The sequence below is a fragment of the Streptomyces sp. P17 genome (genome assembly GCF_032436805.1).
In the GTDB taxonomy this organism is placed as follows: Bacteria; Actinomycetota; Actinomycetes; order Streptomycetales; family Streptomycetaceae; genus Streptomyces.
This window is the reverse complement of the sequence record NZ_JAVRBF010000016.1, coordinates 1-114,872: the sequence shown is the minus strand read 5'-3', so window position 1 is coordinate 114,872 and position 114,872 is coordinate 1. Positions and strand designations below refer to the sequence as shown.

Annotated in this window: 90 protein-coding genes and 7 pseudogenes (1 of these 97 running past the window's edge); 49 read left to right on the top strand and 48 right to left on the bottom strand. The window is 71.7% G+C overall.

Annotated elements, in window-relative coordinates; all coding sequences use genetic code 11:
• The 4 genes and pseudogenes from RMT89_RS13250 to RMT89_RS13235 all read right to left on the bottom strand — a co-directional run.
• A pseudogene (locus tag RMT89_RS13250) lies at positions 1-760 on the bottom strand (peptidoglycan-binding protein) (it extends 126 nt beyond the left edge of the window).
• A pseudogene (locus RMT89_RS13245) lies at positions 760-1,317 on the bottom strand (DUF6519 domain-containing protein); the annotation flags it as partial. The pseudogenes RMT89_RS13245 and RMT89_RS13250, both read right to left, overlap by 1 nt.
• Positions 1,318-1,593: 276 nt before the next feature.
• Positions 1,594-2,034, bottom strand: a complete 441-nt coding sequence (locus RMT89_RS13240; RefSeq protein ID WP_315883915.1) for an RpiB/LacA/LacB family sugar-phosphate isomerase — start codon at positions 2,032-2,034, stop codon at positions 1,594-1,596.
• A 14-nt stretch (positions 2,035-2,048) separates the two neighbouring features.
• Positions 2,049-2,204, bottom strand: a pseudogene (locus RMT89_RS13235) (transporter); the annotation flags it as partial.
• Here RMT89_RS13235 and RMT89_RS13230 point away from each other — a divergent pair.
• Positions 2,181-2,403 (top strand): annotated as a pseudogene (locus RMT89_RS13230) (cinnamyl alcohol dehydrogenase); the annotation flags it as partial. The pseudogenes RMT89_RS13235 and RMT89_RS13230 sit on opposite strands and share 24 nt — an antisense overlap.
• Here RMT89_RS13230 and RMT89_RS13225 read toward each other — a convergent pair.
• Genes RMT89_RS13225 through RMT89_RS13215 form a run of 3 tightly spaced genes read right to left on the bottom strand, consistent with a single transcriptional unit; the run spans position 2,397 to position 5,242 of the window.
• Positions 2,397-2,822 carry a CBS domain-containing protein gene (locus RMT89_RS13225; RefSeq protein ID WP_315883914.1) on the bottom strand — a complete coding sequence of 142 codons (426 nt, stop codon included), beginning with the start codon at positions 2,820-2,822 and terminating at the stop codon, positions 2,397-2,399. The pseudogene RMT89_RS13230 and the gene RMT89_RS13225 sit on opposite strands and share 7 nt — an antisense overlap.
• A 10-nt stretch (positions 2,823-2,832) precedes the next feature.
• Positions 2,833-4,551, bottom strand: a complete 1,719-nt coding sequence (gene polX, locus RMT89_RS13220) for a DNA polymerase/3'-5' exonuclease PolX (RefSeq protein WP_315883913.1) — start codon at positions 4,549-4,551, stop codon at positions 2,833-2,835.
• Between the two features lie 28 nt (positions 4,552-4,579).
• Positions 4,580-5,242, bottom strand: coding sequence for an alpha/beta family hydrolase (locus RMT89_RS13215; RefSeq protein WP_315883912.1), 663 nt, complete (start codon positions 5,240-5,242; stop codon positions 4,580-4,582).
• Between the two features lie 63 nt (positions 5,243-5,305).
• Here RMT89_RS13215 and RMT89_RS13210 point away from each other — a divergent pair, with 63 nt between their 5' ends.
• Together RMT89_RS13210 and RMT89_RS45940 are read left to right on the top strand one after the other, a co-directional pair.
• Complete coding sequence (locus tag RMT89_RS13210; RefSeq protein WP_315883911.1) at positions 5,306-6,406, top strand: CapA family protein; 1,101 nt, start codon at positions 5,306-5,308, stop codon at positions 6,404-6,406.
• 258 nt (positions 6,407-6,664) lie between these two features.
• Positions 6,665-6,767 (top strand): annotated as a pseudogene (locus RMT89_RS45940) (DUF5682 family protein); the annotation flags it as partial.
• 96 nt (positions 6,768-6,863) lie between these two features.
• Here the strand turns inward: RMT89_RS45940 and RMT89_RS13200 are convergent.
• Positions 6,864-8,414, bottom strand: coding sequence for an MFS transporter (locus RMT89_RS13200; RefSeq protein ID WP_315883910.1), 1,551 nt, complete (start codon positions 8,412-8,414; stop codon positions 6,864-6,866).
• A gap of 245 nt (positions 8,415-8,659) precedes the next feature.
• On the opposite strand from RMT89_RS13200, the gene RMT89_RS13195 reads away from it, so the two are divergent.
• The gene (locus RMT89_RS13195; RefSeq protein ID WP_315883909.1) at positions 8,660-9,838 is read left to right on the top strand and encodes a hypothetical protein; all 1,179 of its coding nucleotides are present in this window, start codon (positions 8,660-8,662) and stop codon (positions 9,836-9,838) included.
• A gap of 57 nt (positions 9,839-9,895) precedes the next feature.
• Here the strand turns inward: RMT89_RS13195 and RMT89_RS13190 are convergent, their stop codons facing one another.
• The 4 genes and pseudogenes from RMT89_RS13190 to RMT89_RS13175 all read right to left on the bottom strand — a co-directional run bounded on the left by RMT89_RS13190 (position 9,896) and on the right by RMT89_RS13175 (position 13,303).
• Positions 9,896-10,198, bottom strand: coding sequence for a DUF6355 family natural product biosynthesis protein (locus RMT89_RS13190; RefSeq protein WP_315883908.1), 303 nt, complete (start codon positions 10,196-10,198; stop codon positions 9,896-9,898).
• Positions 10,199-10,378: 180 nt separating this feature from the next.
• Positions 10,379-10,911, bottom strand: a pseudogene (locus tag RMT89_RS13185) (maleylpyruvate isomerase); the annotation flags it as partial.
• 29 nt (positions 10,912-10,940) lie between these two features.
• A complete protein-coding gene (locus RMT89_RS13180) occupies positions 10,941-11,687 on the bottom strand; it encodes a response regulator (RefSeq protein WP_315883907.1) in 747 nt (248 codons plus the stop codon).
• Positions 11,684-13,303 (bottom strand): ATP-binding protein, encoded by a 1,620-nt coding sequence (locus RMT89_RS13175; RefSeq protein ID WP_315883906.1) that lies wholly within the window; start codon positions 13,301-13,303, stop codon positions 11,684-11,686. The genes RMT89_RS13180 and RMT89_RS13175 overlap by 4 nt, the downstream gene beginning before the upstream one ends.
• A gap of 194 nt (positions 13,304-13,497) precedes the next feature.
• On the opposite strand from RMT89_RS13175, the gene RMT89_RS13170 reads away from it, so the two are divergent.
• Genes RMT89_RS13170 through RMT89_RS13160 form a run of 3 tightly spaced genes read left to right on the top strand, consistent with a single transcriptional unit; the run spans position 13,498 to position 16,500 of the window.
• Positions 13,498-14,484: a tripartite tricarboxylate transporter substrate binding protein gene (locus RMT89_RS13170; RefSeq protein ID WP_315883935.1), complete on the top strand. Its 987-nt coding sequence runs from the start codon at positions 13,498-13,500 to the stop codon at positions 14,482-14,484.
• On the top strand, positions 14,481-15,017 hold the full coding sequence (locus RMT89_RS13165) for a tripartite tricarboxylate transporter TctB family protein (protein ID WP_315883905.1): 537 nt from the start codon (positions 14,481-14,483) through the stop codon (positions 15,015-15,017). The genes RMT89_RS13170 and RMT89_RS13165 overlap by 4 nt, the downstream gene beginning before the upstream one ends.
• A 1-nt stretch (position 15,018) precedes the next feature.
• Positions 15,019-16,500, top strand: a complete 1,482-nt coding sequence (locus RMT89_RS13160) for a tripartite tricarboxylate transporter permease (RefSeq protein WP_315883904.1) — start codon at positions 15,019-15,021, stop codon at positions 16,498-16,500.
• Positions 16,501-16,527: 27 nt separating this feature from the next.
• Here RMT89_RS13160 and RMT89_RS13155 read toward each other — a convergent pair.
• A pseudogene (locus RMT89_RS13155) lies at positions 16,528-16,647 on the bottom strand (carboxymuconolactone decarboxylase family protein); the annotation flags it as partial.
• A 71-nt stretch (positions 16,648-16,718) separates the two neighbouring features.
• Between RMT89_RS13155 and RMT89_RS13150 the strand changes: the two are divergent.
• Positions 16,719-16,874, top strand: coding sequence for a hypothetical protein (locus tag RMT89_RS13150; RefSeq protein ID WP_315883903.1), 156 nt, complete (start codon positions 16,719-16,721; stop codon positions 16,872-16,874).
• A 24-nt stretch (positions 16,875-16,898) separates the two neighbouring features.
• On the opposite strand, the gene RMT89_RS13145 is transcribed toward RMT89_RS13150, so the two are convergent.
• Positions 16,899-17,135: a hypothetical protein gene (locus RMT89_RS13145; RefSeq protein WP_315883902.1), complete on the bottom strand. Its 237-nt coding sequence runs from the start codon at positions 17,133-17,135 to the stop codon at positions 16,899-16,901.
• Between the two features lie 23 nt (positions 17,136-17,158).
• Here RMT89_RS13145 and RMT89_RS13140 point away from each other — a divergent pair, with 23 nt between their 5' ends.
• Positions 17,159-17,377: a hypothetical protein gene (locus RMT89_RS13140; protein ID WP_315883901.1), complete on the top strand. Its 219-nt coding sequence runs from the start codon at positions 17,159-17,161 to the stop codon at positions 17,375-17,377.
• On the opposite strand, the gene RMT89_RS13135 is transcribed toward RMT89_RS13140, so the two are convergent.
• Positions 17,374-17,670 (bottom strand): hypothetical protein, encoded by a 297-nt coding sequence (locus RMT89_RS13135; protein WP_315883900.1) that lies wholly within the window; start codon positions 17,668-17,670, stop codon positions 17,374-17,376. The genes RMT89_RS13140 and RMT89_RS13135 overlap by 4 nt on opposite strands.
• Before the next feature lie 548 nt (positions 17,671-18,218).
• Between RMT89_RS13135 and RMT89_RS13130 the strand changes: the two genes are divergently transcribed.
• The gene (locus tag RMT89_RS13130) at positions 18,219-20,189 is read left to right on the top strand and encodes a hypothetical protein (protein WP_315883899.1); all 1,971 of its coding nucleotides are present in this window, start codon (positions 18,219-18,221) and stop codon (positions 20,187-20,189) included.
• On the opposite strand, the gene RMT89_RS13125 is transcribed toward RMT89_RS13130, so the two are convergent.
• Genes RMT89_RS13125 through RMT89_RS13110 form a run of 4 tightly spaced genes read right to left on the bottom strand, consistent with a single transcriptional unit; the run spans position 20,087 to position 24,024 of the window.
• On the bottom strand, positions 20,087-21,328 hold the full coding sequence (locus tag RMT89_RS13125) for an FAD-dependent oxidoreductase (RefSeq protein ID WP_315883898.1): 1,242 nt from the start codon (positions 21,326-21,328) through the stop codon (positions 20,087-20,089). The genes RMT89_RS13130 and RMT89_RS13125 overlap by 103 nt on opposite strands.
• 22 nt (positions 21,329-21,350) lie before the next feature.
• Complete coding sequence (locus RMT89_RS13120; protein ID WP_315883897.1) at positions 21,351-22,019, bottom strand: maleylpyruvate isomerase family mycothiol-dependent enzyme; 669 nt, start codon at positions 22,017-22,019, stop codon at positions 21,351-21,353.
• Positions 22,019-22,858 (bottom strand): fumarylacetoacetate hydrolase family protein, encoded by an 840-nt coding sequence (locus RMT89_RS13115; RefSeq protein WP_315883896.1) that lies wholly within the window; start codon positions 22,856-22,858, stop codon positions 22,019-22,021. The genes RMT89_RS13120 and RMT89_RS13115 overlap by 1 nt, the downstream gene beginning before the upstream one ends.
• Entirely contained in the window at positions 22,855-24,024 is a 1,170-nt protein-coding gene (locus tag RMT89_RS13110) for a cupin domain-containing protein (protein ID WP_315883895.1), read from the bottom strand. The genes RMT89_RS13115 and RMT89_RS13110 overlap by 4 nt, the downstream gene beginning before the upstream one ends.
• Positions 24,025-24,099: 75 nt before the next feature.
• Here RMT89_RS13110 and RMT89_RS13105 point away from each other — a divergent pair, with 75 nt between their 5' ends.
• The 4 genes from RMT89_RS13105 to RMT89_RS13090 all read left to right on the top strand — a co-directional run bounded on the left by RMT89_RS13105 (position 24,100) and on the right by RMT89_RS13090 (position 29,555).
• Entirely contained in the window at positions 24,100-24,876 is a 777-nt protein-coding gene (locus RMT89_RS13105; protein WP_315883894.1) for an IclR family transcriptional regulator, read from the top strand.
• 105 nt (positions 24,877-24,981) lie between these two features.
• Positions 24,982-26,673: an ABC transporter ATP-binding protein gene (locus tag RMT89_RS13100; RefSeq protein WP_315883893.1), complete on the top strand. Its 1,692-nt coding sequence runs from the start codon at positions 24,982-24,984 to the stop codon at positions 26,671-26,673.
• On the top strand, positions 26,670-28,448 hold the full coding sequence (locus RMT89_RS13095; protein ID WP_315883892.1) for an ABC transporter ATP-binding protein: 1,779 nt from the start codon (positions 26,670-26,672) through the stop codon (positions 28,446-28,448). Before RMT89_RS13100 ends, RMT89_RS13095 begins: the two co-directional genes overlap by 4 nt.
• A gap of 36 nt (positions 28,449-28,484) precedes the next feature.
• Entirely contained in the window at positions 28,485-29,555 is a 1,071-nt protein-coding gene (locus RMT89_RS13090; protein ID WP_315883891.1) for an iron-siderophore ABC transporter substrate-binding protein, read from the top strand.
• 45 nt (positions 29,556-29,600) lie between these two features.
• On the opposite strand, the gene RMT89_RS13085 is transcribed toward RMT89_RS13090, so the two are convergent.
• Positions 29,601-29,810 carry an MbtH family protein gene (locus tag RMT89_RS13085; RefSeq protein WP_315883890.1) on the bottom strand — a complete coding sequence of 70 codons (210 nt, stop codon included), beginning with the start codon at positions 29,808-29,810 and terminating at the stop codon, positions 29,601-29,603.
• 21 nt (positions 29,811-29,831) lie between these two features.
• On the bottom strand, positions 29,832-48,479 hold the full coding sequence (locus RMT89_RS13080) for a non-ribosomal peptide synthetase (RefSeq protein WP_315883889.1): 18,648 nt from the start codon (positions 48,477-48,479) through the stop codon (positions 29,832-29,834).
• Between the two features lie 177 nt (positions 48,480-48,656).
• Between RMT89_RS13080 and RMT89_RS13075 the strand changes: the two genes are divergently transcribed.
• From RMT89_RS13075 to RMT89_RS13060, 4 genes are read left to right on the top strand one after another with little or no spacing between them, the layout of a single operon-like run.
• Positions 48,657-49,697: an iron chelate uptake ABC transporter family permease subunit gene (locus RMT89_RS13075; RefSeq protein ID WP_315883888.1), complete on the top strand. Its 1,041-nt coding sequence runs from the start codon at positions 48,657-48,659 to the stop codon at positions 49,695-49,697.
• Between the two features lie 3 nt (positions 49,698-49,700).
• On the top strand, positions 49,701-49,823 hold the full coding sequence (locus RMT89_RS13070; RefSeq protein ID WP_315883887.1) for a hypothetical protein: 123 nt from the start codon (positions 49,701-49,703) through the stop codon (positions 49,821-49,823).
• Between the two features lie 3 nt (positions 49,824-49,826).
• Positions 49,827-50,933 (top strand): iron chelate uptake ABC transporter family permease subunit, encoded by a 1,107-nt coding sequence (locus RMT89_RS13065; RefSeq protein ID WP_315883886.1) that lies wholly within the window; start codon positions 49,827-49,829, stop codon positions 50,931-50,933.
• A 4-nt stretch (positions 50,934-50,937) separates the two neighbouring features.
• The gene (locus RMT89_RS13060) at positions 50,938-51,801 is read left to right on the top strand and encodes an ABC transporter ATP-binding protein (RefSeq protein WP_315883885.1); all 864 of its coding nucleotides are present in this window, start codon (positions 50,938-50,940) and stop codon (positions 51,799-51,801) included.
• 12 nt (positions 51,802-51,813) lie between these two features.
• Here the strand turns inward: RMT89_RS13060 and RMT89_RS13055 are convergent, their stop codons facing one another.
• Positions 51,814-52,761 (bottom strand): methionyl-tRNA formyltransferase, encoded by a 948-nt coding sequence (locus RMT89_RS13055; protein WP_315883884.1) that lies wholly within the window; start codon positions 52,759-52,761, stop codon positions 51,814-51,816.
• Positions 52,762-52,883: 122 nt separating this feature from the next.
• Here RMT89_RS13055 and RMT89_RS13050 point away from each other — a divergent pair, with 122 nt between their 5' ends.
• Both RMT89_RS13050 and RMT89_RS13045 read left to right on the top strand, forming a co-directional pair.
• Positions 52,884-54,209, top strand: a complete 1,326-nt coding sequence (locus tag RMT89_RS13050) for a SidA/IucD/PvdA family monooxygenase (protein ID WP_315883883.1) — start codon at positions 52,884-52,886, stop codon at positions 54,207-54,209.
• A gap of 9 nt (positions 54,210-54,218) precedes the next feature.
• Positions 54,219-54,992: an ABC transporter permease gene (locus RMT89_RS13045; protein ID WP_315883882.1), complete on the top strand. Its 774-nt coding sequence runs from the start codon at positions 54,219-54,221 to the stop codon at positions 54,990-54,992.
• Positions 54,993-55,025: 33 nt separating this feature from the next.
• Here the strand turns inward: RMT89_RS13045 and RMT89_RS13040 are convergent, their stop codons facing one another.
• From RMT89_RS13040 to RMT89_RS13025, 4 genes are all read right to left on the bottom strand, one after another.
• Complete coding sequence (locus tag RMT89_RS13040; RefSeq protein WP_399498055.1) at positions 55,026-55,610, bottom strand: flavodoxin family protein; 585 nt, start codon at positions 55,608-55,610, stop codon at positions 55,026-55,028.
• A gap of 147 nt (positions 55,611-55,757) precedes the next feature.
• Entirely contained in the window at positions 55,758-55,973 is a 216-nt protein-coding gene (locus tag RMT89_RS13035; protein ID WP_315883880.1) for a hypothetical protein, read from the bottom strand.
• A gap of 66 nt (positions 55,974-56,039) precedes the next feature.
• Entirely contained in the window at positions 56,040-56,984 is a 945-nt protein-coding gene (locus tag RMT89_RS13030; RefSeq protein ID WP_315883879.1) for an NAD(P)-dependent oxidoreductase, read from the bottom strand.
• A gap of 31 nt (positions 56,985-57,015) precedes the next feature.
• Positions 57,016-57,924: a chlorophyllase/cutinase-like alpha/beta fold protein gene (locus RMT89_RS13025; protein WP_315883878.1), complete on the bottom strand. Its 909-nt coding sequence runs from the start codon at positions 57,922-57,924 to the stop codon at positions 57,016-57,018.
• Positions 57,925-58,060: 136 nt separating this feature from the next.
• On the opposite strand from RMT89_RS13025, the gene RMT89_RS13020 reads away from it, so the two are divergent.
• On the top strand, positions 58,061-58,651 hold the full coding sequence (locus RMT89_RS13020; protein WP_315883877.1) for a TetR/AcrR family transcriptional regulator: 591 nt from the start codon (positions 58,061-58,063) through the stop codon (positions 58,649-58,651).
• A gap of 23 nt (positions 58,652-58,674) precedes the next feature.
• Here RMT89_RS13020 and RMT89_RS13015 read toward each other — a convergent pair whose 3' ends face one another.
• The gene (locus RMT89_RS13015) at positions 58,675-59,097 is read right to left on the bottom strand and encodes a secondary thiamine-phosphate synthase enzyme YjbQ (RefSeq protein WP_315883876.1); all 423 of its coding nucleotides are present in this window, start codon (positions 59,095-59,097) and stop codon (positions 58,675-58,677) included.
• 122 nt (positions 59,098-59,219) lie between these two features.
• Here RMT89_RS13015 and RMT89_RS45935 point away from each other — a divergent pair, with 122 nt between their 5' ends.
• The 5 genes from RMT89_RS45935 to RMT89_RS12995 all read left to right on the top strand — a co-directional run bounded on the left by RMT89_RS45935 (position 59,220) and on the right by RMT89_RS12995 (position 63,115).
• Positions 59,220-59,303, top strand: a complete 84-nt coding sequence (locus tag RMT89_RS45935; RefSeq protein WP_313884353.1) for a putative leader peptide — start codon at positions 59,220-59,222, stop codon at positions 59,301-59,303.
• Between the two features lie 78 nt (positions 59,304-59,381).
• Positions 59,382-60,257: an ABC transporter permease gene (locus tag RMT89_RS13010; RefSeq protein WP_315883875.1), complete on the top strand. Its 876-nt coding sequence runs from the start codon at positions 59,382-59,384 to the stop codon at positions 60,255-60,257.
• Positions 60,230-60,964 carry an ABC transporter ATP-binding protein gene (locus RMT89_RS13005; RefSeq protein ID WP_315883874.1) on the top strand — a complete coding sequence of 245 codons (735 nt, stop codon included), beginning with the start codon at positions 60,230-60,232 and terminating at the stop codon, positions 60,962-60,964. The genes RMT89_RS13010 and RMT89_RS13005 overlap by 28 nt, the downstream gene beginning before the upstream one ends.
• Positions 60,965-60,988: 24 nt before the next feature.
• On the top strand, positions 60,989-62,002 hold the full coding sequence (locus tag RMT89_RS13000) for an ABC transporter substrate-binding protein (protein WP_315883873.1): 1,014 nt from the start codon (positions 60,989-60,991) through the stop codon (positions 62,000-62,002).
• A 42-nt stretch (positions 62,003-62,044) separates the two neighbouring features.
• A complete protein-coding gene (locus tag RMT89_RS12995; RefSeq protein WP_315883872.1) occupies positions 62,045-63,115 on the top strand; it encodes an NAD(P)-binding domain-containing protein in 1,071 nt (356 codons plus the stop codon).
• 12 nt (positions 63,116-63,127) lie between these two features.
• On the opposite strand, the gene mltG is transcribed toward RMT89_RS12995, so the two are convergent.
• Entirely contained in the window at positions 63,128-63,979 is an 852-nt protein-coding gene (gene mltG, locus RMT89_RS12990; protein WP_315883871.1) for an endolytic transglycosylase MltG, read from the bottom strand.
• Between the two features lie 43 nt (positions 63,980-64,022).
• On the bottom strand, positions 64,023-65,825 hold the full coding sequence (locus tag RMT89_RS12985; protein WP_315883870.1) for an ABC transporter ATP-binding protein: 1,803 nt from the start codon (positions 65,823-65,825) through the stop codon (positions 64,023-64,025).
• Positions 65,826-65,935: 110 nt separating this feature from the next.
• On the opposite strand from RMT89_RS12985, the gene RMT89_RS12980 reads away from it, so the two are divergent.
• Positions 65,936-66,391 (top strand): MarR family winged helix-turn-helix transcriptional regulator, encoded by a 456-nt coding sequence (locus RMT89_RS12980; protein ID WP_399498071.1) that lies wholly within the window; start codon positions 65,936-65,938, stop codon positions 66,389-66,391.
• Positions 66,392-66,476: 85 nt separating this feature from the next.
• Here the strand turns inward: RMT89_RS12980 and RMT89_RS12975 are convergent, their stop codons facing one another.
• Positions 66,477-67,838 carry a cation:dicarboxylate symporter family transporter gene (locus tag RMT89_RS12975; protein WP_315883868.1) on the bottom strand — a complete coding sequence of 454 codons (1,362 nt, stop codon included), beginning with the start codon at positions 67,836-67,838 and terminating at the stop codon, positions 66,477-66,479.
• Between the two features lie 172 nt (positions 67,839-68,010).
• A complete protein-coding gene (locus RMT89_RS12970; protein ID WP_315883867.1) occupies positions 68,011-69,618 on the bottom strand; it encodes a peptide-N4-asparagine amidase in 1,608 nt (535 codons plus the stop codon).
• 238 nt (positions 69,619-69,856) lie between these two features.
• On the opposite strand from RMT89_RS12970, the gene RMT89_RS12965 reads away from it, so the two are divergent.
• From RMT89_RS12965 to RMT89_RS12950, 4 genes are all read left to right on the top strand, one after another.
• Complete coding sequence (locus RMT89_RS12965; RefSeq protein WP_315883866.1) at positions 69,857-71,830, top strand: ABC transporter ATP-binding protein; 1,974 nt, start codon at positions 69,857-69,859, stop codon at positions 71,828-71,830.
• Complete coding sequence (locus RMT89_RS12960) at positions 71,827-73,644, top strand: ABC transporter ATP-binding protein (protein ID WP_315883865.1); 1,818 nt, start codon at positions 71,827-71,829, stop codon at positions 73,642-73,644. Before RMT89_RS12965 ends, RMT89_RS12960 begins: the two co-directional genes overlap by 4 nt.
• Before the next feature lie 369 nt (positions 73,645-74,013).
• Entirely contained in the window at positions 74,014-74,484 is a 471-nt protein-coding gene (locus RMT89_RS12955; RefSeq protein ID WP_315883864.1) for a DUF5709 domain-containing protein, read from the top strand.
• A gap of 33 nt (positions 74,485-74,517) precedes the next feature.
• Complete coding sequence (locus RMT89_RS12950; RefSeq protein WP_315883863.1) at positions 74,518-74,778, top strand: type B 50S ribosomal protein L31; 261 nt, start codon at positions 74,518-74,520, stop codon at positions 74,776-74,778.
• Between the two features lie 20 nt (positions 74,779-74,798).
• Here the strand turns inward: RMT89_RS12950 and RMT89_RS12945 are convergent, their stop codons facing one another.
• Positions 74,799-75,593 carry a metal-dependent hydrolase gene (locus RMT89_RS12945; RefSeq protein ID WP_315883862.1) on the bottom strand — a complete coding sequence of 265 codons (795 nt, stop codon included), beginning with the start codon at positions 75,591-75,593 and terminating at the stop codon, positions 74,799-74,801.
• A gap of 145 nt (positions 75,594-75,738) precedes the next feature.
• Here RMT89_RS12945 and RMT89_RS12940 point away from each other — a divergent pair, with 145 nt between their 5' ends.
• Both RMT89_RS12940 and RMT89_RS12935 read left to right on the top strand, forming a co-directional pair.
• On the top strand, positions 75,739-78,252 hold the full coding sequence (locus RMT89_RS12940; protein ID WP_315883861.1) for a DUF3516 domain-containing protein: 2,514 nt from the start codon (positions 75,739-75,741) through the stop codon (positions 78,250-78,252).
• Positions 78,253-78,271: 19 nt separating this feature from the next.
• The gene (locus tag RMT89_RS12935; RefSeq protein WP_315883860.1) at positions 78,272-79,141 is read left to right on the top strand and encodes an acyl-CoA thioesterase II; all 870 of its coding nucleotides are present in this window, start codon (positions 78,272-78,274) and stop codon (positions 79,139-79,141) included.
• Between the two features lies 1 nt (position 79,142).
• Here RMT89_RS12935 and RMT89_RS12930 read toward each other — a convergent pair whose 3' ends face one another.
• Both RMT89_RS12930 and RMT89_RS12925 read right to left on the bottom strand, forming a co-directional pair.
• Positions 79,143-80,015 (bottom strand): DUF6397 family protein, encoded by an 873-nt coding sequence (locus tag RMT89_RS12930; protein ID WP_315883859.1) that lies wholly within the window; start codon positions 80,013-80,015, stop codon positions 79,143-79,145.
• Positions 80,016-80,298: 283 nt separating this feature from the next.
• Positions 80,299-80,712, bottom strand: coding sequence for a roadblock/LC7 domain-containing protein (locus tag RMT89_RS12925; protein ID WP_315883858.1), 414 nt, complete (start codon positions 80,710-80,712; stop codon positions 80,299-80,301).
• A gap of 97 nt (positions 80,713-80,809) precedes the next feature.
• On the opposite strand from RMT89_RS12925, the gene RMT89_RS12920 reads away from it, so the two are divergent.
• Positions 80,810-81,238, top strand: a complete 429-nt coding sequence (locus tag RMT89_RS12920; RefSeq protein WP_315883857.1) for a PPOX class F420-dependent oxidoreductase — start codon at positions 80,810-80,812, stop codon at positions 81,236-81,238.
• Between the two features lie 6 nt (positions 81,239-81,244).
• Here the strand turns inward: RMT89_RS12920 and RMT89_RS12915 are convergent, their stop codons facing one another.
• The 5 genes from RMT89_RS12915 to RMT89_RS12895 form a co-directional block, all read right to left on the bottom strand.
• Positions 81,245-81,850 (bottom strand): ATP/GTP-binding protein, encoded by a 606-nt coding sequence (locus RMT89_RS12915; RefSeq protein ID WP_315883856.1) that lies wholly within the window; start codon positions 81,848-81,850, stop codon positions 81,245-81,247.
• 170 nt (positions 81,851-82,020) lie between these two features.
• Positions 82,021-82,437, bottom strand: a complete 417-nt coding sequence (locus tag RMT89_RS12910) for a DUF742 domain-containing protein (protein ID WP_315883855.1) — start codon at positions 82,435-82,437, stop codon at positions 82,021-82,023.
• 22 nt (positions 82,438-82,459) lie between these two features.
• A complete protein-coding gene (locus RMT89_RS12905; protein WP_399498048.1) occupies positions 82,460-82,933 on the bottom strand; it encodes a roadblock/LC7 domain-containing protein in 474 nt (157 codons plus the stop codon).
• A complete protein-coding gene (locus RMT89_RS12900) occupies positions 82,930-85,452 on the bottom strand; it encodes an ATP-binding protein (protein ID WP_315883854.1) in 2,523 nt (840 codons plus the stop codon). Before RMT89_RS12900 ends, RMT89_RS12905 begins: the two co-directional genes overlap by 4 nt.
• Before the next feature lie 42 nt (positions 85,453-85,494).
• Positions 85,495-86,268 carry an MHYT domain-containing protein gene (locus RMT89_RS12895; RefSeq protein ID WP_315883853.1) on the bottom strand — a complete coding sequence of 258 codons (774 nt, stop codon included), beginning with the start codon at positions 86,266-86,268 and terminating at the stop codon, positions 85,495-85,497.
• Positions 86,269-86,440: 172 nt separating this feature from the next.
• On the opposite strand from RMT89_RS12895, the gene RMT89_RS12890 reads away from it, so the two are divergent.
• Positions 86,441-87,040 carry a methyltransferase domain-containing protein gene (locus RMT89_RS12890; RefSeq protein ID WP_315883852.1) on the top strand — a complete coding sequence of 200 codons (600 nt, stop codon included), beginning with the start codon at positions 86,441-86,443 and terminating at the stop codon, positions 87,038-87,040.
• Between the two features lie 3 nt (positions 87,041-87,043).
• Here RMT89_RS12890 and RMT89_RS12885 read toward each other — a convergent pair whose 3' ends face one another.
• Entirely contained in the window at positions 87,044-87,799 is a 756-nt protein-coding gene (locus tag RMT89_RS12885) for an alpha/beta hydrolase (RefSeq protein ID WP_315883851.1), read from the bottom strand.
• A gap of 104 nt (positions 87,800-87,903) precedes the next feature.
• Here RMT89_RS12885 and RMT89_RS12880 point away from each other — a divergent pair, with 104 nt between their 5' ends.
• The 3 genes from RMT89_RS12880 to RMT89_RS12870 all read left to right on the top strand — a co-directional run bounded on the left by RMT89_RS12880 (position 87,904) and on the right by RMT89_RS12870 (position 89,892).
• The gene (locus tag RMT89_RS12880; RefSeq protein ID WP_315883850.1) at positions 87,904-88,428 is read left to right on the top strand and encodes a PadR family transcriptional regulator; all 525 of its coding nucleotides are present in this window, start codon (positions 87,904-87,906) and stop codon (positions 88,426-88,428) included.
• A 138-nt stretch (positions 88,429-88,566) separates the two neighbouring features.
• A complete protein-coding gene (locus RMT89_RS12875) occupies positions 88,567-88,863 on the top strand; it encodes a hypothetical protein (protein ID WP_315883933.1) in 297 nt (98 codons plus the stop codon).
• A 135-nt stretch (positions 88,864-88,998) separates the two neighbouring features.
• A complete protein-coding gene (locus RMT89_RS12870) occupies positions 88,999-89,892 on the top strand; it encodes a hypothetical protein (protein WP_315883849.1) in 894 nt (297 codons plus the stop codon).
• 18 nt (positions 89,893-89,910) lie between these two features.
• Here the strand turns inward: RMT89_RS12870 and RMT89_RS12865 are convergent, their stop codons facing one another.
• The 3 genes from RMT89_RS12865 to RMT89_RS12855 are packed head-to-tail and all read right to left on the bottom strand — an operon-like array spanning position 89,911 to position 91,867.
• Complete coding sequence (locus RMT89_RS12865) at positions 89,911-90,390, bottom strand: hypothetical protein (RefSeq protein WP_315883848.1); 480 nt, start codon at positions 90,388-90,390, stop codon at positions 89,911-89,913.
• Positions 90,391-90,409: 19 nt separating this feature from the next.
• Positions 90,410-91,729 carry a hypothetical protein gene (locus tag RMT89_RS12860; protein ID WP_315883847.1) on the bottom strand — a complete coding sequence of 440 codons (1,320 nt, stop codon included), beginning with the start codon at positions 91,727-91,729 and terminating at the stop codon, positions 90,410-90,412.
• Positions 91,730-91,867 carry a hypothetical protein gene (locus RMT89_RS12855; protein WP_315883846.1) on the bottom strand — a complete coding sequence of 46 codons (138 nt, stop codon included), beginning with the start codon at positions 91,865-91,867 and terminating at the stop codon, positions 91,730-91,732. It abuts the gene before it with no gap.
• A 365-nt stretch (positions 91,868-92,232) separates the two neighbouring features.
• On the opposite strand from RMT89_RS12855, the gene RMT89_RS12850 reads away from it, so the two are divergent.
• A complete protein-coding gene (locus RMT89_RS12850; protein WP_315883845.1) occupies positions 92,233-93,618 on the top strand; it encodes a tannase/feruloyl esterase family alpha/beta hydrolase in 1,386 nt (461 codons plus the stop codon).
• A 103-nt stretch (positions 93,619-93,721) separates the two neighbouring features.
• Here RMT89_RS12850 and RMT89_RS12845 read toward each other — a convergent pair whose 3' ends face one another.
• Positions 93,722-93,904 (bottom strand): hypothetical protein, encoded by a 183-nt coding sequence (locus RMT89_RS12845; RefSeq protein WP_315883844.1) that lies wholly within the window; start codon positions 93,902-93,904, stop codon positions 93,722-93,724.
• A 300-nt stretch (positions 93,905-94,204) separates the two neighbouring features.
• Between RMT89_RS12845 and RMT89_RS12840 the strand changes: the two genes are divergently transcribed.
• The 3 genes from RMT89_RS12840 to RMT89_RS12830 all read left to right on the top strand — a co-directional run bounded on the left by RMT89_RS12840 (position 94,205) and on the right by RMT89_RS12830 (position 99,829).
• Positions 94,205-97,054, top strand: coding sequence for an SNF2-related protein (locus tag RMT89_RS12840; protein ID WP_315883843.1), 2,850 nt, complete (start codon positions 94,205-94,207; stop codon positions 97,052-97,054).
• A complete protein-coding gene (locus RMT89_RS12835; RefSeq protein WP_315883932.1) occupies positions 97,054-98,307 on the top strand; it encodes an SWF or SNF family helicase in 1,254 nt (417 codons plus the stop codon). The genes RMT89_RS12840 and RMT89_RS12835 overlap by 1 nt, the downstream gene beginning before the upstream one ends.
• Positions 98,308-98,488: 181 nt before the next feature.
• The gene (locus tag RMT89_RS12830) at positions 98,489-99,829 is read left to right on the top strand and encodes an esterase-like activity of phytase family protein (RefSeq protein WP_315883842.1); all 1,341 of its coding nucleotides are present in this window, start codon (positions 98,489-98,491) and stop codon (positions 99,827-99,829) included.
• 56 nt (positions 99,830-99,885) lie between these two features.
• On the opposite strand, the gene RMT89_RS12825 is transcribed toward RMT89_RS12830, so the two are convergent.
• Positions 99,886-100,320, bottom strand: coding sequence for a hypothetical protein (locus tag RMT89_RS12825; RefSeq protein ID WP_315883841.1), 435 nt, complete (start codon positions 100,318-100,320; stop codon positions 99,886-99,888).
• 160 nt (positions 100,321-100,480) lie between these two features.
• Positions 100,481-101,647: a xylose isomerase gene (gene xylA, locus RMT89_RS12820; protein WP_315883840.1), complete on the bottom strand. Its 1,167-nt coding sequence runs from the start codon at positions 101,645-101,647 to the stop codon at positions 100,481-100,483.
• A 149-nt stretch (positions 101,648-101,796) separates the two neighbouring features.
• Between xylA and xylB the strand changes: the two genes are divergently transcribed.
• The 6 genes from xylB (at position 101,797) to adh (ending at position 109,633) form a co-directional block, all read left to right on the top strand.
• Complete coding sequence (gene xylB, locus RMT89_RS12815) at positions 101,797-103,242, top strand: xylulokinase (RefSeq protein WP_315883839.1); 1,446 nt, start codon at positions 101,797-101,799, stop codon at positions 103,240-103,242.
• A gap of 33 nt (positions 103,243-103,275) precedes the next feature.
• On the top strand, positions 103,276-104,463 hold the full coding sequence (locus RMT89_RS12810) for an ROK family transcriptional regulator (protein WP_315883838.1): 1,188 nt from the start codon (positions 103,276-103,278) through the stop codon (positions 104,461-104,463).
• Between the two features lie 173 nt (positions 104,464-104,636).
• Positions 104,637-105,650 (top strand): acetamidase/formamidase family protein, encoded by a 1,014-nt coding sequence (locus RMT89_RS12805; RefSeq protein ID WP_315883837.1) that lies wholly within the window; start codon positions 104,637-104,639, stop codon positions 105,648-105,650.
• A 24-nt stretch (positions 105,651-105,674) separates the two neighbouring features.
• Positions 105,675-106,274: an N-acetylmuramoyl-L-alanine amidase gene (locus RMT89_RS12800; RefSeq protein WP_315883836.1), complete on the top strand. Its 600-nt coding sequence runs from the start codon at positions 105,675-105,677 to the stop codon at positions 106,272-106,274.
• Positions 106,275-106,345: 71 nt separating this feature from the next.
• The gene (locus tag RMT89_RS12795; RefSeq protein WP_315883835.1) at positions 106,346-107,650 is read left to right on the top strand and encodes a GAF domain-containing protein; all 1,305 of its coding nucleotides are present in this window, start codon (positions 106,346-106,348) and stop codon (positions 107,648-107,650) included.
• Between the two features lie 459 nt (positions 107,651-108,109).
• Entirely contained in the window at positions 108,110-109,633 is a 1,524-nt protein-coding gene (gene adh, locus RMT89_RS12790) for an aldehyde dehydrogenase (RefSeq protein WP_315883834.1), read from the top strand.
• A gap of 64 nt (positions 109,634-109,697) precedes the next feature.
• Here adh and RMT89_RS12785 read toward each other — a convergent pair whose 3' ends face one another.
• Together RMT89_RS12785 and RMT89_RS12780 are read right to left on the bottom strand one after the other, a co-directional pair.
• The gene (locus RMT89_RS12785; protein ID WP_399498041.1) at positions 109,698-111,074 is read right to left on the bottom strand and encodes an RICIN domain-containing protein; all 1,377 of its coding nucleotides are present in this window, start codon (positions 111,072-111,074) and stop codon (positions 109,698-109,700) included.
• Between the two features lie 31 nt (positions 111,075-111,105).
• Positions 111,106-112,536 carry an endo-1,4-beta-xylanase gene (locus RMT89_RS12780; RefSeq protein WP_315883833.1) on the bottom strand — a complete coding sequence of 477 codons (1,431 nt, stop codon included), beginning with the start codon at positions 112,534-112,536 and terminating at the stop codon, positions 111,106-111,108.
• 823 nt (positions 112,537-113,359) lie between these two features.
• On the opposite strand from RMT89_RS12780, the gene RMT89_RS12775 reads away from it, so the two are divergent.
• Positions 113,360-114,835 (top strand): non-reducing end alpha-L-arabinofuranosidase family hydrolase, encoded by a 1,476-nt coding sequence (locus RMT89_RS12775; protein WP_315883930.1) that lies wholly within the window; start codon positions 113,360-113,362, stop codon positions 114,833-114,835.
• The last annotated feature ends 37 nt before the right edge of the window (positions 114,836-114,872 follow it).

The window sequence follows — 114,872 nt, the reverse complement described above, 5'->3', positions numbered from 1 at the left end:
CCACTCCGGACCGGGGCCCTCCTCGTACCGGCCGCAGCCCTCGGCGACCAGCCGACGCCCCATCGCCGTGATGATCGGCGACTTCTCCCCGATGTGGAAGAAGCCGCTGCCCGGGAAGGGCTCGTACGACGGCTTGGGCGGGGCGGGCTTCGGGTCGGGCTCCGGGGCCTTGCCGCCGAGGCGTCCGGCGATGCGCTTGCGCATGCCGTCCATCGTGAAGCCGCGCGGGTCCGTCTTGCCCGGCTGCCACTCCTGTGCCCGATGACGGACCGCTCGCTCCAGCCGTGGTACCGGCAGATCGCGGCCGCCACCTTCTCGATGGCCTCCTTCTGCGCTTCCGGTCAAGGGTCCCTGCCGTCCCCGAGGTTGACGCACTCGAAGCCGTAGAAGTGCCGGTTGCCGTCGGTGTCGGCCTCGTTGTCGGCGGGCAGTTTCGTCTCCTTGATCACGGCGCGCAGGACGTCGCTGTCGCCGAGCCCGGCGTGGTTGGCGCGGCCGTTGCCGACGAGGTGGACATGGCCCTTCTTGTCGATGACGCCGTGGCACAGCGGTCCGGGCAGCCGGAGTAGCCGTCGTAGCAGATGTCGACGGAGGAGTTGGTGCCGGAGGTGACGGTGTGGTGGATCATCACGCCGTTCACCGGGCCCCAGGGGCCCTTGCTGTTGCGGTTGTGGGTGCGCCAGCTGCGCACCTCGTGGACCGTCAGGCCCTCCGCGCGCAGGATCTCCACCAGCTTGGACGCGCTCAGCGGCTTGGCCATCACTCGTCTCCTTCCGCCGCGGCCTCGGCCTCGGCCGTCGTCTGCGACCGTCCGCCGGAGGGGTCCTCGGCGGCCTGCTCCTCGCGGCGGGCCTGTTCCTCCGCCGCGAGCGTCGCCTCGTCGGCCGCCGGGACGCTGCTGGCCAGCGGGCCGAAGGCGAGACGCAGGTCCACGGCGCCGTGTTCGCCCTTGACGAGGGCGAGGGGCGCGAAGTGCCGGGCGATGCCGGTGGGCGCCTGGAGCAGCGGGCGGCGGGCCGGGCCGACGGGCCACTCGACGCCTCCGGTGGCGGTGCGGGCGGGGATGATCCAGTGGTCGCCGGTGCGGTAGGCGCCGTCCTTGGCGAAGTACATCTCGACGCCGTCCTCCAGCGGCAGCCACTCCCCCTCCGCGACGGGAACGGCACCGCCCCGCAGGGCGGTTGTACGGCCCTTGCGCCTCGGGCCCTCGTGGTGGTCCCAGCGGCGCAGGAACGGGTTCAGGTGGGGCGGGCGGCCGACGCGGGCGTCCGGCTCGGCGCTCAGGCGGACGCGGCGGCCCGGCAGGTCCAGCTCCTTGGTGTGTTTCGAGTTGACGCAACAAGACACCTTCCGGCCACCCGGCGAGGGGGTTCGGTGAAAGGGGCGGCGCGGCATCCGCACATCGCGCCTGCACGCCCCGGCCAGGTGGTTCACAGCTCCTTCACGGCCGGCTCCGGGGGCGGGGCCCGCAGATCCGCGGAAATCCCTTACCCGCCGTCCATGACCCTTCGTACGCGCGTACGACCTCCCCGAGTCGTACACAATCCTTGGTTGGCCGATTTCACGGGGGTGACTCGAACATGCTGTCCCGAGCTACTGATCGAGCCGGCCGATGTGCGCCACGTTCTGCAGATCCTCGGCGTCCTGGCTGGTCTCGGCCGTGAACCAGGCGTCGAGGATCTCCTTGAGCAGGGGCTCGGAGGTCAGGCGCAGGCTGAGGGCGAGGACGTTGGCGTCGTTCCAGCGGCGCGCGCCGTCCGCCGTGTAGGCGTCCGTGCACAGCGCCGCCCGTACGCCGGGGACCTTGTTCGCGGCGATGGAGGCGCCGGTGCCGGTCCAGCAGCAGACCACGGCCTGCTCGGCCGTACCGGCGGCGACCTCGCGGGCGGCCGCCTCGGAGCAGACCGCCCACTGCGGGTCCTCCCCGGCCCGCAGCGCCCCGTGCGGCACAACCTCGTGACCGCGCCGCTCCAGCTCCGCGAGGAGGAAGCGGGCGACCGGTTCGTCCATGTCGGAAGAGACGGAGATCCGCATGTTCGCGAGCCTACTCAGCGGTCGTGGAGGGCCGCCACCGTGGCGCCCAGGCCGGCCGGCCGGGGCCGGCTGTGCGGGAGCCCCGCGAGGACGGCCGCCATGCCGCAGGTGTCCGTGAGCGCGGAGAAGACCAGTCCGCCCGCGATGCCCGCGGCCTCCGCCTGCCCCGCACCGCGCTCCCGCACTGGCCGGTTCCGGCTCCTGGGCCCCGCCTTCGGGCTGACCCAGGAGTACATCCGCCGGCACCTCGGCATCCGCTTCCCCGTCGACAACAGCCGCAGCGTCAAGGAACTGGGCATCACCTACCGTCCGATCGAGCAGACGGTCCTGGACCACCACGAGACCTGGCGGCACCGGCGCCGTCAGTGATTCGGGGCCGCCCGGCTGATGTCCGCCAGCGCGGTCCCCGAGTCCTCGGTGACGGCGAGGTCGCCGAGGCTGACCATGCCGACCGGGCAGCCGCCGTGCTCCACGACCGGCAGCCGCCGCACCGCGTACCGGCGCATCAGCTCGACCGCGTGGTCGGTGGTGTCGTCGGGGCTCACGGTGACGACCGGCGGCCGGCTGCACACCGCCCCGACGGACGTGGTGTGCGGGTCACGGCCGTCGGCCACGGCCCGGACCACGATGTCGCGGTCGGTGAGCACTCCGAAGAGATCGCAGTCGTAGGCGACCAGGACATCGCCGACGTTCTGCTCGCTCATCAGGCGGGCCGCCTTCTCCACCGTGGTCATGGGTTCGACGGCCACGGCTCCGGGCGACATCACGTCACGTATCCGATGGGTCATGGGGCACCTCCTAGGTCCTGTCTTTGCGCAGGAAACGGCGCAGGCGGGTCAGGGTCCAGGTGTTGATCACGTCGTCCTTGGTCAGCCAGCCGCGCTGGGCGGTGGCCACGCCGTGGCGCAGATTGGCCAGGTGGGGTACGGCGTGGGCGTCGCTGTCGATCGCGAACCGCACGCCGTGCCGCTTGGCCCGCAGGATGTGCTCGTCGCCGAGGTCGAGCCGGTCCGGGTGGGCGTTGATCTCCAGGGCGGTGCCGGTGCGGGCGCAGGCGGCGAAGACCTCGTCGAGGTCGGCGTCGATGCCGGGCCGTTTGCCGATGAGACGGGTGGTGGGGTGACCGATGATGTTGACGTACGGGTTCTCGCAGGCCCGCACGAGCCGCCGGGTGAGCGCCGCCCGGCCCTGGTTGAAGTGCGAGTGCACCGAGGCCACGCACAGGTCGAAGCCGTCCAGGAAGTCCTCCGGCCAGTCGACGCCGCCGTCCGGGTCGATGTTCAGCTCGACCCCGTGGAGCAGGCGCATGCGCGGGGCCTTGAGCTTCCGCACCCGCTCGCGCTGGGCCAGCATCCGCTCCTCGGTCATGCGCTGCATGTACAGGTCGGGGCCGTGGTCGGTGATCGCGTAGTAGGCGTAGCCGCGCTCGGCGGCCGCGGCGACCATGTCCTCCAGGGAGGCGAGTCCGTCAGTGAGGTCGGTGTGCGTGTGCAGATCACCCCGGACGTCCGCCTCCACCACCAGATCGGGCAGCTCGCCGCGCAGCCCCGCCTCGATCTCCCCGCGGTCCTCACGCAGCGTGGGCGGGATCCACGGCAGTCCCAGGCGGGCGTAGACGTCCTCCTCGGTCCGGGAGACGATCTTCTTGCCGCTCTCGGCGTCGAACAGGCCGTACTCGGACAGCTTCAGCTTCTTGTGGACGGCGATTTCCCGGACACGGATGTTGTGCGCCCTGGACCCGGTGAAGTACAGCAGGGCCGCGCCCCAGGAGTCCGGTGGTACGACGCGCAGGTCGACCGCGAGGCCCCGGTCGGTGCGCACGGAGGTCTTCTTCTCGCCCTGGGCGATCACCTCGGCGACGTACGGCAGCTCGGTGAAGGCCCGCATCACAGGACCCGACCCCCGGGCGGTGACGAGGACGTCGATGTCACCGATGGTCTCGCGGCCCCGCCGCAGCGATCCGGCGTAGGCACATCGCTGGACGCCGGTGATCTGGGACAAGGCGGCGACGACCTCCTCGGCCAGATCGGTGGCGACATCGATCAGCACCCGGCCCCCAGAGGCGCGCAGCAGGTCGATGCCGTGCAGGAGCTTCTCCTCGGTGCGTGGCCCGAAGCCCTTCAGATCGCGCAGCCGCTCCTGGTGAATGGCGTCGGCCAGCTCGTCGATCGAGGAGATGCCCAGTTCCTCGTAGAGCATCAGGGCTTTTCTGGGGCCGAGGGAGGGGATGGCCGTCAGCCGGCGCACCCCGGCCGGGATCCTGGTCCGCAGTTCCTCGACCGCGGCCACGCTGCCACTGCCCAGGTACTCGACGACCTTCTCGGCGATGGACCTGCCGACCCCAGGGATCTCCTGGAGTCCCTTGGCGTCGAGCTGGGAGACATCGGCGTGGTGGCCGCCGATCGCCCGGGCGGCCTTCTCGTAGACGCGTGCCCTGAACGCGTCTCCTCCGGTGATCGAGATCAGATCCGCGTACTCCTGGAAGAGCGCGGCGACCTCGCCGTTGGCACGAGCCACATGTTCAGGGTAGGCACGCGGCACCGGTTCAGTCCCCCGCCGCGGCCCGGACATGGTCGGCGCACCACTGCCGGGCCGCGTCGGCGACCTCGTCCAGGGCGCCGGGCTCCTCGAACAGGTGAGTGGCCCCGGGGACGACATGGAGCGTGCAGGGCACCCGCAGCCGCCGCGCCGCCTCCTCGTTCACCCGCAGCACCTCCCGGTCCCGCCCGCCCACGATCAGCAGCACGGGCGCCCGTACGGCGGGCAGGGCGTCCTCGGCCAGGTCGGGCCGCCCGCCCCGGGAGACCACGGTCAGCACGCGCGCGGGACGTTCGGCGGCGGCCACCAGGGCGGCGCCCGCTCCGGTACTGGCGCCGAACAGGGCGACGAGCAGCCCCCGGGTGTCGTCCCGCTCCGCGAGCCAGTCGATCGCGGCCACCAGACGCCTGCCGAGCAGCGGAATGTCGAAGCGGTGCTCGCGTGTGAGCTCGTCCTGACGTTCCTCCTCCTCGCTGAGCAGGTCCATCAGCAGGGTGCCGAGCGCGGCGGTGCGCAGGGCCTCGGCGACCTGCTGGTTGCGGGGACTGTGCCGGGAGCTGCCGCTGCCGTGCGCGAAGAGCACCACCGCGCGCGCGGAGTCCGGTACGGCCAGGTCGCCCGCCAGTTCGATGCCCGGTCCTGCGGGCACGACGACCGAGTGGGAGATCATCACTATCGCCTCCGCTCTCCGGGTTCCTCCGATCCGGCTGGGCAACCGGCCTACCGTGGAGATATGGGCAGCGACACAGTGACGCTGTTCCTGTGCGGCGATGTGATGCTCGGGCGCGGCGTCGACCAGATCCTCGCGCATCCCGGTGATCCGGCCCTGCGCGAGCCGTACGTGACGGACGCCCGCGACTACGTCCGGCTCGCCGAGTCGGTGAACGGCCCGGTCCCCGCTCCGGTGCCGCCGTCCTGGCCCTGGGGTGAGGCCCTGCCGGTGCTCGACGCGGCCGCCCCGGACGCGCGGATCGTCAACCTGGAGACGTCGGTCACCGACGACGGCACCTTCGCGCCCGGCAAGGAGATCCACTACCGGATGCATCCGGCCAACCTGCCCGCTCTCACGGTGGCCCGGCCCGACGTCTGCGTCCTGGCCAACAACCACGTCCTCGACTTCGGCCGCGCCGGACTGGCACAGACGGTGGACTGCCTGGCCCGCGCGGGGCTGCGGACTGCGGGCGCGGGCCGGACCGCGGACGAGGCGAGCGCACCGGCGGTGGTTCCGCTCGGCGGTGGGGGCAGGGTGCTGGTGTTCGCGCTGGGGATGCGGTCGAGCGGCGTGCCGCCCTCGTGGGAGGCGACCGCGGACGCGTCCGGCGTGGCGTACGTCCCCGCTCCGACGCCGGGCGCGGCCGCCGCGGTGCTGGAGCGGGTACGTCGGGTCCGGCGGCCCGGTGACCTCGTGGTCGTGTCGGTGCACTGGGGCTCCAACTGGGGCTACCGCGTGCCCCGCGACCAAGTCGTCTTCGCGCGCGCCCTCGTGGACGGAGGCGTCGATGTCGTCCACGGGCACTCCTCGCACCACCCGCGTCCCGTGGAGGTGTACCGCGAGCGGCTGATCCTGTACGGCTGCGGCGACTTCGTCGACGACTACGAGGGCATCGGCGGCTTCGAGCAGTACCGGGACGATCTGCGGCTGGTGTTCCTGGTCTCGGTGGCGGCGGACAGCGGCCGGCTGTCGGGACTGCGGATGGTGCCGTTGCGGGTCTGCCGGATGCGGCTTGAGCGGGCGGGGGTCGAGGACCGGGAGTGGCTGCGGGCGACGGTCGATCAGATCAGCGAGGGCGTCCGTGTCATAGCGGCTGACGACGGGTCACTGTCGCTGGGGTGAGCGGTTGCTGCGCAGGCCAGGAGCCCCGGCGGGGCGTTGTCAGTGGTCTCGCCTGGAGTTCCCGTCACTTGATCACTGGGTGCGGGGAGGCACCTGTGGGGTGGGTGACGGCCGGCGACTACGAAGTCGCGCTGGACACGGGGAAGGTCGTGTGCCGCAACGGGTGCTGAGGCTCGGTCAGGTCGGGCCGGTGGCCTGGTCGGAGGGCATGCGGATGGCGGCCGCGCTGTACGCCGGGCGTGACCGAGCCGCTCGCCGCCGGCGTTCAACCCGTTCGCTGACTTCTCGCCGGAGCTGGCCGCCGTGCGCTGGGCGGCCCGGCAGGGGGTTCCGGTCGTGGCCTGCGACCTGCCGCTTCGCCCGAGCGTGGCTGGCCGCGGCCCACTACACGGCCGAGGTCGATCGCGCGCTGTGTGCGGCGGCATGGGGAGCGGAGCCCGGAACCATCTGACTTGCCTCAGACCGGCCCCGGCATCGACCCGCCCTTCAGCCGCTCCAGATCCGACGCACGGACCTGAATGGCGAGGAAGGCGATCAGCGCGGCGACCACCGTGAAGATCGCGGCCATGATGAAGGCGGAGGAGACTCCGGCGGTGAGGACCTCGTCCGACCAGGGACGTGGCAGCTCGCCGGTGCGCTCGAAGCGCAGGCGTTCGGCCGGAGTGGCCTGGGCGAGGAAGTCCGGTATCTGCTTCTCCGCTTCGTTCCTGCTCGCCGTGCCGTACATCGTCACCAGGATGGACAGGCCGAGCGAGCCGCCGACCTGCTGGGTGGCGTTGAGGAGTCCGGAGGCCGCGCCGGTCTCCCGGACGGAGACGTTGGACAGCGCCATCAGCGTGAGCGAGACGAACTCCATGCCCATGCCCAGACTGAAGACGAGCATCGGCCCAAGGACACTGCCGGCATAGGTGGAGTGGACGTCGGTGAGGGTCAGCCAGCTCAGCCCGGCCGCCGCGAGGATCGCGCCGACCACCATGAAGGGCTTGGGCCCGTACGTGGGCAGGAACTTGGAGGCCAGCCCGGCGCCGATCGCGATGACCGCGCTGACCGGCAGGAAGGCGAGCCCGGCCTGCAACGGGCTGAAGTCCAGCACGTTCTGCACGAAGAGCGTCAGGAAGAAGAACATGCCGAAGATCGCGGCGGCGAGACACAGCATGATGCCGTAGGTGCCCGCGCGGTTGCGGTCGGCGAACATGTGCAGTGGGGTGATGGGCTGGGTGGAGCGCCGCTCCACCAGGATGAACACCGCGAGGATGACCACGGCCGCGGCGAACGAGGCCAGCGTGAGCGGGTCCCGCCAGCCGTCCTGCGCGGCCCGGATGAAGCCGTACACCAGGAGCACCATGCCCACGGTGGAGGTCAGTGCGCCGGTGATGTCGAAGTGGCCGGGGTGGCGTTCGGACTCCTTGATCCAGCGCGGTGTGGCGAGGGCGATGAGCAGGCCGATGGGGACGTTGACGAAGAGCACCCACCGCCAGTTGAGCCACTCGACGAGGATGCCGCCGGCGAGCAGTCCGATCGCGCCGCCGCCCGCCGAGACCGCGGCGAACACGCCGAACGCCCGGTTGCGTTCCGGGCCTTCGCGGAAGGTGGTGCTGATCAGGGCGAGGGAGGTCGGTGAGGCGATGGCTCCGCCGACGCCCTGGAGGGCGCGTGCGGCCAGGAGTTGGGCCTCGTTCTGGGCGAAGCCGCCGAGCAGGGAGGCGAACACGAAGAGCAGCACGCCGAAGATGAACACCCGCCGTCGGCCGAGGATGTCACCGGCCCGGCCGCCGAGCAGCAGCAGTCCGCCGAAGGTCAGGGTGTAGGCGTTGACCACCCACGACAGGCTGGTGGTGGAGAAGTCCAGGGAGCGCTGGATGTCCGGCAGCGCGATGTTCACGATGGTGATGTCCAGGACCACCATCAACTGGCACGAGGCGATGACGAACAGGGCCATCGCGTTTCCGCCACCGCCGTTTTCCTTGGCGGTGGTCTGCGGGGATGCGGGCTGTGGGCTACTGCTCATGTCATGTCGCACTCTCGGGGCTTTCGCCCTCGCGAGGGGTCAGTGAACGGCTGCGTCCACTGTCGGTCCACCGTTCGACGGTACGCCGGAGCCGGCGCGGTCACCACTCGATCAGCGGTACCCCCCTGGAACAACGGCACCTCTTGACGCCCGAGTAGACGGTTGGCACACTCCCGGGCGCCCACTCTAGAAAACGCTTGCTACAACCACGCCTCACGCGTGAATCGATTCAATCAGGAGCCGAGATGAAACACAGAGCCGCAACAGACCGCCGCCGACGGGCCGTTGTCACCGCCGCCTGCGCCACCGCGCTGCTCACCGGCGCCGCATTACTCACCCAGCCCGCGAGCGCGGCCGCCCCGCGCCTGGCCGCGGCCTGCGGCGAGGGCGCCTACCAGGCTGAGGCCGTACTCAGCGGCAGCACCTGGACCGCCCGCCGCGGCAGTTCCGTCGTGTACACCGGCACGGACATGCGCGCGGCGATGCAGGCGGCCGTCAACAGCCTGACCTCGGGCCGCACTTCGAAGGAGCGGGTCGTCGTCCGCGGCTCGGGCTCCATCAGCGCCGGGTCCCGGGTCTCCCTGCCCAGCTACACCGTCCTCGACGTCTGCGGCACGATCAACGTCACCGGAACGGGCTCCGGCGACCAGGCCCCGGTCTACGCCCGCGGCGTCCGCGACATCGAGGTCCAGCACCTCAACCTCACCGGCGCCCCGCTCTACGGCGTCTTCCTGCGCAACGTCCAGAACGTCGTGCTCGGCCAGATCGACATGCGCCTCTCGGCCGGCCTCGGAGTACGTATCGACAACCGCGGCGACACCAGCCAGTGGACGCGCAACGTCCGGATCGACAACGTGTACGTGTCCGGCGCGAGCAGCCACGCCGTGGAGACGTACGGCGTCGACGGCCTCACCGTCGGTACGGTCACCGCGCGCAACGTGGGTGAGTCAGGGCTGCTGCTCAACCAGACCATCAACGCCACCGTCACGAAGGTCGACGCGGAAGGAGCGGGCACCGGCACCGGCTACGCGGCCTTCCGCATGGCCAACCGCAACGGCCGGGTGGGCAGTTCGTACCCCACCAACATCCGGGTGGGCGAGGTGATCGCGCGCGGCGGCGGACGCGGGGTGTTCTGTGTCTCCGAGAGCGGTGGCGCGGTCATCGACCGGGTCAACCTCTCCCACACCGGCAACAACTCGATCCTGATCGAGAACTGCTACAACGTGAACATCGCCGCCCAGAGCGGCAGCGTCTCCGGAGGCGGCGAGATCCGGCTCGCGGCCCGTTCGGAGTTCCCCAACAACTCCGACATCACCATCCAGAACCTCACGGTCACCAACTCGGCGATCAACGAGAACCCCTGCGGGACCAACACCACGTTCCGCAACAACACGCTCGTGAACAGCCGGCAGACCATCTGCTGAGCCGAAAGGGGCGGAGGAGCCGCTCGGCCCGTCCGCCCCTTTCACCGTGTTCCTCGATCAGCAGGTACGGCCGGTGTAGGACGCGCCCTGGATCTTGCCGGCGGAGCCCAGCCAGGACTTGCCGGGTCCGACACAGCGCTCGTAGTCGGCCTGCCAGGCGACCTCGACCTTGATGATGACGTTCGAGCCGTCCGAGGTGCAGTGGTTGTAGAAGGCGTCGGAGCCGGTCTCGTAGAAGCCGCACGGGTCGGCGGCGGCGGAACCGGCGGCCGTGGTGACCACGCCGAAGGACGAGAGGACGAGAGCCGCGCTGCCGAGGGCGCCGGTCACGAAACGAGGAACACGCAAGGGGAACTCCATGCCGCTAGGGGGATCGGGTCCGGGCTTCCGGCCGACCTGTTGATCAATGCCGACCCAGGATCACCGCTGCGCACCGCCGAGTTGATCAAGTGACGGCCCTTTCACCCGGTGGATCGATTTGGCGTTACGCCGACCGGTTGACGCTCGCCGGATCGCCTGCGGCGCCGGAATCGGCCCCGCTCATCCCACGGCAAGGGGCAGCCGCCGCGCGAACTCCCCCAGCTCCGCCTTCTCCGCATCGGCCGGCTTGCGACGGCCCGTACCGATCAGGAGCGCGTCCTGGTCCGAGAACGCGGCGGGGAACGTCGTACCGGCGAGCCTCTCCAGCAGCTCACGGGTCGCCGCGAGGGTCTCGGCGGGCGGCTCGGGGCGGAGGGGAGGTGAGCGATCAGATCGAGGTGGTGCAGGGTCCGTTCGAGGACGTAGGCGTGGAGGAAGTCGCCGACGGACAGCACCTCGCCGCGGGTGCTGACGCGGGCGGCGGGGTCGGCGAGTTCGGCCGCGCGGCCTGCGGCCAAGCCGACGTCGTCGAAGTGGCACTTCAGCCACTTCGGCTCCCCGTACGCCGCGGCCAGCCGGGGGATCAGCGCGTGGAGCGGATCCTCGCCGGTCGGGGTCTCGACGAGTTGCCAGTAGGTGACCGCGTTCACGGTCGGTTCGGTGTCGGCGGGCGTGACCAGGGTGATCAGGATGTCCTGGGCGCCGATGACCAGGGCCTGCATGAGCTGTACGTCCGCAGCGCTCAAGAGCTCGGAGTCATCCATGGTGCGGCAGTGCTGCCCACGCCCTCGCCCCGCCCGCTCAGCCCGTACCGCCGCTCCGGCCGTCCCGTCGCGCCGTAGCGCAGGGAGACGTCGGCGCGGCCGATGGAGTGGAAGTGCTCCAGGTAGCGCCGGGCGCTGACGCGGGAGATGCCGGTGAGGGTGGCGCACTCGGTGGCGGAGAGGGTGCCGGGGCAGTCGCGGAGGGTGCGTTCGATCAGTTCGGCGGTCTCCACGCTCATGCCCTTGGGCAGCGCGCCGGCCACCGACGCCGGTGCCGAGGCGCCCGCCAGCACCCGGTCCACGTCGGCCTGGCTGCGGACGACGGTGCCGCGCAGCCGGCCGCGCTGATCGGCGTAGCGCTCAAGTCGGAGTCGTAGGTCCTGGAACTCGAACGGCTTGAGGAGGTAGTCGACGACGCCGTGGCGGACGGCGCCGCGCACCGTGTCGGCCTCGCGGGCGGCGCTGATGACCATGACGTCGCAGTCGTGCCCGGCGGTGCGCAGCCGGGGGATGACGTCGAGGCCGAAGATGTCGGGGAGGTAGAGGTCCAGCAGCACGACGTCGGGGCGGAGTTCGTCGACCGCCGTGATGGCCTGTTCGCCGGTGCTGGCGACGCCGACGACCTTGAAGGGCGGGACGCGTTCGACGAAGGCGCGGTGGACGCGGGCCACCATGAAGTCGTCGTCCACGACGAGGACGCCGATCTCGTGCCGTACGTCGGTCATGTCGCTCCTTCCGCCACCGCGTCGGTGAGGTGGCTGACGGTCATGCGCGCGGTGAACATGGCCCCGTCGGGGGTGTTGGTCACCGAGATCTCACCGCCGTGACGTTCGCAGACGAGCCGGGTGAGCGCCAGGCCCATTCCGCGTTCGCCCTCCTGGGCGGCCTTGGTGGTGAAGCCGTGGGAGAAGACCTCGCGGGCGAGTTGCGGTGCCACTCCGGGGCCGGAGTCGCGGACCACGATCTCCACGCTGGAGGCGTCCTGGCGCAGTGCGACCTCGACCCAGCCGTCGTGCGCGGCCGCGTCCACGGCGTTGTCGACGAGGTTGCCGACCACGGTCGCCACGTCGGCGGCGTCCTCGGGGGTGAGCCGGTCGAGCGCGGTGTCGTCGGAGATCCGGAGGGCGACCCGGCGCTCGGCGGCGAGGGAGGCCTTCGCCATGAGCAGGGCCGCCACGGCGGTGTCGCGGACGCGGCGGCTGAGGGTGATGTCCAGGGACTGGCGGTGGCGGCTCAGCGCGCGGATGTAGTGCACCACCTCGGCCTGCTCGCCGATCTGGATGAGCCCGGAGATCGTGTGGAGCTGGTTGGCGAACTCGTGGGCCTGGGCGCGCAGCAGCTCGGTGGAGGAGCGGAAGGAGCCGATCTCCCGTTCCAGACGGGCCAGTTCGGTGCGGTCGCGCAGGGTGGTGACCGAGCCGAGCGGGCGACCGTCCTTGCTGACCGTCATCCGGTTCATGACCAGGACCCGGCCGTGCCGGACGACGACCTGGTCGCGCCGGTCGTCGGCGGTCCCGGCCAGGACATCCCTCAGCCGTCCTTCGATGCCGAGTTGGGCGAGGCTCTGGCCCACGCAGTCCTCGGGCAGGTCGAGCAGGCCGCGGCCCATCGCGTTGACGAGGGTCAGCCGGTGCTGCGGGTCCAGGGCGACGACGCCCTCGGCGATGCCGTACAGCATCGCCTCGCGGTGTTCGGCGAGGCCCGCGATCTCGTGTGGCTCCAGGCCGAGCGTCTGGCGTTTCACGCGCCGGGCGAGCAGCCAGGAGCCGGCCACGCCGAGGCCGCTGGCGATGCCGAGGTAGGCGAGGAGATAGGAGGAGGCACCGCTGAGGCGCTGCCAGACCGTCGGATCGGCCACGCCGATCATCACGGTGCCGAGGTGGCGGCCGAGGTTCTCCCGGGTGGCACCGAGGACGGGGACCTGGGCGACGAGTTCCCGGCTGCCGTCCAGGGTGAGCGGGCCCGACCAGCCGCGGCCCGCCGCCGCGCCCGCGCCGAGGGGCAGCTGCCCGCCGATGACGGTGGGGTCGGTGGAGCTGACGATCCGGCCGTCGGCGTCGGCGATGGTCACGGACGTCACCCCGGACTGGGTCTGCATGGAGTTCACCAGCGGGGCGAGGGCCTCCTGCGGCACGGGCCGGGCGAGCTGGCTGCGGACGAGGGGCGTTGCGGCCAGTTGTTCCGCCAGGGCGCCGACCCGGCGGCCCTCGACACGGTTGAAGGTCGCCTCGGACTGGGCGAGCGAGACCGCGGCCACCGCGAACAGCACCATCACGACGATGGCGAGCTGCAGGAACAGCATCTCGCCCGCGAGGGTCTGGCGGCGGAAGGGGGTGACCACGACGTACTCGCTCTCCGACCTGGTGGTTCCGGGTGCCGGGTCGCCCCATCATCGCCTCGGCCCGTGGCGGGGAAAAGACGTGCGCCGCTGACACAAAGACCAAAACCTCCGTTGCTTCCGCAAGCGAGACAGGCAACGGGCTTCCGTGCACGATGTGGCCCACATCACGCATCGACCGACAGGTGGTGGCACTCGTGCGCCTGCGCACCCCCCTCGCCCTGTTCGGGGCCGCCGTGCTCGTCCTCGTGGGACCGCCGCTGCTGACCGCCGGCGGCGGTTCCGAGACCGGCACACAGATCCCGGGCCTGCGCTTCATGGTCCCCAACACACCCGGCGGCGGTTACGACATCACGGCCCGTACGGCCGCGAAGAACGCCGAGGACGCCGGACTCACCCACAACATCGAGGTGTTCAACCTCCCGGGCGCGGGCGGCACCGTCGGTCTCACCCGTCTGGTGAGCGAGCACGGCAACGGCAAGCTCGCGATGTCCATGGGCCTCGGCGTGGTGGGCGCGGCCCGCTCCAACCACGCGCCCAAGACCCTGGCCGACACCACGCCCATCGCCCGGCTCACCGAGGAGCAGGACGTCGTGGTCGTCGCCAAGGAGTCCCCGTACAAGACGATCGACGAGCTGATCGACGCCTGGAAGGACGATCCCGGCAAGCTGCCGGTGGGCGGCGGGTCTTCGCCCGGCGGGCCGGACCATCTGGCGCCGATGCTGATGGCGCGGGCCGCCGGGATCGCTCCGAAGGAGGTCAACTACATCCCCTTCGACGGCGGTGGCGAGCTGCTCGCCTCGATCCTCGGCAACAAGGTCGCCTTCGGGGTGTCCGGGGTCGGCGAGTACCTGGACCAGATCAAGGCCGGTGAGCTGCGCGTGCTCGCGGTGACCGGTCCGGAGCGGGTCGGCGAGCTGAAGGACGCGCCGACGCTGAAGGAGTCCGGCTACGACGTGAGCTTCACCAACTGGCGTGGCATCGTCGCCCCGCCCGGCCTGACCGAGGCCGAGCGCGACAAGCTCACCCGGCTCGTGCGGGAACTGCACGACTCGCCCGAGTGGCAGAAGTCCCTGGAGCAGAACGGCTGGGAGGACGCCTTCCTGACCGGCGAGAAGTTCGGCGACTTCCTGGAGGCCCAGGACAGGCGCGTGGTGTCGGTGCTGAAGGAGCTGGGACTGTGACGACGCAGACGGATCTACCTCCCGCGACGGCGACCGATCGGCGATCGTGGCTGCGCGAGCACTCCGAACTCGGGGTGTGCGTACTGCTGTTGGCGCTCGGCGTGCTGGTGCTGACCGACGCGCTCACCATGGACGTGGACATCGCCCAGCGCGGTCCGGTCGGCCCGAAGACCGTGCCGATCGTCGTGGGCATCGGGTTGCTGGTCATCGCGGCCCTGCTCGCCGTCGACGTCCTGCGCGGCGGCCGGGGCCAGGCGGAGACCGGCGAGGACATCGACCTGTCCGAGCCCGCCGACTGGCGCACGGTGGCGCTGCTCACCGGGGTGTTCCTGGGCGCGGCCGTGCTGATCGAGCCGCTGGGCTTCCCGGCGGCGGGCGCCCTGCTGTTCTGGGGCGCGGCCTTCGCCCTCGGCAGCCGCCGTATCGACAGGGACCCGCTGATCGCGGCGGTGCTCTCGCTGTTCACCTACGTCGTCTTCAACAACCTGCTCGGAGTGCCGCTGCCGGGCGGTCCGCTGATGGGAGCGCTGTGACATGAACGCCCTCAACTCCCTCATGGACGGCTTCGGTACGGCCCTCACCCCGCTCAACCTCCTGTGGGCGGCCATCGGTGTGCTCCTCGGCACCGCGATCGGCGTCCTGCCGGGCATCGGTCCCGCGATGGCGGTGGCGCTGCTGCTGCCGGTGACGTACGGGCTCGATCCGATCGGCGCGTTCATCATGTTCGCGGGCATCTACTACGGCGCGATGTTCGGCGGTTCCACCACCTCGATCCTGCTCAACACCCCGGGTGAGAGCGCGGCGGTGGTCGCGGCCATGGAGGGCAACCCCATGGCCAAGTCCGGGCGCGGCGCGCAGGCTCTCGCGGCCGCCGCCATCGGCCACTTCGCGGGCGGCATGGTCGGCACGCTGCTGCTGGTGGCGCTGGCGCCGACGGTCGCCGACCTGGCGGTCGACATCGGAGCGCCGGACTACTTCGCCATCATGGTGCTGGCGTTCATCGCCGTGACGTCGGTGCTGGGCTCGTCGCGGATCAGAGGTCTCGCGTCCCTCCTCATCGGACTCACCCTGGGCCTGGTGGGCCTGGACCAGATGACGGGACAGCAGCGGCTGACCTTCGGTTCGCTCCAACTCGCCGACGGTATCGACGTGGTGATCGTGGCGGTGGGTCTCTTCGCGATCGGCGAGGCGCTGTGGGTGGCGGCGCATCTGCGGCGCAGTCCGGGCGAGGCGATCCCGGTGGGGCGTCCCTGGCTGGGCAAGGACGACGTGCGGCGCACCTGGAAGTCCTGGGCGCGCGGCCCGTTCATCGGCTTCCCCTTCGGCGCGATCCCGGCGGGCGGCGCGGAGATCCCGACCTTCCTCTCCTACGTCGCCGAGAAGCGTCTGTCGAAGCACAAGGACGAGTGGGGCAAGGGCGCGATCGAGGGAGTCGCGGGTCCGGAGTCGGCGGCATCGGCCTCGGCGGCGGGCACCCTGGTCTCCATGCTCACCCTCGGCCTGCCGACCACGGCGGTCGCCGCGGTGATGCTGGCCGCCTTCCAGCAGTACGGCATCCAGCCGGGCCCTCTGCTGTTCGAGCGCGAACCCGATCTGGTCTGGGGCCTGATCGCCTCGCTCTTCGTCGGCATGGTGCTGCTCCTCGCCCTCAACCTGCCGCTGGCGCCGGTGTGGGCGAAGCTGCTGCGCATCCCGCGGCCGTATCTGTACGCGGGGATCCTGTTCTTCGCGGCCGTCGGCGCCTACGCGGTCGGCGGCGAGGTCATCGACCTGGTGATCCTGCTGGTCATCGGCCTGATCGGGTTCGGCATGCGGCGCTACGGGCTGCCCGTGCTGCCCGCCGTCATCGGTGTCATCCTCGGCCCCAACGCCGAGCAACAGCTGCGCCGCGCCCTGCAGATCAGCGACGGCAGTGTGTCCGGGCTGGTCAACACGCCGTTCTCGGTGACGGTGTACGCGGTCGTGGCCGTGCTGCTGGCCTGGCCGCTGCTGCGGAGGCTGAGCGCCGGGGCCTGAGTTCAGGCCCCGGCGTTCGTCCGCCGCTCAGTTCGTCATGCCGGCGAACATGCCGGGCTGGTAGGAGCCGCCCTGGTTGTTGAGGATCAAGCCGAACCGGTTGGCGGCGTTGATCAGGGCGACCAGGGCGACCAGCGCCGCGACCTGGGGCGCAGAGCGTGGCGGCGCTGCTGGCCGCCTCGCGGCCGGCCTCTGTGGCACCGCTGGAGGCGGCGCAGGTGAACGGCTCTCCGGCGCTGGTCCTCCGGCTTCACGGACAGGTCGACACGGTGGTGGCGATGCGGATCGACGATGGTTTGATCACCGGGCTGTACTCGGTGCGCAACCCGGAGAAGCTGGCGCGTATGGCGCGGCAGACGGCGCTGCGGCGGTGAACTCGGTGGAGGCGTCGACGGTGATCAGTGGACGACGGACACGATCTCGCACGCGGCCACGGCGAGTCGGGGTTCTCCCTGGATACGGGCTCGGCCGAGGGCAGTGGCGGGGTCGATGCCGCGCGTGCACAGGCGCCAGGCGGTTTCGGTGTCCAGCACCACCGAGGCGGCCGGGCTGCCGGTGGGCGGTACGGCGAGCGTCCAGCGGCCCGCCGTGGCGGTCGCGGTCCATGTACCGCCGCCCTCCCCCTGGGCGCTCACCTCGCGACATCGCCGCCCGGCGCGTGGCCGACATGATCGGGAAACTGGCCCCGGGCCTGAACGAGGACGCGGTACGCACCCTCACCGCATACGCCGTGGCCGGCGCCGACGGTCTGTTCGTCCACCGCGAGATCCACGGCGACAGCGTCGACCTGGCGGCGATGTTCGACCTCCGTGTACGGCTCGGCCACGACGTGGCCGTCGGGATGGCGGCAGGATCCGGGGCCGACGCGGATCCCTAGCGGGTGACCACGGTGTGCGTCGGGTAGACCTTCGGCTTCGCGTCAGGGACGCCGAGCTCCTGCAGGATGGGCACGATGGTCTCGCCGAACTGCCGGAACGCCTCCTCGGACTCCCATACGTCGACCACGAGCCAGCCCTCGGGGGTGGGTGCCGAGGTGTGCGAGATGAGGCCGGCCACCGGCCAGTCCGCGGGGCTGGTCACCCCACCGGGACGGCCGGCCACCTTCTCCGCACTCTGCTCGTACTGGGCCCGGGTCATCCCCGGCAGCTCGAAGACCACGACGACGGACATGCTGAACTCCCTTTTCGGGGCGGTACAGGGTCGGGCCCAGTCGACCACCTCGACGAGCAGGGAGCGCGTTGGCCTGAGCCGTACGAGGCACGCCACCGACGACAGTCACCCGTCGAGGACGCCGCCCGCCGCGCCGTCGAGCGCGCCGTCCGGCATTCCGCCGAAGACCAGCGACAGGGCGAGCAGCACGACCCCCGTGTTGCCGATTCCGAGAAACCGGGCCATGCGTGCCGTCCCCCTCTCGCCCGTCGCTGAGCTCCGGCTTGATGGGATCCTGACACCGGGCGAGCGGCGTTTCATTGCCTGGTTCCGGCAATCTTCACGCGCATTTGATGCCGCATCACAGCGGGAACGCCGTCCGCCAGGGCCCGAGGACGGGCGTTCGGGCTGTCGCTGTGGCGTGTGGTCCGGACCCCGGTGTCGCCACCTCGGTGCGGATGCCGCGTTGGGGTTGCCGTGACACCACAGCAGTGACGGTTCTGCATCCCGGGCTGCCGACCCCCGGGCCGGTGTCATCGACCGCTGTTGTCCGAAGAGTGCGGGAAGTCATGAACGTATGGACGTGTGTCGGCTGCTCTGCGATGCCGGGCAGGTACCACGGCGAACCGGCCGAGGGTCTGATCGGCCGGGCGCGGGAGCCGGCCGTCCTTGAGGGTCTGCTGGCGGAGCATCGTCTGGTGACGGTGACCGGCCGGGCCGGGGTCGGCAAGAGCCGGACGGCGGCGGCCGCGGGGGCGCGCGGGCCGTGGCGGGTGGTCCATGTGCACGGGCAGGGCTACCGGGCCGGGACACCCGGTGCGCTGGCCGCGGCCGTACGCCGGGCGCTCACGCGTGTCGGGGGCCCGCCTTCCGGTGACACATTGCTGTTCCTCGATGATGTGGACCCGGTCCATCAGGAGGCCGTGGGCGTGGTGCAGCGTCTGCTGGGGGCCATGCCCGGGCTGCGGGTGCTGGTGACGTCGCGGCAGGCACTGGGTCTGGGTGAGGAGCGGGTGCTGCGTCTTGCGCCGCTTCCGCATCTGCCCGCGGCGGTGGAGTTGTTCCTGCGGCGCGCCGAGGACACGGTGCGGGGCTTTCGCGCCGAGGGCGCCGACCTCCGCGCGGTGGAGGCGATCTGCCGGTCCCTTGAGGGCGTCCCCCTCGCCATCGAGCTGGCCGCCGAGCAGGTGGCGCTCCAGCCGGTGCGGGACCTCGCCGCGGTGCTGGACGTCCACCAGTGCTGGCTGCGCGGCGAGCGCCCCGCGCTGCGCCGTCATCGCTCGCTGCGGGCCACGGTCGGGGCCAGCTACGCGCTGTGCGAGCGTGAGGCGCGGATCGTGTGGGACAGGGCGAGTGTCCTCGCCGGGGCGTTCAACGAGTCCACCGCGGCCTTCCTGTGCGGTGGCGGGGGTGTGGAGCCCCAGCGGGTGCCCTCCCTGCTGGCCCGGCTCGCGGCCATCCACGTACTGGAGCCGGTCCGTGACCCGGGCGGACCACGCCCGCCCCGGTACCGGATGACGCGGGCCGCCCGGGACTTCGGGGCCGAACGGCTGCGTGCGGCGGGCGAGTGCGAGACGGCGCTGGAACGCCGTGCCGCGCACTGCCGGCAGGTCGCGGAGACCGCGCGGAACCTGTGGGCGACGGGCCTCCAGAGCCAGGCCCTGGCGCTCGTGGAGGAGGAGCAGGAAGAACTCACCGCCGTGCTGCGGCAGTCGGCGAACCGCCCCGACCAGGCCGGTACCGCGCTGGAGACGGTCGTCGGCCTGTGGTTCTGGTGGGTGGTGTACGGCAGGGCCGAGGAGGGACGCGATCATCTGCTGCGGCTGCTGCCGCTGTGCCCGGCGCAGGGCGCGGTGGAACTGCGCGGGCGGTGGCTGGCGGCCTGGCTCGGTGCGGACCGCGATCCGCAGTCCGCTCGCGCGCTGCTGGACCAGGCCTGGCCGCAGGCCGTCATGACCGGCGACGACGCCGCCGTCGGCCACATCGCCCACGTCCAGGGCCTGATCGCCCTGCACGAAGGCGATCCGCGGGGCGCCGCCGAGCACTTCGCGGAGGCCGCGCGCACGATTCCGCCCCGCCCGGCGCACGGCCCCGCACCGGCCGTGAGCCTGGCCGCCCAGGCCGTGGCCCAGGCCGCCCTCGCGCCCGGAGCCGCACGCCGCGCGGCACGGCGTGCGGCGGCCCAGCCGGGCGTCCGCGACGACGACTGGGCCACCCTCCTCGCCCGCTACGCCCTCGCCTACGTCGACCACCACCACGGGCGCCGCGACCGCGCCCTGCGCCGCGCCCGGCGCGCACTGGCCGCCCAGGACAACGCCCTTGCCGTCCCTCAGGGTTACGAGGCGCTGCGCGCGCTGGTCGCGGGCATCGAGGCGGGTACGCCGGGGCGGCCGCGGTACGCCTTGTGGCGTTGCGGCGAGACCGTCCCGGGCCGCGCTCAGCGTGTGCCCGCCGTCGACAGTGGGATCGGCGTGAACATGGGCGGTTCCTCGTCCGGGGTGAGCGCGGTCGGGCCGTACACCCAGTCGGTGAAGGAGTAGTCGTAAGGGTCCCGCGCTCGCATGATCGCGTTGCGCCGCAGCCGGGGCTCGCCGTCGAGGTGCCACAGCTCGCCCCAGGCGCGGGCCGTGGTCTGCACCCGGCGGCAGTGCTCCACGCGGACCGCCTCGTACGCGTGGAGCACGGCGTCCCAGTCCGTGTCCCCGGCCGACCGGGCGTGGTGCCGAGCAAGCACCCAGCCGTCCTCGATGGCCATGATCGCGCCCTGCGCCATGTACTGGAGCGGCGGATGGGCGGCGTCGCCGAGCAGGGCGATACGGCCGTGCACCCAGGTCTCCACCGGGTCCCGGTCGAGCATCTGCCACCAGCGGTCCCGCCACAACAGCGGGATGCCCTTGCGTACGGTGTCGCAGGTGGCCTCGAAGGCCGCGTCCAGCTCGTCGGGGGTGCCCCAGTCGGCCTCTCCGGCCAGGGCCTTGGGCGACTCGAACACGGCCACCTGGTTGAACATGTCGCCGCCGCGCAGGGCGTACTGGACGAAGTGGCAGCGGGGGCCGATGTGGACGGTGACGTCCTTCTCCGCGATGCCGTTCGCCCGGACCCGCTCGATCGGGACGGCCGCCCGGTAGGCGACGTAGTCGGAGCTGACCACGTCGTCGCCGACCAGCAGACGGCGGGCCGTGGAGTGCAGTCCGTCGGCCGCGACGACCAGCGGGGCGGACTCGGCCCGCCCGTCCTCCAGTTGGACCCTGGCGCCGTCCGCGGTGTGCTCGTAGCCGACGACGGTCCGGTCGGTCAGCAACTCGACACCGGCGCGTGCGCAGGCCCGCAGGAAGATGCCGTGCAGATCGCTGCGGTGGATGACCATGTACGGGAAGCCGTACCGGCGTTCGAGGTCGCGCAGGTCGAGACGGGTCAGCTCCCGGGAGTCGAGCGCGTCGCGCATCACCATGTTCTCGGGGAGGACGCCGAGCGCCTTGGCCTCGTCCAGCAGTCCGTACTCGGCGAGGATGCGGGTGCAGTTGGGGGCGATCTGGAGGCCGGCGCCCACCTCGCCGAACTCCTTGGCGCGTTCGAGGACACGGACGTGCAGTCCCTGGCGGGCCAGGGCGAAGGCGGAGCCGAGGCCGCCGATTCCGCCGCCGATCACGAGGACGTCGGGGCCGGGTTCAGGATTCATGAGCTGTTCCTTCGGTCGCCGGTCAGAGCCAGGCGCCCAGCGTGGGGGCGGCCGGGACGGCCCCCCGTCCGGTCAGGTAGGCCGCGATGGTGGGCAACTCGCCCGTGACCAGGGCGGTTTCGCCGCTGCCGGGCAGCTCCCAGGCGGCGTTCGGCGTCCGCAGCGAGACGGCGGGGCCGGGGGCCGCGGCGCGCTTGGCCACGACGTCGTCGCACAGGGCGGTGAGGAAGTCGGCCGGGAGGTCGGTGAACGACACTCCGTTCGCCAGGTCGACGGCGTGGACGCACACTTCGCGGGCGCGCATCCACGGCAGTTCGGTGGCCGGCACGGTACGGCCCTGGGCGGTGACCACCTCGGCGCGCCACCGGCCGTCGGTGAGGTCGTCCATCCCGGTGGCGAGCGTGTCCGCGGACCGCCGCAGCCAGGCGAGGAGTTCGGCCTCGGGCAGCCGGGCGCCGTTCTCGGTCCCGGCGGCGCGCTCCTCGGGCGAGGAGTACATCGGTGTCGGCTCCCCGGTGGCTGCCCAGTGCACGAGGTTGCCGAGCGCGCCGGCGTTGGCCGCCACATGGGCGACCAGCTGACGGCGGGACCAGCCGGGCAGCGCGCTGTCCCCTTCGAGGCCGGCGGCTTCGAGGAACAGCTCCGTGCCGAGCCGCGTCCAGCGGCGGGCGTCGTCGAAGGTACGGGGCATCAGGCGGACTTCTCCTTGACGACCCGGTTCTCCAGGCGGCCGATGCCCTGGATCTCGGTGACGACCGTCTCGCCGCCGAGGAGGTAGCGCTCGGGCTCACGGGCGTGGCCGACGCCCCCGGGTGTGCCGGTGGCGATGATGTCGCCGGGGTTGAGGCGGACGATCGTGGAGACGTACTCGACCAGATCGACCGGGTCGAACAGCAGGTCGCCGGTGGAGTCGGACTGCATGACCTCGCCGTCCACCAGCAGCCGTACGTCCAGGGCCGGGCGGACACCGCCGGGCAGCTCGTCCGGGGTGACCAGGCAGGGGCCGACGGGTGTGGTGGAGTCCCACATCTTGCCCTGGAGCCATTCACGGGTGCGGAACTGCCAGTCGCGGCAGGTGATGTCGTTCAGCACGGTGAAGCCGGCGATGGCCGCCTCTGCCTCGGCGCCCCGGGCGCGGCGCGCGGGTGCGCCGACGACGACGGCGAGTTCGGCCTCCCAGTCGAACCTCCCCGTCTCGTCCGGGCGCACGAGGTCGTCGTGGGCGCCGATCAGGCAGTCCGCGAACTTCGCGAACAGCGTGGGGTGTTCGGGCAGGTCGCGGCCCATCTCCTGGATGTGGTTACGGTAGTTGAGGCCGACGCAGACCACCTTCGAGGGGCCGGGCACCACGGGCGCGAAGTCGGCGCCCTCGACGGGGTACGTGGTGCCGGTCGCCGTAGCGGCCAGATCCTGCCAGTTGTCTCGGCCGAGCAGAGCGCCCACGTCCGGGAACCCGAGGTCGACCAGCCCATCCCGATCGAGCCGTACGGCCCTCGTCGTACCGCCGGTGCGGATGGTCGCGAGCTTCATCGGGTGGTTCCTTCCCCATGGGTGCGGTCGAGCCGCAGGGCTTCGAGGACGGGCGCGTCGCTGAACCGGAACAGGTCCAGGGCACCGGAGTCGGAGTCGGTGGCACCGGCATCGGAGCGGACCGAGAGTGGCTGCCAGGAGGGGACGACGAACAGGTCGCCGCGGGTGACCGACCAGGTGGTGTCGCCGACGGTGACGGTGCCGGAGCCGTCGAAGACCTGGTAGACGGAGGAGCCCGTCTCGCGTACCGGCGCGGTCTCGGCGCCGCGCGCGACGCGGTGCATCTCGGCCCGCAGGGTGGGCAGCACATCGGCTCCGGTCGCCGGGTCGGTGAACCGTACGGCGGCGTGACCGGGCTCCACGGTGCCGCCGTGTCCCTCGGATTCAAGGGCGAGCTGGTCGGCGAGGGCCCGGTCGGTGTGCTCCCAGCGGTAGGCCAGGAGGGGAGTGCCAGGAGCCGTCGTACCCGAAGCGACGGGCCTGAGGCCGGGGTGGCCCCACAGCCGCTCGGAGCGAGACCGCTCGGGTGTCGTGCGCTCGGCGTCGCCGACCTCGTCCCGGCCGAACTCGAAGAACTGCGTCTCCATGGCGTACTGGAAGGGGATGTCCAGGCCGTCGATCCAGGCCATCGGCTCGGCGGTGGCGTTGTGATGGGCGTGCCAGTTCCAGCCGGCCTGCGGGAGGAAGTCGCCGCGCCGCATGGCCACCGGGTCGCGTCCGACGACCGTCCACACGCCCTCGCCCTCGACGACGAAGCGGAAGGCGTGCTGGGTGTGGCGGTGCTCGGGGGCGTCCTCGCCGGGCATGAGGTACTGGATGGCGGCCCACAGCGTCGGCGTGGCGAAGGGCCTGCCGCCGAGGGAGGGGTTGGCCAGCGCGATGGCCCGTCGCTCACCCCCGCGGCCGACGGGGACCAGGTCGCCGGCCCGGGCCGCCAGCTCCCGCAGCCGCTCCCAGCGCCACAGGTGCGGCAGGGCTTGGGAGCGCGGGTGGGCGGGCATCAGGTCGCCGATCTCGGTCCACAGCGGGACGAGCAGCTCCTGTTCGAAGCCCCGGTACAGCTCTCGAAGTTCCGGGGTGACCTGGGGCTGCCCGTCCGCGGAGACGGCCTGGAGACGGACCGGGGAACCCGTAGCGGTGTCGTGCGCGAGGGAGGACTGAGTCACGGAGGACAGCGTCCGCCGTGTCCGGCAGGAGAACACCATAGATTCTGGAGAGCAGAATCCGGAAGGTCATGGTTCATGGACAACCCCCTCAAGACCCCGCCGCCCTACCCCATCGCCAGCGTGGACCACGCGCTGCGCGCGGCGACCATCCTGCAGATGGAGGGCGGCGCGACGGTGGCGCAGCTCGCCGAGCGGCTGGGGGTCGCGCGGTCCACCGCGCACCGCGTCCTCGCGATGCTCGTCTACCGGGACTTCGCCGTGCAGGACGAGGACCGCGTCTACCGCGCGGGGCCGGTGCTGGAACTCGCCGCGCACTCCCAGTCCCTGGTCTCCCGGCTGCGCGCGGCGGCGCTGCCCCATCTGCACCGGGTCGTCGACCTGTTGGACGAGACCGCGAACCTGATCGTGCGCACCGGGGACACGGCCAGGTTCATCGCCGGCGTCGAGTGCCGGCAGGCACTGCGGGTCGGCTCCCGGGAGGGCATGGCGTTCCCGGCGCACCGCACGACGGCGGGACTGCTGCTGCTCGCCGATCTCTCCGACGAGGAGCTGGAGGAGGTCTACGCCCCCGAGCACTACCGCGACCGCATGGTTGACCGCCCCGATCTGCCCCGGCTGCGCACCGAGTTGAAGCGCCTGCGCCGCAATGGCTTCGCCGTCAACCGGGAGCGCTCCGAGCGCGGCCTGGTCGCCGTCGGCGTCCCGGTACGCGACCGGGACGGCACCGCACTGGCGGGCCTGTCGCTGTCCATGCCCAGCGTGCGCTACGACCCTCATCGACTCCGGCCCCCGGTCATCACCCTCAACGCCACGGCCCACGCGCTGGAGAGGGACCTGGCCGAGGAGCAGTGAGCGCCGACGTCCGCCAAAGGGGTAGCAGAGCACAGCACTTGTGGTTAGCCTTACCTAAGTTGTGAACACGGTTTCTGGGCGCTGTGTATCCGCTCCGGAGGATGCGTGAGGAAAGCGGACCTGCCGGGACGGGATGTCCTGTGGCGTGCGGTGGGCGGGCAGCGGCGGGACGTCGTTCTCGGCGCGGTGCTGGGCATGGGCCACCAGACGGGCGAGGCGCTGGTCCCGCTCGTCATCGGGCTCGCCATCGAGCGCGGTGTGGTGGACGGCGACGCCGGCGGTCTGCTGCTGTGGCTCGCTGTCCTGGCCCTCGTCTACGTGGGTCTCTCCTTCAGCTTCCGCTTCGCCGCCCGGGCCGGTGAACGCGCCTCCGTGACCGCCGCGCACCACCTCAGGACCGAACTGGTCGAGCGGGTCCTCGCCCCCGAAGGCGGCGCGGCGGAGGGCCGGTTACCCGGGGAGCTGGCGAACACCGCCACCGAGGACGCCAAGCGGGTCGGCGCCGTCGCGATGGCCCTGATCGTCGGCATCGCGGCCTCGACCGGCCTCGCGGTCGGCGCGGTCGTCCTGTTGCGGATGTCCCTTCCCCTCGGTCTCCTCGTCCTGCTCGGCACACCGCTGCTGCTGTTGCTGGGGCATCTGCTGAGCAAGCCCCTGGAGCGGCGCAGCGAGACCGAACGGGAGCGCGCGGCCCGGGCCTCGGGCGTCGCGGCCGATCTCGTGGCCGGACTGCGGGTGCTCAAGGGCATCGGCGCCGAACCGGCGGCCGTCGCGCGCTACCGCCGGATCAGCCAGGACTCGCTGACCGCCACCCTGCGCGCGGCCCGGGCCGAGGCCTGGCAGAACGGCGTCGTGGCCATGCTCACCGGCGCCTTCCTCGCCCTGGTCGCGTTGGTCGGCGGCCGGCTCGCCGCACGCGGCGACATCGGCCTCGGCGAGCTGGTCTCCGCCGTCGCGCTCGCCCTCTTCCTCATCGGCCCGCTCTCCGAATTCGCCTGGGTCAACGCCGAATTGGCACAGGGCCGGGCCTCGGCAGCGCGGATCGCGGAGATCCTCGGCGCCGAACGTGCGGTGACACCGAACGACGGTGTACTGACCCGCGTCGAGGGCCGGTTGCGGCTGCGCGGTGTGTCGTACGGCTCCCTGCGGGAGGTGGAGCTGGACATCTCCCCAGGCGAGACGGTCGGCGTCGTCAGCACCGACCCCGCCGACGCCGCCGCCCTGCTCCATCTCCTCGCCCGCCACGCCGACCCCGACGAGGGCGCGGTGGAACTCGACGGTACGGACCTGACCGCACTGGGACTCGCGGAGTCGCGGGCCGCGCTTCTCGTCGCCGAGCACGACGCGGACCTGTTCGAGGGGACCCTCCGGGACAACGTCACGGCGGCCGCCGGACCGGACGCCCCCGTCGCGGCCGCAATCATCGCTTCGGGCACCGACGAGGTCGTCCGCAACCTGCCCGAGGGCGCCGACACCGCGGTCACCGCCCGCGGGCGCTCCCTCTCCGGAGGCCAGCGGCAGCGGGTGGCGCTGGCCAGGGCGCTGGCCGCCGACGCCCCGGTCCTGGTCCTGCATGAGCCCGCGACGGCGGTCGATGCCGTCACCGAGGTCCGGATGGCGGCCGGTCTGCGGGAACTGCGCGGCGGCCGTACGACGGTTCTGGTGACCAACAGCCCCGCTCTGCTCGCCGTGACCGACCGGGTCGTCCTCCTCGACCGCGGCTCTCTCGCTGCGACCGACGCACACGAGCGGCTGGTCCACCGGCACGGCGCCTACCGTACGGCGGTCCTGTCATGAGCGAACCCCGGGCCACACCCCCCTCCGAAACCGCGCTGCTTCCCGTCGCGACCCCCGCCCGTACTCGCGCGGCCATCGCGCAACTCCTGCGTCCGCAACGGACGTTGGCGCTGACGGCGTTCGCCGTCATGGTCGGCTCCACCGCCGTAGGCCTGCTCACCCAGCCGCTGCTGGGCCGGATCGTCGACCTGGCCGCCGACCGCGGGTCCGTCGACGCGATCACCGCCACGGCCGCCCTGCTCGTGGGCGTCGCCGTGGCCCAGGGCGTCACCGCCGGATGCGGTCTGTCGCTCATCTCCCGGCTGGGCGAGACCACGCTGGCCCGGTTGCGCGAGCAGTTCGTCGAACGGGCCCTCGGTCTGCCGCTGGAACGCGTGGAGCGGGCCGGCGCCGGTGATCTGACGTCCCGGGTCACCGCCGACGTCTCCCTCGTCGCCGACGCCGTGCGCAACGCCCTGCCGGAGCTGACCCGTTCGCTGCTGACCATCTTCCTCACCTTCGGCGCGATGGCGCTGCTCGACTGGCGGTTCCTGCTGGCCGCGCTGCTGGCGGTGCCCGTGCAGGCGGCCACCGCCCGCTGGTACGTGGGCCGTGCCGTCCCGCTCTACGCCGAGCAGCGCGTGGCCGCGGGCGCCCAGCAGCAGCAACTCCTCGACACCATCGCAGGCCGCTCCACCGTGCGGGCGTTCCGGCTGGAGCGGGAACACACCGAGCGGGTCACCGAGCGGTCCCGGTCCGTGGTGGCGCTGACGATGCGCGGCGTGCGGCTGGTCCTGGGCTTCTACAGCCGGCTCCATATCGCCGAGTACATCGGGCTCGCGGCCGTCCTGTTCACCGGGTACTGGCTGGTCCGCCAGGGCTCGGCGTCCATCGGTACGGCGACCGCCGCCGCGCTGTACTTCCACAGCCTGTTCACCCCCGTCAACGCCGCCCTCGTCCTCCTCGACGACGCCCAGTCAGCGACGGCCGGCCTGGCGCGGCTCGTCGGCGTCACGGAGCTGCCGCGTCCCGCGGAGACGGCCCAGCCGGGCGGGACGGGCCGCGTCGAGGTCACCGTGCGGGGGCTGCGGCACGCCTACCGGCCCGGCCATCCGGTCCTGCACGACATCGACCTGACGATCCGTCACGGAGAGCGGGTGGCCCTCGTAGGCGCCAGTGGAGCAGGCAAGACGACTCTGGCCAGACTCGTCGCGGGCATCCAGCCACCCACCGCGGGCACCGTCCTGGTCGACGGCGTCCCGCCCACCGAGCTGGGCCCGGCGGCCGCCCGCCGTACCCTCGCCCTGATCACCCAGGAGACCCACGTCTTCGCGGGCCCGCTCGCCGACGACCTCCGGCTGGCCAAACCCGACGCCACCGATGACGAACTGCGCGCCGCACTCGACCGCGTCGACGCCCTGGCCTGGGCCGAGGCGCTGCCCGAGGGCCTCGCCACGGTCGTCGGCGACGGCGGCCACCGGCTCACCGGCGACCGCACCCAGGCCCTCGCGCTCGCCCGGCTGATCCTCGCCGATCCGCCCCTGGTGATCCTCGACGAGGCCACCGCCGAAGCGGGCAGCGCCGGGGCGCGGGCGCTGGAGAAGGCGGTCGCGCGCGCCGTGGACGGCCGTACCGCGCTGATCGTGGCCCACCGGCTCAGCCAGGCGGCGACCGCCGACCGCATCGTCGTCATGGACTCGGGACGCGTCGTCGAGACCGGTACGCACGACGAACTGCGTGCCGCCGGCGGACGCTACGCCACCCTCTGGGAGGCCTGGTCCGACACCCGCTCCTAGACGCACCTCCACCGCAACCGAACAGAAGGACCACCGATGTTCCGCTCCCGCAGAGTCCCTCGTCTCGCCGCCGCGCTCGCCTCCTCCCTGCTGCTCCTGACCGCCGCCACGGCCTGCGGCGACGACGACTCGGACGCCGACTCCTCGGGCACCGACCCCAAGGCGAGTGCCTCCGGCGGTTCCGCCTTCCCGGTCACCATCGCGCACAAGTACGGCAGTACGACGGTCGAGTCCGAGCCGAAGCGGATCGTCACCGTCGGCCTCACCGACCAGGACTCGGTCCTCGCCCTCGGCAAGGTCCCGGTCGGCACCACCGAATGGCTCGGCGGCTACAAGGGTGCCGTCGGCCCCTGGGCCGAGGACAGGCTCGCCGGGGCCGCGGCGCCGACCGTGCTCAAGGACACCGGCACCGGACCGCAGGTGGAGAAGATCGCCGCTCTCAAGCCGGACCTGATCCTCGCCGTGTACGGCGGGCTCACCAAGGAGCAGTACGAGTCCCTGTCCAAGTTCGCCCCGGTCGTCGCCCAGCCCAAGCAGTACAACGACTACGGCGTGCCGTGGCAGGAGCAGACCGAGACGATCGGCAAGGCGCTGGGCAGGTCCGAGGAGGCCACGGCGGCGGTCAAGGAGACCGAGGACGCGATCGCGTCCGCGGTGAAGGAGCGCCCCGAGTTCGCGGGGAAGACGGCCGTGATGGCGACGCCGTACGAGGGCATGTTCGTGTTCGGCAGCCAGGACCCGCGCTCGCGTCTTCTGACCGACCTCGGCTTCTCGCTGCCGAAGGATCTGGACAAGGCGATCGGCGACCAGTTCGGCGCGAACATCAGCAAGGAGCGCACCGATCTGCTCGACCAGGACGCGATCGTGTGGCAGGTCGCCGATGTGGTCAAGGACGCCGACAAGCTGCACAAGGACGCCTCGTACAAGGATCTGGCCGTGGTCGGGGAGGGCCGCGAGGTCTACGTCAACGAGACCAGTGACTACGGCAACGCCCTCTCCATGGGCACGGTCCTGAGCCTGCCGTACGTCATCGAGCGGCTGGTGCCGCAGCTGGCGGCGGCCGTCGACGGCAAGGCGGACACCGCGGTGGAGCAGCCCGCGTCCTGACACACATCAGGGGGGTGGCCCCGCGGCCGCCCCCCTTCACCGTGTTCAGCTGTCCATGGCCTCGGCGAGGCTCCGGGGCCGCATGTCGGTCCAGTGGGTCTCGACGTACTCCAGGCAGTCCTGCCGCGCCGCGGGGCCGTGGACCACCCGCCAGCCGGCCGGTACGTCGGCGAAGTCCGGCCACAGGCTGTGCTGGTTCTCGTCGTTGACGAGCACCAGGTAGACGCCCTCGGGGTCCTCGAAGGGATTGCTCATGCTCTTCCTCTCCTCAGGGTCCTACGGTCGACGAGTGCGCTCCGCCCGGACGACGAGCCCTTCCAGCGCCCGGAACCACGTCGTGGCGAGGTCCTGGATCGTCTCGCGCGCCAGCAGTCCTTCCAGATAGGACCAGTGGGCGGCCAGCACCGGCCCGTCCGCCCGGTCCTCGGTCACCACGTTGATGGTCAGTGCGTGGCCTTGGCGCATCGCGGCCTCGGGTCCGATGTCGGCCGCGTCCTCCTCGGGCGCGTACGACCAGTCCGTCTCCTCGGGGATGCCGAACCGGCCCAGGTAGTTGAACTCGATGGGGGCCGGTTCACGTTCGGCCAGCACCTCGCGGGTGCGGGGGTTGAGGTGGCGCAGCAGGCCGTAGCCGGCGCCGTTCGCGGGCAGTGCCGCCAGATGCTCGCGCACCCGGCGCACGGCGTCCTCGGCCGCCTGTCCGCCCGCGAACGCGTCGGCGGGATCGGCCGGGCCCGGATCGAGCCGGACCGGGAAGACGCTGGTGAACCAGCCGACCGTACGGGAGAGATCGGCGCTGTCCCCGGCCAGTTCCTCCTCGCGGCCGTGGCCCTCGAGGTCGACCAGGACCGAGGTGTCGGTGCCGCCGGCGCGCCGCCTCCAGTCGGCGAAGGCGAGCGCGAGCCCCGCGAGCAGCACGTCGTTGACTGCGGCGCCGAAGGCCGCGGGCACGGCGGACAGCAGCGGCCCGGTGGTCTCGGCGGGCAGCCGCAGGACGACCTCCCGCTGGGTCGCGGTCGTGTCGCGGTCCGGGTCCAGGGCGCGGGCGAGCGGGAACGGCTGGGTGCCGCCGTCCAGTACGGCCGTCCACACGGGGAGTTCCGCTTCCCGGGCCGGCTCCTGGGCCCGCTCGGTGAGCAGCCGGGCCCAGCGCGCGAAGGAGGTCTCGACCGGGTCGAGCCGCACCGGGCGTCCGGCGGAGACGTCCTGCCAGGCCGCGGCCAGATCCGGCAGCAGCACCCGCCAGGACACCCCGTCGACCACGAGGTGGTGGGCCATCAGCAGCAGCCGTCCGGGCGCGCCGCCCGCGTCGAACCACACGGCACGCACCAGAGTGCCCCCGTCCGGGTCCAGCAACGCCCGTGCCGCGTGGGCGTGTTCGTGTACGGCCTCGTTCAGTGCCTCGGCATCGAGTCCGGCCACGTCCACCCGGTCGATCCACCCGGCGGCGTCGACCGCGCCGACCGGCGGGACGTGCAGCGACCAGTCCTCGGTGCTCTCGCGCGAGGGCCGCACCAGCCTGGCCCGCAGCAGGTCGTGCCGGTCGGCCAGGGCCTGGAGCACGGCGGTCAGGCCGGGCAGGTCCAGCGCCGCGGGCGTACGCACGAGCGCGGACTGGTGGTACGTCGAGAAGGGGCCGCCCAGTTCGCGCAGCCAGTGCATCACCGGGGTGAGCGGGATGGTGCCGGTGCCGTCGTCCTCCAGGCGCGGCAGGGCGTTGTCGGCGACCTTGCTCAGCGCGGCGACCGTGCGGTGCCGGAAGACGAGCCGCGGAGTGATCCGTACGCCCGCCGCCCGGGCCCGGCCGACGAGCTGCATCGCCACGATGCTGTCGCCGCCGAGGGTGAAGAAGTCGTCGTCCACGCCGGCCTGTTCGAGCCCCAGCACCTCGGCGAAGACCGCGCAGAGCGCCTCTTCCACGGGTGTGGCGGGCCCGCGTCCGGAGGACAGGGCGGAGAAGTCGGGTGCGGGCAGGGCGGTCCGGTCCAGCTTGCCGTTCGCCAGTTGCGGGAACCGGTCCAGCGGGACGACGGCAGCCGGGATCATGTGGTCGGGGAGCCGTGCGGCGAGATGGCCGCGCAGCTCCGCAGGGTCCGGAGCGGTGGCCGTGGCCGGGACCACGTACGCCACCAGCAGCTTGCGCGGGCCCTCCTGACGTACCGTCACCAGGGCCTGCCCGACCGTGGGATGAGTGGTGAGCGCGGACTCGATCTCGGCCGGTTCGACGCGGAAGCCGCGGATCTTGACCTGGTCGTCGGCCCGGCCGAGGTAGTCCAGGCGTCCGTCGGCCGTCCAGCGGGCCAGGTCGCCGGTGCGGTACAGGCGTGATCCGGGGTCGCCGAAGGGGTCGGCCACGAATCGCTCGGCCGTCAGCGCGGGGGCGTCGAGGTAGCCGCGGGCCAGTCCCCCGCCCGCGAGGTACAGCTCGCCCGTCACCCCCGGCGGCACCGGCTGCAGCAGCCCGTCCAGGACGTATGCCCGGGTCCCGGCCACCGGCCGCCCCACCAGCGGCCGTTCACTGTCGCGGACCCGCGCCACCAGGGCGTCCACGGTCGACTCCGTTGGCCCGTACAGGTTGAACGCCTCGGTGCCACCCAGCTCGGCCAGCCGCCGCCACTGGGCGACCGGTACCGCCTCGCCGCCGACGCCGACGACCGCGAGCGGGCGGTCGTCGCCGTCGATCAGGCCGCTGTCGGCCATCTGCGCGAACAGCGACGGGGTGACCTCCAGGAAGTCGAAGCGGTGCTCGCGCACGGCAGCCGCGAGCAGTTCGGGGTCGCGCCGGACCTCCTCGGACACGATGTGGACGCAGTGTCCGTCCAGCAGCCACAGCTGGGGCTGCCAGGACGCGTCGAAGAAGAACGACCAGGCGTGTCCGGCCCGCAGGTGCCGCCGTCCCGTGGCCTCGATCGCCGGTCGGTACAGCGTCTCGCGGTGGCTGTGGAAGAGGTTGCCGAGGGTCTCGTGAGTGACCACGACTCCCTTGGGGCGGCCCGTGGAGCCGGAGGTGTAGATGACGTAGGCCGGGTGACGGGGTGTCAGCGGGGTGGTCCGCTCGGCGTCGGTGAGATCGGCCGCGTCCTGGACGGCCGTCCACTCCGTCACGGACGGCTCGTCCAGTACCAGCGGTTCGGTGCCCGTCGGCAGCGCGCCGGCCAGCGCTCGGGTGGTGAGCGTGAGCACCGGGCGGGCGTCGGAGAGGACGTCCGCCGTGCGGTCCGGCGGGGCGTCGGGGTCGAGCGGCAGGTAGGCCGCGCCCGCCTTGTGCACGGCGAGGACGGCCACCAGGAACCATGCGGTGCGCGGCAGTGCCAGGGCCACGAACCGCTCGGGCCCCGCGCCCAGTTCGACCAGGAGGCGGGCGAGCCGGTTGGCCTCCGTGTTGAGCTCGGCGAAGGTGAGCTCGACGCCGTCGCAGGCCGCGGCGGGCAGTTCGGGGCAGTCGCGCACCCGCTCCTCGAACAGGGCGGGCACGGTCGTCGGCGCGGCAAGGGCCGGCCTGCTGTGCCACCCCCCTTGCAGGCGCTGTCGTTCGTCCGTGTCGAGGATGTCGACCCGTCCCACGGTGAGGTCCGGGTCGGCGGCCACGGCGCGCAGAACGCGCCGCAGACGGTCGGCGAAGGACTGCGCGGTGGCGTGGTCGAAGAGATCGGCGCTGTACTCCAGCACTCCGTCGACGCCATCGCCGTCGGCGCGCTCCACGAAGTCGAAGGACAGGTCGAACTTGGCCGTCGGCTGCGCCACGTCGTCCCGGCGGGCGCGCAGCCCGTCGAGCCCCGCCTCCTCCTCACCGGCCGCCAGGTACACCACCATCACCTGGAACAGCGGGTGCCGGGCGAGCGAGCGGGCCGGATTGAGCACCTCCACCAGCCGCTCGAACGGCACGTCCTGGTGGTCGAAGGCCGCGAGGTCGCTCTCCCGCACCCGGGCCAGCAGCTCCCGGAAGGTGGGGTCGCCGGAGGTGTCGGCGCGCAGCACCAGCGTGTTGAGGAAGAACCCGACGAGGTCTTCCAGGGCGGCGTCGGTGCGTCCGGAGATCGGGCTGCCGATCGGGATGTCGTGTCCTGCGCCCAGCCGGGTGAGCAGGGTCGCCACCGCGGCCTGGAGCACCATGAACACGCTGACGCCGTGGTCGCGGGCCAACCGGTGCAGACCGGCGGCCAGTTCGGCATCGAGCCCCAGGTCGGCGGAGCCTCCCCGGTAGCTGGCCTCCAACGGCCGGGGCCGGTCGACGGGCAGGGCCAGTTCCTCGGGCAGTCCCGCCAACGCCCGCTTCCAGTAGGCGATCTGCCGCTCACCGACCTCGGCGAGCAGGCTCTCCTGCCACAGCGTGTAGTCCGCGTACTGGACCGGCAACGGCGCCCACTCCGGCGCCCGACCTTGGGTACGGGAGCCGTAGGCAAGGGCCAGGTCCCGGTTCAGGGGCGCCTCCGACCACTCGTCTCCGGCGATGTGGTGCAGCAGAAGCAGCAGCGTCCATTGGTCCTCACCGGTGCGGAACACATGGACACGCAAGGGGGGTTCGCGATCCAGTGCGAAGCCGTACGCCCCGGCCCGCGCCATCTGCTCGGCGAGGTGCTCCTCGTCGGTGTCCGCCACCTCGAAGGGGATGCGGACCTCGTCCGGTGCCAGCACCCGCTGGAACGCCCGGCCCTCCTCGTCGGGAAAGACGGTGCGCAGCGTCTCGTGCCGTACGACCAGATCGTGCACCGCGGCCCGCAGCGCCTCGACGTCCAGCGCCCCGGTCAGTCGCCAGGCCGAGGGGATGTTGTACGTCGCGCTGGGGCCCTCCACCTGGTACAGCACCCACAGCCGCCGCTGGGCCGACGACAGCGGCAGCCGCTCGGGGCGCGGGCGGACCGCCAGCTCCGGCCGGGCGGCGGCCGGAGCCGTACTGGTCTCCGCTAGCCGGGCCACGGTCCGCGCGTCGAACACCGTACGCAGGGACACCTCGACGCCGAGTGCGGCACGGATCCGGGCGGCCAGTCGCATGGCCAGCAGGGAGTGGCCGCCCAGGGCGAAGAAGTCGTCGTCGACGCCCACCTCGGCCAGGCCGAGGGTGGCGGCGAACAGGCCGCAGAGGATCTCCTCGCGGGGTGTGCGCGGCCCTCCGCCCGCGGTGCTCCGGGCGGCGAAGTCGGGCGCGGGCAGGGCTCTGCGGTCCAGCTTGCCGTTGGGGGTGAGCGGCAGCGCGTCCAGGGCGACGAAGGCGGCCGGGACCATGTGCTCGGGCAGGGCGTCGGCGCTGTGGCGGCGAAGCTCGGCCGGGTCGGCGGTGCGTCCCGCGGCCGGTACGAGGTAGGCCACGAGCCGCTGTTCGTGTGCGACGACGACGGCATGTCCGACGGACGGGTGCCGGGCGAGGACCGCCTCCACCTCGCCGGGTTCGATGCGCATCCCGCGGATCTTGACCTGGTCGTCGGTGCGGCCGAGGAAGTCGAGGGTGCCGTCGGACAGCCAACGGGCCAGGTCGCCCGTGCGGTACATCCGGGCGCCGGGCCCACCGTAGGGATCCGCGACGAACCGCTCGGCGGTGAGGCCGGGGCGGCGGAGGTAGCCGCGGGCGAGCTGGACGCCCGCCAGGTACAGCTCCCCCGCGACGCCGGGCGGGACGGGGCGCAGGGCGGCGTCCAGGACGCAGGCGCGGGTGTTCCACACCGGGCGGCCGATCACGACCTGCCCTGCCCCGGCGGGCACCTCGCTCGCCGTGACGTCGACGGACGCCTCGGTGGGCCCGTACAGGTTGTGCAGCCGGGCGGGGAGCAGCCGGTGGAAGCGCTCGGCCACCGCGAGCGGCAGCGCCTCGCCGCTGCACATCACCTGGCGCAGCCCCGTGCAGTCGGCCGCGGTGGGCTCTTCGAGGAACATCTGGAGCATCGACGGCACGAAATGCGCGGTCGTGACGCCCTGTTCCTGGATCAGCGCGGCCAGCCGGGCGGGGTCGCGGTGGGCTTCGGGCGGCGCGACGACCAGGGTGGCTCCGGTGATCAGCGGCCAGAAGAACTCCCACACCGACACATCGAAACCGGCGGGGGTCTTCTGCAGCACCCGGTCCTCGGCCGTGAGCCCGTACGCGTCCTGCATCCACAGCAGTCGGTTGACGATGCCCGCGTGCGGCACGACGACGCCCTTGGGGCGGCCCGTCGATCCCGAGGTGTAGAGGACATAGGCGGGACTCGACGGGTCGTAGGCGGTGGGCAGTTCACTCACCGGCCCGTCCGGCAGCGCGTCCCGGATCACGCACACGGGCCGTGCGTCGTCCAGCGTGAACGCCAGGCGCCCCGCCGGGTGATCGGCGTCCAGCGGCAGATACGCCCCGCCCGCGCGGTGCACCGCGAGCAGCGCCACCACCAGCTCGGCCGACCGGGGCAGTGCCACGCCCACCGTGCGCTCGGGGCCCACCCCCAGCCCCGCCAGGACCCGTGCCGTGTGCTCGACTCGGGCGTCCAACTCGGCGTAGGTCAGCTCCTGTTCACCGAAGACCAGGGCCAGGGCGTCCGGTGTGCGGGCGGCCTGGGCGCGGAACAGCTCCGGCAGGGTCGTCGCGGTGATCTCGTGCGCGGTGTCGTTCCACCGTTCGAGCACCAGGTGACGCTCGTCGGCGTCCAGCAGCTCCAGATCGCGCACCCGGCGGTCGGGATCGGCGGCCACCTGTTCCAGCAGCCGGACCAGCTGCCGGGCGAGCCGCCGGGCGGTCGTCTCGTCGCAGAGGTCGAGCGCGTGCTCCAGGAGCAGCAGCAGACGGCCGGGACCGGTCTCGTCCACGAAGGTGAAGTGGAGGTCGAACTTGGCCATGCCGGTGTCCATGTCGAACCACTCGGTGGGCAGGGCCAGCATCTCGGGGTCGCCGTCGGGCCGGTAGTGGTAGCCGAGCATGACCTGGAAGAGCGGGTTGCGTCCGGTCACCCGGGGCGGATTCACGGCCTCGACGACCTGGTCGAAGGGCAGGTCCTGGTGCTCGAACGCCGCCAGGTCGCTCTCCCGCACCCGGGCCAGCAGCTCACGGAAGGTGGGGTCGCCGGAGGTGTCGGTGCGCAGGACGAGGGTGTTGACGAAGAAGCCGACCAGGTCGTTGAGGGCCTCGTCGGAGCGGCCGGCGACGGGTGCGCCCAACGGGATGTCCTCCCCCGCGCCCAGCCTGTGCAGCAGCGCCGCGGTGGCTGCCTGGAACACCATGAACATGCTGGTGCCGGTGGCGCGGGACAGTTCACGCAGGGCGCGGCCGGTGTCGGGGTCCAGTTCCAGGCGGACCCGGCCGCCGCGTCCGGTGGGCTCGGCCGGGCGGGGCCGGTCGAGGGGCAGGGGCAGTTCCTCGGGGACGTCGCGCAGGGCCTCGGTCCAGTGGGCGAGCTGCCCGGCGCCGACCTGGCCGAGCAGCGTGTCCTGCCAGAGGGTGTAGTCGGCGTACTGCACGGGGAGCTGCGCCCAGTCAGGCGCACTGCCCTCGCGGCGGGCCAGGTAGGCGGTGGTCAGGTCGGTGAGGAAGGGCCGGTCGGACCACTCGTCGGTGGTGATGTGGTGCAGCATCAGCGCCACCACATGGTCGTCCTGGCCGAGCCGCAACACCTCGGCGCGCACCGGGAGTTCCGCGCTCAGATCGAAGGGGCGACGCTGGGCGGCCTCGACACGCGCGCCCAGTTCGTGCTCGGAGCAGTCCGCGACGAGGAACTCGGGCTCACCGGCGTCTGCGATCCATTGGCAGGGCTCACCGTCCTCCTCCAGGATCCGGGTGCGCAAGGTCTCGTGACGGCCCACCACGTCGCTCAACGCGGCACGGAGGGCGTCGAGATCGAGGGTGCCTCGGAGGCGGAAGACGAGCGGGAAGTGGTACGCGACCGAGCCGCCCGCGATCCGCTCGACCAGCCACAGCCGCCGCTGGGCCGCCGACAACGGAATCCGCGCGGGCCGTTCGGCGGCGGGCGCCAGCATCGGTCGGGCCGGCCGCCCGGCCTCCGCGCGCAGCGCCAGCGCCTCCGGCGTCGGGGCCTCGAAGATGTCCCGGATCGCCAGCTCCGCGCCCAGCTCGGTCCGCGCCCGGCTGATCAGCCGGGTCGCGAGCAGCGAATGACCGCCCAGGTCGAAGAAGTTGTCCTCCGCGCCGGTGCGGGGCAGCCCCAGCACCTCGGCGAAGAGCCGGCACAGCACCTCCTCCACGGGCGTACGCGGCCCGCGCCCCTCCGACAGGGCCACCGCGGGCTCGGCATCCGGCAGCGCCCGCACATCGAGCTTGCCGTTGTCGTTCATCGGCAGCCGCGGCAGCACCACGAAGGCGGCCGGAACCATATAGGCGGGCAGCCGCCGCCCCAGGTCGTCCCGCAGTCGCCGTACGAGCGCGCCCTGACCGCGGGTGGCGGTCGGGGTGTTGGCGTACAGGGTGGCGCCGTGGGAGCGGTACAGGCCCAGGGTGCGGCCGGTCTGTTCGGCGGGAACGAACACGGCGTCGAAGAAGCCCGGTTCGTCGGACCAGGTGGTCAGGACGCGATAGTCGTACGACTCCCCCAGCCGCCGCAGATCCTCCGGCTCCTCACCGGTTTCCGGCGGCGGCGCCGAGTCCATCGCGCGCATCGCGGCCAGATCGCCCGCCGTGCGCGCGTCGGGGATCCGCCGGACCCGGAACGGCCCGGACCCGTCCAGGCACCCGGGCAGGTCGCCCCGGTCCAGCTCCGGAACCCGGTCCAGCCGCAGGGCATCCGCTGTGTCGGCGTACAGCACCACGTCGTACCGATACCGCGTCAGCTCGTTGTGGTGCCGCCCCGCCTTCGTGCGCAGCTCGACACCGACGCCGAGGGTGGTGAACCAGTCGGGGTCGACGAGGAGTTCCTTCTCCAGGGCGAGGCCCCGGTCCACGGCCCGGCGCAGATCGTCGGCGCCACGGGCGACCTGGATGCCGGTCTGGAACACCCGCGCCTGGCGCAGGTCCCGGACATCGCCGACGAACAGCGCGCCGCCCGGCGCGAGCAGCTCCAGCGCGCCCCGGATCACCTTGCGCAGATGGTCCAGGCTCGGGAAGTACTGGACGACGGAGTTGATGACGACCGTGTCGAAGTACCCGGTCGGCAGTCCGTCCGTCACCTCGGCGGCCTGGCAGCGCAGTTCGACCTTGCGGGCAAGCTCCGGGTCGGCCTTCAGATCCTGGCCGAGCTTGCGGATCACGGGCGCCGCGAAGTCGGTCGCCCAGTACGCCTCCGTGTCCGGGGCGAGCCGGGACAGCAGCAGGCCGGATCCCACGCCGATCTCCAGGACGCGCTTCGGCCCGAGCTCCAGGATCCGCTCGACCGTCGCCTCGCGCCACTCCCGCATCTGCTCCACGGGGATGGGATCCCCGTCGTAGGAGCTGTCCCAGCCCGCGAAGTCCTCGGTGAAGACGGCGGTGCCGATCTCGGTGTACTCGGCGGAGTAGATCTCCCGCCACTCGCCGATCTGCTCCCGCTCGGCCGCCTGTCGGGCCTCGGCGTCGGGTTCGGCCGGGACGACGTAGGCCACGAGCCGCTTGGTGCCGGGTGCGGAGGTGTCGTCGCGGGCGATCACGGCGGCCTGGGACACCTCGGGGCGCTGGGCGAGCACGGTCTCGATCTCGCCGAGCTCGACCCGGTGGCCGCGGATCTTGACCTGGTCATCGGTACGGCCCAGGAAGTCGAGGTTGCCGTCCGGTCGGCGCCGTACCAGGTCCCCCGTGCGGTACATGCGCTCGCCGGGCTGCCCGTACGGGTCGGCCACGAACCGCTCGGCGGTCAGTCCCGGCCGGTCGAGGTAGCCGCGGGCCAGGCCCACGCCCGCGATGTACAGCTCGCCCGCCACACCGTCCGGCACCGGCCGCAGCCAGGTGTCCAGGATGCGGGCGCGGGTGGCGCGGATCGGGCGGCCCACGGTCGGGGTCGCGCTGTCGTGGGTGCCGCCGCCGAGGGTGTTGATCGTGTACTCGGTGGGCCCGTACAGGTTGTAGCCGTAGGTGCCCTCGGTGTCCCGCAGCGTGTTCCACACCGTCTCGGTGACGGCCTCGCCGCCCAGCAGCACCAGCGGCGGACGGTGGCCCTCCAACAGGCCCTCTTCGAAGAGGAGATGGGCGTACGTCGGGGTCACGTTCACCACGTCGACGCGGTGCTCCTCGCAGTACGCCACCAGCGCGGTGGCGTCACGCCTCAACTCCTCGTCGCAGATGTGCACTTCATGTCCCTCGACGAGCCACAGCAGCTCCTCCCAGGACATGTCGAACGCGAACGACACGGTGTGCGCGATGCGCAGCCGCCGCCCGCCGGCCGAGGCGATCGCCGGGGCGAAGATCTCCTTCTGGTGGTTGAGCTGCATGTTCGTCAGGCCGACGTACGGCGTGACGACACCCTTCGGGCGGCCGGTCGAGCCGGAGGTGTAGATGACGTAGGCCGGGTGGTCCAGGCTGAAGTCCCGGACGACAGGGTCGGTGGACAGACCCCGGAGCGTGGCCGGGTCGTCGAGCAGCACGCGCGGGGTGTCATCCGTCAGCGTCCGGGAGACCGCCTCGGTCGTCAGCAGGAGCAGCGGTCGGGCGTCGGCCAGCATCAGCGAGAGCCGCTCGGCCGGGTGGTCCAGCTCCAGCGGCAGATACGCGGCACCGGTGCGCAGCACCGCGAACAGTGCCACCACCGTGTCGATCGAGCGCGGCAGCCCGAGCGCGACGACCTTCTCGGGTCCGGCGCCACGGGCGATCAGCAGCCGGGCCATGCGGTTGCAGCGGGCGTCGAGTTCGGCGTACGTGACGGTCCGGTCGCCGAAGACGAGGGCCGTGGCGTCCGGGGTGCGGGCCGCCTGGGCGGCGAGCATGTCCGCCACGGTCTCGTGCGGCACGGGCTGCCGGTTGGCGGCCTCCTCGCGGGCCAGCGCGGCGGCCTCGGCGGGCAGCAGCACGGACAGCGAGCCGACGGCGGCGGACGGATCGGCCACCAGCCGGCCGACCAGCAGCACGAACCGGTCCAGCAGGCCGCGCGCATACGCGCCGTCCAGCAGGTCCGGGCGGTAGGCGAGCGTCACGCGGACCCGCTCGCCGGGCGTGACGACGAGGTTGGCGGGGTAGTGGGTGGCGTCCACGTTGGCGACCGCCGTCGCCCCGTGCCGCTGCCGCAGCTCGGTGAGCCGCTCGTCGGTGTCGGCGTTGCGCAGCACGAACAGCGTGTCGAAGAGCCGGCGGTGACCCGTCTCGGCCTGGAGGACACCAAGGCCCAGATACTCGTACGGCATGACCGCCAGCCGCTCGCCCTGGACGCGGCGCAACAGCTCCAGCACCGGCTCCCGTGGATCGAAGGCGATGCGGGCCGGCACGGTGTTGAGGAACATGCCGATGACGTTCTCGACGTCCGGCACCTCGCTGGGCCGTCCGGCGACCGTCGTACCGAACACGACGTCGCTGCGGCCGGACGCGCCCGCGAGGACGAGGCCCCAGGCGGCGTTCAGCACCGTGTTGAGGGTCAGGCCGTGGCGGCGGGCGGTGTCGCGCAGCCGGCCGGCGGTCTCCGGGGCGAGGACGGCGTCCAGGTGTTCCGGGATGACCGGTTCGAGGCCCCGGTCGTCGACGGCCGGCACCAGCAGGGTCGGCTCCTCGAAACCGGCCAGCGCGGCGCGCCACGCTCGGGTCGCCTCGGCGTCGTCCTGGCGCTCCAGCCAGGTCAGATAGTCGCGGTACGAGCCGGGGCGGGCGAGCCCGGCCGGGTCGCCGCCGCTCTCGTACAGGGCGAACAGCTGGTCCAGGAACAGCCAGGCCGACCAGCCGTCCCAAAGGATCAGATGGCGGCCGATCACGAGCCGGTCGCCGCGCCCGTCCCCGAGCCGCGCCAGCAGCATCCGGAACAGCAGCGGACGGGTCAGGTCGAAGCGCCGGGACCGGTCCTTGTCCGTCAACTCCAGCAGGCAGGCGTCCTGTTGGGCTGGCGACAGGCCCGACAGGTCCACCTCGGTCAGTGGGATCTCGGCGTCCCGCACGATGAACTGCACCGGCTGGCGCAGCCCTTCGCTGGTGAACCCGGCACGCAGTGAGGGGTTGCGGGCCAGCAGGGTGCGGGTCGCGGCCCGCAGCCGCTCGGCGTCCACGCGTTCGGTGAAGTCGAAGGACTCGTGGACGGTGTAGACGTCCAGGGCGCTGTCGTCGTACGTGGAGTGGAAGAACAGGCCTTCCTGGAGGGGGGCGAGGGGCCAGACGTCCTCGATCAGGCCGGGGGCCAGCCGCTCGACCCGGGCACGCTCCTCCTCGGTGAGGGCGAACGCGGAGGTCAGCGCCTTCGCGGGCTCGGCCAGGGTCGCGGCCGCCGCGAGCGCGGCCGGCGTGCGGTGCTCGAAGACCTCACGCGGGCCGAGCACCAGTCCGGCCCGGCGGGCCCGGCTGGCGACGGCGATGGAGCTGATGCTGTCGCCGCCGAGCAGGAAGAAGTCGTCGTCGGCACCGACGTCCGGCAGCTTCAGCACGGCGGCGAAGATCTCCGTGAGCAGTTGTTCCCGGGGGCTTCGCGGGGCGCGGGGCGCGGCCCGTTCGGCCCGCGGGGCGGGCAGCGCGGTCCGGTCGAGCTTGCCGCTGGGGGTCAGTGGCAGGGCGTCCAGGACGACGTAGGAGGCGGGCACCATGGGCGCGGGCAGCGAGCCCGCCAGGGCCCCGCGCACTCCGGCCGGGTCGAGAGCCGCGCCGGCGGACGGTACGAGGTAGGCCACGAGCGCGTTGTCCCGTACCGTCACCGCGGCCTGGGCGACGGCCGGCAGCCGGGTCAGCGCGGCCTCGATCTCGCCGGGTTCGATGCGGTTGCCGCGCAGCTTGACCTGCCGGTCGGTGCGGCCCAGGTACTCGATCACCCCGTCGGAGCGGCGCCTGACCAGGTCGCCCGTGCGGTACATACGGCTGCCGGGCGGCCCGTAGGGATCGGCGGTGAAGCGCTCGGCGGTCAGTGCGGGGCGGTCGTGGTAGCCGCGGGCGAGTTGCACACCGGCCAGATACAGCTCGCCGGGGACGCCGTCGGGCACCGGCCGCAGACAGGCGTCCAGCACGCGCAGGCCGGTGTTCCACACCGGTCGGCCGATGGGCACGGAGGGGCCCTCGTCGGTGCCCTCGCAGGGGTGGTGGGTGACATCGACGGCGGCCTCGGTGGGGCCGTACAGGTTGTGCAGCGGTACGCCGGTCAGCTCCCGCCAGCGGTGGGCGGCGCCGACCGGGAGCGCCTCGCCGCTGCTGAACACGCGGCGCAGGGAGGCCGCCCAGGTGGGGTCGGCGGTGACCTCGTCGGACTGGAGGAAGGCTTCCAGCATGGACGGCACGAAATGTAGGGTGGTGACGGCCTGTTCGCGGACCAGCGCGGCCAGGTAGGCGGGGTCGCGGTGGCCGTCGGGGCGGGCCAGGACCACGGTCGCGCCTTCGAGGAGCGGCCAGAAGAACTCCCACACGGAGACGTCGAAGCTGGACGGCGTCTTCTGCAGGATCCGGTCGTCGGGCGTGAGCCCGTGCTCGCCCTGCATCCAGGCGAGCCGGTTGACGATCGCCCGGTGCGTGACGATCACGCCCTTGGGCAGGCCCGTGGAGCCGGAGGTGTAGATCAGGTAGGCGGGGTCGTCGGGGTGGGCGGTGCGTGTGGCGGTGGGCTCCCCCAGGGTTTCCTCGGCATCGATCAGCAGCACCGTTGCCGTCGCCCGCTCCGGCAGCCGTTCCGCGGTCGCGGACAGCGTGATCACCGTCGTGGCGCCGGAGTCGGCGAGCATATGGGCGACGCGGTCCGCCGGGTAGTCCAGGTCGACCGGCAGATAGGCGGCGCCCGACTTCAGTACGCCGAGCAGCGCCACCATCAGCTCGGCCGACCGGGGCACGGCCACCGCGACGAAGGCTCCCGGACCGGCACCGCGAAGGCGCAGCCGTACGGCCAACTCCTCGGCGCGCGCGTCGAGTTCGGCGTAGGTCAGCCGCTCGTCCGCGAAGACGACGGCCGTGGCGTCCGGGGTCCGGGCCACCTGCGCGGCGAACGCCTCGGCCAGGGTGTCCGACGGGACGAAGCGCTCCTCGCCGGCCGGGTGGGCGCGCAGTGCCTCGTCCGGTGAGAGGAGGTCCACGGAGGCGGCCGGGCGTGCCGGATCGGCGGCGAGGGCCTCCAGCACGCGCGCCAGCCGGTCGCCGAGCAGACGTACGGTGTCGCCGTCCAGGCGTTCCGCGTGGTGCTTGAGCCGCAGATCGAGCCGCTCGCCCGGCTTGACGACGAGGGCGAGCGGATAGTGGACGGCGTCGTGGAAGGCGTCGCCGGTGATACGCACGCTGCCCGAGGCGTCGCGCAGGCCGGTCTCCGCGGGGTAGTTCTCGAACACGACCAGGGTGTCGAAGAGTTCGCCTTCTCCCGCGTGCCCGGCGAGCCGCTGGATCTCCGCGAGGCCGAGGTGCTGGTGGTCGAGCAGCCTCGCCTGCTCCTCCTGGAGGCGGTTCAGAAGCTCCCCGAGGGTCTCGCTCGGCGCCCAGCGCAGCCTGGTCGGCAGGGTGTTGATGAACAGGCCCACCATGGAGGCGATGCCGTCGACCTCGCTGTCGCGGCCGGAGACCGTGGTGCCGAACACCACGTCGTCGCGGCCGGTGAGGCGGCCGAGCAGCAGTCCCCACGCGGCCTGCACGACGGTGCCGAGGGTGACACCGTGCTCGCGGGCGCGTTCCACGAGCCGCGCGGTGGTCCGCTCGGGCAGCTCCACCCGGACATGCTCGGGGCGCACCGCTGCCGCGGTGGGCGGGGAGTCGACGAGCCGCGTGGGTTCGTCGAGCCCGGCGAGCGCCGTGCGCCAGGCTTCGCGGGCCGCGTCCCGGTCCTGTGCGGCGAGGCGGCGCAGGAAGGCGCCGTAGGGGGTGACATCGGGGAGTAGCGGGGTGTCGGTGCCGTAGCAGGCCATCAGTTCGCGGTACAGGACGGGCAACGACCACCCGTCGGCGATGATGTGATGGAACGTCAGGACGAGCTGGCTGCTCCGGGCTCCGAAGCGGACCAGGGCGCAGCGCAGCAGTGGTGGCGCGGTCAGGTCGAAGCCCGCGGCCCGTTCGTCCGCCGCCACCGCGTCGCCCAGTGTGGCCCGGAGTTCACCGTCCTGCGCCGAGAGGTCGACCTCCCGCCAGGGCAGTTCGGCGTGCCGGGTGATGATCTGTACGGGGGTGCCGTCCGGGCCCTGGCGGAAGGCGGCCCGCAGCGGTGCGTGCCGGTCCAGCAGGCGCTGTGCGGCGCGGCGCAGGGTGGGACCGTCGACCGGGCCGGCCAGATCGAGCACCTGCTGGACGACGTAGAGGTCACCGCGTGTGCCGCTGGTCAGCGAGTGGAAGAAGAAGCCCTGCTGGAGGGGCGTGAGGGGCAGCAGCTCCTCGATGTCGAGCGGATCCGTGCCCTGGAGTTCGGCCAGTTCGCCGGGCCCGACCGCCGGCAGCGGTACCTGATCGGCGTGTTCCTCCACGCGCTCGACGGCCGCCTGGGCGAGGGCCTCGGCGGTGCGGTGCCGGAAGACGTCGCGGGTGGTCAGCCTGAGCCCCGACTCCCGGGCCCGGATGAGGAGTTGAATGGCGGTGATGCTGTCCCCGCCGAGGGCGAGGAAGTCGTCCTCGGCCGTGACCGACTCCAGGCCGAGCACCTCGGCGTACAGGCCGCACAGCAGCTTCTCGCGTGGAGTGCTCGGTGCGCGTCCCGAGCTCATCGCCCCGTAGTCCGGGGCGGGCAGGGCGCGGGCGTCGATCTTGCCGCTCGGGGTGACCGGCAGCGTGTGCAGCGGCACCAGTGCCGAGGGGACCATGTACTCGGGCAGCCATTCGGCGGCGTGTGCGCGCAGGGTTCTCATCAGCGCGGTCACATCGCGGAAGGGGGCGGGTCGGTTGGCGTGCGGGTAGGCGCGGGCGGTCCGGTACAGGCCGGGGTGCGGGTCGGTGAGGGCGAGGACCGCGTCGAAGGCGCCGTCGGCGGCGGTGCCGTTCCAGGTGAGTGCCGCCTTGTAGCCGTGCCGGCCGGCGAGGGCGTGGATGTCCTCCGGGTCGGCGTCGGCGGCCGTCCGACCGCTGCTTCCCTCCAGCCGCCACAGATCCGCGAGATCGTCGGCGAGGCGGGCGTTGGGGATGCCGGTGAGCCGGAGCCGCTGGGGTCGCTGCTCGGTGAGGAGTACGTCCAGCCGGTCGGCGTCCGCCCACGGCATCTCGCGCTCGTCGGGGGCGACGGCCCGCGGCCCGGGGCGCAGGACGACGTCGTACCGGTACCGGCTCAGCTCATTGTGATGGACGCCCCGCTTGATCCGGATCTCGGCGTCGAACCCGTCGAGGGCGGCGAAGTAGTCCGGGTCCAGCAGCAGTTCGCCCTCCCAGCGCACCGACTGCTCCACGGCGGCGCGCAGGGCGCTCTTGTCGTCGGTCGCGGCGCGCCGGGTCTCCACGGCCGCGCGCAGGGTGCGCAGCAGCCGCAGATTGCGTACGTCGCCGACGAAGATCCGCCCGCCGGGGGCGAGGAGGCCGGACACCGCGCGCAGGACGTCGGTGAGGTAGTCGGCGCTCGGGAAGTACTGGGCCACGGAGTTGAGGACGACGGTGTCGAAGTGGCCCTCGGGCAGTCCGGTGGTGTCGTGGGCGGGCTGGGCCCGCAGTTCGACGCCGGGGATGCCGGTCCGGGCGCGCAGCGCCTCGATCGCCTCGCTCGACAGGTCGGTGCCCCAGTAGCTCTCGCAGCCGGGTGCGATCCGGGAGAGGATCAGTCCGCTGCCGACGCCGATCTCCAACACACGCCGGTGTGAACCGAGTTCACGGATGCGCTGTACGGTGGCTTCTCGCCACTCCCGCATCTCCTCGACGGGGATGGGGAGTCCGTCGTACATGCTGTTCCAGCCCGCGAAGTTCTCCTGGGAGCCCTCCGAACCCGCCGCGCTGTAGAGGAGTTCGTGGACCTGCTTCCACTCCTCCACGTGCGTGCCCGACCCGTCGAGGTCGGGCACGACATAGGCGACGAGCCGCCGGTCGCCGGGCCGGTCCTCGCGGGCGACGACGGTGACCTGGTCGACGGCGGGGTGTCCGCGCAGTACGGACTCGATCTCGCCCGGCTCGATGCGGAAGCCGCGGATCTTGAGCTGGGCGTCGGCGCGGCCGAGGAACTCCAGTCGTCCATCAGCCCGTCGGCGCACGAGGTCGCCCGTGCGGTAGAGCCGCTCGCCGGGCGCGCCGAAGGGGTCGGCGACGAACCGTTCCGCGGTCAGGTCCGGTCGGCCGAGGTAGCCGCGCGCGAGGCCCGCGCCGCCCAGGTACAGCTCGCCGGTGAGGCCCGCGGGAACGGGACGGAGGTGGGCGTCGAGGACGTAGGCCCGGGTGCCGGGGTCGGGCACGCCGATCGGCACGATCGCTCCGGCCGGGATGTCCGGGTCGCACAGTCCGAGCGTGGAGTTGGTGGTGGCCTCGGTCGGGCCGTAGGCGTTGAACATCATCCGCCCGCGCGCGTAGCGGCCCACCAGCTCCGGGGAGACCCGTTCGGTGCCCGCCAACAGGGTCGCGGTCGGCGGCAGTTGCACCTCGTCCGGCATCGCCGCGAGCAGCGCGGGCGGCAGGATCATGAAGGTGATGCCGTGCGCGTTCGCGTAGTCGGCGAGCGGCGCGCCCGGCACCCGGAGCTCGGCCGGTACGACGACCAGCCGGCCGCCGGAGAGCAGAGCGAGGCACAGGTCCCAGAAGGCGACGTCGAAGCTGGGCGAGGCGAACTGGAGCACCCTGCTGTGCGGGCCGATGCCGAACCGTTCCGTCTGGGTGGCGACGAGTTTCGCCACGCCGCTGTGGGCGAGGACGACGCCCTTGGGGCGGCCGGTCGAGCCCGAGGTGTAGATGACGTAGGCGGCATTGTGGACGGTGATCGGTGCGCCGGGATCGTGGGCCGGGCACCGCGCGAGCTCGATGGCTGTCTCGGGCGCGTCGAGCACCAGCAGCGCCGTGCCCTCGTGCTGGGGCAGCTCCCGGACGGTCTCCTCGGTGGTGACCATGCAGACGGGTGCGGCGTCGCCGAGCATGTACGCGATGCGGTCCGCCGGGTAGTCGTGGTCGATCGGCAGATAGGCGGCGCCGCACTTGAGGACGGCGACCTCGGCGACGATCAGCTCGATGGAGCGCGGCAGGGCCAGGGCGACGATGCGCTCGGGTCCTGCTCCGCGCGCGAGCAGGGCGTGGGCGAGCCGGTTGGCCCGCTCGTCCAGCTCGGCGTAGGTCAGTTCCCGGCCCTCGAAGACGAGGGCGACGGCGTCGGGGCGGGCTCGGACCTGCTGGGCGAACATCGCGGGCCACGTGGCCGCGGGGACGCTGTGCTCGGTGGCGTTCCAGTCGAGGACGACCCGCCGGTACTCCTCCTCCCCCATCAACTCCAGCCGGTCGACGGGGGTTTGCGGGTGGGCGAGTGCGTCGGTCAGCAGGGTCCGGTAGTGGCCGAGCAGCCGGTCGACGGTCGCGCTCTCGAACAGGCCTGGGTCGTACGTCGCCCGCGACTGCCCCGCGCGCACCTCCAGTAACAGGTCCACCGGGCCGGGCAGTTCACCGGCGGGCCGGGTGGCCGTGGCGAACGCGGTGTTGAAGAACAGCCCTCCGCCGCGCGTCGGCCTGGGCCGCAGCTCGTCGATCAGCATGCCGACGGGCAGCCGGTGCGTTTCGGCGTCCTGCCACGCCTGTTCCACGCGCCGCAGGAGCCCTTGGAAGGTGGGCTCGTGGTCGACGGACACCCGTAATGGGAGCCCGTCGTGGCCCACGGTGACATCGGCCGTACCGCTGTAGCGGTGCAGCAGGGCGACGAAGGCGGTGAGGAGTTCGGCGTCCGTGGCGTCCGGGACGCCGGACAGGGTGCGGATCGCCCGGCCGGGGTCCGGCTCGGGCGGGTGCGGCCGGTCGACGGGCAGTGAGATCTCCAGCGGAAGCGGTGTCAGCGACCGCTGCCAGTAGGCCAGGACTTCCTCGGAACCGCACACAGCGCGCGCCCTCCCAGGCAGGTCGTTCCCGGCCTGGGCCGGGGATCGGCGCCATAGTAAGGTAAGGATTACCTAATTCGATAGGCCGCGCACCGATTTGCCCAAGGGGATGGGACCGTGGCCGAACTCGCCCTACAGTCCTGACAGTTAAGGCAAGGCTGACCGAAGGAAGTGGACGTGGGGACCTCTGCGGTCAGGGCGGCGAAAGGCCCCCGCGCGGTACTCCTGCTCGCGCTGTCCGGCGCGGCGCTCCTTGTGCTGTGCGGTCTGTCGATGACGTTCGGCGCGCTCAGCGTCCCCCTCGACCAGGTCTGGCACACACTGCTCGGGGATGCACCCAACTCCCGTATCGACAACGTGATCTGGTCCGTACGGCTGCCCCGCACCGCCCTCGGCCTCGCCACCGGCGCCGCGCTCGGCCTGTCGGGCGCGCTGATGCAGGCGCTGACCCGCAACCCGCTGGCCGACCCCGGCATCCTCGGCGTCAGCGCGGGCGCCGCCTTCGCCGTCGTCCTGTCGGTCGGGGTCCTCGGCATCGGGTCGGTCTACGGCTACATCTGGTTCGCGTTCGCCGGGGCGCTCGCCGCCAGCGTCCTGGTCTATCTGCTGGGCGGGCTCGGCCGGTCGGGTACGACGCCGGTCAAACTCGCCCTGGCCGGTGTCGCGGTGACCTCCCTGCTGTTCTCGCTGACCAGCGCGATCGCCCTGACCGACCCGGACGCCCTGAACCGCTACCGCTTCTGGTCCGCGGGCTCCCTGGCCAACCAGAACGAGGAAGTCCTGCTGCGCGTCCTGCCGTTCCTCGCGGTCGGCGCCGTCCTGGCCCTGGCCGCCGCCCCGGCCCTGAACCGGCTGGCGCTCGGCGACGACGTCGCCAGGTCTCTGGGACTGCGGCTCGGACTGGTCCGCGTCCAGGGCGTGCTGGCCGTCACCCTGCTCACCGGCGGCGCCGTCGCCGTCATCGGACCGGTCGTCTTCGTCGGCCTGGTCGTCCCGCACATCGCCCGCGTCCTCGCCGGTCTCGCCGGCCTCGGCCCGGACCACCGCTGGCTGCTGCCCCTGTCGGCCGTACTCGCCCCCTGCCTGCTGCTCGCCGCGGACATCGCGGGCCGCCTGATCGCGAGGCCCGTGGAAATCCAGGCCGGCATCCTGGTCGCCTTCCTCGGCGGCCCGTTCTTCATCGCGCTGGTCCGCCGCCGACGACTCGCGGAGCTGTGAGCCATGACCACCGAACCCGCGCCCAGCCCCCCGCACACCGCCAACCCCACACACCGCCTCACCCCCATCCTCGGCGACCCCTACTCCACCACCCTGGTCCGCCGCCGACGACTCGCGGAGCTGTGAGCCATGACCACCGAACCCGCGCCCAGCCCGGGCGGGAAAGGCTCCGCGGTCCGGCCGCCCGGCCGCCGGACCGCCGGCCGTGTCACCTTCCGGCTCACCGTTCCGCCGGTATCCGGGCTGCTGCGGCCCCGGCTGCTGGCCGTGTGCCTGGGACTCGCGGCCAGCGCCTTTCTGCTGTTCACCGTGGAGACCTCCATCGGGGACATCTCCCTGCCGCTCACCGATGTGATGCGGGCCCTGGTGGGCTCCGGCGACCCCGCCACCGAGCTCATCGTCCACGAACTGCGCCTGCCCCGGGCCCTCGCGGGCCTGCTCGTCGGCATCGCGTTCGGCATCTCCGGCGCACTGCTCCAGACCTTGACCCGCAATCCGCTCGCCAGCCCCGACATGATGGGCATCACCCAGGGGGCGGGAACGGCCGTGGTCGCGGGGATCGTTCTCGGCTGGGACTGGGGTCTGAGCACCCAGGCGCTCGGTCTGCTCGGCGCGCTGCTGGCGGCGCTGCTCGTGTACGCGCTGGCCTGGAAGCGGGGAACCAGCGGCTACCGGATCGTCCTCGTCGGCGTGGGCGTCGCCTGGATCTGCACCAGCGCCACCGACTATCTGATGGCCCACGGGCAGCGCTTCCAGGCGCAGGCCGCGCTGGGCTGGCTGGTCGGCAACCTCAACGGCCGTACGTGGCAGCAGATCACCCCGCTCGCGGTGGCGATGGCCGTACTGGTCCCGCCGGCGCTGCTGCTCGGTCGGCTGATGCGGACCCTGGAGCTCGGCGACGATGTCGCCCGGGGCCTCGGGACACGCGTGCAGACCCTCCGGGTGGGCGTCCTCCTCGCCGCCGTAGGTCTGGTGGCCTTCGGTACGGCGACCGCGGGGCCGGTGGCCTTCGTGGCACTCGCCGCGCCCCAGGTCGCCCAGCGCCTGGCCGGTACCGCCTTCCCGCCGCCCCTGGGCGCCGGGCTGACCGGCGCCGTGATGGTGCTGGCATCCGATCTCGTCGCCCGCACGCTCATGGACACCGAGCTTCCGGTCGGGATCGTCACGGGTGTGCTGGGCGCGCCCGTACTGCTGTGGCTGCTCGTCCGCGCCAACCGCGCAGGTTCAGGAGGCTGACAACGTGTCGAAGAAGGACCCCGCGCCGGCCGGCGGCCCCGACCTGCGCGCCGAGGGCCTACGACTGGCGTACGACGACCGGGTCGTCGTCGAGGATCTCGACCTGGTGGTCCCCACCGGACGGATCACGGTGATCGTCGGGGCCAACGCGTGCGGCAAGTCCACGCTGCTGCGCGCCCTGGCCCGGCTGCTGACCCCCACATCCGGTGCCGTCCGTCTCGACGGGCGCTCGATCCACTCGATCCCGACCCGTGCCCTCGCCCAGCAGCTCGGCATTCTGCCGCAGTCCCCGGTCGCCCCCGAGGGGCTGACCGTCATCGACCTCGTGGGGCGCGGCCGTTCACCGCACCAGACCTGGTGGCGGCAGTGGTCGTCCGCCGACGAGGAGGCCGTGCACGAGGCGCTGCGGGCCACCGACATGACCGACCTCGCGCACCGGGCGGTGGACGAGCTGTCCGGCGGACAGCGGCAGCGGGCCTGGATCGCCATGGCGGTCGCCCAGGACACCCCGGTGATGCTGCTGGACGAGCCGACGACCTACCTCGACCTCGCCCACCAGATCGACGTCCTCGACCTGATCACCGATCTCAACCGGCATCAGGGCCGCACGGTCGTCATGGTGCTGCACGACCTCAACCAGGCCTGCCGGTACGCCGACCACATCGTCGCGATGAAGCAGGGCCGCATCGCCTCCGAGGGCTCCCCCACCGAGGTCGTCACCGCGGCGATGGTGGAGGAGGTCTTCGCACTACGGTGCGTCGTCGGTACGGATCCGGTGAGCGGGACGCCGATGGTGATTCCGATGGGCCGGCACCACGAGGGGGTCGAGGACGCGGCGCCGGTCGGCGTCCCGCATGTCACCGGATGAGGCGGCGGGGCGCTACGGACGGGCCGTCAGATAGCCCCCCATCGTGCGGAAGTACTCGGTGGCCGGGTACTCGGTGCCGTCCTCGGTCCGTACCCGCTGGACCAGCAGACCGGGCAGCCGTCCGGAGCGCGCCCCGGCGCCGGCGACGATGACGATCCCGTCTCCCTCGCGGATGAAGACGCGCCCCGGGGTGCCGCCGTAACGCCCTTGGGAGACCGCGGCCTTGACGATCCGGAGGCGCTCGCCGCGATGGTGGGTGAAGGCGTTCGGGTACGGATCCGACTGGGCCCGCACCAGGCGTTCCAGGTCCTCGGCGGGCCAGGTCCAGTCGATGCGGCTGTCCTTCAGGGACCGCTTGTGGAAGAAGCTCGACCGGGAGCGGTCCTGCGGGATCCACTCGGCCTCGCCGGAGGCGATGAGGTCCAGGGACTCCCGGACCACGGGGCCGATCAGGTCGACCGTACGGTGGAACAGGCCGGTCGCGGTGTCGGCGGGGCCGACGGGTACCGCGCGCTGCACCAGGATGTCGCCCATGTCGAGTTCGGCGTCCATGCGGTGGGCGGTGACGCCGACCTGCTGCTCGCCGTTGATGAGCGCCCAGATCAGCGGCGAGAATCCGGCGTAGGACGGCAGCAGCGAGTCGTGGATGTTGAGCGTGCCGTGCGGCGGCAGGTCGAAGATCTCGGCGGGCAGCCAGGTGCGCCAGTTGTTGGCGACGATGATGTCCGGCTCGGCGTCCTTGAGCGCCCGGAGGAGTTCGTCGTCGCCGGGACGGTTGCGCAACAGCACGGGTACGCCGTGCTTTTCGGCCAGTTCGGCGACCGAGTCGCTCCAGATCCTCTCGTAGACGTGGTCGCTCTTGGGGTGGGTGACGACCAGGACCACTTCGTGCTCGGAGTCCAGCAGAGCCTGCAGCGTCCGGTGTCCCCAGGTCTGGTAGCCGAACATGACGACCCGCATATAAGCCCTCCTCAGCCATTGCTAGGTAAGGCTAACCTTATCTAGCATGTGCCTGCTCGGGGGAGCCTGTGGCATCCACTGGAGAACACTGTGAACTCCCCCCTACAGGAGGCGATGACGCGGTGACGACGCTTCACACTGAGCCGGACTCCACCTACGACGTGCTGGGCATCGGCTTCGGCCCGTCCAACCTCGCACTCGCGATAGCGCTCCACGAACACGGCGTGACCTCACGCGAAGGGGACGGATTCAGCGCCGGATTCCTGGAGCGGCAACCGCGGTTCGGATGGCACCGCGGCATGCTCATCGACGACGCCACCATGCAAGTGTCCTTCCTCAAGGACCTGGTGACGATGCGTGACCCCACCAGCGACTTCAGCTTCCTGTGCTATCTGCGCGACCGCGGCAGGCTCGTCGACTTCCTCAACCAGAAGACCCTCTTCCCGCTGCGCATCGAGTTCCACGACTACTTCGAGTGGGCCGCCTCCCGCGTCGGCCATCTCGTCGAGTACGGCGCGGAGGTGGTCTCCGTACGGTCCGTCACCGAGGACGGTGAGGTCCGCTGGTTCGACGTCACCAGCCGCGACCCCGCCGCCCCGGAGCGCACGACCGTACGCCGCACCCGCACCCTGTGCGTGGCAACCGGCCTGGAACCGCATCTGCCGCCCGGCGCCGCGCTGTCCGAACACGTCTGGCACAACAGCGAGTTGCTCCCGCGCGTCGACGAACTCCTGGGCTCCGGCAGGCGGGTTCGCCGTGCCGTGGTGCTCGGTGCCGGCCAGAGCGCCGCCGAGGCCGTCGACTACCTCCACCGCAGCTTCCCCGAGGCCGAGATCTGCTCCGTGTTCGCCAAGTACGGCTACACACCGGCCGACGACAGCCCGTTCGCCAACAGGATCTTCGACCCCGAGGCCGTCGACGTGTACTACGGCGCCCCGCCCCAGGTGAAGCGGTCGCTGTACGACTACCACCGGGGCACCAACTACTCCGTCGTCGACATGGAGTTGATCGAATCGCTGTCGCGGACCATGTACCAGGAGAAGGTCCAGGGCAGACAGCGCCTGCGGATGATGAACGTCTCCCGCATCCGTGAGGTCGCGAGGGGCACGGACGACCTCCAGGTGACCGTGGAGTTCCTGCCGACCGGCGAACGCGAGGTGCTCAGCTCCGATCTGATCGTCTACGCGACCGGCTACCAGCCCCGGGGCATCGGCGACCACCTCGGCGAGATCGCCAAACTCTGTCTGCGCGACGACGAGGACCAGCTCCGCGTCGGACGCGACCACCGCGTGGAGACCGCCGCGCACGTCACCGCGGGCGTCTACCTCCAGGGCGGCACCGAACACACCCACGGCCTCACCTCGACCTTGCTGTCCACCACCGCCGTACGCGCCGGGGAGATCTGCTCCTCCCTCCTCTCGCAGCACGCGGGCAGCCTGCGGGAGTAGACACGACCCGTGCGTCACCTCGCCGCCGACACCCTGCTGCCGGTCAACACCACGCTCGCCGTCGCCCTCGCCGTCCTGCTCCTCGCGGCCACCGCCGTGACCGCCGTCTTCCGGCTCTCGCCCGACGAGTCGTACGGCAGGGCCCGCGAGGTCCTGACGGCGGGTGTACGGGCGGCCCTCCAACTGGCCGCGGTGTCCCTGGTGATCGGCTGGGCCGTCCACCACACCGCCGCCCTGATCGGGTTCCTGTTCCTCATGTTCGCCGTCGCGACCCGTACCGCGGGCCGGCGCATCACACCCAACGGCACCTGGTGGTGGGCGGCCCTGCCGATCGCGGTTCCGGTGGCTCCGGTCATCGCCACCCTCGTCCTGACCGGTCTGCTGACCGTGCCCGGCATCGCCGTCGTCCCGGTGACCGGCATCCTCATCGGCGGGGCGCTGACCGCGACGGTGCTCGCCGGGCGGCGCGCGCTGGACGAGGTCGCCGGGCGGTTCGGCGAGGTCGAGGCCGCGCTGTCGCTGGGCTTCCTGGACCGCGACGCCCACCTGGAGGTGGCCCGCGGCCCCGCCTCGGACGCCCTGCTGCCCGCCCTCGACCAGACCCGCACGGTCGGCCTGGTCACCCTGCCGGGCGCGTTCGTCGGCATGCTCCTGGCCGGCGCTTCCCCCGTACTCGCCGGCACCGTCCAGGTCTTCGTCCTCATCGCCCTGCTCGCGGTCGAGGCCCTCAGCGTGGCGCTGACCGTCGAACTCGTCGCCCGCCGCAGACTCCACCGCTCCTGACGGCGGCTGCGCACCGGCAGGACGGGCCCCGCCTCAGCGGTAGTCAGGATTGGGTGCGTCGAAGCGGCAGCCCGCGTCCCACTCGGAGCGCTGGTTGCCATGGGCCGGGACACCTCCGGCGCGTTTGAGCAGCGCGGCCAGATGCATCAGGTTCCAGGTCATGAAGGTGGTGTTCCGGTTGGTGAAGTCGTTCTCCGGACCGCCCGAGCCGGCATCGAGATACGACGGCCCCGGCCCGGCCGGCCCGATCCAGCCGGCGTCCGCCTGGGGCGGGACGGTGTAGCCCAGGTGCTGAAGGCTGTAGAGGACGTTCATCGCGCAGTGCTTCACGCCGTCCTCGTTACCGGTGATCAGACAGCCGCCGACCCGGCCGTAATAGGCGTACTGGCCCTCGGAGTTGAGCAGCGCCGAACAGGCGTAGAGCCGCTCGACGACCTTCTTGGTGACCGAGCTGTTGTCGCCCAGCCAGATCGGCCCGGCGATCACCAGGATGTCCGCGGCCATCACCTGCTCGTAGAGCGCGGGCCAGACGTCGGTGGCGAAGCCGTGCTCGGTCATGTCCGGGTAGACACCGGGCGCGATGTCGTGGTCGACGGCCCGGATCACCTCCGTGCCCACCCTTACATTTACCCAGGCCAGCAACAACGGCTGGCTCGCGGTGGTCTGGTGCCTGGCGCTGACCCGGTCCTGGATACTTCTGGTCGAAGGCGTCGTTCAATCGCGAACCGAAGTAGACGACACGACCTCTACCCGGGGGCACGAGCCTCAGTGCTCCCACACACCCGGTCCGCCACCCCGCCACTCGATCGCGTCTGACTGCCGTACCCAGTCGTCGTCGGCGTCCTCCAGTCCGGCCAGGCGCAGGAACTCGACGATGTCGAGCAGCCCGTACGCCATCCCGACGAACCGGTCGTTCACACGGACCCGCCGGCCGCCGTCGCCCGTCGGCGGGTAGATCACGATGGGCTGCGCACTGGTCATGGCACCAGCGTGCGGCCCGGTGCGTGTGCGCGCATGTGGGGCGTGGTCAGCCCCGGCTGCGCCTGTTCAGCTGTCGTGGCCCGCGCGCAGCCATCCGAGGTAGTCGGCGGCGGCTCGTTCGGTGTCGTACTCGGCCCGGTATCCGGTGTCCTCCGTCAGGCGGCTGATGTCGAGGACCATGTGTGCTGCCTCGCCCCCGGTCGGGAGATCGACCCGGGCGCCGGGGACCACCTTCTTGATCGCCTCGATGAGCTGGGCGTTGGTGGTGGCCCTGCCGGAACCGACGTTGTACGTGCGGTGGTTCAGCCTGTCCGCGAGCTGCAGCAGGGCGATCGCCCGGCCGGTGTCCTTCACATAGCTGAGGTCGAGGCCGTCCTCGGCGAAAGCCGGCCCCACGAGGTGGGAGAGGTCCGGGGCGGTGCCGCGGGCGGCGGCGTGGACGAGAGCCGGTGCGGCGAAGAAGGGGTCGGGGTGGCCGAGCGGACCCCAGGTGCCGGAGATGCGGTAGTTGACGATGTCGATCTCCGTGGTGTCGGCGAGGAAACCGCCGAGCAGTTCACCGACCTTCTTGAAGGTCGGGATCGAGACGGACGCGCTCATCGACAGGGGAGCGTCCTCACGCAGCGGTCCCTCGCTCCCCGCGCCGAAGTAGACCCCGATCGTGCTGGCGATGCCGAGCCGCCGTACGCCCCACTCCTGCGCCGCCTGTGCGATGTTCAGCAGCCCGTCGAGCGCCTGCCGGGTCGCCTCGACCGGCGCGGCGGGGACGGGAGGCCAGGGGTAGGACCCGGCCAGGTGCACAACGCCCGTGATGCTGTGGCGGCGGCCGATCGCGAGCAGGGCATCGCGATCGGCGACGTCCGCCTGCTCCACCGCCACCTTCGCTCCGGCGAGTACGGCCGGCAGTCCACGGGCTCTGCGCTGGACGACGACGCAGTCCTCGCCCAGGTCGAGCAGAGCGCGCACGGTGTGGGATCCGATGAAGCCGAGTCCTCCGGTGACGAGGATCATCGCGTGTCCTTTCGGTGGCAGTCCCGGTCGTTCACTTGCTCCGGAGCGAGCCCAGCGGGTGGGGCTCGTTCTCCAGCGCGGTGGCCGCCGCCTTCCAGCCGGTGTCCTCGCCGAGGAGGGCGTCGCGGAGGAAGGCCGTGGTGAACCGCTGGATCAGGGCGACGCGCGCGGGACTCTCGTCCGTCGTCTCGGCGACCTCGTATCCGGGGATTCCGCCGAGCGAGTGCTCCGCTCCGAACAGCGTGAGCAGATGCTTGGCGCCCGGGCTGTGGATGTACGGGTCGGTGAACCAGTCCGGTCCGCGCGTGGACAACTGGGACCGGTCCTGGTCCCCGGCGACGATGAGCGCCGGCGGGGTCATCGCGGCGAACGACGGCTTCATGAAGGGGAAGTGCTCGGCGGCGAAGGGGGTCAGGTCATCGCCGAGGCCGGTCAGGGCGAGCAGCACTCCCGCCGTGGCGCGGGGGTCGGACATGTCCTCGCCGGGTGCGCCGTCGGAGCCGAGGACGCGCGCCCCCAGCAGCGCGCTCGCCGTCTGGGCTCCCCAGGAGTGGCCGGCCACGGCGATACGGTCGCGGCCGACGCGCCCACCGAGGCCGGGCACGGAGGCCTCCAGGACGTCGAGTCCGTCCAGTACGCGCGTGAGGTCCTCGATGCGGAAGCGCCATATCCGCGGTGTACGCGGGTCCTCGGCGGGGATGCCGAGGGTCCGGGCATCGAGATGGGTCGGCTGGACGACCACGAAGCCGTGTGCGGCCCAGTGGTCCGCCAGGGGGGCGTAGCCGTTCATGGACCAGCCGAAGCCGTGCGAGAAGACGACGACGGGCAGATCACCGCCGGTCGCGGGGGCGGAGACTCGGACCTGGAGGTCCTCGCCGCGGCCGGGGGCGGCGAGGACGACTGGCTTCGCCGATACGACCGTGGTGGTCGAGTAGGACATGGGAGCGCCTTCCGCTCAGGAGGTTCTTCGCATGCTTGGGTCCGGTCTGCCATCATGGAACGAACCGGAACCTTGTTCCGGTAACAATACGGAACACTGTTCCGTTTTACAAGACAGGCATGGAAGGAGTGCCGCGGTGAGCGACAGCGGCAGGAAGCCGGGAAGCTCGGCCGGGTCCAAGCGCAAGGACGCCCGGCGCAATCAGCAGACGCTGCTGGACGCGGCCGCCGCGGTCTTCGTCACCTCGGGCGTGGAGGCGCCGGTACGCGACATCGCCGCCCAGGCGGGTGTAGGGGTGGGCACGGTCTACCGCCATTTCCCCACCCGGGCGGACCTCGTCATCGCCGTCTACCGCCACCAGGTCGACACCTGCGCCGAAGCGGGCCCGGCCCTGCTGGCGGCGGGCCCGACACCCCACGCCGCCCTGGAGCAATGGGTCGACCTCTTCGTCGACTTCCTGGTCACCAAGCACGGCCTGGCCGCAGCGATGCGGTCCGACACCGCCGGCTTCGAGGCACTGCACGCCTACTTCCTGGAACGCCTCCTGCCGGTCTGCACCCAACTCCTCGACGCCGCGGCCGCCGCGGGCGAGATCCGCGACGACCTCGACGCGTACCACCTCATGCGCGGCATCGGGAACCTCTGCGTCGGCGCCGACAGCGACCCCCGCTACGACGCCCGCCGAGTGGTCAAACTCCTGGTATCGGGACTCCGCCGACCGAACTGACCGCGCTCACGGGCCGATCCCGCTCAGCCCAGGAAGCTCAACCGCACCTCTCGGTTCGGGTTGTCGCGGTTGGTGTCCACCAGGCACACCGACTGCCAGGTGCCCAGCTCAAGGCGCCCGTTCAGCACCGGAAGCGTCGCGTGTGGGGGCACGAGGGCCGGGAGGACGTGGTCGCGGCCGTGGCCGGGGCTGCCGTGGCGGTGCTGCCAGCGGTCGTCGGCGGGGAGCAGGGTGTGCAGGGCGGCCAGGAGGTCGTCGTCGCTGCCTGCGCCCGTCTCGATGACGGCGATGCCGGCCGTGGCGTGGGGGACGAAGATGTTCAGCAGGCCGTCGCGTCCGGCGGCCGCCTCCCGCAGGAAGGCCTCGCAGTCGCGGGTGAGGTCGACGACCGTCTCCGTGGAGCCGGAGGCGACCTGCAGAACTCGGGTGGTGAAGGCGTCTGACATGCCTTCCATCCTCCTTCATCCCACAGTCGGCGCGCGTCAGGCCGCCGCCGAGTGTGACGTCGGCATGAAGTTCGGCGGACCTCCGTTGACCAGGGCAACGGCGTCTCATTACGGTCAGCGGCATGTTGCGTTCAGCCCTGCTCACCACGCGCGGTCATATCGACCTGCTGCGGGTGGCCTCCGCCGCGTGTCGCCGCGGCCGCTGACGCCCCTCCCCGTTTCTTTCGTACGTGCCACAGCGCGTTCCCCCCTTGCCGGCCGCTCTTCGCCCCGCGGAGCACCCCATGAGCATCAGTCATGCCCCACCCAGCCCCGAGAAGGCGGACATATCCCCTGTATCCGGCCCCGATCCCACCCTGGATCTCGTCGCCCTGCTCCCCGGCTCCTCCCGCCGCACCCGCCTGCCCCGCTGGCTCCGCCGCACCACCGGTCCCTTGCTTCTGCTCGCCCTGTGGCAACTTCTCAGCAGCACCGGCGCCTTGGCCCCCGACGTCCTCGCCTCGCCCGGCCGGATCGCCGAGGTCGGAGCCGATCTGATCGGCGACGGGTCCCTCACCTCCGCCATGGGCACCTCGCTCCAGCGGGTCGCGGGCGGGCTGCTGCTCGGCACCGTCATCGGTACCGGACTCGCCCTTGTCTCCGGGCTGTTCAGGATCGGCGAGGATCTCGTCGACGCGCCGGTGCAGATGCTGCGGACCGTGCCCTTCGTGGGGCTCATCCCGCTCTTCATCATCTGGTTCGGGATCGGGGAGGCACCGAAGGTCGCCATCATCACCCTCGGTGTCACCTTCCCGCTCTACCTCAACGTGTACGCCGGAATCCGCGGTGTCGACGCCCAGTTGATCGAGGCCGGTGAGTCGCTCGGCCTCTCGCGCCGGGGACTCGTGCGGCATGTCGTGCTGCCGGGCGCGCTGCCCGGCGCCCTGACCGGACTGCGCTACTCCCTCGGCATCGCCTGGCTCGCCCTTGTCTTCGCCGAGCAGGTCAACGCGGACTCCGGCATCGGGTTCCTGATGGTGCAGGCCCGGGACTTCCTGCGGACCGACGTGATCGTCGTCTGCCTCATCGTCTACGCCTTCCTCGGCCTGCTCGCCGACCTCGTCGTCCGTACCCTCGAAAGGCTGCTGCTGCAATGGCGACCGACGTTCACCGGCCGGTGACCACCAAGGCCGCACAGGCCGTGCACGTCGAGGGGCTGACCCGCTCCTTCGACGGGCGCCCCGTCATCGACCGGCTGCAACTCGACATCCGGCGCGGCGAGTTCGTCGCCCTCCTCGGCCGCAGCGGCTGCGGCAAGTCCACGCTGCTGCGCATCCTCGCCGGGCTCGACCGCGAGATCGAGGGCACCGTGCTGGCGCCGCGCCGCAAGGCCGTCGCGTTCCAGGCGCCCCGGCTGATGCCGTGGAAGCGGGTCTGGCGCAACGTCCTGCTCGGACTGCCCGGCAAGCCCGACCGCGCCCTCGCCGAGCGGGCCCTCGACGAGGTCGGCCTCGGCCACCGGACGACCGCCTGGCCCAAGACCCTCTCCGGCGGCGAGGCCCAACGCGCCTCCCTGGCGCGGGCGTTGGTGCGCGAGCCCGATCTGCTGCTGCTCGACGAGCCGTTCGGCGCGCTCGACGCGCTGACCCGGATCACGGCCCAGCGGCTCGTCGGGGAGTTGTGGCAGCGCCGCGGCTGCGCCGTGCTGCTCGTCACGCACGACGTCGAGGAGGCCGTACTCCTCGCCGACCGGGTGCTCGTGATGGACGACGGTGTCATCGCCCACGAGCAGCGGATCGACCTCGAACGGCCGCGCGGCATCACCGACCCGCGGTTCGCCGAACTGCGCGCCGGGCTCCTTCGGCGCCTCGGTGCCGAACCCGCCTGACCCATCCCCGAGAACGGAACCACCATGCGACGACGCCTCGTCCCCGCCGCCCTGCTCCTTCCTTTCGCGCTCCTGCTCACCGCGTGCGGCGGGAACTCGGCCGCCTCGACCTCGACGGACACCGACGGGCAGGGCTCCCTCACGCTCGACGTCGGTGACCAGAAGGGCGGTTCGGAGGCCATCCTGCGCGCCGCGGGTGAGCTGAAAGGCCTCGACTACAAGATCAAGTGGTCCACCTTCACCTCCGGGCCGCCCCTCCTGGAAGCCGTCAACGCCGGGGCCGTCGACATCGGCGGGGTCGGCAACACCCCGCCGGTGTTCGCGGCGGGCGCCGGCTCGAAGATCAAGGTGGTCGCCGCCTTCCACGGCACGTCCAAGGGCGACGCCATCCTCGTACCGAACGATTCGAAGCTGACGAGGACCGAGCAGCTCAAGGGGCGGTCCGTCGCGGTGGCGCAGGGGTCCTCCGCCAACTATCAGCTGGTCGCCTCGCTCAAGGCGGCAGGTCTTGGCCTCGACGATGTCGACGTCAAGTATCTGCAACCGGCCGACGCGCTCGCCGCGTTCACGTCCGGCAAGGTCGATGCGTGGGCGGTGTGGGACCCGTACACCTCTCAGGTGCTGCACGCGAAGCAGGGGCGGATTCTCACGACCGGTGAGGGGATCACCAACGGCCTGACCTTCCAGGTGGCGGCGCCCTCCGCGCTGGCGAACAAGGAGAAGGCCGCCGCCGTCGAGGACTATCTGGAGCGGCTGCGGCGCGCCACGGCGTGGGTGCACGACCATCAGGAGGAGTGGGCCGAGGTCTGGTCGAAGGACACCGGGCTGCCCTACGAGATCGCGCTGGCGTCGGTGCGGCGGACCAACGCGACGCGGATCTCGGTCGCGGTCGACGAGCCGCTCATCGCCTCCGAGCAGAAGATCGCGGACGCCTTCACCGAACTGAAGCTCATCCCGAAGAAGGTCGACTTCGCCGACTTCGTGGACAAGCGGTTCAACGGCGACCTCCCGCCGTCGACCACGCCGGCCGGGCTGTGACCCGCCGGGAAGATCTCCGGCCTCGCTGGAGTTAGTGGAAATGTGAACAACACCGAGGTAGTCGTCATAGGCGCCGGACAGGCAGGACTGGCCGGCGCCTATCACCTGCGGCGCTCCGGGTTCGAGCCGGACCGTGACTTCGTCGTGCTGGACCACTCCCCCGGTCCGGGCGGTGCCTGGCAGTTCCGGTGGCCTTCGCTGACGTACGGCAAGGTGCACGGGATGCACGCGCTGCCGGGCATGGAACTGACCGGTGCCGATCCGGCGCGGCCGTCCGCCGAGGTGATCGCCGGGTACTTCGCCGACTACGAGCGCACCTTCGATCTGCGCGTGCGGCGGCCGGTGGATGTGCGGGCGGTGCGCGAGGGTGAGGGCGGGCGGCTGCTCGTAGAGACCTCGGCCGGGGTCTGGTCGACCCGGGCGCTGATCAACGCCACCGGCGCCTGGGACCGCCCGTTCTGGCCCCGCTACCCCGGTCAGGAGACCTTCCGCGGGCGGCAGTTGCACACCGCGCAGTATCCGGGGCCCGAGGAGTTCGCGGGGCTGCGGGTGGTGGTCGTGGGCGGGGGCGCGTCCGGGACGCAGCATCTGCTGGAGATCGCCCCCTACGCGGCCGCCACCACCTGGGTCACGCGGCGGCCCCCGGTGTTCCGCGAGGGGCCTTTCGACGAGGACGCGGGGCGGGCGGCGGTGGCGCTCGTGGAGGAGCGGGTGCGGCAGGGGCTGCCGCCGAAAAGCGTGGTGTCGGTGACCGGGCTGCCCCTCAACGAGGCGATCCGGCGGGGCCTCGCGGACGGGGTGCTCGACCGGCAGCCCATGGTCGACCGGATCACTCCGGACGGGGTGGAGTGGGCCGACGGCCGCCAGGCGAAGGCTGATGTCATTCTCTGGGCGACCGGGTTCCGGGCCGCCATCGACCATCTGGCGCCGCTGAAGCTGCGGGAGCCGGGCGGCGGGATCCGTGTCGAGGGGACCGGAGCGGTCGCCGATCCGCGAATCCACCTCGTCGGCTACGGTCCCTCGGCGAGCACCATCGGCGCCAACCGGGCGGGCCGCGCGGCCGTACGGGACATCAGGCGGCTGCTGGCCGAGGAGCGGTCGGTGGCCGCGTGATGTCCCGCCCGGTCACTTCGCCTTCGGCGAGCTGCTCTGCTGGTTGCGGTTGAACTCGGCGACATTGCGCTGATGCTCGGCGTAGTCGGCGGTGAAGCGGGTGTCGCCCGGCTTCACGGTGACGAAGTACAGCCAGTCGCCCGGAGTCGGGCTGATCGCGGCGCGCACCGCGTCCTCGCCCGGGTTGTCGATCGGGGTCGGGGGCAGCCCCATGCGCTGGTACGAGTTGTAGGGGCTGTCGATCCGCGTGTCGGCCGTGGTGGTCTTCAGCGTCGCCCGGTTGAGGGCGTAGTTGATGGTGGAGTCCATCTGGAGCGGCATACCGCGCTCCAGCCGGTTGAAGACGACCCGGGCGACCTTGCCCATGTCGGCCTTGGTCGCCGCCTCGGCCTGGATGATGCTCGCGATGGTGACCGCCTGATAGACGTTCATCGCGTTGCGCTGGGCGCCCGCGGCGATCGGAGCTCCGTTGAACTTCTTGTTGGCGGTGTCGACCATGAACGACAGCAACTGCTCGGGCGTCGCCTTCTCGCCGTTGGTCTCCAGGGGGTACGTCGCCGGGAAGAGGTAGCCCTCCGGGTTGCCGTCGGCATCGTTCGGCAGCTTCAGATTCGCCTTGGCCAGGGACTTCTTGGTGGTGCCCGCGGGCAGGGCGAGCGCCTTGTCGACGGCCTCGTAGACCTGGCCGGACCGCCAGCCCTCCGGGATGACCAAGCTCGTGGGCTTCTCCTCGCCCTCACTGCCCAGGCTCAGCAGCGGCACCGCCACGGCGGTGCCGGCCACGACGGCCCCGGTCGCGATGAGGGCGATTCGGCCCCGGCGCGTCAGTCGAATCGTGCTCCGTGACGGAGTGTTCATGTGCATGCGGGCACGGTAACCCGCTAAAGCTCACAAATCCGGCATATCTTCATCTTGTCGGCTCCAGTTGGGCGTCCCGGCGGACCAGCGCCGCATACCGCCCGTCCCGCTCCAACAGCTCCTCGTGCGTGCCGCGTTCGGCGGTCCGCCCGGAGTCCAGGACCACGATCTGGTCGGCACCCCGAATGGTGGACAGCCGGTGCGCGATGGTGAGCGTGGTGCGGTCGGCCGACAGCGCGTCGATGGCCTCCTGCACCGCCCGTTCGGTACGGGTGTCCAGGGCGCTGGTCGCCTCGTCGAGGACCAGCACGGGCGGGTCACGCAGGATGGTCCGGGCGATGGCCAGGCGCTGCTTCTCGCCGCCGGAGAAGCGGTAGCCGCGCTCGCCGACGACCGTGTCATAGCCGTCGGGCAGCGACGCGATGTGGTCGTGGATCTGCGCCGCCTTCGCGGCCTCGTGCAGCTCCTCGTCGGTCGCGTCCGGCTTGGCGAAGCGCAGGTTGTCGGCGACCGAGGCATGGAAGAGGTACGTCTCCTGCGAGACGACGCCGACCGCACGGGCCAGGGTGTCGAAGTCCAGGTCGCGCACGTCGACCCCGTCGAGGGTGACCCGGCCGCCGGTCACGTCGTACAGCCGCGGCACCAGATGGCCGAGCGTGGACTTGCCGGCGCCGGTCGGGCCGACCACCGCGAGCGAACCGCCGGCCGGGACCGTGATGTCGACGCCGTCGAGGATCGGGGCGCCATCACCGTCGTAACGGAACTCGACGTTCTCGAAGCGGACCTCGCCCTTGATCTTGTCGAGGTGGACCGGGCGTTCGGGCTCGGTGATGTCGATCGGCAGGTCGAGGTACTCGAAGATGCGCTGGAAGAGCGCGAGCGAGGCCTGGATCTGGACGCCGGTGCCGAGCAGGCTGACGGCCGGGCGGAACAGGCCCTGCTGGAGGGAGACGAAGGCGACGATGGTGCCGATCGAGACTTCCGGGCCGCCGACCTGGAGGGCGAGGCCCGCGGTCCAGTAGATGACGGCGGGCATCGCGGCCATGACGATCGTGATGACGGCCATGCGCCAGCGGCCGGCCATGTTCGACCGCACTTCGAGGTCGACGAGCTCCTCGGACTCCGTGGCGAACGCGCTGGTGAGCGAGTCGGAACGGCCCATCGTGCGGCCCAGCAGGATGCCGCTGACGGAGAGCGACTCGGTGACCGTGGCGGCCATCGCGGCCATCTGCTTCTGGCGCTGGGTGGTGATCTTCTTGCGTTCGTTGCCGACCCGGCGGCTGATCCACACGAACACCGGGAGCAGCAGCAGCGAGACCGCGGTCAGTCGCCAGTCGAGGACGAGCATCGCGATGATCGTGGCGACCACGCTGGTGAAGTTGGCGACCAGCGAGGTGGCGGTGGAGGTGACGGTGGCCTGCATCCCGCCGATGTCGTTCGCGATACGGGACTGCACCTCGCCGGTGCGGGTCCGGGTGAAGAAGGCGAGCGACATGCGCTGGAGGCGGCCGTAGACGGCGGTGCGCAGGTCGTGCATGACGCGCTGGCCGACGGTGGTGGAGATCAGGGTCTGAAGGACGCCGAAGACACTGGTGAGGACGGCGCTGAGGATCATGCCGAGCGCGAGCAGGCTGAGCAGCCCGGTCCGGCCCTCGGGAATGGCGACGTCGAGGATCGCCTTCAGCAGGAACGGGGTGGCGACGGACACCAGCGAGGCGGCGCCGACCAGCAGGCCGACGACGGCGAGACGGCCGCGGTAGGGACGGAACAGACGCAGGATGCGGCGCACCTGCCGGGGTTCTTCCGGCGCGTCGGCCGGCGGTGTCCAGGCGGGTTCGTGATCGGGATGCATGGGCTCCTACGGAGGGGTGAGGACGGGACTGACGGAGCTTAGCTCATTGTTACCTATACTCACAATGAACATGGTCCTGATATTGTTCCCGTATGACCACCCCTGATCCCGTGACCGCCTCCGATCCCGACGGCCCGCTCGCCGAGCAGCTGCTGCGGTTCACCCGGCGCGTGCACCGGATCCAGAAGCGGCACGTCGAGCAGTCGGGCCTGGGCGTCACTCCGGCCCAGTCCCGGCTGCTGCGTACCCTCGCGCACTACCCCTCACCGCCCCGGATGGCCGACCTCGCCGAGCGTCTTGAGGTGGTCCCGCGTGCCGTCACCTCGCTGGTCGACGGGCTTGAGGCGGGCGGCAAGGTGCGCCGGGTGCCGGATCCGACGAACCGGCGGGTGATCCGGATCGAGCTCACCGACGAAGGGCTCAAGGCGCTGCGGGAGCTGCACGGGGCGCGTCGCTCGGCGGCGCAGGAGATCCTGGCGCCGTTGACGGAGGAGCAGCGCGGGGTGCTCGGGGGGTTGCTGGACACGCTGGTGGACACGCCGGTGGACGGCGGGGGGCGCTGCTGAGGGGCCCGTCCTGGTGGCCAGAACGCCGAACGGCCGGCGCTCCGTCGTACGGGAGCGGCGGCCGTTGGTTCTTCGAGTGTGTTCGTCAACCGACCTCTGAGACCGGTTCCTTGGCGGTCTGCGCCGGTACCGCTTCGGTCTCCTCCGGCGTAGGCAGGATCTCCCCGTTCAGGACCTTCTTGGCCTTCTCCATGTCCAGCGCCCCCTCCCACCGGGACACCGCGAACACGGCGACACAGTTGCCGAGCAGATTGGTGACGACGCGCATCGAGTCCATGATCCGGTCCACGCCCAGCAGCAGGGCGACGGCTCCGGCCGGGATCGCGCCCAGCGAGGAGGCGGTCGCGGACAGGGCGAGGAAGGCCGAACCGGGGATGCCCGCCATGCCCTTGCTGGTCAGCATGAGCACCAGGATCACGGTGATCTGCTGGCCGAGGCTGAGGTCGACATCCACGGCCTGGGCGATGAACAGCGTGCCGATGGAGAGGTAGAGCGAGGCGCCGTCGAGGTTGAAGGAGTAGCCGGTGGGCAGCACCAGGCCCACGGCGTCGTCGCGGGCGCCGGCCTTGCGCAGCTTCTGCATCACGCGCGGCATGACGGACTCGGTCGAGGCGGTGCCGAGCGCGAGGAGCATCTCCTCGCGGATGTAGCGCAGGAACTTCCAGAGGCTGAGCCCGGTGAGCGCCTTGAGCGCGAGGGCGAGGAGCGTGATGAAGAACGCGGCCGCCGCGTAGCACAGGATGATCAGCTTGGCGTAGGTCTCGATCACGCCGAGGCCGTACTGGCCGATCAGGACGGCCATCGCGCCGAACACGGCGATCGGGGCGAGACGCATCACGAAGCCGATGATCGCGAAGATGATCTCCTGGGCCTGCTCGACGGCGGGCAGCACCTGCGGCACCTTGGGGTGGCCGAGGTGCAGGAGCGCGGCGCCCACCAGGCAGGCCAGGATGAGGACTTGGAGCAGAGAGTTCTCGGCGAAGGCGCCGATGAAACTGGTGGGCAGTGCCCCCAGGACGAACTCGGTGGTCGACGGCAGCGAACCGCCGCCCGTCTTCGCGTCCACCGCCGAGGAGTCGAGGGTGGCGGGATCGACGTTCATCCCCGAGCCGGGCTGGACAACGTTGGAGGCGAGCAGCCCGATCAGCAGCGCGAGGGTGCTCGCGACCTCGAACCAGATCAGCGCCTTGAGCCCGATCCGGCCAAAGGCCTTGAGATCACCGGCTTTTGCGATGCCGACAACGACCACACAGAACACCAGCGGCGAGATGATCGTCTTGATGAGCCGGGTGAAGCCGTCGCCGAGCGGCTGGAGTTCGGCGGCGAAGCCCGGCCACAGCTTGCCGACGGCGATGCCGAGCACGAGCGCGCAGGCGACCTGCGCGAAGAGAGAGGTACGCAGTATGCGTGCGACGCGTCGCGGCAGGGACGGGACGGACGGCGGCACGGGCACTCCTTGGGGGACGAGCGGCGGCGCACAGAAGCCGGGACGGGACTTCTGCGATACGGAAAGTCGCTTCCGCGGTGATCACTCTGGCGCTGCTGTTGATCGCGCGGAAAACCCCCGCGTTGCGGCCGTGTAAATCACGCCTCCCGTGACGCGTCGCACACCAGAGGGCTCAGCAGACCGCGCGGTCCTCCGTGAGCACGCCCTGCTCGGTGGCGAGTGAGCGGTCGTAGCAACCGCCGGGGATGTGCGAGCCGTAGAGCCGGTAGCGCTCGCTCGATGTGCCGACCGCATGGCGCTGGTCGCGCGGGACGTTCACGGTCCAGGTCGCGTCACCGGTGTAGGTGTCGTCGAGCCTCGACCATGCGGAGCGCCGCCCGTCGCTGATGGTGACGGCCGAGGCCCGGTCGCCGAGGGTCAGTACCGTGCGCAGCCGGTCGTCCGCACCGAGGGTGGTGGTGCCGTCCATCGTGTACGTCCGTTGCGTGCGCGTCGTCTTCGCCGGTCCTCGTCCGTCGACCGTGACCGACTCGTCGTCGCGCCAGGTGGCGTCGAGCGCGTCCATGGTCTCGCCGTCGGTCCAGCGATGGACGGAGGTGTGCGCCGACGACCGGCGGACGGTGGTGGTCACCCGGCCGTGCGAGGTGTCCACGTATCCGGCGACGGTCAGCCGGTGCCCGCTCTCGGTGTCGACGCGATGCTGCGAACCAGGCGTGTAGGCCGAGGAGTTGGCGAGACCCTCGTCGCGGCGCTCCGTGAGCGCTCCGGTGACGTGTGCGCGGCCCTCGTCCTGCCAGACGAGGATGTTCACGGGGGCGCTCCAGCCGGGCCGGCCTTCGGGCAGTCCGGCGACGGAGATATCGATGTCATGCGGCCGGCCGTCGTTGAGGATCCCGGCGAACGGCGTCAGGTCGTATTCGATCGGCTTGACGTCGAAGGCGCGCGGGCCCGGAACGACGTACCAGAGGAACGGGTTGGACCAGCCGCCGGTCCACACATGCGGGAACGGCGCGGCGATGCCCGCCAGTTGGCCGTCCACCCTGATCTGCACCTCGCGATAGGGGCCGTCCGCGGCCTGGCAGGAGTACGGCGCGGAGTCGGGCACCGTGAGGTACCAGTACTCCTCGCAGCCGCCGCCGGATCCGGTGGCGTACACCTCGGCGACGATGCGTTCGCTGTTGCGCGGGGTGGTGAGGGTGGTGCCGTCGGTCAGGGGGAGGACACGGTCGGGGGTCCTGGCGGGCTTGCCGGTGTAGAAGGTCAGGGTGACCTTGACGTCGATGATCCCGGTGTAGGTGTCGTCGACGACATTGCCGATGAGCATCTCGACGTCCTGGCGTTCGCGGAGGGTGTCGCTGTAGCGCGTGACGTCCTTCTCGACGGACCATGCGATGCCGTCCGGCGAGGGCTGCGGGGTCGAGGTCCGGAAGATCTCGACCCCGCCCACGCTCACCTGGCCGAGGCGGTCGTACTGGCGGCCCTTGACCTTGCCGTCGAGGCGCAGCACGACCTTGTTCCAGCGGTCGCCGCAGCCCTCGGGCGGGGTGTACGTCCCCCGGTACGGCGTGAAGTCGCGGAACTGCGCCTCGGCCAGGGTGACTTGGCAGGATCTGCTGTCCGGGGCGGTGACGGGCGGGGCGGCGCTGACCGGGTCGTGCCAGTCCGAGCCGAACTCGGCGGGGACGTCGATGTGTTGGGCGGACGCGGGGTGCGCTCCGAGGAGCGTGCCCGCCAGGAGGATCGCTCCGGCGAGCATGGACATGACGATCCGTCTCTTCATGGGCGTGTTCTACGGCGGTGTCCGGGGGCGGCGCAATGGGGCCTCGTACAGCACCCCTGTCCGGGGCGGGCGGAAATCCCTGGGTCCGGTGGGGCCGATGGGAGAAGCCGGATCGTTTCGCCCGAATGGAAAACCGCTTGCTTCCGACCACGCTGCGACGCGAACCTGTCACGGTTTGCTGCCGCGGAAAGCGGTGGCACCCGCCCGCCCTCCCACCCCGACCGAGCCATGGGACGTCATGCAGATTCAAGACCTTCCGTATCCCGACCCGGGCGTCCCGGACGCCCGCTCGGGGCCCCGCTTCCTGTGGTGGCTCTTCCGGAACCAACTGGGCGGACAACTGAAGGCCCTGGCCTGGGGCCTGGTGCACTTCGTGTCCGTCGCCTCGCTGCCCTTCTGTGTCGGACTCGCCATCCAGGCCGTCGTGGACCGCTCCGGCAGCCGGCTCGCGATCGCGGGCGGACTGCTGGCGCTCGCCTGCGCCGGCAACGCCCTCGGCGACACCTTCCTGCACCGCGCCGCCATCACCAACTGGATCGGCGCCGCGGCCCGCGTCCAGCAACTGCTGGCCCGCAAGGCCGCCCTGCTCGGTTCCGCGCTGACCCGACGGGTCGCGGCCGGCGAGGTCGTGGCCGTCTCCACCGGTGACGTCGAGAAGATCGGCTGGTTCGTGGAGGCCGTCTCCCGGTTCACCGCCGCCCTGGTCACCATCGTGCTGGTCTGTATCGGCCTGGTGATCTACCAGCCCGCGCTCGGCGTGATCGTCGCGGTGGGCCTGCCCGTCCTGGCCGTGGCGGTCCTGCCGCTGCTGCCCCGGGCGACCCGGCGTGCCGACTTCCAGCGCGAGAAGGCGGGCCGCGCCACCGAACTGGCCTCCGACACCGTCGCGGGCCTGCGCGTACTGCGCGGCATCGGCGGCGAGGAACTCTTCCTCGACCGCTACCGCAGCGCCTCCCAGGAGGTCCGCCACGCCGCCGTGCGCAGCGCCAGGATGTGGTCCCTGATCGCCGCGATCCAGGTCCTCCTCCCGGGCCTGCTGCTGATCGCGGTCGTCTGGTACGGCGTCCATCTCGCCCGCGAGGGCCGTATCGCCGTCGGTGAACTGGTCACCGCCTACAGCTCGATCATGCTGCTCACCTACCCTCTGCGGCACTTCGAAGAGATCGCCATGGCCTACTCCTTCTCCCGCCCCTCGGCCCGGCGGGCCGCGCGGGTGCTGTCTCTGGAGCGAGCCGTCGACGACCGCGGCACCGACGGCTCGCGCGCGGCGGACCTGCCGTCCGGCGATCTGTACGACCCGGCCACCGGACTGCTCGCGCCCGCGGGCCGGTTCACCGCCGTGGTGTGCGGCGACCCGGACGCGGCGGGACGTCTGGCCGAACGACTCGGCGGCCACCCCTCCGAGGCCGGCACCTCGGTACGGCTGGGCGGGGTGCCGCTGGACGAACTGCCCCTCGACACCGCGCGCACGGCCGTCCTCGTCCAGGACAAGGACCCGGTGCTGCTGTCGGGCACCCTGCGCGAACTGCTCGACGTGCCCCATTCGGGCGCGGTCGGCTCGGCGGAGGCGCTCGCGGCGGCGCAGTGCGCGGACGTACTGGACGCGCTGGCCCAGAGTTCGCTCGACGCCGCGGACCCGATGGACGCGCTCATCACCGAACGCGGGCGCTCCCTGTCCGGCGGCCAGCGCCAGCGCCTGGCACTGGCCCGGTCGCTGGTCACGGATCCGGAGGTGCTCGTCCTGGACGAACCCACCTCTGCCGTGGACTCCCACACGGAGGCACGGATCGCCGGTGGCCTGCGGGATCTGCGCGCGGGGCGCACCACCGTGGTGTTCACCTCCTCGCCGCTGCTCCTGGACCGGGCCGACCGGGTCGTCCTCGTCCACGAGGGCGAGGTCACGGCGGTCGGGGTGCACCGGGAGCTGCTGCACAAGGAGCCGTTGTACCGGGCGGTCGTGACCCGGGAGACGGATGAGGAGGCGGAGCGGTCGGAGAGGGATGCACGGCTGGACACGGATTCACGGCGGACCGGCACCTCGCGGCTGGAAGCGGATTCACAGCGGACCGGCACCGCACGGCTGGAGCGGACCGCCACCACACGGCTGGACACGGATTCACAGCGGACCGCCACCACACGGCTGGACACGGATTCACAGCGGACCGCCACCACACGGCTGGACGCACTGGAAGAGATCGAGGAGAGCGCATGATCGGCGTGGCGCCACCGGCCTACGACCCCGCGGCCCCGACGACGGCGAACACCCTGCCCGTCGGCGCCCCGGCCACCGTACGCGCCTACGTGACCGAACTCTTCCGCCGGCACCGGCGGGCCTTCCTGATCCTGATCGCCGTCAACACGGCCGCCGTCATCGCCTCCATGGCGGGGCCGTGGCTGTTCGGCGGCCTGGTCGAGCGGGTGTCCGACGGTGCGCGAGAGCTCCATCTGGAGCTCACCGTCTCGCTGTTCCTGGTCGCGCTCGTCATCCAGGCGGTGTTCGTCCGGGAGGTGCGGCTGCGCGGCGCGATACTCGGCGAGCGGATGCTGGCCGACCTGCGCGAGGACTTCCTCGTCCGGTCCGTCGGGCTGCCGCCCGGCGTGCTGGAGCGCGCCGGGACCGGCGATCTGCTGTCCCGGATCACGACCGACATCGACCGGCTCGCCAACGCCATGCGCGAAGCCGTCCCCCAGCTGGCGATCGGCGTGGTGTGGGCGGCGCTGCTGCTGGGCGGCCTCGTGATCACCGCGCCGCCGCTGGGCGCCGCGGTGCTGGTCGCCGTGCCGCTGCTGGTCGTCGGCTGCCGCTGGTACTTCAAGCGGGCGCCGGCCGCCTACCGCTCGGAGGCCGCGGGATACGCCGCCGTGGCCGCCGCCCTGGCCGAGACGGTGGACGCCGGCCGCACGGTCGAGGCCCACCGCCTCGGCGAGCGCCGTATCGACCTGTCCAAGCAGCGGGTCAAGGAGTGGACGGCCTGGGAGCGCTACACGCTCTGGCTGCGGTCCGTGCTCTTCCCGGTCATCAACGTCACCCATGTCACCGTCCTCGGCTCGGTCCTGATGCTCGGCGGCGTGTTCGTCCTGCAGGGCTGGATCGGGGTGGGCGAACTGACCACGGGCGCGCTCATCGCGCAGATGCTCGTCGATCCGGTGGGCCTGATCCTGCGCTGGTACGACGAGCTCCAGGTCGCGCAGGTGTCGCTGGCCCGGCTGGTCGGGGTACGGGACATCGAGCCGGACGCCGGGGACGCCTCGCTGACTCCCGACGGACGCGACGTGCACGCCGACCGGGTGCACTTCGGCTACCTCGAAGGTGTGGACGTCCTGCGCAAGGTGTCCCTGGAGGTGGCCCCCGGCACCCGTCTCGCGCTGGTCGGCCCGTCCGGTGCGGGCAAGTCCACGCTGGGCCGGCTCCTCGCCGGTATCTACGCGCCCCGGGAGGGCCGGATCGCCCTCGGCGGTGCGGAGCTGTCCCGGATGCCCGCCGAGCGAGTCCGCGAGCACGTGGCCCTCGTCAACCAGGAGCACCACGTCTTCGTGGGCTCCCTGCGCGACAACCTGCTGCTCGCCCTCCCCCACTCCCGGCTCCCGTCGAGCGCGGGAACCCGGGACGACGCCGTCGACGCCGAGCTGTGGGCGGCGCTCGGGGCTGTCGACGCGGACGGCTGGGCACGCGCCCTCGACGAGGGCCTGGACACCGAGGTCGGCTCGGGCGGCTTCGCCCTGACCCCGGCACAGGCACAGCAGATCGCGCTGGCCCGGCTGGTGCTGGCCGATCCGCACACGCTGGTGCTGGACGAGGCGACGTCCCTGCTCGACCCACGGGCCGCCCGCCACCTGGAGCGCTCCCTGGCCCGCGTCCTGGACGGCCGCACGGTGGTGGCCATCGCCCACCGCCTGCACACCGCCCACGACGCCGACGTCATCGCCGTCGTCGAGAACGGCCGGATCAGCGAGCTGGGCAGCCATGACGAGCTGGTCGCGGCGAAGGGGGCGTACGCGGCGCTCTGGCGGTCCTGGCACGGGTGAGACGAGCGGACGGCCCCGGCTGGGAGTGCCGGGTGCGGGTGACCCGGATCGGCGAGGGTGACCTCCCGGCCCGGGGGCGCGGTCGGCGGGCACGCGCGCCCCGCGTCGGCCCGGTGGCCGGCCGGCCACGGGGCCCGGCGCACTCTCAGGTTTTCCCGGCTGAGGAGCCGGTCCCGCGGCCGTCCCGTCGTCGCCCCGGCCTCGTGGCGTTGCGCTGGGGCGAAAAGGGGTGGAAGGCTGGATAGCGGCACCGGTTCGGGGAGCACCCGGGAAGCATGCGGCACGCGTCGGGCGCAGCCAGTGCCCCGCGCGCCGGCCCGTCGTCGATCGCGGTGACGACGGGCTCGTCCCCACCACCTGGAGGTACCCGTGAACAGCGCCGACGGATGGGGTGACGACGTCTACCAGCCCGACGCGTCCGAGATCCAGGACGACGCGGGGCTGCTCGATGCCGAGGACACCCTGGACAACGACGGCGTCGGCGACCCTCTCGACCGTGGCTGGTCCCCGCCGGAGCGACCATGGGCGGTGGAGCGCAGCGGTGTGACGGCCGCGGAGCGCCACCAGGGCGAGACGCTGGACCAGCGTCTCGCCGAGGAGTTGCCCGACCTCGAAACTCCCGACGGCGACGGCCTCGGCGACTGCGAGGGCACCGACGGCGAACTCCTGGACAACGAGGTCGGCGCGGCCCGCTCCGGCCGGCTCGTCGCTCCCGACGAGGGCGCGCACGAGGACGAGGAGAGCGCGCTGGTCGCCACGGACGTCGGGATCGACGGCGCCGCGGCCTCGGCCGAGGAGGCCGCCATGCACATCGTCGACGAGGACGCCCTGTCCGGCTGAACCCGCCGTCGCAGCGTTCTCCGAGGAGCCTTCATGCAGCAGGACAAGCACCCCGACTACCACGAGGTCGTCTTCCGGGACCGCGCCGCCGGGTACGCCTTCCTCACCCGGTCCACCGCGACCAGCGGCGAGACCATCGAATGGGACGACGGCGAGACCTACCCGGTCGTGGACGTGGAGATCTCCTCGGAGAGCCACCCCTTCTACACCGGCAAGGCGCGCACGGTGGACTCGGAGGGCCGCGTCGCCCGCTTCGAGCGGCGCTACGGCGGCGCGGGCGCCGACCAGGCCTGAACGGTCGGCGCCTCCCCCGCTCAGATCACGTTGAGCGCCGCCGCGCAGCCCACGCCTCCGAGCAGCATGAACACCGGCATCAGCACCTTCAGCTCCACCCAGCTGCCCGCCCGGAAGCGCATGGCCTTCGGCGGGCCGATCGGATACCAGCGCTTGCGGCCCACCGGGATCGGCCACAGGATCGGGCAGCCCGACACCGTCAGCGCGTCCCCGATGTCGTGCACCAGCGCGCCCAGCACGATCGGCAGCCCAAGCCACAGGTACTCCTGGCCCGGCGCCGTGAACAACCAGTCCGCGCCGTTGCCCGGCTTGTCCAGGACGCCGGCGAGGATCCACGCGCTCGTCGCCGCCAGCAGCCACACCAGGACATCGGCGCTGGAGCCGCGGGTCGCCCGCCACAGCAGGCCCTCGATGGCCAGCACAATGTGCGCGAAGAGGATGCCCAGCACCGCCCAGCGGCCCCCGGTGATCGCCAGCACCGAGGCGCCGGCACCGATCAGGACCGCCCACAGCCAGGTGTGCGTGAGCGTGCGGTGACCGCCGGAGCGGCGCGGGTCGCCCTGCTTCTTGGTCGCCTTGTAGACGGCGTAGGAGAGCTTGTCGACGATCTCGCACAATCCCCGTGACAGCGGTCCGAAGGCCCGGGAGATGGTGGCCGCCTTGTGGTCGAGGTCCGGGGCCAGCGCCGCGCCGGCGCAGATCAGGGCGCCGACCAGGACGACGGGCCAGGGCATCGGGCGTCCCGCCGCCGCGGCCGCCGCCCCGACGCCGAGCCAGGCCGCGGCGCCCGACAGTGAGTGTGCTGGTCCCATCATGGCCGTTGCCCGCCCCATTCCTCGTGTGCCGCTGTCCAGTTGACGATGTGCGCTGACGTGTCGTCGGCGACACAGCGTAGCGTTCGCGATCTTCGTGTGGGCAGCCGATTCCCCCGTCGGCCGGGACGCCAGGCAAGATGGGTGGGTGACCCTCATCGATCAGCTGCCGCCGACCGCCGACCCCGACGCCCTCTACGAAGCCTTCGAGTCGTGGGCCGAGGAGCGCGGCCTGACCCTCTATCCCCACCAGGAGGAGGCGTTGATCGAGGCGGTCTCCGGCGCGAATGTGATCGTGTCGACGCCCACCGGCTCCGGCAAGAGCATGATCGCGGCGGGTGCCCACTTCGCCGCGCTCGCCCGGGACGAGGTCACCTTCTACACGGCTCCGATCAAGGCGCTGGTGTCGGAGAAGTTCTTCGAGCTGTGCAAGCTCTTCGGCACCGAGAACGTCGGCATGCTCACCGGCGACGCGTCCGTCAACGCCGACGCCCCGGTCATCTGCTGCACCGCGGAGGTCCTCGCCTCGATCGCGCTGCGCGACGGCAAGCACGCCGACGTCGGCCAGGTCGTCATGGACGAGTTCCACTTCTACGCGGAGGCGGACCGCGGCTGGGCCTGGCAGATCCCGATCCTCGAACTGCCGCAGGCCCAGTTCGTGCTGATGTCGGCCACGCTCGGCGACGTCTCGATGTTCGAGACGGACCTCACCCGCCGCACCGGCCGCCCGACGGCCGTGGTCCGCTCGGCGACCCGTCCCGTGCCGCTGTCGTACGAGTACAAACTCACCCCGCTCACCGAGACGCTGACCGAACTGCTGGAGACCAAGCAGGCGCCGGTCTACATCGTGCACTTCACGCAGGCCCAGGCCGTGGAGCGGGCGCAGGCGCTGATGAGCATCAACATGTGCACGCGCGAGGAGAAGGACCGGATCGCCGAGCTCATCGGCAACTTCCGCTTCACCACCAAGTTCGGCCGCAACCTCTCCCGTTACGTCCGGCACGGCATCGGTGTCCATCACGCGGGCATGCTGCCCAAGTACCGCCGCCTGGTGGAGAAGCTCGCCCAGGCGGGTCTGCTGAAGGTCATCTGCGGCACGGACACGCTGGGCGTGGGCGTCAATGTGCCCATCCGCACGGTGCTGTTCACGGCGCTGACGAAGTACGACGGCAGCCGTGTCCGCACCCTGCGCGCCCGGGAGTTCCACCAGATCGCGGGCCGCGCCGGTCGTGCGGGCTTCGACACGGCGGGCTTTGTCGTCGCCCAGGCGCCCGAGCATGTCATCGAGAACGAGAAGGCGCTGGCCAAGGCCGGCGACGACCCGAAGAAGCGCCGCAAGGTCGTCCGCAAGAAGGCACCCGAGGGCTTCGTCGGGTGGACCGAGAACACCTTCGAGAAGCTCATCGCCTCCGAGCCGGAGCCGCTGACCTCCCGCTTCCGCGTGACGCACACCATGCTGCTGTCGGTGATCGCCCGGCCCGGCAACGCCTTCGAGGCGATGCGGCATCTGCTGGAGGACAACCACGAGCCGCGCAAGCAGCAGCTGCGGCACATCCGGCGCGCGATCGCCATCTACCGCTCGCTCCTGGACGGCGGCATCGTCGAGAAGCTCGACCAGCCGGACGCCGAGGGCCGTATCGTCCGGCTCACCGTCGATCTCCAGCAGGACTTCGCCCTCAACCAGCCGCTGTCCACCTTCGCGCTGGCCGCATTCGAGCTGCTGGACCCGGACTCGCCGTCCTACGCCCTGGACATGGTGTCCGTCGTGGAGTCCACCCTGGACGACCCCCGGCAGATCCTCGTCGCCCAGCTGAACAAGGCCAAGGGCGAGGCCGTCGCCGCGATGAAGGCCGACGGCGTGGAGTACGAGGAGCGCATGGAGCGCCTCCAGGACATCTCCTACCCCAAGCCCCTGGAGGAGCTGCTCTTCCACGCGTACGACACCTACCGCAAGAGCCACCCGTGGGTCGGTGACCACCCCCTGTCGCCGAAGTCCGTCATCCGCGACATGTACGAACGGGCGATGTCCTTCACGGAGTTGGTGTCGTTCTACGAGCTGGCCCGGACCGAGGGCATCGTGCTGCGCTACCTGGCGAGCGCCTACAAGACCCTCGACCACAACATCCCGGACGATCTGAAGTCCGAGGACCTGCAGGATCTGATCGAGTGGCTGGGCGAGATGGTCCGCCAGGTCGACTCCAGCCTGCTGGACGAGTGGGAGCAGCTCGCCAACCCGGAGGAGATGACCGCGGAGGAGGCCCAGGAGAAGGCCGACGAGGTCAAGCCGGTCACCACCAACGCGCGTGCCTTCCGTGTCCTGGTCCGCAACGCGCTGTTCCGCCGTGTCGAGCTCGCCGCCCTCGACCACGTCGAGGAGCTGGGCGAGATGGACGCCGACGCCGGCTGGGACGCGGACGCCTGGGGCGAGGCCATGGACAAGTACTGGGACGAGTACGACGACCTCGGCACCGGCCCCAATGCCCGCGGCCCGAAGCTCCTGGTGATCGAGGAGGAGCCGGCGAACCGTCTGTGGCGCGTCCGCCAGATCTTCGACGACCCGAACGGGGACCATGACTGGGGCATCAGCGCGGAGGTCGACCTCACCGCCTCCGACGCGGAGGGCCGCGCGGTGGTCCGCGTCACCGACGTAGGCCAGTTGTGAGCACAGGAGAATCCCACCCATGACGACGAATCCGGCCGAGAGGCTCGTCGACCTGCTCGACCTGGAGCAGATCGAGGTCAACATCTTCCGTGGCCGCAGCCCCCACGAGTCCCTGCAGCGGGTCTTCGGCGGGCAGGTGGCGGGCCAGGCGCTGGTCGCCGCCGCGCGCACCACGGACGGCGACCGTCCGGTGCACTCGCTGCACGCGTACTTCCTGCGCCCGGGCCGGCCGGGTGTGCCGATCGTGTACCAGGTCGAACGGGTGCGGGACGGGCGGTCGTTCACGACCCGCCGGGTCACCGCGGTGCAGCAGGGCCGCACGATCTTCAATCTCACCGCCTCCTTTCACAAGCCTGAACAGGGGAGCTTCGAGCACCAGCTACCGCCGGCACGCGAGGTCCCGGACCCGGAGTCGCTGCCGACGGTCACCGACGAGATCCGGGAGCATCTGGGCGCGCTGCCGGAGCAGTTGGAGCGGATGGCGCGCCGCCAGCCCTTCGACATCCGCTACGTGGACCGGCTGCGCTGGACGCCGAAGGAGGTCAAGGACGCCGAGCCGCGCAGCGCGGTGTGGATGCGTGCGGTCGGACCGCTCGGGGACGACCCGGTCGTGCACACCTGCGCGCTGACCTACGCCAGTGACATGACCCTCCTGGACGCCGTGCGCATCCCGGTCGAACCCCTGTGGGGCCCACGGAGCTTCGACATCGCGTCCCTGGATCACGCGATGTGGTTCCACCGTCCCTTCCGCGCGGACGAGTGGTTCCTGTACGACCAGGAGTCGCCGATCGCCACGGGTGGGCGCGGTCTGGCCCGTGGGCGGATCTACGACCTCCAGGGACGGCTGCTGGTGTCGGTCGTCCAGGAGGGGCTGTTCCGAGCTCTGTAGGTCAGACGCTTCTGCGGCGCAGCCAGCCGAACAGCCGGTGCGGCGGCCCGGGTTCGTCCGGGACCGGCGCGCGTGTGGCCGGCTTCGCTGTGGGGCGCGGTGCGGGCCGGTGCTCGCGCGCCTCTTCCATGGCCTGTGCCAGGTCGGCCCGCAGCCAGCCGATCTCGTCGGCGTCCTCCGCCGTCATGATCCGCTCGCACAGGCGAGCGGCCGCGGAGCCCGGCGCTCCGTGCGCGGGCGGACCGGGCCGGAAGCGGTGCAGATGGGAGCGTTCGCAGGGGTCGGTGACGATCTCCGCGATCTGGACGGGGTCGAGGAAGGCCGCCACGGCTCCGGCCTGCTCCCAGGGGTCGTCGGTCTGCCGCAGCAGGGATCCCAGATGGCGTCCACGCCAGTTGCGCGGGCGCAGGTCCAGGCCGGCCCTCAGCTGGTCGCGCAGCCCTTCGGGGGTACGCGCCTTCAGCAGCGGGGTGTTTTTCTCGTCGGCCGCGAACTGCCTCAGTTCCTCGGCCAGGTACATCCAGACGACGGCCCGGTAGCGGTTGAGGTAGAAGTGCACGGGCACGACCAGGCCCAGACGGGCGAGGCGGGTGAACCGGCCGGGTGACACCTGCATCAGGGCCGCGCCTTCGGTGGTGCCGACGGTCCGCACACGCTCCAGCAGCAACTCGGGGAAGCCGTCGCCGGCCCGCACGCGCTCGATCTCCGAGCGGGCGACGCGCCGGGCCCCGCCTCCTCCTTCGTCGGGCACGGTCCGGATGTGGCCGAGGTGGACGGCGAGCTCGAACTCGCGTCGCTTCAGACCCAGTTCCCGGGCGGCGCGTCCGGTCGTGCAGGACGTGCCGTGCGGTTGGGTGATGGTGTCGCCTGTCATGGTCGCTCTCCCCCGTGGAGTCGGATGCTCACGCTGTGTGCGTTCGCCGTGACAGAACCGTAGCCAATCCGGCCGATCTCGGCGCAAGCCTGTGGATAACTCCACGGGGAAGCGAAAACGCGCAGGTCAGCGACCCAGGGGGGCTTCGCCGCCCGCCGTGGGGCGGGTAAATGGGCAGGGCGGATGCCCCGTAGCCCTTGATCAACACGGCGCCGCGGGGTGGCGGCGCAGGAGGCGAGGTCAGCTACCTGCACTTTTGCCCGCGCCGGTTCGTATTTACGCGTCAGAGCTCTGTGGTGGAATCCCGCTCGGGCTTGCGCGCATCGACCGCGAGGTGCTCGCCGACCCGGTTGACGAGCAGTGTCATCTCGTAGGCGATCTGGCCGATGTCGGCCTCCGCTCCGCTGAGGACGCACAGGCAGCTGCCGGTTCCGGCGGCGGTCACGAACAGGACGGCGTCGTCGAACTCGACCATCGTCTGGCGCACCCTGCCCGCGCCGAAGTGGTGGCCGGAGCCCTTCGCGAGGCTGTGCAACCCGGAGGAGACCGCGGCCAGATGCTCCGCATCCTCGCGGCGCAGCCCCGTGCTCGCGCCCGTCACCAGCCCGTCGTTGGACAGGACCAGCGCGTGCCGCACATGCTCCACACGCTCCGTCAGATCGTCCAGCAACCAGCCAAGTCCTTGATTCTGCGCCATGTCCTGTCTCCCCGTGAGATGTCTCCCCCCTGGCCGAGGGAGGATCTGCTCGCCAGCCTTCCGGACAAGCCGGGCTCCGGGCAAGGAGGATGGGGGCATGGCACAGAAGATGACCGACACGGAATGGCGCGAGTTCGTCTCGCACGGCACCCGCACCGCGAAGCTGTCCACGGTCCGGGTCGACGGAAGTCCGCACGTGGCCCCCATCTGGTTCCTCCTCGACGGGGACGAGGTGGTGTTCAACACCGGCAGCACCAGCGTGAAGGGGCGCAACATCGCCCGCGACGGCCGCGTCGCGCTGTGCGTGGACGACGACCGGCCACCGTTCGACTTCGTCGTACTGCAGGGCAAGGCGCAGATCTCGCAGGATCCCGAGCAGTTGAGGCACTGGGCCGCGCGCATCGGCGCCCGGTACATGGGCGAGGAACGCGCCGAGGAGTTCGGGGCCCGCAACGGCGTTCCGGGCGAACTCCTCGTCCGCGTAGCGATCGAGAAGGTCCTGGCGCACAAGTCCGTCGCGGACTGAGGCCGTTCAGCCCACCGAGTCGAGCAGCCGGGCGGTGTGCATCCGCCCGGCGTACTCGACGAGCCGGATGAGCACCTCCTTCCCCGAGTCGCGGTCCCGGGCGTCGCACAGCACCACGGGCGTTCCCTTGTCGAGGTCGAGCGCGCGCGAGACGTCGTGGGCGCCGTAGGCGCGGGCGCCCGCGAAGCAGTTGACGGCGACCACGAACGGGATGTGCCGGTGCTCGAAGTAGTCCACGGCGGGGAAGCAGTCCTCCAGGCGCCGGGTGTCGGCGAGGACGACAGCGCCGAGGGCTCCCTGGGAGAGTTCGTCCCACAGGAACCAGAAGCGGTCCTGGCCTGGCGTGCCGAACAGATAGAGCGAGAGGCCTGAGCGGATGGTGATGCGTCCGAAGTCCATCGCCACGGTGGTCGTGACCTTGTGATCCACGCCGTCGGTGTCGTCCACCAACTGACCCGCCTCGCTGAGCAGTTCCTCGGTACGCAGCGGCCTGATCTCGCTGACCGCGCCCACCAGGGTCGTCTTGCCCACGCCGAAACCGCCGGCGACCAGGATCTTCAACGCCAGGGCGGCCGTCTCGCCGCCCGGGTCAGCGGAGTTCTCGGAGACCATCGATCACTTCTCTCGGGAGTGCCGGCCACGGTCGGCGCCGTCAGGTGTGCATCGCGCAGTCACGGAACGTGCGTACGCGGCTTCAGTGCGTGTGTGCGAAGTCAGCATCATGACAACTCCGGTGCTCTCCCGAAGGATCCGACGCTTTTTGCCTTGTTGTGAGCTGTCATCTACAGCGCCCGCAATCCTTCGATCACTTCGCGCAGAATCCGCTCGTCGGGAAGCTGCGCGGGCGGCACCGGCCGGCTGACGGTGACACAGCCCGTTTCCAGGAGGTCGCCGAGGAGCACCCGGACGACGCCCACCGGAAGGTCGGCGCCCGCGGCGAGTTCGGCGACCGACTGCGTCTCGGGCCGGCACAGCTCGATCAGCGCCCGGTGTTCGGGGCCGAGCGCGGTCTCGTCATCGGGGCCGGGTGCGCCCGCGTCCAGCGTGACGAGCGCGATCAGGTCGAAGCGGACTCCGGTGGGACCGGGCTTGGTGCGCCCGCCCGTCATGGCGTACGGGCGGACGAGGGGCCCGGCCTCGTTGTCGTACCACTGGCTGCCCTGCTCGCGCGGGGCGCCCCTCAGGTCTTCGTCGTTCATCGGTACGGACCGCCTTCTGGCCTCAGCCCGCGGCGGGCGGCCGCGCGCCGATACGCGGCGCGGTGTAGAGGTGCTCGCCGACACGTTTCACCAGACGTGCCATCTCATACGCCACGAGGCCGATGTCGGCGGTCACGGCGGTCAGGACGGCGAGGCAGGAGCCGTCGCCCGCGGCGGCCACGAACAGGAAGCCTTCGTCCATCTCCACCATGGTCTGGCGCACGCCACCGGCGCCGAAGTGCCGGCCCGCGCCCTTGGCCAGACTGTGGAAGCCGGACGCGACCGCCGCGAGGTGCTCGGCGTCCTCGCGCCTGAGATCGGTGGACGCGCCGACGGCAAGACCGTCGTTGGAGAGCACGACCGCATGGCGCACCTCGCTCACGCGCAGCACCAGATCGTCCAGCAGCCAGTCGAGTTCGCCGGACCTCCCCCACTCTCGGCTTCGCTCGCGCGGGGGGACCCCCACGCCGTCCCTCATGCCGGGATCCTGGATCATGCGGGGTCTCCTTCGCTGCTGTCGCTGCGCACTGTCGAATCCGGGGCGGCACCGCGGTCCGGCTTCCGCCCGCCGCCGCGCGCCCAGCCGTCGCGGTACGCCGCCATGCGGTCCCGTACGAGCTCGGGTGTGCGCCGGTCGTCGCCCCCGTCGGCGGATGACCGGTTCGGCTCCTCGGCGTGCGGCTCGCGCAGTTGAGGGGCGAGGTTCGCCTGGCGGACGCGGCGGGGCAGGTCGTCGGAGCTGTCGGAGTCGTCCGGGGGGCGGTGCAGTCGCAAGGTGGTGACTCCGGGTGGCGGGGTCTCGGTGGTCGTCTTCGCGGCCACGGGTGCGGGGGCCACCAGCGCGGGCCGGTCTGCCGGTGCTTCCACCGGCTCCTGGTGCGCGGCGCCGCCGGTCACGCGCGCGTACTCGCGCTCGACGGCCTGGGGTGCCGCGGCGGCCTTGCGGGGGGAACGTTCCGCCGCTCCGCCGTGCAACAGCGAGGTGGGCAGCAGAACGACGGCGGTCGTGCCGCCGTAGGGCGAGGTGCGCAGGTGCACCTTGATGCCGTGCCGGGCGGCGAGCCTGCTCACCACGAAGAGACCGAGCCGGTCGCTGTCGAACAAGTCGAGCGCCTCGGACTGTTCGATACGGCGGTTGGCCTCGGCGAGGGTCTCCTTGCCCATGCCGAGGCCGCGGTCCTCGACCTCGACGGCGTAGCCGTTGCCCACGGGTTCGCCGGTGATGCGCACGCGGGTGTGGGGCGGCGAGAACTGGGCGGCGTTCTCGACGAGTTCCGCCAGCAGGTGGGTGAGGTCGGCGACGGCCGCGCCGATGACGGCCGCCTCGGGCAGCTGTCGTACCTCCACGCGAGCGTAGTCCTCGACCTCGGAGACGGCCGCGCGCACCACGTTGGTCAGCGAGACAGGCATGCGCCAGGCGCGGCCGGGTGCCGCGCCGGAGAGGATGATCAGGCTCTCCGCGTGGCGGCGCATACGGGTGGTGAGGTGGTCGAGCCGGAACAGGTCGCTCAGTTCGTTCGGATCGTCCGAGCGGCGCTCCATGCTGTCCAGCAGGCTGAGCTGACGGTGCACCAGGACCTGGCTGCGGCGGGCGAGGTTGACGAAGACCCCGGAGATGCCGCTGGCGAGTTCGGCGCGCTCGACGGCGGCGCGCACGGCGGCGCGGTGGACGGTGCCCAGTGCCTCGGCGACCTGTCCGGCCTCGTCCTCCGCGGGCGGTCCCGGCGGGGCCTCGGCACAGATGTCGATCTCCTCGCCCGCGCGAAGTCTCCGCATCGCCTCGGGGAGTTTGCGGCGGGCGATCTCCAGGGCGCTGTTGCGCAGGCTCACCAGCTCCACGACCAGTCCGCGGCCGATGCGTACCGAGATCACCAGCGAGGCGGCGACGGCGGCGAGGCCGAGGAGCACGGCGGCGCCGGCCGGGGTGAGCAGTCCGCGGGTGAAAGGGTCGGCCCGGTCCGCGACTCCGCGTCCCGCGTCGGCCTCGATGGTGCGCATCTCGTCCTGCACGCGCGCCAGTGCCCGGTCCCAGGCAGCCTGCGGGGCGGCGTCGATCGCGCGTGCCCCGGGTGCGGCGGCCAGGACCGCGTTCTCCGCGGCGCCCACGGCGGCGTAGTCACCGTCGGCGGCGAGCCTCTGCCAGGCGGTGCGCTCGGGGCCGCGCAGGTCGGCGACGGCGGCCTCGGTGAGGATACGGCGGGTTTCGACGGCGCCGGAGAACAGCCGCAGTCGCTCACCGTCGAGCTTGCCGGCCAGGCGTGCGCCGACCAGTACCGCGTCCTCCTGGGCCAACGCCTCTCCCGCGCGGGAGAATTCGAGCAGCACGCGCGCGTCGGAGCCGAGGTCGGCGTCCTGGATGCCGGTGAGCGCGCCGCCCACGGGGAAGGCGGCCGCGATGGTCTTCGTGTACCGCTCGTAGGTCTGGTCCCAGCCGGCCCTGCGGTCGAGCACGGCGGTGCGCAGCGAGCCGAGTTGCTCGGCGCCGGTGACGAACTCGTCGAGCCGCTGGGCCACTCCGGGGGGCAGCTCCTCGGCGTCCGCGACGGTGTTGTCGTCGCCCAGGCGCAGCTCGGCCACGGCCGCGTCGGTGCGTTCGGTGAGCTTCTTGTAGTCGCCGCCCGGCACGGCGGAGGGGTCGGTGGCGAGCCGTACCGCGGTCGCGCGCTCGGTCTGGAGGGCGGCGACGGCGGCTGCGACGGGGGCCCGGATCTCGGCGTCGACGCGCTGGACCTGCCGCAGCCTGGAGACGTCCTGCGCGGTGGTGACGGTGGCGTAGGCCCACAGGGCCAGCAGCGAGACCACCGGAACCATCAGCAGACAGACGATCTTGGCTCGGACGGTACGCGGCCGTATCCGCCAGCGTCCTCCGCGCGCGGGCGCCTCCTCGGCTACCGCGCCCGCGGGTTCGTCCGGGATTTCGTCGGCGGGTGGTCCCGCGTGGGCGCGGCGGCCGCGCACGGGGGGTGGGGGCGGCGTGTCGGCGCCGGGTGGGGTGGTCCTCCGGGGTGTACGCATGGCCTCCTCGCTCGGAAGTGGTTCGTCGGGGCGTGCCGGTGGCTAACGGGCGACGCTCTCGACCGGCCGCTGGGCGGAGGCGGAGGCCTCGCGCTCCCCCGTCGTCGGGGACAGGCCGACGAAGGCCGAGGTCAGGAAGAGATAGGACCCGAGGCCGACGGCGAGGGGGAAGATGAACTGCATCGCCGTGGCCCCGGGCAGGACGTCCCCGCCGGGCGTGACCCGTACGCTCACCGCGAACATCCCGGTGTAGTGCATGCTGCTCACCGCCGCGCCCATGATCAGGGAGGCGACGGTGACGGCTACAGGTGACTTGATGTTGAGCGCCGCCCACAGTGCCGCCGTGGCGGCGACGACGGAGATCAGCACCGAGAGGCCGACGAGGACGGGGTCGTAGTTCAGTTCGCCGTGCAGGCGGACGGCCGCCATGCCCAGGTAGTGCATGCTGGCCACGCCGAGCCCCGTGGTCAGGCCGCCCAGGAAGAGCGCGCGTGTGCGGTCGCGGCTGTAGCCGACGGCGAAGACACCGGCGCAGACGACGGCCATGGCGACGAGCAGGCTCGCGATGGTGAGCGGCACGTCGTAGCGGATGTCGGTGCCGCTGACGCTGAAGCCCAGCATGGCCACGAAGTGCATGGTCCAGATACCTGTGCCGATGGCCGAGGCGGCCGTGACGAGCCAGTTGCGGCGCGAGCGGCCGGTGGCGCCGAGGGCGCGGACGGTGCAGCGCAGCCCCAACGCGGCGCCGATGCAGGCCATGGCGTACGACAGTGCGGGTGTCAGCCACCCCAGGGCGGCGTAGTCCATGTGTCCCATGACCCAGGGACGCTAGTCGGGGCAGGGGCTCACAAAGGGGGCGCATTTCGAAAGGTGTTGAAATATGACACGGAAGCCTCCCTGAACGATCGCCTCCGCTCGAACGTGTGCGCCTCTGCGTCATCCCTGTCGGTGAGGGCATCACTCCCACCAGTGAGGGATCATGCGGAACATGAGCGACGACCACACACACGTCCAGGAGTTCTTCACCGCCCGAGCCGCCGACTGGGACGACAGGTTCCCCGACGACGGCCCCGCTTACGCGGCCGCGGTCGCCGACCTCGGGCTGCGCGAGGGGGACCGCGTACTCGACGCCGGCTGCGGCACCGGACGGGCCCTGCCGCCCCTGCGTGCGGCCGTGGGGCCCTCGGGAGTGGTCCTCGGGGCCGATCTGACCCCGGCCATGCTGGAGGCCGCCGTACGGGCGGGACGGCACCGGGAGGGGCAGCTGCTGCTCACCGACGTGGCGGTGCTCCCGCTGCGCTCGGGATCGCTGGACGCCGTCTTCGGGGCGGGACTCATCGCGCATCTGCCCCATCCAGCGGAGAATCTGCGGGAGTTGGCCCGTGCGGTGCGACCGGGCGGCACACTGGCGTTGTTCCACCCGATCGGCAGGGCGGCCCTCGCGGCCCGTCAGGGGCGGCAGATCACCCCGGACGATCTGCGGGCGGAGCCCAACCTCCGCTCGCTGCTGGCCGGTTCCGGGTGGCGCATGACGTCGTACGTCGACGAGGACGACCGCTTCCTGGCGCTCGCGGTGCGAGAGAGCTGACCCTCACACCTGCCCGGCGACCGCGGCAGCGAAGACGTCAGGGTTGTCGAACATGACGTTGTGGCCGGCGCCTGGCACCATCACCACGCGCACACCCGCCGCCTCCAGGGCGTGCCTGTCCTCCAGGGCACCGCTCAACTCGCCCTGCAGATACACGCGCTCGACGGGGATGTCTTCGAGGATCTCGCGCATCACGGGCCGCGAACCAAGGACGAGCCCCACCGCGGTGCGGTGCAGCGCGCGCGGGTCGGCCAGGCGCATCGTGGCCGCCCACAGCGGTCCGACCTTCTCCAGCACGCGCGCGTGACCGCCGTCGACGAAGGCGTCCTCCTCGTGGGAGGCGATGCCGCTGCTTCCCGCGGTGGGCGGCGGGAAGGCGTCGAGGTTGGCCTCCGTCAGGACCAGCCGGGAGACGAGTTCGGGGCGCCGATGGGCGAGCACGATGGCGACGGCGCCGCCCAGGCTGTGCGCGACCAACTCGGCGCCGGTCAGTCCCGCGGCGTCCAGTACGGCCGCCAGGGCGTCGGCGTGCTCCTCCAGGGTGTAGCCGAAATGCTGGGGCCGATCACTGATGCCGTGCCCCGGCAGATCGACGAAGAGGCTGCGCCGGCCCGTGAGTTCGGCACGGGCGGCGATGTGCGCGTGATACACGGAGGACACCGATCCCAGCCCGTGCACATACACGCGCGCGGGTTCATCGCCCGGCGTCTCCGTCCACCGGACACAGCTCCCCTTGCCGTCGAACTCGGCCTGCTTCATCGCGTCGCCCTCGCCGTGCGCCAATGGTCACCCAGGAGAATACATCGGAACCGATGTATAGCCAGACCGATGCATTACCCGCGCGGTTGCGCGAGGATGTGGCCATGCTGGAGCTCGCCATCCTCGGTTTCCTCTACGACGCCCCCCTGCACGGCTATGAGCTGCGCAAGCGCATCACCGCACTCACGGGGCACGTGCGTCCGATCGCGGAGAGCACGCTCTACCCGGCGATCAAGCGCCTGGAGACAGCGGGCCTGTTGGAGCGCGCCACCGAGCCCGGTGCCGTGGCGGCTCCCCGCCATGTCCTGACGCTCACCGAGGAGGGCAGGCGGGACCTGCGGCGGCGGCTCGCCGAACCCGTCCAGCGCGACATCACCGACGAGAACCGCTGGTTCACCGTGCTGGCCTTCCTCCGGCACCTGGACGACGCGAAGGCCCAGACGACCGTGCTGCGTCGCCGCCTCGCGTTCCTGGAGGAACCCGCCAGCTTCTTCTACGACGGCGACCGGCCGCTCAGCGCCGAGGAGTTCGACGACCCCTTCCGGCGCGGCATCCTGACCATCGCGCGCGCCACCTCGCGGGCCGAACTGGGCTGGCTCCGGGAGACGATCGCCTCGCTCGAAGACTGACGGCGTACCGGGCTCCGGGTGGGTACCCGAGGCTCTTGACCGCGCCGTCCCCCTTCTGCCGCCGGAACTCCAACTCTACGTTGAGCAGCAGGAGATGGACGATCAGCCATGGCACCACGCAGGGGGAAGGTGGGCAGCATGTTCGGCAAGGTCCGACAGTCCTGGGGGAGAGTTCTGGATGCCTGGCGCACGGAGCCGAACGCCGATCAGGACACGCGTACGCACAATCTGTTCGAGGCCGCCGCGGCCTATGTCTCGGCCTGCGCGGAGGACGACCAGGAGCGCATCGACGAGGCCGCCGGGTGGGTGTCACCGGAGGCGCTGTCGTTCGGGGTGAACGAGCTGGCGTGCCGGGCCGTCATCGCCCTCGCGCGGGAACGCGACGAGTCCCCCCGGACCGTCGCGCGGAGCCTCCTCGGCCTTCCGGCCGCCTGACCGCCCTGCGAAGGAAGGTCGATTTCACCCCCTCCAGCCGGAAAACTGCAGCTCCGGATGGCTGGGGAGTCGTGACAAGGGCCTTCCGCTCGCACTAGGGTGCGCGCCGATGGACGAACCGATGGGGAGGCTGGGATGGCCGGGACGGACGAGGACGCCGTCGCCGCCGAGGACGACGCGCTTTACGTGCTCACGGCGGTGCTGCTGACGCCGGCGAAGTTCCCGAGCGTGCTGGGCGACGACTATCCGGAGGCATGCGCGGCGCTCGGTCTCGCGCCGCTCGCCGACGGGTACGGGCTGGTGCTCGGCCAGGACGGCGACGGCGCCCGCTGGACGGTCGTCATCGACGACGTCTCGCTGGTCGCGGTCGCCATCGCGTCCTGGGACTGCGGCATGGAGTACGACCTGTCACCGGACGAGCGCACGGTCGTCGCCGCCCTGCCCGGCTGGCCCCTGGCCGTCGCCGTCGCGGCCCCCAATGTGCCCCCGCCGCACGACCCCGGGCCCGACGTCGCGGAGGGGCCGCCCCTGGCGCCGCCGGACACCTCCGTGTGGGGCCCGGCGCAGCGTCGGCTGGGCGCCGACGAGATCGCCCTGCAGTGGGCCCTGTGGCGCGAGCAGATCGACGACGCAGACTTCCCGACCCCCGGGGGCGGCTCCGAGGCTGCCGAGAGCCAGGAGGCGCCGCTGGAAGCCGCGGAGGACGCCGCTGCGGAGGCCTCGGGCGAGTCCTCGGACGGGGGCGAGCCGAAGCCGAAGGGGCACAGCGGCATTCGCCGGGTTCTCGCCGAGGCACGCGCGTATGTGGAGACCCCGCCGCCCCTCGGACGGGTCCGGTCCGCCTTCGCGTCGGGTGACGCCCGCACCCTGCGTGCCGACGGTCCCGGTTGGTCGCTCGTGGCCAGGACCGACGACATCGCCTTCGTGCTGCTCGACGAGGAGCCCGGCGAAGTTCTGCCGGTGGGGCGCGGTCCGGAGCTGCCGGGCCTCCTGGAGGCGCTCGACAAGATGGCCGTACGCCCCAGCTGAGGCCGTGCGTACCGGGCCTCACCCGGTGTCGACGAAGAGTGCTTCCATGGCGGTGTCCGGGTCGCAGTGGCCGCGCAGGGCGTCGAGTTCCTGCCGCCAGTGCGCTTCCCAGGCGGTCGCGAGCCCTCCGGCGCGCACCAGCGCCACCGCCAGCAGCCCGGACACGGGCGTTCCACGGACGCGCAGGCTCCGGGCCACGGCGAGCGCGGCGGCACGCGCGTGTGCCCGGTTGAGGTTCACCGGCATGTCGTACGCCGACGGCAGCCGCCCCGGCCCCGCCTCGCACACGCGAACCAGCCGGTCCCACCGGTGCTCGTCGGGACGACCGCGCGCCACGGCCCCCAGAGCGACGGTCCAGCACAGATGCGCGGCGTCGGCATGGAGCCCGGCGGCCTCCAGCATCTCGGTCAGCGCGTCGAGCACCGACAGCCCGGCCCGGCCGCCCTGTCCCAGCCGCACCCCCTGGGCCAGCGCGTGCAGCCGACGCAGCGCCCCCACCCGGATCGACGGGTCCGGATCACGCGCCCGCCTCGCGTCCTACGGCGAGCGCCGCGCGATCGGGTCGCCCGGTGACCGCCGCTCGTTCGGCGACGCGGTACAGCAGCCGCCGGACGGCGCGGTGGGTGCCGCTCGTCGAGTCGCGCGACTGGACGGCGGTGAGGGTCGCGTCACGCAGGACGCGCTCAGGGAGGGCGGACAGCAGGTGGGGGGCCGCTTCGGCCAGTTGCTCCAGGGTTGCCCGGCGCACCTCGTCCCGGTCGTGCCAGGCGCGCTCGCAGTCCACGGCGATGCGGGCGAACTCTTCGGGGTCGCCTTCGAGTTCGGCGCAGGCCAGCAGGGCGGGCCAGGCGAGGGCGCGTTCGAAGGACCGGTGGTTGTCGGTGAGCTCGCGCAGGCGAGGTTCGCCCTCGGCGAGAGGCAGGACGGCTGCCCGGCGGGCGGTGGTCCGGGGCAGTCTGCGGGCTCTCTGCTGGAACAGGGGGGCGGTCAGAGCCGCGCGGTCGGAGGGTTCCAGGGCCGCGAGCGCGCTCAGGGGCAGGTCACCGGGCCGTTTGCGGTCGTCGCCGACGCCTTCGACGACGCGCCGTCGGTCGGCGGGCGGCAGGCGGAGCAGCATGCTGTCGGGGGTTGTCTCAAGCCGTTCGAGGCGGCCTCTGCGGCTCCCCTTGGCGGGGCAGTACGCGGCCAGCGCCGCGAGATCCTCGACGGGAAGTTCCAGCAGCGCCTTCTGCACTGCCGGGGGCAAGGGCCCGGTGGGGAGGGGGTGGCGGGGAGGGCGGCCGTCGGTGTCCGGGTCTGACGCGCGCAGGACGGCGAGCGCCTCGGCGGGCCGGTGCAGCGCGGAGAGCACCCCTCGCGGGGTGAGCAGATCGGGCGCCCGCTCCAGAAGCAGGAGCGCCGCTCCGGGGTCTCGGCTCGCGGCGACCGACGCCACGCTCCTGTGCCGGTGGGCGAACGTGTAGGCGGTCTGCTGGGCGTACTGGGCGCGTTGGGCCGCCAGGTACGCGGCGACCGCTCGGGGAGCCGTGCGGGCCAGGGAGTTGAGGGTCCCGGGTTCCGGTTCCAGACGCGACAGCCAGGCTGCCACGGTGTCCGCGGAGCAGGCGGGCAGCAGGGCGGCCGCGTCCCGGGCGCCGTGGCGTGTGTGGACGTCGGGCAGCAGTCGTGCGGCGAGTGCCTGGCGGCGGCTGATTCTGAGGAGCCGGTAGGTGTCGTGGCGGGTGGCCCTGACCTCGCTCAAGGCCAGTTCTTCCAGAGCCTGTTCAGGGATCGGCAGCCGCAGTGCGGCCGATCGTGCGCGGCGGCCGAGCAGCGGGTCCGCCAGGGCGGCGGCCACTCACTCGGTGTCCCGGCGGGCGACGGCGAGGAACAGGCCGGTGTGCCGGTCGTCCGGCTCGCCGCCGTCGAGGGCCCGGCGCAGGGTCTCGTAGGCGTCCGGGGTGAGTGCGCGGGCGTAGCGCGCCAAGGCGCTCATACGCGCTGGGAAGGGAAGGGGTTCGAAGTGGGCCCTGAGCCAACCCAGTGTCAGGGGCGCGGGCGGGGTCTGGGGCTCGGAGGACGGCGTCCGGGACGCCTCATGTGCGGCCATCAGCGCTCACCGTGGAGTCGCTGGGCCTCCTTTCCATACGTCATGTCGGCCATCGTGACGTGGCGTTGATCAACCGAGCAAGTGGTTTTCCCCGCGCCGCCCCACTCCCCCGACGCCTGTCTTGGTCCCCCATGCCACGACGCCGTTCCATGTGGCCCCAACCCATGGATGAGGCGAAGGGGGGGACCGCACCATGGGGCAGCTCCGGCTCCCGTCCCCGCTCTCGTCAACTCCCCTACCTGGAGGCCGCCATGCGTCTGTCCCGAGGTGTTCCGTTCGTCGCCGCCACGCTGATGACGGCGGCGCTCGCCTGGCCGACTCCCGTCGGGGCCGCCCAGGGTGGCGAGGAGCACTGCGCGCGCCAGGAGCGGGTGCGGATCCCCGGCGCGGCCTTCCAGCAGCGCGCCTGTCTCCCGGATCTGACCACGACTGGCCTCGCCGGCACGCCGTACACCGACATGGCCGACCAGACGGGGCTGACGGCCGCCGGAACCCGGGTGCCGTCCGGGGTGCCCGGGATCCAGATCGACGGCTACTTCCCGGACTCCTCGCGCTTCAACGCCACGCACGGCTGGAAGCACGACGCGCAGTTCGTCCTCCGGCTGCCGGACCGCTGGAACGGCGGCCTGGTCGTCACGGGCGCACCGGGCACGCGTCGGCAGTACGCGACGGACAAGGCGATCTCGGACCAGGTGCTCGCCCAGGGCTACGCCTACGCGGCGACCGACAAGGGCAACAACGGTTCCGACTTCTACCGCGACGGAACCCGCCCCGGTGACGCGGTGGCCGAGTGGAACACCCGGACCACCCAACTCACCCGCGCCGCCCGGCAGGCCGTGGCCCAGCGCTACGGGCATCTCCCACTCCGCACATACATCACCGGCATCTCCAACGGCGGCTATCTCACGCGCTGGCAGCTGGAGAACCATCCGGAGCTGTACGACGGGGGCGTGGACTGGGAAGGAGCGCTGTGGACGGCGGACGGTCCCAACCTGCTCACCTCGCTCCCCACGACGGTGGCCCGTACGGTCGGCTCGGCGCGTGATGAGGATCTGTACGCGGTGGGCTTCGCGCGCGGCTCCGAGTTCCTGTGGCCGTACCACGAGAAGGCCTACTGGGGCGTCACACAGAAGATCTACCGCGCCGAGTTCGACCCCTCGTACGCCCCCGGCTGCCCCGGTCCGTCCGCGGGCACCACCCCGGAGCAGATTCTCGCACCCTGCGCCGAGGACGCGACGTACGACTACGCGTCACGTCCGGCCTCCGTCCATCGCGCGGTGGCCAGGGTGGCGCTGACCGGACGGATCGGCCGACCGCTGATCACGCTGCACGGCGATCTGGACGCGCTGCTGCCGAAGGCGGCCGACTCGGATGTGTACGCGCGGATGATCGGCTCCGCCGGTCGGGGCGCACTGCACCGCTACTACACGATCGAGGGCGGTACCCATGTCGACGGGCTGTACGACAGCCACCCGGACCGACTGCGGCCGATCCTGCCCTGCTACCGCTCGGCGTTCGAAGCGCTGGTCTCCTGGGTGGAGCGGGGCGTCCAGCCACCCGCGGACCGAACCGTCGGCAGGCCCGCGAGCGGCGATGTGGTCGACTCCTGCGCGCTGTCGGACCCGGCCGGGCAATAAGACCTGTCCAGGCTCCAGCACCCGGCCAGGCACCGGGCTCTGGCCAGGCGCCGGGCCCCGGCCGGAGGATCTTGCAGCCATCCTCCGGCCGCGGCCCGCTGCCTCAGCGGCCGAGCTCCTTGCGGGTCGAACGGCGCAGCCTGCGCCGCTGTGAGGGGTCGAGTGCGAGGTACGCGGCGGCCGGGACGCCCAGAATGATCAGGAGCGCTGCCCACCAGGGCAGCCAGATGAGCAGAATGATCCCGACCGCCGCACCTCCTGCGGCGATCTTGTGGTTCCTCGTCATGTGTGTCGCCTCCTCCGCGGCGCACTGCCGCTCTCTGCTCTCAAAACGGGCCCGCGCTTCCCGCGGTTCCGGACCGCGACCCTGAGACGTCCCTGAGGTGTTCCCCCTACTGGTCCTCCTCTTGGCCCACTCGCTCGGGAGGGGCTCGCCGTGTGCGCGAGCGGCGTCCGCACAGGGGCATACCCCACCCTCCCACGGCAGTGACGCGGAACACAGCCCCCTCATGCCCGACCGAACCAGCCGGTGCTGTACCCTCGGCGACTCGGCCCGGTAGTCAAATTTGAGGAATTAGCCATCCCTGTGCAGAAGGTTCCCCCGGCAACACCCTCCGAGATCTTCGAACTGGCCCACTGCAGCGCCGTGTTCGTGCCCGGCGATCCGGCACGCACCGGCAGGGTGGCCTTCTGGCGCCCCGACGGTGATGCCCCGCCCCTCGCCGAGGCGGGATCGGCCGAGGAGCTGACCATCGCGGCGCCCGGCGGAGACGACGTCGAGCTCACCAGCGTCCCCGCCGTGCTGCTGCCCCTGCGCGCCGCCCTGCCCGTCCTGGTCCGCGCGCGGACTTCCGCGCACGCGCATCGCGGGTCCGCGTTCTGGGGCGCGGCGGCTGTGCTGGCGCTGCGGTTCGCGGCCCGCGGGCTGCTGTTGCCCGGGCTGTCGCCCGCCGGCCACGACGCCTGGCGCACCGGCCCGCTGAGCACCGCGGACATTGAGCACGTCCGGCGGCTCGCCGCGGCGATGCCGCCCGAGGCGCACGCCGTGCCGCTGAAGACCACCGGCCCCCTGCGACTGCCCGACCCCGAACTGCTGCTGCGCGCCTTCCTGGACGCCGTCGCGGACACCCTGCCCCGCACCTCCGCGGCCTCCCTCGTGACCGGCGGACCCGCCTTCGCCGCGCCGGAGCCGCAGTACCTGCCCGAGCACCGCGCGTGGGCCGCCGATGTCGCCGCGGGCCACGACGCCGGAGTCCGGCTCTCGCTGCGCGTCGAGGTTCCGGGCCTGGCCACGGTGACCGAGGAAGAGGCGGCGCCCGCGTTCCGTGCCGTGCTCCAGGTGCACAGTGTGAGCGATCCGGCGCTCGTCGTGGACGCGGCTCACGTGTGGGCGGGAGCCTCCGCCTTCGGCTCCCGCGCACGGATGGACGCCCTGCTGGCGCTGCGCCGCGCGGCACGCGCGTGGCCGCCCCTCGCTCCCCTGCTCTCGGCCGCGGTACCGGACTCCGTCGACCTGGCCGACGAGGAGATCACCGACCTGCTCCCGCACGGCGCCCGGGCCCTGACCGGAGCGGGTGTAGACGTGCACTGGCCCAAGGAGCTGGCCCACGAACTCACCGCCCGCGCGGTGGTCGGCCCGCCCGAGGACGAGACGGCACCCGCCGAACTGTCCTCCGACACGCCGTCGTTCCTGTCCGCCGACGCCCTGCTCGCCTTCAACTGGCGGTTCGCGCTGGGCGACCAGCGGCTCACCCGTGAGGATCTGGACCGCCTGGCCGAGGCCAACCGGCCGCTTGTGCGGTTGCGTGACCAGTGGGTCCTGGTCGATCCCGAGGAGGTGAGCCGGGCTCGCGGGCTGCAGGACCGCAAGGTGACGCCCGTCGACGCCCTCAGCGCCGCTCTGACGGGCTCGACCGAGATCGACGGCCGCAGGGTCGAGGTGCAGCCCACCGGATGGCTGGCGGTCCTGCGGGAGCGGCTCACCGAACCCGAGGGACAGGAGCCGGTCCCGCAGCCCGCCGCGCTCTCGGCCACCCTGCGCGACTACCAGCGGCGGGGCCTGAACTGGCTGGCCCGCTTGACCTCCTTGGGCCTGGGCTGCTGTCTGGCCGACGACATGGGACTCGGCAAGACGATCACGCTGATCGCGCTGCATCTGCACCGGCAGACGGACGACTCGTCGGCCGGTCCCACGCTGGTGGTCTGCCCGACCTCGCTGATGGGCAACTGGCAGCGCGAGATCGAGAAGTTCGCCCCCGGAACGCCTGTGCGCCGCTTTCACGGCGCCCGGCGCGACCTCGACGCCCTCGCCGACGGGGAGTTCGTGCTCACCACGTACGGCACGATGCGCCTGGACGCGCGCCGGCTCGCCGCGGTGCCGTGGGGCATGGTCGTGGCCGACGAGGCCCAGCATGTGAAGAACCCCTATTCGGCGACCGCGCGGGAGCTGCGCTCCATCGGCGCACGCGCGCGTGTGGCGCTCACCGGCACCCCGGTGGAGAACAACCTGTCGGAACTGTGGGCGATCCTCGACTGGACGACGCCGGGACTGCTCGGCCGCCTGGGCACGTTCCGCACCCGCTACGCGCAGTCCGTCGAGGGCGGTCAGGATCCGGCCGCCGCCGAGCGGCTCGCGCGGCTGGTCCGCCCGTTCCTGCTGCGCCGCCGCAAGTCGGACCCCGGGATCGCACCGGAACTGCCGCCGAAGACGGAGACCGACCGCGCGGTGTCCCTCTCCAAGGAGCAGGCGGCCCTGTACGAGACGGTGGTGCGCGAGACGCTCGCGGAGATCGCCGCGGCCGACAGCATGGCGCGGCGCGGGCTGATCGTGAAGCTGCTGACGGGCCTGAAGCAGATCTGCAACCACCCGGCGCAGTACCTCAAGGAGGAGCGGCCGCGGATCGCCGGGCGCTCCGGGAAGCTGGAGCTCCTGGACGAGCTTCTCGACACCATCCTCTCCGAGGGGGCGGGCGTGCTGGTCTTCACCCAGTACGTGCGCATGGGGCGCCTCATCGAACGGCATCTGGCGGACCGTGGTGTGCACTCCCAGTTCCTGCACGGCGGGACGCCGATCAACGAGCGCGAGGAGCAGGTGCGCCGGTTCCAGGAGGGTGAAGTCCCGGTCTTCCTGCTGTCGTTGAAGGCGGCGGGCACGGGCCTGAACCTCACGAAGGCCGAGCACGTCGTGCACTACGACCGCTGGTGGAACCCCGCGGTGGAGGCGCAGGCCACCGACCGTGCGTACCGCATCGGCCAGACCCGGCCCGTGCAGGTGCACCGGCTGATCGCCGAGGGGACGATCGAGGACCGTATCGCGGACATGCTGAGCCGCAAGAAGGAACTGGCCGATGCCGTGCTGGGCTCCGGTGAGGCGGCGCTCACGGAGCTGACGGACGCGGAGCTGGCCGATCTGGTGGAGCTGCGAGGGGGCGCATGATGAATCGCTACGACGGTGACGAGGACGTGGAGCGCACGTTCCCGGCGCTGCCGCCCGCGAGCGGCAAAGGCTTCGCGCAGACCTGGTGGGGCCGGGCCTGGCTGAAGGCGCTGGAGGACACGGCGCTGGACTCCCAACAGCTCAAGACGGGCCGCAGGCTCGCCCGCGCGGGAAGCGTGGGGGCGGTGTCAGTACGCCCGGGGCGCATCACGGCCGTCGTCCGGGACCGCGACCGGACACAGCACCGCGCGGACGTCCTGCTGGAGGAGCTGTCCGACGAACAGTGGGACCGGTTCCTGGACATGACCGTCGAGCGAGCCGGGCATGTCGCCGCGCTGCTGGACCGTGACATGCCGCCGCACCTGGTCGAGGACGCGGCGGCCACCGGCGTCGACCTGCTGCCGGGCATGGGCGACCTGGAGCCGGAGTGCGACTGCGGGGCATGGGACCACTGCGGGCACACGGCGGCCCTGTGCTACCAGGTGGCGCGGCTGCTGGACCAGGATCCGTTCGTGCTGCTCCTGATGCGCGGACGGGGCGAACGCGCCGTGCTGGACGACCTCCAGGCCCGCAGCGCGGCGCCCACCGACGCCCCGCCCGAACCGGAAGGCGTGGACGCCGCGGAGGCGTTCGCGGCCGGGGACATCCTGCCGCCGCTGCCGGACCTCCCCGAGCTCCCCGAGGAGCCGGGTGTGCCGCCGTCCCTCGACACCGAGACGCCTCCCCCGTCCGGTCCCGACCCCCACGCCCTGGAGTATCTCGCCGCCCGCACCGCGGCGGAGGCGCACCGGTTGCTCGCCGACGCGCTGCGCGGGGTGCCGGATCACTCCGGCCTGCCCCTTGCCGAGGACGCGGTCCGGCTCGCCGCCGGCGCTCCCCCGCCGGCGGTGCTGGAGCGCCTCGCCGACGGTTCGGGGCGCAGCCGGGAGCAGTTGGCCCTGGCGGTGCAGGCCTGGGAGCTCGGCGCGGCGGCCGCACTGTCCGTGCTGGAGGACGAGTGGGCCGTGGAGGCCGAAACGCTCGTACGCGCGCGTGCGGCGCTGGAGTCGGCCTGGGACGAGGACGAGCGGCCGTCGCTGCGGGCGAAGGGCAACCGGTGGACGGCCGTCGGCACCCCGGGCCAGGTGCGGCTGGGACGGGACGGCCGCTGGTGGCCGTACCGGAAGGAGCGGGGCCGCTGGGTGCCGGCCGGCGGACCCTCCCAGGACCCGGCCACGGCACTGGCCTCGGCGGAGCCCGCGCCCGAGGGGTAGCCCAGGGCCGAGGGCAGCTCCCATCTGGTGTGCCCTCGGTGAAGTTCGCCTGGGGATCGTGGTGTCCGGGGCGTCGGCTCGACGAGCGGCCGGCGTCTCGCGTTCATCCCTTGGCCGCGCGGTGTTCCGTGCGGGGCCCAAATCTGGCCGCTGTCACCGAATTTGGTCCTCAGGAGGCCCGATGTCCCCGCACGCCACCAGTCGGCGCCGCGTCCACCGTTCCGTCGCAGTGGGCGTACCCCTCGCCGTCATGGCCGTCCTGGCGGCGACGACTCCGGCCGCGGGCACGCCGTCCGAGGAAGCCCGGGTCATCGGCACCGCCACGCTCGGCGACATACCCCTCGCGGCGTTCAGCAACGCCCTGCTGCCCGGCACGGTCGCCGACGACCGGGGTGTCGACCTCGGTGGCATCGGCAGCGACATCTACCCGACGGGCCGCAAGGGCGAGTTCTGGACCGTCACCGACCGCGGGCCCAATGGCCAGATCAAGGTGGACGGCACCAAGCGCCGCACCTTCCCGGTGCCCGGCTTCGACCCGGCGATCGTCAAGATCCGCGTCTCGGGCGACTCGGTGCGGGTCGTCGACGCGATCCCGCTGACGACCTCCTCCGGCAAGCCCGTCACCGGGCTGTCCAACCAGGAGGGCCGCGACGAGGCGCCGTACTCGTACAACGCGAGCACGCCGCTGTCGCACAACCCCAACGGTCTGGACACCGAGGGCATCGTTCGGGCCAAGGACGGGAGTTTCTGGCTCGTCGACGAATACGGGCCCTCGCTCGTGCATGTCTCCGCGCGCGGGAAGGTGCTCACGCGCTACGTGCCCGAGGGTCTGAACCTCACCGGCGCCGACTACCCGGTGGTCGAGGCGCTGCCCGCCGTCCTGCTGCACCGCAAGACCAACCGCGGGTTCGAGGGGCTCGCCCAACTTCCCGGCGGTGACCTGGTCATGGCCGTGCAGAGCCCGCTCTCGCTGCCCGACGCGGACGCCGGTGAGGCCTCGCGCACGACCCGTCTGCTGCGTTTCTCGCCGAAGAAGAAGGCGGTCACCGCCGAGTACGCGTACCGCTTCGACCCGGTGACCGTGGTGGACCCGAGCGAGGACGACACCTCCGAGCTCAAGATCTCCTCGGTGGTCGCCGTCGGCGGCAACCGGCTGCTGGTGGAGGAGCGCACCGACAAGGCCGCCCGGCTGCACCTGGTGCGTCTGGACAAGGACGCGAACATTCTCGGCGGCCCCTGGGACGACGACACGACGTCCCCGTCGCTGGAGGAGCTCGACGACCCGGCCACCGCCGGCGTGCCCGTCCTCCCCAAGAAGCTGGTCGTCGATCTCGGGACGGTCGCCGGGGTGCCCGGCAAGATCGAGGGCGTCGCGCGCGTGGACCGCGACACCCTTGCCCTGATCAACGACAACGACTTCGGCATGACGGACGGGACGGGCGCGTTCGACGCGCAGGGCCGGCTGGTCGACAGCGGCATCGAGACGACGGTGACGTACGTCCGCCTGCCGCGCGGCATCTGACAGCGACCTGCACGCGTGCGTGGCGGTTCCCCTCCGCCGCGCACGCGGCCTTCGCCCTACGGCAGGTCGACCTCGTCGAGATCCGGCAGCAGCGACTCGATCTCACTGGGAAGGTCGCTGGGGAACTCGCTGGGCAGCTCACTGGGGAAACCCGAGGGCAGTTCGCTCGGCAGTCTGCTGGGAAGCTCGGTGGGAATACCGAACGACGGCCTCGGCGACGGGCTCTCGCTGCTCCCGGCGGGCGGCTTCTCCTCCGTCGAGTCGTCGCTCCCCGAGGCCAACAGCACCACCAGGGCGACGGCCACGCCCGCCACGATCACCGCGAGCAGGGCGAGCAGAGGGCCGCGGCGCCTTCTCGGCCCTCCGCCGGATGGCGGTCCGTCGTACGAGGGCGGTCCGAAGCCGTCGGTGGGCGGTCCGAAACCGCCGCCCGGGGGCGGCGTGTCACCCGGCGGACCGGGCGGCTGGGGCGGTACGGGCGGGATGGCCATACCGCTCAGAGTCACCTGCCGGCGGTGATCGCGCGAGAGAGTCGCGGAAGTTGCTACCAGCCCATGCCGTGGACGGCACGATTCCGGTGCATTCAGCACGGCATGACGTCAGCCGCGCGCGGGACGCCACCGAACGGAAGCGCCCCACGCGCGTGCTCCTTCAGCCCCGCGCCCCCAGCAGGTGGTCCATCGCCAGCTGGTCGAGCCGCTCGAAGGCCATCCCGCGCGCGGCGGCCGCCTCGGGGTCGAAGTCCTCGAACGCGGCGCGGTCGGCGAGCAGGGACTGCAGACCGTCCGCCGCGGTGGGCTGCGCCAGCTCGTCCAGACGCGAGGCCCGCAGCGCCTCCTGGACCTCCGGGTCCGCGCGGAAGGCGGCCGCACGCTCCTTGAGGATCAGGTAGTTGCGCATGCAGCCCGCGGCAGACGCCCACACACCGTCCAGGTCCTCGGTCCGCGGCGGCTTGAAGTCGAAGTGGCGCGGTCCGGCGTAGCCGGCGCTCTCCAGCAGGTCGACGAGCCAGAAGGCGGCGCGCAGGTCGCCGGCGCCGAAGCGCAGGTCCTGGTCGTACTTGATGCCGGACTGGCCGTTGAGGTCGACGTGGAAGAGCTTGCCCGCCCACAGGGCCTGTGCGATGCCGTGCGGGACGTTCAGTCCGGCCATCTGCTCGTGGCCGACCTCGGGGTTGACGCCGTACAGCTCGGGCCGCTCCAGGCGCTCGATGAACGCCAGCGCGTGGCCGACGGTGGGCAGCAGGATGTCGCCGCGCGGCTCGTTCGGCTTGGGCTCGATGGCGAAGCGCAGGTCGTAGCCCTGGTCGGTCACGTACTCGCCGAGCAGGTCGAAGGCCTCCTTCATACGGTCCAGCGCGACGCGCACATCCTTCGCGGCACCGGACTCGGCGCCCTCGCGCCCGCCCCAGGCGACGTAGGTCCTGGCGCCCAGCTCGACCGCCAGGTCGATGTTGCGGATCGTCTTGCGCAGGGCGTAACGGCGCACATCGCGGTCGTTGGCGGTGAACGCGCCGTCCTTGAAGACGGGGTGCGTGAAGAGGTTGGTGGTGGCCATCGGCACGGTCATGCCGGTCGCGTCGAGAGCCTGCCGGAAGCGCTTGATGTGCGCCTCGCGCTCGGTGTCCGAGGATCCGAAGGGGATCAGGTCGTCGTCGTGGAAGGTGACCCCATGGGCACCGAGTTCCGCCAGGCGCTGCACCGTCTCGACCGGGTCGAGGGCGCGGCGGGTGGCGTCGCCGAAGGGGTCCCTTCCCTGCCAGCCGACGGTCCACAGGCCGAAGGTGAACCTGTCCTCGGGGGTGGGCTGGTAGTTCATGCCGCGGCTCCTTGCCTGCTGCGAGTTGCTTGCTGCCGACTATTTCGTCATGGCGATTTACAAATTAGTATGCCGAGGCATCTCTGGGAAGAGAACAGTTGTCCCCGGGTAAGGACACGAGCCGCACAGCCGCACAAGAGGAGAGCCCGATGTCAGCAGCCGAAGGACCGCTCGTCGTCGGCGTGGACACGTCCACCCAGTCCACCAAGGCCCTCGTCGTCGACGCGGCCACCGGGCAGGTCGTCGCGAGCGGCCAGGCCCCGCACACCGTGTCCTCGGGAGCGGGCCGCGAGTCCGACCCCCGCCAGTGGTGGGACGCCCTGTGCGAGGCTCTGCGGCGGTGCGGCGAGGCGGCTCACGAGGCTGCCGCGGTGTCGATCGGCGGCCAGCAGCACGGCCTGGTCACCCTGGACGAGCGGGGAGAACCGGTCCGCCCGGCGATGCTGTGGAACGACGTCCGCTCGGCGCCGCAGGCCCGCCGTCTCATCGAGGAACTGGGCGGCCCGAAGGCCTGGGCCGAGCGCACCGGAAGCGTGCCCGGCGCGTCCTTCACGGTGACGAAATGGGCCTGGCTGGCCGAGCACGAGCCCGAGGCCGTCCGTGCGACCAAGGCGGTACGGCTGCCGCACGACTACCTCACCGAGCGCCTCACGGGGCAGAGCACGACCGACCGCGGCGATGCCTCCGGAACGGGCTGGTGGGCGTCCGGGACGGAGTCGTACGACGAGGAGACCCTGGCGCATGTGGGCCTCGACCCCGCGCTGCTCCCCCGCGTGGTCCGGCCCGGCGAGGTGGCGGGCACCGTGCGCACCCACCACGACCTGCCGTTCTCCAAGGGCACCCTGGTCGCCCCCGGCACCGGCGACAACGCCGCCGCCGCGCTCGGCCTCGGCCTGCGGCCCGGCACCCCGGTGCTCAGCCTCGGCACGTCCGGCACCGTGTACGCCGTCTCCAGGCACCGCCCCGCGGACCCCACCGGAACCGTCGCGGGCTTCGCCGACGCGCACGGCGACTGGCTGCCGCTGGCCTGCACCCTGAACTGCACACTGGCCGTCGACCGCGTGGCCGCGCTGCTGGGCCTGGACCGCGAGGCGGTGGAACCGGCGGCCGACGTCACGCTCCTGCCCTACCTGGACGGCGAGCGCACCCCCAACCTGCCGAACGCCTCGGGTCTGCTGCTCGGACTGCGCCACGACACGACTGCCGGCCAGCTCCTCCAGGCCGCCTACGACGGCGCCGTCCACTCCCTGCTCGGCGCGCTGGACCTGGTTCTCGACGCCGACGCGGACCGCTCGGCTCCGCTGCTCCTGATCGGCGGCGGCGCCCGCGGCACGGCCTGGCAGCAGACCGTACGCCGGCTGTCGGGCCGTCCCGTGCAGGTGCCCGAGGCCAAGGAACTGGTGGCGCTGGGCGCCGCGGCCCAGGCGGCAGGCCTGCTGACCGGCGAGGACCCGGCCGCGGTCGCCCGGCGCTGGAACACGGCCGCGGGCCCGGTGCTGGACGCGGTGGAGCGGGACGAGGCGACCCTGGCGCGGATCGCCGGGGTACTCTCCGACGCGGCCCCGCTGCTGGAGCGGGGGACGCAGGCCCAGTGACCGCACACACACCGATCGAGGACTGACGGAGGCATGACCGCACCGCTTCCCGGACGGGCGCTGCCCGACACCCAGCAGGGCATGCGCCGCCGCAATCTGTCCCGGGTGATGCACACCGTCAGCGCGGAGGGACCCCTGTCCCGTGCCGCCGTCGCCTCGCGGATCGGTCTGACGCGTGCGGCGGTCTCGACCCTCGTGGACGAGCTGATCCGTTCGGGCCTGATCGAGGAGCTCGGCCCGGAGCGGCCGGGCCGGGTGGGGCGACCCGGTTCGGCACTCGCGGTCAGCGCCCACGGCCCGGCCGGCGTCGGCGCGGAGATCGGAGTCGACCACCTCGCGGTGTGCGCTGTCGATCTGCGCGGCGCGGTGCGGGCCAGGGCCGTGCGGCACGGAGCGAACCGGGGGCGCTCCGCCGAGCCGGTGATCCGGGAACTGACCGAGTTGGTGCGGGCCGTCGTGGCGGAGGCGGAGCGCGAGGGGCTGTGGCCCGCCGGACTCGCCGTGGCGGTGCCCGGTCTGGTGGCACGCGACGGCCGTACGGTCGTCCGCGCACCGAACCTCGAATGGCACGACGTCGATCTCGGAGCGCTGCTGCCCGAGGAGTTCGCGCTGACCGTGGACAACGAGGCCAACTTCGGCGCCCTCGCCGAACTCTGGCTCGGTGAGGGGACCCCGCGGGACTTCCTGCATGTGTCCGCGGAGATCGGCATCGGTGCGGCCGTGGTCGTGGACGGGCAACTGCTGCGCGGAACCCGTGGATTCGCGGGCGAGCTGGGACATGTCCCGGTCCGCCCGGAGGGGCCGCCGTGCCCGTGTGGGGGGCGCGGCTGTCTGGAGCAGTACGCCGGTGAGGAGGCGGTGCTGCGGGCGGCCGGCCTGGCACCGGGCGAGGACCGTGTCGGGCTGCTCGCGGGGCGGGCGGCCGAGGGGGACGAGGACGTACGGGGTGCTCTGCACGACGCCGGCGAGGCGCTCGGTGTCGCGCTGACCGGGGCGGTCAATCTGCTGGACCCCGAGAGCGTGGTGCTCGGCGGTGCGCTGGCCGGGCTCGCGCCCTGGCTGCTGCCTGCGCTGGAGGCCGAGCTGGACGGGCGTACCGCGGGCGCCGCCTGTCCGGTGTCCGTGTCGCGACTCGGGCCCGAGGGGCCGCTGCTGGGGGCCGCCCATTGGGTGGTGCGGGGAGTGCTCGACGACCCGGCAGCGGTGGGCGAACGGACCTGAAACCAGGCCCACTTCACTCGATCGAGTGAGGGAGTTCTCCACAGTCCGATCGCCGTCCACGGAAACTCAGCGCCCCCTTCGGCCCAGCCCCTGTGCGCCGTACCGTGATTCACGCGAGGGCGCTCCCGGCCCCTCCTCCCCTGTGACCTGTGGCAGAACGGAGCTGTGCGGCGATGAGCGACCCCCGGATCCTGACCGTCCGACCCGAACCCGGCGAGTACGCCTGGACGTTCGGCGGCGTGCCGCCCGTGGCGCGCATCGCGCCGGGCACGGTGCTGGACCTGTTCACGGAGGACTGCTTCGGCGGACGGGTGCGGTCCGAGAAGGACTTGGTGTCCGAGGTCTGCGAGTTCCCCTACCTCAATCCACAGACCGGCCCGTTCCACATCGAGGGCGCGGAGCCCGGGGACACCGTCGCCGTGCACTTCGTCTCGATCGAACCCGCCCGTGACTGGGCCGCGTCCACCACCGTCCCGCTGTTCGGCGCCCTCACCTCCACCCACACCACGGCCACGCTCCAGCCGCCGCTCCCGGAGACCGTCTGGATCTGGCAGCTCGACAGAACCCGGCGGACAGCCCTGTTCCGCGCGCACGACAGCGACTTCGAGGCCGAGCTGCCGATCGATCCGATGCACGGCACCGTGGGGGTGGCCCCCGCCAATCTGGAGGTCCGCTCGGCGCTGGTGCCGGACGCGCACGGCGGGAACATGGACACACCCGAGATGCGGGCCGGCGTCACCTGCTATCTCGGGGTGAACGTCGAGGGCGCGCTGCTCAGCCTGGGCGACGGACATGCCCGTCAGGGCGAGGGCGAGACCTGCGGTGTCGCCGTCGAGTGCGCGATGAACACCGTGGTGATCGTCGAGCTGCTCAAGGGGCTCGCCACACCCTGGCCACGCATCGAGTCGGACACACACATCATCTCGACCGGATCGGCGCGACCGTTGGAGGACGCGTTCCGGATATCCCAGCTCGACCTGGTGCAGTGGCTGGTGCGCGACTACGGCTTCAGCGAGTTGGACGCGTACCAGTTCGCAACTCAGGCCGTCGAGTCGCCGTTGGCCAATGTGTGCGACACCAACTACACCTGCGTGGCCAAGCTCCGCAAGGAGTGGCTGCCCCGGCGCGAGACGCACCGCGGAGTCCACGCCCGCCTGCGCGAGACCGCGTCGACGCTCCTGCCCTGACCCGACAGAGAGGCACCACCCCGTATGGAACGGGCACAACCACCGACCAGCAGACGCCTCCTGATCAAGGGCGCCGCCCTCGCCGCCGTGCCGTACGGCCTGCTCCCCGGCCCGCGGGCCGACGCGCAGGTCCAGGCACCCGACCACCCGACCGCCGAGTGGCAGCAGGCGAACACCGCCAACTTCACCGCTGCCCGCAGACCCCTGGAGTACCGCGTCGACCTGGTCATCGTCCATGTCACCCAGACCGATTACTCCGGCACCCTGGCCGTCTTCCGGAACCCGAGGAAGAAGGTGTCCGCGCACTACGTCGTCCGCTCCGCCGACGGGCATGTGGCGCAGTGCGTCCGGGAGTCGGACATCGCGTGGCACGCCGGGAACTGGGACTACAACACCCGCAGCATCGGCATCGAACACGAGGGCTGGGTGGACCGGCCCGCCTACTTCACCGATGCCCTGTACGAGCGGTCGGCCGCGCTGACCGCGGCGATCTGCGCCAGACACGGCGTCCCGAGAGACAGGAGGCACATCATCGGCCACCACGAGGTGCCGGGCACCGACCACACCGACCCGGGACCCCACTGGGACTGGGCGCGCTACATCGGGCTCGTCAAGGCCGCCTGATCGAGACATCCGGCCAGTCGTTCGGGTGACGGCAGTCGAAAAGGTTGTCCGCGCGCGTACCCGGAGTGACGATGTCACCAGCCGCATCGCCGTCCGGGGAGGCCGAGTTGTCCGATCCGTGGGTGGCCCTGGAGCCGGGGGCCGACCCTGCCGAGCATGCGCGGATGCTGCTCCGCGCGCATGAGACGTTCACCGCGGCGGGCACCGTGCCGAAGCCGGTGCGCTCCGTGGTGGCCGACTCGTGGCGGCGTTCCGCGAGAGCGGGTGTCGGGCCGGACGGCACAGCGAGCGTGGAACTCACGGAAGGTGACCTGGGCGCCTACCGCGCGGAGCATCCGCTGGCCCGGGTGATGCCGCTGTTCCGTGAGTTGATGGGCTCGTTCGCGGCGGACGGCGAGCATCTGCTCGCGGTGTGCGACGCGCACGGCAGGCTGCTGTGGGTCGAGGGGCATGCGTCCACCCGTCGGCAGGCGGGCCGGATGAACTTCGTGCCCGGTGCGAGGTGGTCGGAGACAGCGGTCGGGACGAACGCACCGGGCACGGCGGTGGCCGTGGACCGGCCGGTGCAGGTGTTCGCGGCCGAGCACTTCATCCGGCGGGTGCAGCCCTGGACGTGTGCCGCGGCGCCGGTGCACGACCCGCGTACCGGGCGAGTGCTCGGGGCCGTGGACATCACGGGCGGGGACGGCCTCGCGCATCCGCACAGCCTGGGCTTCGTCCAGGCGGTCGCGCGGGCGGCCGAGTCCCATCTGGCCCTGCTCGCCCCGGCGGGTCCGGCCGCGGACACCCACGAGCTGTCCGCGCTGGGACGGGACGAGGCCCAGCTGCTGACCGGTGGCCGCAAGGTCAGGCTCAGCCGTCGGCACAGCGAGATCCTCGTGCTGCTCGCCCGCCACCCGGAGGGGCTGACCGGCGACGAGCTGCTCTGCGCGCTGTACGAGGACGAGTCGGTGACGCCGGTGACGTTGCGTGCCGAACTGGCCCGGCTGCGGCGGATGCTCGGCCCTGGGCTGCTGGCCTCGCGGCCGTACCGGCTCACCGTGCCGGTCGAGTCGGACGTCGCCGTGGTCGAGCGGCGGCTGGCGGCGGGGGCGGTCAGCGCGGCGGCGACCGCGTACACCGGTCCGCTGCTGCCCGCCTCTCAGGCGCCGGCGGTCGTGCGGGTCAGGAGGCGGCTCGCCGACGGACTGCGTGCGGCGTTGATCGCGCGCCGGGACCCCGATCTGCTGGCGGACTGGGCGCATGCGCCCTGGGGCGAGGACGACCTCGACGTGTGGCGGGCGCTGGCCGCGGTGCGCCCGACGGCCACGGTCCACTCCCGTCTCGCCGCGCTGGAATCGGAGCTGACGGGGCCGCCGGGCCGGGGGCCACGCTGACCGGACGGCGCCCCGAACAGTGAGAGCTGACCTGGCCACCGGACCGCGTGGCCGGGCTGAGCGGAAGCCGTCCCGAGCAGTCAGGGCCGCCCGCGCCACCGACCGCGTGCCCCCGCTGACCAGAAGTCGTCCCGAACAGCCAAAGCCCACTGCACCACCGGACCCCGCGCCCCCGCAACCGGAAGCCGTCCCGACCAGTCGGAGCTGACCTGGCCACCGGTCCCCGTGCCCCCGCTGACCAGAAACCGCCCCGAACAGCCAGAGCCCACCGCGTACCCCCGCTGACCCGAAGCCGCCCCGAACAGCCAGAGCCGCCCGCGCCACCGACCCCGTGCCCCCGCTGACCGCAAGGCGCCGCGGGCCCGGGCCCGCGCAACGTCCTTGCAACCTCCCGCTCCCTAGCCTCGCGCCGAGAGCTGTCCAACGGCGGGCAGCGTTGTTGCAGGGAGGCAGGCCGGCATGACCCGTTACGCGGCACCCGGGACCGAGGGCGCGATCGTCTCCTACCAGGCACGCTACGACCACTTCATCGGCGGGGAGTACGTTCCGCCGCTCCGGGGGCAGTACTTCGAGAACCCGTCCCCGGTGAACGGGCAGCCGTTCACCGAGATCGCGCGCGGCACGGCGGAGGACGTGGAGCGTGCCCTGGACGCGGCGCACGCGGCAGCCCCGGCCTGGGGCCGTACGTCGGTGACCGAGCGCTCCGACATCCTGCTGAAGATCGCCGACCGGATGGAGGCGAACCTGGAGCAACTCGCGGTCGCCGAGAGCTGGGAGAACGGCAAGCCGGTGCGCGAGACGCTCGCGGCCGACATCCCGCTCGCCATCGACCACTTCCGTTACTTCGCGGGGGCGATCCGCGCCCAGGAGGGCTCGCTCGGCGAGATCGACGACGACACGGTGGCGTACCACTTCCACGAGCCGCTCGGGGTCGTCGCGCAGATCATCCCGTGGAACTTCCCGATCCTGATGGCGACCTGGAAGCTCGCCCCGGCGCTGGCGGCGGGCAACGCAGTCGTGCTCAAGCCGGCCGAGCAGACCCCGGCCTCCATCCACTACTGGCTGAGCCTGATCGCCGATCTGCTGCCGCCGGGCGTCGTCAATGTGGTGAACGGCTTCGGCGTGGAGGCGGGCAAGCCGCTGGCGTCCAGCCCGCGCGTGGCGAAGGTGGCGTTCACCGGTGAGACCACCACCGGCCGGCTGATCATGCAGTACGCCTCGGAGAACATCACCCCCGTCACCCTCGAACTCGGCGGCAAGTCCCCGAACATCTTCTTCGAGGACGTCTGGCGGGCCGACGACGACTTCCGCGACAAGGCGCTCGAAGGCTTCACGATGTTCGCGCTCAACCAGGGCGAGGTGTGCACCTGTCCCTCGCGGGCGCTCGTGCAGCGGGGCCACTACGGCGAGTTCATGGAAGCGGCGGTCACCCGCACCGAGTTGATCAAGACCGGTCATCCGCTGGACACGGACACCATGATCGGCGCCCAGGCCTCCAACGACCAGCTGGAGAAGATCCTCTCCTACCTCGACATCGGCCGGCAGGAGGGCGCCCGGATCCTCACCGGCGGTGTGCGCATCGAGCACGACGGCGAACTCAAGGGCGGCTACTACGTCCAGCCGACGATCTTCGAGGGCGACAACCGGATGCGGATCTTCCAGGAGGAGATCTTCGGGCCGGTGGTCTCGGTGACGTCCTTCGACGACTTCGACGACGCCATCAAGATCGCCAACGACACCTTGTACGGCCTCGGCGCCGGCGTGTGGACCCGCGACACCAACACCGCGTATCGCGCGGGCCGCGCGATCCAGGCGGGCCGCGTCTGGACGAACTGCTACCACGCCTACCCGGCCCACGCGGCGTTCGGCGGCTACAAGGGCTCGGGCATCGGACGCGAGACGCACAAGATGATGCTGGACCACTACCAGCAGACGAAGAACCTTCTTGTTTCATACAGCCCGAAGAAACTTGGGTTCTTCTAGAGCGTGAAGACGTCGAAGGAGTGGAGCCAGGATCGTCCTGGCTCCACTCTGTGGTGCGGGTAGGTCACTGGAACTGTGCGAAGAACCTCCAGATCTCTGCCTTGGTCCAGGTGGCGACGCCGCTTTCGTTGGGGGAGCCGTCGACCGGACCGGGTATGTGGCCTCCGTCGAACGCGGCCCATTGGACCGGGTATCCGGCACGGCAGCCCGAGTAGGTGGTGGTGATGTGTGTTCGGCTGCCCGGTGCGGGCTCGCGCGGGCTCTGGGCAGTGCAGCCGTTGGTGGCGACGAACTTGTCGCGCAGGGACCGTCCTTGCGCGATGTCGAGGACGTTGTCGCTGATGCCGTGGATTCCGAAGTAGGCGATGGGCTGGGTGCCGCCGCTGCACCCGCTGATCTGCGCGCCGGAGATGACCGCGACGGCCCTGAAGACGTTCGCCCGGCTGCATGCGAGTGCGTAGCTCATCCCGCCGCCCCAGCTGAATCCCGTGGCGAAGCGCTGTGCCGGGTTGACACAGAGGCCGCCCTCGATGCGCCGGATCATGTCGTCGACGAAGGTGATGTCCTCACCGCCCGAATTGGCCCAGCCGTTGCCGAGGCCCTGGGGGGCGACGAGGATGGCGCTGTTGTTCGACTGTTCCTGTTGGCCGTAGTAGGACCAGGCGTTGCCGCTCGTGCCGCCCGAGGCGACGTCGCCGGCGGTTCCGCCCCGCCAGTGGAACGCGAAGATCAGTCGGTAGGGGCGGCTGTTGTCGTAGTTGGCGGGAACCCTGAGGATGAAGCTGCGGCTCTTGCCGCCGCTCTGAATCGTGTGCGTGCCGCTCGCCAGAGTCGGGGCGCTGCCGCATCCGCCACCGCCACCGCCACCGGACGACAGTTTGATCATCTGCCATTGCTGGTTGGCGCCGCCCCAGTCGGAGTACTGGACGACGTTGCCGCCGTCGGCGGTGGAAGCGCCCTGCACCTCCACCGCCTTGCTGCTGGTGCGGTTGATCAGGCGGACGTGGCCCGCGTCGGAGTCGGCCAGGCGGAACTGCTGGTTGGCCCCGTTGTGGTCGGCCCACTGCTTGATCGCGGCACCGTCCGCGGTCGAGGCGCCGGCCACGTCGAGAACCTTGCCCGAATGCCGGGCCTTGAGGCGGTAGAAGCCGCCGCCGGAGTCCACGAACTGCCACTGCTGGTTGGCTCCGTCGTTGCGCGTCCACTGGCTGACCCGCGCGCCGTCGGCGGTGGACGCGCCGGAGACGTCCAGCGCCTTGCCGCTGTTGCGATTGACCAGGACGTACCAGGCATTGGTGTCCACCGTCGCCGCCTCGGCGGGCGCGGGATTCACCGCGGAGAGCATGCCGATCGCGAGGGCCGTCGCCACCACGGCGGCAACCCGGGACCACCAGCGGCGTTTTCGTGGAGGGGCGGGGGAAGCCGCACCGTAGGTCTTCATCGATGCACCCTTTCGTCGGTGGCAGGTCCCCTCAGGTGCGGGTCCAGCGTTGGTTGCTGCCGTTCGAGCAGGAGTAGAGCTGGATCAGGGTGCCGTTGGCGGTGCCGGCTCCGACGGCGTCGAGGCAGAGGCCGGACTGGACGCCGACGATGGATCCGTCGGAGTTGAGGCGCCATTTCTGGTTGTCGCCGCCCCAGCAGCTGTAGATCTGGACTTTGGTGCCGTTGCCGGTGCCGGCGGCGTCCAGGCACTTGTTGCCGTAGACCCTGAGCTCGCCGGCGGCGGTGTACGTCCACTGCTGGTTGGTGCCGTTGTGGCAGTCCCACAGGTTGAGCTGGGTGCCGTCGGTGGTACTGCTGCCGGGCACGTCAAGGCAGCGGCCCGAACCGGCGCCCTTGATCTGTCCGGAACCCGAAGGGGGCGTGGTGGAGCCGCCGTTGAGTGCGTTGAGGACAGCGGTGTAGGCGGGCTTCTTGCTGCCGTCGGAGTTGAACAGCAGCGGCGTGTGCTGCGGTCGCCAGGAGTCGCTGTCGCGCACACCCCAGACGGTGATGCCGAGGCAGCGCGGGACGGCCAGGCAGTCGTTGACCACGTTGGCGTAGGTCGTGGCGGGGGCGCCCTGGATGTCGAGTTCGGTGATGGCCACGTCGACGCCGAGGGCGGCGAAGTTCTGCAGGGTGGTGCGGAAGTTGCTGTTGTACGGGCTGTCGTTGTTGAAGTGGCCTTGGAAGCCGACGCAGTCGATCGGGACGCCGCGCTGTTTGAAGTCGCGGACCATGTTGTACATGGCCTGGGTCTTGGCCCACGTCCAGTTCTCGACGTTGTAGTCGTTGTAGCAGAGCTTGGCGGCCGGGTCGGCGGCGCGGGCGGTGCGGAAGGCGACCTCGATCCAGTCATTGCCGGTGCGCTGCAGGTTGGAGTCGCGCCGGGCTCCCGAAGTGCCGTCGGCGAAGGCCTCGTTCACGACGTCCCACTGGGCGATCTTGCCCTTGTAGTGGGTCATCACGCCTTTGATGTGGTCGATCATCGCCTGGCGCAGCGTGCTGCCGCTGAGGCTCTGCATCCAGGCGGGCTGCTGGGAGTGCCAGGCCAGGGTGTGGCCGCGCACCTGCTTGCCGTTCTGCACCGCCCAGTTGTAGACCCGGTCAGCGGCGGTGAAGTTGAACTGGCCCCGCTGCGGTTCGGTGGCGTCGATCTTCATCTCGTTCTCGGCCGTCACCGAGTTGAACTCACGGCTCGCGATCGACGTGTACGCCGAGTCGCCCAGCCTGCCCGAGGCGATGGCGGTGCCGAAGTAGCGGCCGCTCTGCGCCGCCGCGGCGCCGAGCGTGTTCTCGGCGGCGTGTGCGGGCGGCGGCGCGACCAGTGCGGCGACCGCACCGAGGACGCCGACGACCAGCGTCAACAGCAGGCCGCGGAGCTTCCGGCGGACAACGAGTCTGGGAAGGGCATACGAGCCCATGGCTGTGCCTCCAAGGTAGCAATCACGGAAGGACTGAAGCGCAGGGGAATGCGTCGTCCGCTCCCACTCGGCAGGCGGACGCGGACGGGGCGGGGCGGTCCGGCATCCGGGCAGCGTGGAATCACCGGACGCCGCGGTCGTGGGACCGGGACGATCTCAACCCGCACGGACGGCACCCGGTCGGCCATCGGGTGACGTACGGCAGGCGGCGGCGCTGTTTCGACACAGGCATGGGGGCACTCCATCGCGGCTCGGCCGGGGGACCGCCACGCGGCGTCGCGTACCTCTCCGACTGCGCGAAGAGCCAGGATGCGCTGGTGCGAACCTCACCGGAACGAAATGGGGTGGCGCAGGTGCTTTGGCGTGCGGATCTGTTGTGCTGCTGTGCGGGGATCCGCGGTGCAGCACGGAATACCCAGGGCCAACGCGCGGTTCGATATCCCGAACGTCGGCCGGGTTCTCAGACAGGGATGATTGGGGTATTGACGATGGCTCGTCAATACTCCCGCAGCAGAAGTTTCCGATCCTCGCCCGAAACTTTCCATGATCTCGGCGCCGGAGGACGAGTCCCCGGCGCCACATTCGCCGGATGCCATAGGGCGCCGGCACACGGTCGGCGGGACGGCCTGTCAAGCCGAAAGGGCAGGCACTGTTTGTGGACAGATCGGCGACAGGCCTTGACCAAAGGGCCCCACATTCCTAGCTTGTGGCGTCGAAGCTTCCGGGAATTCTTCGAAACGTTTCGCGATTCCCTCTGCTCCCGGCAGTCCGCTCCGCGGTTCATCGGGTCACCGCACCCCCGCCCCCAAAGGAGTGCCCTGTGATGTGGTTTCACCACCCTTCCCTGGTCCGTCCAAGACGCTTACTCGCCGTCCTGGTGCCCTTGTTGTTCGTGGCCACCTTCCTCGGTGCCCAGCCCGCCGACGCGGCGACCGTGGACCCCAACGCCTCGTACGTGCTGGTCAACCGCAACAGCGGTAAGGCCCTGGACGTCTACAACCGGGCGACCAACGACGGCGCGCGCATCACCCAATGGACCAGGAACGATCAGACCCAGCAGCAGTGGCAGTTCGTCGACTCGGGCGGCGGTTACTACCGCATCAAGTCCCGCCACTCCGGCAAGGTGCTGGACGTCCAAAACTTCTCCACCGCCAACGGCGGCTCCATCGTCCAGTGGGCCGACCTGAACGGCACCAACCAGCAGTGGCGACTGGCCGACAGCTCGGACGGGTACGTGAGGCTCATCGCGCGCTCCAGCAACAAGGCCCTCGAAGTACAGGGCGGCTCCACCGCCGACAACGCGAACATCGTCCAGTACGACGACTGGGGCGGCGCCAACCAGCAGTGGCAGCTCGTCAAGGTCGGCGGCGGCAATACCGGCCCGTGCGATCTTCCGTCGACATACCGCTGGACATCAACGGGCGCGCTGGCGCAGCCCAAGGCTGGGTGGGCCTCGCTCAAGGACTTCACCGTCGCCCCCTACAACGGCAAGCATCTCGTCTATGCGACGACGCACGGCGCGGGAGCGGGATCGGGCTGGGGTTCGATGAACTTCGGCCTGTTCTCCAACTGGCCGGAGATGGCCTCGGCCAGCCAGAACACGATGTCGAATTCCACCGTCGCGCCCACGCTCTTCTACTTCGCGCCGAAGAACATCTGGGTGCTCGCCTACCAGTGGGGTGGTGGGAGCGCCTTCTCCTACCGGACGTCGAGCGACCCCACCAACCCCAATGGCTGGTCAGCACAGCAGGTGCTCTTCTCCGGAAGCCTCCCCGACTCCGGAACAGGGCCCATCGACCAGACGCTCATCGCTGACGGCACGAACATGTACCTGTTCTTCGCCGGAGACAACGGCAAGATCTACCGGGCCAGCATGCCCATCGGGAACTTCCCGGGCAGTTTCGGCTCGTCGTACACAACGATCATGAGCGACACGACGAACAACCTGTTCGAAGCCCCGCAGGTCTACAAGCTCCAGGGCCAGAACCGCTACCTCATGATCGTCGAAGCGATCGGCTCGCAGGGCCGCTACTTCCGCTCGTTCACGGCCACCAGTCTGAACGGCTCATGGACACCCCAGGCCGCGACCGAGAGCAACCCCTTCGCCGGCACGGCCAACAGTGGCGCCACCTGGACCAACGACATCAGCCATGGCGAACTGATCCGCACCACCGCGGATCAGACCTTCACCGTCGATCCCTGCAACCTGCAGTTCCTCTACCAGGGGCGCGACCCCAACTCCGGCGGCGACTACGGCCAATGGCCCTACCGTCCGGGTCTTCTGACACGGCAGGGCTGACGGCGTGACACGAGTCCGGCTCCGGTACGGAGCCGGC

Bases quoted from the DNA above. Each gene is read 5' to 3' on its own strand.
- RMT89_RS12885 (WP_315883851.1), bottom strand. From the start codon at position 87,799: ATGAAGCAGGCCGAGTTCGACGGCAAGGGGAGCTGTGTCCGGTGGACG.
- RMT89_RS12785 (WP_399498041.1), bottom strand. From the start codon at position 111,074: ATGAAGACCTACGGTGCGGCTTCCCCCGCCCCTCCACGAAAACGCCGC.
- RMT89_RS13120 (WP_315883897.1), bottom strand. From the start codon at position 22,019: ATGCCCCGTACCTTCGACGACGCCCGCCGCTGGACGCGGCTCGGCACG.
- RMT89_RS12920 (WP_315883857.1), top strand. From the start codon at position 80,810: ATGGCACAGAAGATGACCGACACGGAATGGCGCGAGTTCGTCTCGCAC.
- RMT89_RS12930 (WP_315883859.1), bottom strand. From the start codon at position 80,015: ATGACAGGCGACACCATCACCCAACCGCACGGCACGTCCTGCACGACC.
- RMT89_RS12890 (WP_315883852.1), top strand. From the start codon at position 86,441: ATGAGCGACGACCACACACACGTCCAGGAGTTCTTCACCGCCCGAGCC.
- RMT89_RS13070 (WP_315883887.1), top strand. From the start codon at position 49,701: ATGACCACCGAACCCGCGCCCAGCCCCCCGCACACCGCCAACCCCACA.
- RMT89_RS13000 (WP_315883873.1), top strand. From the start codon at position 60,989: ATGCGACGACGCCTCGTCCCCGCCGCCCTGCTCCTTCCTTTCGCGCTC.
- RMT89_RS12905 (WP_399498048.1), bottom strand. From the start codon at position 82,933: ATGATCCAGGATCCCGGCATGAGGGACGGCGTGGGGGTCCCCCCGCGC.
- RMT89_RS12810 (WP_315883838.1), top strand. From the start codon at position 103,276: ATGACCGCACCGCTTCCCGGACGGGCGCTGCCCGACACCCAGCAGGGC.
- RMT89_RS12965 (WP_315883866.1), top strand. From the start codon at position 69,857: ATGCAGATTCAAGACCTTCCGTATCCCGACCCGGGCGTCCCGGACGCC.
- RMT89_RS13135 (WP_315883900.1), bottom strand. From the start codon at position 17,670: ATGTCCGTCGTCGTGGTCTTCGAGCTGCCGGGGATGACCCGGGCCCAG.
- RMT89_RS13240 (WP_315883915.1), bottom strand. From the start codon at position 2,034: ATGCGGATCTCCGTCTCTTCCGACATGGACGAACCGGTCGCCCGCTTC.
- RMT89_RS13225 (WP_315883914.1), bottom strand. From the start codon at position 2,822: ATGACCCATCGGATACGTGACGTGATGTCGCCCGGAGCCGTGGCCGTC.
- RMT89_RS12960 (WP_315883865.1), top strand. From the start codon at position 71,827: ATGATCGGCGTGGCGCCACCGGCCTACGACCCCGCGGCCCCGACGACG.
- RMT89_RS13190 (WP_315883908.1), bottom strand. From the start codon at position 10,198: ATGGAGTTCCCCTTGCGTGTTCCTCGTTTCGTGACCGGCGCCCTCGGC.
- RMT89_RS12915 (WP_315883856.1), bottom strand. From the start codon at position 81,850: ATGGTCTCCGAGAACTCCGCTGACCCGGGCGGCGAGACGGCCGCCCTG.
- RMT89_RS13025 (WP_315883878.1), bottom strand. From the start codon at position 57,924: ATGTCCTACTCGACCACCACGGTCGTATCGGCGAAGCCAGTCGTCCTC.
- RMT89_RS13215 (WP_315883912.1), bottom strand. From the start codon at position 5,242: ATGATCTCCCACTCGGTCGTCGTGCCCGCAGGACCGGGCATCGAACTG.
- RMT89_RS12845 (WP_315883844.1), bottom strand. From the start codon at position 93,904: ATGACGAGGAACCACAAGATCGCCGCAGGAGGTGCGGCGGTCGGGATC.
- RMT89_RS12985 (WP_315883870.1), bottom strand. From the start codon at position 65,825: ATGCATCCCGATCACGAACCCGCCTGGACACCGCCGGCCGACGCGCCG.
- RMT89_RS13195 (WP_315883909.1), top strand. From the start codon at position 8,660: ATGAAACACAGAGCCGCAACAGACCGCCGCCGACGGGCCGTTGTCACC.
- RMT89_RS13095 (WP_315883892.1), top strand. From the start codon at position 26,670: ATGAGCGAACCCCGGGCCACACCCCCCTCCGAAACCGCGCTGCTTCCC.
- RMT89_RS12795 (WP_315883835.1), top strand. From the start codon at position 106,346: ATGTCACCAGCCGCATCGCCGTCCGGGGAGGCCGAGTTGTCCGATCCG.
- RMT89_RS12935 (WP_315883860.1), top strand. From the start codon at position 78,272: ATGACGACGAATCCGGCCGAGAGGCTCGTCGACCTGCTCGACCTGGAG.
- adh (WP_315883834.1), top strand. From the start codon at position 108,110: ATGACCCGTTACGCGGCACCCGGGACCGAGGGCGCGATCGTCTCCTAC.
- mltG (WP_315883871.1), bottom strand. From the start codon at position 63,979: ATGCACATGAACACTCCGTCACGGAGCACGATTCGACTGACGCGCCGG.
- RMT89_RS13090 (WP_315883891.1), top strand. From the start codon at position 28,485: ATGTTCCGCTCCCGCAGAGTCCCTCGTCTCGCCGCCGCGCTCGCCTCC.
- RMT89_RS12825 (WP_315883841.1), bottom strand. From the start codon at position 100,320: ATGGCCATCCCGCCCGTACCGCCCCAGCCGCCCGGTCCGCCGGGTGAC.
- xylB (WP_315883839.1), top strand. From the start codon at position 101,797: ATGTCAGCAGCCGAAGGACCGCTCGTCGTCGGCGTGGACACGTCCACC.
- RMT89_RS12780 (WP_315883833.1), bottom strand. From the start codon at position 112,536: ATGGGCTCGTATGCCCTTCCCAGACTCGTTGTCCGCCGGAAGCTCCGC.
- RMT89_RS12875 (WP_315883933.1), top strand. From the start codon at position 88,567: ATGTTCGGCAAGGTCCGACAGTCCTGGGGGAGAGTTCTGGATGCCTGG.
- RMT89_RS13130 (WP_315883899.1), top strand. From the start codon at position 18,219: ATGAACGTATGGACGTGTGTCGGCTGCTCTGCGATGCCGGGCAGGTAC.
- RMT89_RS12910 (WP_315883855.1), bottom strand. From the start codon at position 82,437: ATGAACGACGAAGACCTGAGGGGCGCCCCGCGCGAGCAGGGCAGCCAG.
- RMT89_RS13180 (WP_315883907.1), bottom strand. From the start codon at position 11,687: ATGACCGACGTACGGCACGAGATCGGCGTCCTCGTCGTGGACGACGAC.
- RMT89_RS13125 (WP_315883898.1), bottom strand. From the start codon at position 21,328: ATGAATCCTGAACCCGGCCCCGACGTCCTCGTGATCGGCGGCGGAATC.
- RMT89_RS12970 (WP_315883867.1), bottom strand. From the start codon at position 69,618: ATGAAGAGACGGATCGTCATGTCCATGCTCGCCGGAGCGATCCTCCTG.
- RMT89_RS12880 (WP_315883850.1), top strand. From the start codon at position 87,904: ATGCTGGAGCTCGCCATCCTCGGTTTCCTCTACGACGCCCCCCTGCAC.
- RMT89_RS12835 (WP_315883932.1), top strand. From the start codon at position 97,054: ATGAATCGCTACGACGGTGACGAGGACGTGGAGCGCACGTTCCCGGCG.
- RMT89_RS13065 (WP_315883886.1), top strand. From the start codon at position 49,827: ATGACCACCGAACCCGCGCCCAGCCCGGGCGGGAAAGGCTCCGCGGTC.
- RMT89_RS13005 (WP_315883874.1), top strand. From the start codon at position 60,230: ATGGCGACCGACGTTCACCGGCCGGTGACCACCAAGGCCGCACAGGCC.
- RMT89_RS13085 (WP_315883890.1), bottom strand. From the start codon at position 29,810: ATGAGCAATCCCTTCGAGGACCCCGAGGGCGTCTACCTGGTGCTCGTC.
- RMT89_RS12950 (WP_315883863.1), top strand. From the start codon at position 74,518: ATGCAGCAGGACAAGCACCCCGACTACCACGAGGTCGTCTTCCGGGAC.
- RMT89_RS45935 (WP_313884353.1), top strand. From the start codon at position 59,220: ATGTTGCGTTCAGCCCTGCTCACCACGCGCGGTCATATCGACCTGCTG.
- xylA (WP_315883840.1), bottom strand. From the start codon at position 101,647: ATGAACTACCAGCCCACCCCCGAGGACAGGTTCACCTTCGGCCTGTGG.
- RMT89_RS13035 (WP_315883880.1), bottom strand. From the start codon at position 55,973: ATGACCAGTGCGCAGCCCATCGTGATCTACCCGCCGACGGGCGACGGC.
- RMT89_RS13105 (WP_315883894.1), top strand. From the start codon at position 24,100: ATGGACAACCCCCTCAAGACCCCGCCGCCCTACCCCATCGCCAGCGTG.
- RMT89_RS13010 (WP_315883875.1), top strand. From the start codon at position 59,382: ATGAGCATCAGTCATGCCCCACCCAGCCCCGAGAAGGCGGACATATCC.
- RMT89_RS12925 (WP_315883858.1), bottom strand. From the start codon at position 80,712: ATGGCGCAGAATCAAGGACTTGGCTGGTTGCTGGACGATCTGACGGAG.
- RMT89_RS12800 (WP_315883836.1), top strand. From the start codon at position 105,675: ATGGAACGGGCACAACCACCGACCAGCAGACGCCTCCTGATCAAGGGC.
- RMT89_RS12775 (WP_315883930.1), top strand. From the start codon at position 113,360: ATGTGGTTTCACCACCCTTCCCTGGTCCGTCCAAGACGCTTACTCGCC.
- RMT89_RS13015 (WP_315883876.1), bottom strand. From the start codon at position 59,097: ATGTCAGACGCCTTCACCACCCGAGTTCTGCAGGTCGCCTCCGGCTCC.
- RMT89_RS13115 (WP_315883896.1), bottom strand. From the start codon at position 22,858: ATGAAGCTCGCGACCATCCGCACCGGCGGTACGACGAGGGCCGTACGG.
- RMT89_RS12870 (WP_315883849.1), top strand. From the start codon at position 88,999: ATGGCCGGGACGGACGAGGACGCCGTCGCCGCCGAGGACGACGCGCTT.
- RMT89_RS12850 (WP_315883845.1), top strand. From the start codon at position 92,233: ATGCGTCTGTCCCGAGGTGTTCCGTTCGTCGCCGCCACGCTGATGACG.
- RMT89_RS12895 (WP_315883853.1), bottom strand. From the start codon at position 86,268: ATGGGACACATGGACTACGCCGCCCTGGGGTGGCTGACACCCGCACTG.
- RMT89_RS12855 (WP_315883846.1), bottom strand. From the start codon at position 91,867: ATGAGCGCCTTGGCGCGCTACGCCCGCGCACTCACCCCGGACGCCTAC.
- RMT89_RS12945 (WP_315883862.1), bottom strand. From the start codon at position 75,593: ATGATGGGACCAGCACACTCACTGTCGGGCGCCGCGGCCTGGCTCGGC.
- RMT89_RS12900 (WP_315883854.1), bottom strand. From the start codon at position 85,452: ATGCGTACACCCCGGAGGACCACCCCACCCGGCGCCGACACGCCGCCC.
- RMT89_RS12805 (WP_315883837.1), top strand. From the start codon at position 104,637: ATGAGCGACCCCCGGATCCTGACCGTCCGACCCGAACCCGGCGAGTAC.
- RMT89_RS13055 (WP_315883884.1), bottom strand. From the start codon at position 52,761: ATGCGGGTCGTCATGTTCGGCTACCAGACCTGGGGACACCGGACGCTG.
- RMT89_RS12830 (WP_315883842.1), top strand. From the start codon at position 98,489: ATGTCCCCGCACGCCACCAGTCGGCGCCGCGTCCACCGTTCCGTCGCA.
- RMT89_RS13210 (WP_315883911.1), top strand. From the start codon at position 5,306: ATGGGCAGCGACACAGTGACGCTGTTCCTGTGCGGCGATGTGATGCTC.
- RMT89_RS13030 (WP_315883879.1), bottom strand. From the start codon at position 56,984: ATGATCCTCGTCACCGGAGGACTCGGCTTCATCGGATCCCACACCGTG.
- RMT89_RS13160 (WP_315883904.1), top strand. From the start codon at position 15,019: ATGAACGCCCTCAACTCCCTCATGGACGGCTTCGGTACGGCCCTCACC.
- RMT89_RS13200 (WP_315883910.1), bottom strand. From the start codon at position 8,414: ATGAGCAGTAGCCCACAGCCCGCATCCCCGCAGACCACCGCCAAGGAA.